Genomic DNA, 115,343 nt, shown 5'->3' with positions numbered 1-115,343 from the left:
GGACCCCGACGGCCGTCAGATCACCCTGACCGTCAGCCGGGCGCGCGCCACGGGCACCGGGACCGCGGCGGACACCGGCCAGGGCGGCGAGGTCGCCAAGGAGGCGGCCGGGGACCGCGGCGACACGAACGCCGAGGGCGGCAAGGGCGGCGAAGAGGCCAAGGACGCGAAGAGCGCGAAAAGCGCCAAGGGCGCCAAGGAGGCCCGGGAGGCCGGGCGCCGGCGGCACGGCGAGGGCCACGACGACGACCGGGCCGACGGGACGAGTGGGCACGACGCCCCCGTCCCCCACCAGGGCGCACTCGTCTACAACCCCGGCGGACCCGGCGGCTCGGGCATGTCCTTCCCCAGCTACGCCAGCGAGCCCGGCTACCAGAACCTCGCCAAGGCGTACGACTTCGTGGGCTACGCGCCCCGCGGGGTCGGCCGTTCCGCGCCGCTGTCCTGCCAGGAGCCGGCGGAGTTCCACAAGGCCCCGAGCAGTTCGCCGACCCACCCCTCCGCCGCGTTCAAGCGGCAGATGATCGTCAAGGCGCGGCTGTACGCGGACGGCTGCGCCCGCAACGGCGGCGGCGATCTGCCGTTCTACAACAGCCTCAACAACGCCCGCGACCTCGATGTGATCCGGGCGGCGCTCGGCGAGTCCAAGCTGAACTTCCTCGGCGCCTCCTACGGCACCTACTTCGGCGCGCTCTACGCCACCCTCTTCCCGGGGCACGTGCGCCGCATGGTGCTGGACAGCGTCGTCAACCCCGACCCCGGGCAGATCTGGTACCGGAACAACCTGGAGCAGTCGCTGGCCTTCGAAGGCCGCTGGCACGACTGGCGCACCTGGGCCGCCAAGCACGACGACGTCTACCACCTGGGCAGCACCCCGGAGCAGGTGTCCACCACCTACGAGGACGTGCGACGGCGCCTCGACCGGGCCCCGGCCGGCGGCGTCATCGGCACCGGCGAACTGCACGCCGCGTTCCTGCGGGTCGGCTACCACGACGGCTACTGGGCGCCCAGCGCCCGGGCGCTGTCGGCGTATCTGGAGGGGGACGCCAGGCCGCTGACCGCGCTGGCCGCCCCGGACCCCGAGGGCGCCGCGTCCGAGGAGAACGGCAACGCCGTCTACACCGCCGTGGAGTGCAACGACGCGAGCTGGCCGCGCCAGTGGTCGGTGTGGGACGCCGACAACACCGAGCTCGCCCGCCGGGCCCCGTTCGAGACCTGGGACAACGCCCGGATGAATCTGCCGTGCGCCTACTGGCCCGCCCGACAGCAGCAGCCGCTGGACATCGGCGCCGAGCCGGGCGCGCTGCCCCCGGTGCTGCTGTTGGCGGCCGAGCGGGACGCGGCCACGCCGTACGCCGGGGCGCTGGAGCTGCGGCGCCGGCTGCCCGACTCGGCGCTGGTCACCGAGAAGGACGCGGGTACCCATGGCATCTCCGGCGGCTCCAACGCCTGCGTCAACCGGTTCGTCGACGACTACCTGCTCACCGGGCGGGTGCCTTCGAGCGGCGACGCGTACTGCGCGCCGCGCGCCGAGCCCCAGCCGGTCAAGGAGGCTCCGGACACGGTCGTCGGCACGACGGCGAAGGAGAAGAAGGAGAGTGGGGGGAAGCGCCAGGAGAAGCAGCGGGACGAGGGGAAGGGCGACGGGAAGGGGCGGCAGCACGCCGCGAAGAAGGCACTCGAGAGGGAGCGCCACCCGCTGCGCGCGGCGCTCCCCGCGATCCCCTGATCCGACCGACCCGCTGAGGAGGGTCCGACCGACCCGCTGAGGACGCGGAACGCCCAGGGCCATCGGGCCCTGGGCGTTCCGCGTCGTGGTGCAGGGGGGGCGGGCCGGTCAGGCCAGTCCGTCGACCAGGTCGCCGACCGACTTACGGCGGCCGGTGAAGAACGGGACCTCCTCGCGCACATGGCGGCGAGCCTCGGAGCCGCGCAGATGACGCATGAGGTCGACGATCCGGTACAGCTCGTCGGCCTCGAAGGCGAGGATCCACTCGTAGTCGCCGAGGGAGAAGGAGGCGACGGTGTTGGCGCGCACATCGGGGAAGCCGCGGGCCATCTTGCCGTGGTCCGCGAGCATCCGGCGGCGGTCCTCGTCCGGCAGCAGGTACCAGTCGTACGACCGCACGAAGGGGTAGACGCTCACGTAGTCGCGCGCGACCTCGTCGGCCAGGAAGGCCGGGATGTGCGACTTGTTGAACTCGGCGGGGCGGTGCAGCGCCATGTTCGACCACACCGGCTCCAACGCGCGGCCGAGCCGGGTGCGGCGGAAGAGGTTGTACGCCTCCTGGAGCGCGTCGGCGGTCTCCGAGTGCCACCAGATCATGACGTCCGCGTCGGCCCGCAGCCCGGACACGTCGTAGGTGCCGCGCACCGTGACGTCGTTCGCGGCGAGCCGCTTGAACAGCTCCTCCACCTCGTCGGCGTAGCCGGTGCGGTCCTCCGGCAGCACGTCGCGCAGCTTGAAGACCGACCACAGGGTGTAGCGGATGACCTCGTTGAGGTCCTTGGCCTTCTTGCCGGCGTTGGGGGCCTTGGCGGGGGCGGCGTTCTCGGGTGTGTTGGCAGCAGCGGGATCAGTCATGTCTCTCATTCTCGCTCTCGGCCCGTGGCGCCCGGCGCCAGGGTCGCCAGCAGTTCGTCGGCGGCGCTTCGACCGCTGGCCACACAGGCCGGGATGCCCACGCCCTCGTACACCGCGCCGCACACCCGCAGCCCCGGCAGCTTGGCGACCTGCTCGCGGACGCGGGCGACGCGGTCCAGGTGGCCGACGGGGTACTGCGGCAGGCCGTGCTCCCAGCGGTTGACCCGGGTGGCGACGGGGCGGGCGGCGAGCCCGACCGCCTCGCCGAGGTCGGCGAGCGAGATCTCCACCAGTTCGGCGTCCTCGCGCCCCAGGTCCGCGTCGTCCTCGAACCGCCCGATCGAGGTGCGCAGCACGAACAGCTCGGAGTCGGCGTCCCGGACCCAGCCCCACTTGTGGCTGGAGAAGGTGGCGGCCTTGATGGTGTGGCCGTCGACCGGCGGCACCAGGAAGCCGCTGCCGGTGGGCAGCCCGGCGACGTCGGAGCGGCGGAAGGCCATGGTGACCAGCGCCATCGAGGCGTAGTCGACGCCGGCCAGCTCGGCGGACGCGGCCGGGGAGTCGGCGGCCAGCAGTCGGGCGGCGGCGGGGGCGGGAACGGCGAGCACGACGGCGTCCGCCGTCAGCGCCGTGCCGTCGGCGGTGACCACGGTCCAGCCGCGCGCCCCGGCTCGCGGCCCCTCGAAGGTCCCGGTCCCCCCGAAGGCGCCCGCCCGGTCGAGCTCCCCGGCGGCCGGCCCGCGGTCCGCGCCGCGCCGCAGTTCGCGCACGGGGGCGTCGGTGCGGATCTCGCCGCCGGCCGCGCGGACGGCGTCGGCGACGGCGAGCGGCAGTCGGCCGACGCCTCCGTCGATGCCCATGAAGACCGGCGTGTCCCGCTCCACCGCCGCGCGGCCTCGCTGCACGGCCTGGACGCCCTCGGTCAGCGTGCGGTGGCCGCGGGCGGCCTCGAAGAGCTGGGGGACGGCGGCGCGCATCGAGATGCGGTACGCGTCACCCGCGTACACCCCGCCCAGCAGCGGCTCGACGAGCCGGTCGACGACCTCCCGGCCGAAGCGCTCCGCGACATACGCGCCGATGGCGACGTCCTCGCCGACCTCGACGGGGGGCAGCTCCGGCTCTCGGGCGATCCGGGCCAGCCCGGCGTCGGAGAGCACCCCGGAGGCGGCCAGCGCCTCCGGCCCGCCGGGCACGCCCATCACATGGCCGCGGGGCATCGGCCGCAGCCCGCCGCGGGTCCACACCCCGGCGGTCGTGGTGGCGGGCGGCTGGAGCAGCTCGGCGAGGCCGGCGGCGCGCGCGAGGTCGATCGCCTCGGGGCGGCGCGCCAACATCGACTCGGCGCCCAGGTCCACCGGCACGCCCGCGATCTCGCCCGCGAGCAGCTTGCCGCCCAGCCGCGACGACGCCTCCAGCACGGTCACCCCGACGCCGCCCGCCAGCAGCCGGTGGGCGGCCGCCAGGCCGGAGATGCCACCGCCGATGACGACGACGTGACCAGTCGGACCGTTGCCAGGAGTGCGTGCTGCGTCCATGTCTCCTACTCTCTCAGACCCTCCTGGCGCGCCATCGCCGACCCGGTGGCTCCGTTTCGACCGTTCCGAGTCCACACCGTGACCGCACCGGTACCCCTCACCGGCAACCGCCGCCCCGCGGCCCCCGTCCAAGCGGCATCCGGAACCAACCGGCCAGAGGGGGACCTTCGATGCGCAGGCACCATCCGATCACCGCGCTCGCCGCCACGCTGCTGGCGGCCGGGCTCGCGCTCGCCGGCTGCGGCGACCCGGGAGACGGGGCGAGCGACGACAGGAAGGAGGCGGTGTCCGCGCCCCAGGGCGGGGCCGCCGACGCGGACGCGAAGCGACAGGGCGGCGGAAAGGACGGCGGACGCGGCGCCGACGGCAGGTCGCTCGGCGAGGGGGAACGACCGGGCCGCCCCGTGCGGGGGCCGAAGCAGGTGGTCCATACGGCGACGCTCACCGTACGGACCGAGGATGTGGCCGGCGCGCTGAGCCGGGCGCGCGCGGCGGTCGACCGGGCGGGCGGCTACGCCGGCGACGAGACCACCGACCAGGACCCCGACGGGCGGCGGCGGTCGCGCGTCGAACTGAAGGTGCCGCCCGCCGCGTACCAGGACCTCCTGGACGAGCTGGGCCGGCTCGGCAGGCTGGTGGAGCGGAGGGTGAGCGTCAAGGACGTCACCGACCGGATGGTGGACGTGGAGAGCCGCGTCGCCAGCCAGAAGGCGAGCGTCGCACGGGTCCGCGCGCTCATGGACCGGGCCACCTCACTCGGCGACGTGGTGACGCTGGAAGGCGAGCTGAGCACCCGCCAGGCCGATCTGGAGGCGCTCCAGGCGCAGCTTGCCGCCCTGAAGGAGCAGACCGCGATGGCGACCGTCACGCTCAACCTCCACGCGCCGGACGCCGAGGCGGCGGACGGCGGGGACGACGAGCCGGGCTTCGGCGACGCGCTCTCCGGTGGCTGGCACGCCTTCACCACCGCGGTCCGGTGGGTCGCGGTGGCCTGCGGCGCGGTGTCGCCGTTCGCCGTGGCGGCGGCGCTGGTCGTCCTGGTGGTGCGGCTGGTCCGGCGCCGGCCGCTCGCTCCCGCGAGGTGGCGCGCGTCCCGGCCGGGCGTCGGGCGTCCGAGGGAGCCGGAGGCCACGGAGCCCGCGGCGGCGACCATGGAGCCCGCGGCGACCACGCGGCCGGCGAGGGGTCCGGAGCCGGCGGGGACGGGCTCCGAAGCGGGCGACGGGGCGGGGCCCGGGGTCGACCCCGGGGCCCATTGACACCCGGAAGGCCGGGGGTCGAGACTCTCCACGAGTCGATGATGAACGAACGTTCATTAGGCGAACGGGCGAGCGCGGAGAACCGGGCGAGCGACCGGCGCGGAAGAGAGCGGGAAGAGAGCACATGAGCGACCGCCTGCGGGATGTGTACGTCGTCGACGCCGTCCGTACCCCCATCGGGAAGTACGGCGGCGCGCTGTCCGGGGTCCGCCCCGACGACCTGGCGGCCCATGTGGTGCGCGCCCTGCTGGGCCGCGCCCCCGACCTCGACCCGGCCCGCGTCGACGACGTCGTCTTCGGCAACGCCAACGGCGCGGGCGAGGAGAACCGCAACGTGGCGCGGATGGCGCTGCTGCTGGCCGGGCTGCCGGTGTCGGTGCCCGGCACGACGGTCAACCGACTGTGCGGCTCCGGCCTGGAGGCGGTCGTCCAGGCCGCCCGCGCCATCGCCGTCGGCGACGCCCATGTCGTGCTGGCGGGCGGTGTGGAGTCGATGTCCCGTGCCCCCTGGGTGCTGCCCAAGCCGGAGCGCGGCTTCCCCGCCGGCCACCAGCAGATGTACTCGACCACCCTCGGCTGGCGGATGACCAACCCGGCGATGCCGCCGGAGTGGACCGTCCCGCTGGGCGAGGGCGCCGAGCTGATCGCCGGCAAGCACGGCATCAGCCGCGAGGCACAGGACGCCTTCGCGCTCGACAGCCACCACAAGGCGGCCCGCGCCTGGAAGGACGGGCTCTACGACCCCGAGGTGGTCGGGTATCCGGACACCGGGCTGGAGCGTGACGAGACGATCCGCGACAGCTCGTCCATGGAGGCGCTCGCGAAGCTCAAGCCGGCCTTCCGCGCCGACGGCACCGGCACGGTCACCGCGGGGAACTCCTCACCGTTGAACGACGGTGCCGCCGCGCTGCTGCTCTGCGACGAGGAGGGGCTGCGCGCCACCGGACGCGAGCCGCTGGCCCGGATCCGGGCCTCGGCCGTCACCGGGATCGCCCCGCAGTGGTTCGGCCTCGGCCCCGTAGAGGCGGTGCGGCGCGCCCTCGCCAAGGCGGGCCACGGCTTCGACGGGCTGACCACCGTCGAGCTCAACGAGGCGTTCGCGGCCCAGGCGCTGGGCTGCCTCGCCGAGTTGCCGGAGCTGGACCCGGCGCTGGTCAACCCGCGCGGCGGCGCCATCGCGATCGGCCATCCGCTCGGCGCCTCCGGCGCCCGGCTGACCGGCTCGGTCGCCCACCAGCTCGCGGCCGCGGGCGGCGGCACCGGGGTGGCCGCGCTGTGCATCGGCGTCGGCCAGGGACAGGCCCTCGTCCTGGAGCGGTGACGGGGCGCAGTACGGTGATCACCGGGCCCGTACGGCGGCCGTCCGCCCCGGACGGCCGCCGTTCCAGCGAGCCGTTCGGCCGGTCGGTGTCCACGGACGCCGGCTGACGTGCGGCGACGTATGCCGAGGGAGGAACCCCCATGATCCCCCAGCCCCATCCCCGTCCCCCGTCGCGTTCCGGCGCCGTGGCGGCGCCCGACGACCCGGCCGGCACGACCGGCACCACCGGGCGGCGCTCCCGATTAGCGGCCCCGGCCGGCGTACGCCCGGCGACGTGCCCCGGGCGTCGCTGATGCGCACCTGTGTGGGCATCATCGGCGGCGGCCCGGCGGGGCTGCTGCTCGCCCGACTGCTGCACCGGGCGGGCGTCGACTGCGTGGTGCTGGAGCGCCGCGACCGGGACCATGTGGAGCGGCGGCAGCGCGCCGGGGTGCTGGAACAGGGCACCGTCGACACGCTGCGCGGCTGTGGCGTCGGCGCCCGGCTGGACCGCGAGGGGCTGCCGCACCACGGTGTCGAGCTGCGGTTCGACGGCCGCGCGCACCGCGTCGACCTGCCGTCCCTGACCGGCGGCAGGTCCGTCACCGTCTACGCGCAGACCGAGGTCGTCAAGGACCTGGTGGCGCTGCAGCTCGCCGACGGGCCGCCGCTGCTGTTCGGGGCCGAGGTGCGCGGGGTGACCGGCGTCGAGTCGGGCGCCCCGGTCATCCACTTCACCCACGAGGGCCGTGAGCGGACCCTGAGCTGCGGCGTGGTGGCGGGGTGCGACGGCTTCCACGGCGTGGCCCGCCGCACCGTCCCGGCCCGGGCCGCCCGCACCTACGTCCAGGAGTACCCCTACTCCTGGTTGGGCGTACTGGCGGACGTCCCCGCGGGCGACGACGAACTGATCTACGCCCGGCACGCGGAGGGCTTCGCGCTGCACAGCATGCGCTCCCCCGCGGTCTCCCGCCTCTACCTCCAGGTGCCCAACGGCACCGACCCGGCCGAGTGGTCCGAGCAGCGCGTCTGGGACGCCCTGAGCATCCGGCTGGCCACCCCCGACGGCGGCTGGGAGCTGCGCCGTGGACCGATCACCGCCCGCTCGGTCACCGGCATGCGGGCCTTCGTCCACGAGCCGATGCGCTACGGCAGCCTGCTGCTGGCGGGCGACGCGGCGCACATCGTGCCGCCCACCGGCGCCAAGGGGCTCAACCTCGCGGTGGCCGACGCGGTCGCGCTCGCCGCGGCGCTCGTCCACCGCCACCGGACCGGCTCCACCGCCCTGCTCGACACCTACTCCGACAGTTGTCTGCGCCGCGTCTGGCAGACGGTGCGCTTCGCGAGCTGGATGACCACGACGCTCCACCGCCACCCGGACCAGGGCCCCTTCGAGGACCGGACACAGCTGGCCGCGCTCGACCGGATCGCCACCTCGAAGACCGCGGCCGCCGAGTTCGCCGAGAACTACGCGGGGCTGCCGATCTAGCCTGGCGGCAGCGACCGGGCGCGACGGACGGGACGCGGTGCACAGGACGCAGGACGGACAGGACGCGACGGACAGAACGCGACGGACAGGACGCGGCATCGGGCGCGTCGGGAAGGGGACGGGCCATGGCGGCGCGGCAGCGGATGGTGGTCATCGGGGGCGACGCGGCGGGCATGTCCGCCGCCTCCCAGGCGCGCAGGCTGCGCGGCCCGGAGGAACTGGAGATCGTCGCGTTCGAACGCGGCCCCTTCACCTCGTACTCCGCCTGCGGCATCCCGTACTGGGTCGGCGGCGATGTGTCGGGGCCCGACGCGCTGATCGCCCGCACCCCCGAGGAGCACCGGGAGCGCGGCATCGACCTGCGGATGGGCACCCAGGTCGACGAGATCGACGTGTCGGGGCGGCGGGTGCGCGCCCGCGACCTGGCCTCGGGCGAGGAGGCGTGGTGGGGCTACGACCGGCTGGTCATCGCCACCGGGGCGCGTCCGGTACGGCCGCCGCTGCCCGGGATCGACGCGCCGGGGGTGCACGGCGTGCAGACCCTGGACGACGGCCGGGCGCTGCTGGAGACCCTGGACCGGGCCACGGGCCGCCGGGCGGTGGTGGTCGGGGCCGGGTACATCGGCGTGGAGATGGCCGAGGCGCTGGTCCGGCGCGGCTACCAGGTCACCCTGGTCAACGCCGCCGAGCAGCCGATGACCACTCTCGACCCCGACATGGGGCGGCTGGTCGACGAGGCGATGCGCGGCATGGGCATCGAGACGGTCAACGCCGCCGAGGTGACCAAGATCCTCACCGGTGGGGACGGCCGGGTGCGCGCCGTCGCCACCGAGCACGCCGAGTACCCCGCCGATGTGGTGGTCCTGGGCATCGGGGTGACCCCGCGGACCGAGCTCGCCCGCGCCGCCGGGCTGCCGCTCGGGCCGTCCGGAGGGCTGCTGACCGACCTGGGGATGCGGGTCCGGGGCCACGAGGACATCTGGGCCGGCGGCGACTGCGTCGAGGTGCTGGACCTGGTCTCGGGCGACACCCGGCACATCCCGCTGGGCACCCACGCCAACAAGCACGGCCAGGTCATCGGCACCAACGTGGGCGGCGGCTACGCCACGTTCCCGGGCGTCGTGGGCACCGCCGTCAGCAAGGTCTGCGACCTGGAGATCGCCCGTACGGGCCTGTTGGAGCGGCAGGCCGCGGCGGCCGGACTGCGCTTCGTCACCGTCACCGTGGAGTCGACCAGTCGGGCCGGCTACTACCCCGGGGCCCGCCCGATGCGGGTGAAGATGCTGGCCGAGCGGCGCACCGGCCGGCTCCTCGGCGTCCAGATCGTCGGCCGGGAGGGCGCCGCCAAGCGCGTGGACATCGCCGCCGTCGCCCTCACCGCCCGGTTGACGGTCGAGCAGATGACCGCCCTCGACCTCGGCTACGCCCCGCCCTTCTCCCCGGTCTGGGACCCGGTGCTGGTCGCGGCCCGCAAGGCGTTCGCGGCGGTGCGGGCGGCCGGCGGCTGAACCGCGCCCGGCCGCGCGGTCCTCTCGCGCGACGGCGACGGGCCGCACGGGAGTGATCCCGTGCGGCCCGTCGCCGTCATGCCGGGTCGTCAGACCCGCGCCCGGTTACGCCGGGACGCTGGCGACGCCCGCCGGCAGGAAGGTCTTGCCGTTGACCCGCTCGGAGACGCCCTCGCGGTCCAGGTACGGGGTGATGCCACCGAGGTGGAAGGGCCAGCCGGCGCCGGTGATCAGGCACAGGTCGATGTCCTGCGCCTCGGCGACGACGCCCTCGTCGAGCATCAGACCGATCTCCTGGGCGACCGCGTCGAGGACGCGGGCGCGCACCTGCTCCTCGGTGAGGACCACATCGCCCTGCTTGAGGAGGGCGGCGACCTCGGGGTCCAGCTCCGGCTTGCCGGAGTCGTAGACGTAGAAGCCGCGCTTGCCGGCCTTGACCACGGCGGCGAGGTTCTCGGAGACGGTGAAGCGCTCCGGGAAGGCGCCGTGCAGCGTCTCGGAGACGTGCAGGCCGATGGCCGGGCCGACCAGCTCCAGCAGCACCAGCGGGGACATCGGCAGACCGAGCGGCTCGACGGCCTTCTCCGCGGTCTCCACCGGGGTGCCCTCGTCGATGACGTTCTGGATCTCGCCCATGAAGCGGGTCAGGATCCGGTTGACGACGAACGCCGGGGCGTCCTTCACCAGGACGGCCGTCTTCTTCAGCGACTTGGCGACGGCGAAGGCCGTGGCCAGCGACGCGTCGTCGGTCTGCTCGGCACGCACGATCTCCAGCAGCGGGAGGATGGCGACCGGGTTGAAGAAGTGGAAGCCCACGACCCGCTCGGGGTGCTTGAGCTGCGAGGCCATCTCCGTGACGGAGAGCGAGGAGGTGTTGGTGGCGAGGATGGTGTGCGCCGGCACGACCGCCTCGACCTCGGCGAACACCTTCTGCTTGACGCCCATCTCCTCGAAGACGGCCTCGATGACGAAGTCGGCGTCGCCGAAGCCCGCGGCCTTGTCGAGGGTGCCGGTCACCAGGGCCTTGAGGCGGTTGGCCTTGTCCTGGTGGATCCGGCCCTTGAGGAGCAGCTTGTCGATCTCCTCGTGGACGTAGCCCACGCCCTTGTCGACGCGCTCCTGGTCGATGTCGGTCAGCACCACCGGCACCTCCAGGCGGCGCACGAACAGCAGCGCCAGCTGGGAGGCCATCAGACCGGCGCCGACGACGCCCACCTTGGTGACCGGGCGGGCCAGCGACTTGTCCGGCGCGCCGGCCGGGCGCTTGCCGCGCTTCTGCACCAGGTTGAAGGCGTAGATGCCGCTGCGCAGCTCGCCGCCCATGATCAGGTCCGCGAGGGCCTGGTCCTCGGCGTCGAAGCCCTGCCGCAGGTCGCCGTTCTTGGCGGCGGCGATGATGTCCAGGGCGCGGTACGCGGCGGGGGCCGCGCCGTGCACCTTGGAGTCGGCGAACGCCCGGCCGCGCTCCACGGCCTGGTCCCACGCCTCGCCGCGGTCCACCTCGGTGCGGACGACCTCGGTCGCGCCGGTGAGGACGGACGCGGTCCAGTGCAGCGACCGCTCCAGGAAGTCGGCGCCCTCGAAGATCGCGTCGGCGATCCCGAGCTCGTAGACCTGCTTGCCCTTGAGCTGCTTGTTCTGGTTGAGCGAGTTCTCGATGATCACGCTCACCGCGCGGTCGGCGCCGATGAGGTTCGGCAGCAGCGCGCAACCGCCCCAGCCCGGCACCAGGCCCAGGAAGACCTCGGGCAGCGAGAAGGCCGGGATCACGGCCGACACGGTGCGGTAGGTGCAGTGCAGACCGACCTCGACGCCGCCGCCCATGGCCGCGCCGTTGTAGTAGGCGAAGGTCGGCACGGCCAGCGCGGACAGCCGCTTGAAGACGTCGTGGCCGCCCTTGCCGATGGCCAGCGCCTCCTCGTGCTTCTTCAGCAGCTCGACGCCCTTGAGGTCGGCGCCGACGGCGAAGATGAAGGGCTTGCCGGTGAGGCCGACGCCGACGATCTCGCCGTCCGCGGCCTCCTTCTCGACCTGGTCGATCGCCGCGTTGAGGTTGGCGAGCGACTGCGGGCCGAAGGTGGTCGGCTTGGTGTGGTCCAGGCCGTTGTCGAGCGTGATGAGCGCGAAGCGCCCGGCGCCGAGGGGGAGGTCGAGGTGACGGACGTGCGCCTGCGTCACGACCTCACCGGGGAACAGCTCGGCCGCTCCCTTGAGAAGTTCTGCGGTGGTGCTCACTTGGCCCCCTCGAAGTGCGGGTTCTCCCAGATCACGGTGCCGCCCATGCCCAGGCCGATACACATGCTCGTGATGCCGTAGCGGACTTCCGGCTGCTCCTCGAACTGCCGGGCGAGCTGCGTCATCAGACGGACGCCGGAGGAGGCGAGCGGGTGACCGAAGGCGATGGCGCCGCCGTACTGGTTGACGCGCGGGTCGTCGTCGGCGATGCCGTAGTGGTCCAGGAGGGACAGCACCTGCACCGCGAAGGCCTCGTTGATCTCGAACAGGCCGATGTCGTCGATCGACAGGCCGGCCTTGGCCAGCGCCTTCTTGGTGGCGGGCACCGGGCCGTAGCCCATGACCTCGGGCTCCACGCCGGCGAAGGCGAAGGACACCATGCGCATCTTGACCGGCAGGCCCAGCTCGCGCGCCACGTCCTCGGCGGCGACCAGCGAGGCGGTGGCGCCGTCGTTGATGCCCGCGGAGTTGCCCGCGGTGACCCGACCGTGCGGACGGAACGGGGTCTTCAGCCCGGCCAGGCCCTCCAGGGTGGTGCCCGGGCGCATCGGCTCGTCGACCGTGGCCAGGCCCCAGCCCGTCTCGCCGCCCTCGGGCGAGGTGCGGCGGATGGAGATCGGCACCAGGTCCGGCTGGATCTTGCCGTCGGCGTACGCCTTGGCGGCCTTCTCCTGGCTGCGCACCGCGTACTCGTCGGTGCGCTGCTTGGTGATGTGCGGCAGCCGGTCGTGCAGGTTCTCGGCCGTCATGCCCATGGACAGCGCGGACATGTCGACCAGCTTCTCCGACAGGAACCGCGGGTTGGGGTCGACGCCCTCGCCCATCGGGTGGCGGCCCATGTGCTCCACGCCGCCGGCGACCGCGATGTCGTAGGCGCCGAAGGCGATGCCGCTACCCATCGAGGTGACGGCCGTCATCGCGCCGGCACACATCCGGTCGATGGCGAAGCCGGGGACGGTCTGCGGCAGACCGGCCAGCATGCCGGAGCTGCGGCCGATGGTCAGGCCCTGGTCGCCGATCTGCGTGGTGGCGGCGATGGCGACCTCGTCGATGCGCTCGGGTGCCAGGTCCGGGTTGCGGCGCAGCAGCTCCCGGATGCACTTGACGACCAGGTCGTCGGCGCGGGTCTCGTGGTAGATGCCCTTCGGGCCCGCCTTGCCGAACGGGGTGCGGACGCCGTCGACGAAGACGACGTCCCTAGCGGTACGAGGCACGTTGGCTCTCCTCCAGGTGCGGGGATGGCACTGCTGCGGGCACGCCACACGCCTGCGGCGCGCTGCTTCGCTGCTTACCGTCATGCTACTTGTGGGTAACCAGGCTGCCCAGTCCCCTACGCCGTAGCGGTGAACGTCACACGGCGCGGGCGGCGGCGGGGGTGGGACACGGGGTGCGCGCTCGGTGGAACCGCTCCCGCGCCCCGCGGGACGGGGCCGCACGCGAACCGCCCCGGGGGCCGGGAAGCCGGCCCGCCGGGGCGGTGGTGGCGCGGGGGTACGAGCGGGAGCCGTGCCGGGTCCACGCGCGTCACTCGACGGTCAGGGCTTGGCGGCCCTGCCGGTGGTCAGCGCGGTGACGAGCAGGGGCGTGACCTGTTCGATCTGCCAGGGGCGCGCGCCGTGGGCGGCCAGCGCCCGCGCCACGGAGTCCGCGGTGGCCTCGATCGGCGGCTCCCAGCACAGCCGGCGCACGGTGTCCGGCGTGATCAGGTTCTCCTGCGGCAGGCCGAGCCGCTCGGCGAGCGCGGTGACCGCCGCGCGGGCCGCCGAGAGTCGGGCGGCCGCGGCCGGGTCCTTGTCGGCCCAGGCGCGCGGCGGCGGGGGCCCGGCCACCGGCTGGCCCGGCTGCGGAAGCTCCGCCTCCGGCAGCGCGCGGGCCCGGTCGATGGCGGCCTGCCACTGCTCCAGCTGACGGCGGCCCATGCGGTGCCCGAAGCCGTTCAGCGCCGCGAGGGAGCGGGTGCCGGCCGGCAGCGCCAGCGCGGCCTCGACGATCGCGGCGTCGCTGAGCACCTTGCCGGGAGAGACGTCCCGGCGCTGGGCGACCAGGTCGCGGGCGGTCCACAGCTCGCGCACGACCGCCATCTGCCGGCGGCGGCGCACCTTGTGCATGCCCGACGTACGACGCCAGGGGTCCTTGCGCGGCGGGGGCGGCGGGGCGGCGGCGATGGCCGCGAACTCCTGCCGGGCCCACTCCAGCTTGCCCTGCCGCTCCAGCTCCGCCTCCAGCGCGTCGCGCAGGTCGACCAGGAGCTCGACGTCGAGGGCGGCGTAGCGCAGCCAGGGTTCGGGGAGCGGGCGGGTGGACCAGTCGACGGCGGAGTGGCCCTTCTCCAGGGCGTAGCCGAGGACGGACTCGACCATGGCACCGAGGCCGACCCGGGCGAACCCGGCCAGCCGGCCGGCGAGCTCGGTGTCGAACAGCCGCGCCGGGACCATGCCTATGTCCCGCAGGCAGGGCAGGTCCTGGGTGGCGGCGTGGAGCACCCACTCTGCGTCGCCGATCGCGTCGTCCAGCGCGCTCAGGTCGGGGCAGCCGACCGGGTCGATCAGGGCGCTGCCCGCGCCGGCGCGGCGCAGCTGGACGAGGTAGGCGCGCTGTCCGTAGCGGTAGCCGGAGGCGCGCTCGGCGTCCACGGCCACCGGGCCGTGTCCGGCGGCGAAGGCGGCGACCACGGCGTCCAGCGACTCCTGGTCCGCGATCACCTCGGGGATGCCCTCACGAGGCTCCAACAAGGGGACCGGCGCCGGGGGGAGGCCGTTCGGAGGGCCGTCCTCCGGGGTTCGCAGTGTCGTGTCTGCTGCGGTCTCTTGGGCGTCGGTCACCAGTCAAGAGTATCCGGGCGAGCGGGTGGCGCAGGGCGCCCGTCGACGGAACGTTCCGTCGACGGGCGCGGGATATGTGTAAACAAGCGGTACGGATGGGGGTGGACGGGGGGATCGGGAAGGATACGGCGGTGTCTGTCGGTGACTTTCGGTGTCCCTGGCGGCTGTCGGCGGCCTCCCTGGACTCTGCCGCCCCGTCAGGGCCGGCCTCCGGCGCCGCCGCCGGGCCTGTGGGGCGCCGCGCTAGTGGATGATGCCGGTGCGCAGCGCGACGGCGACCATGCCGGCTCGGTCTCCGGTGCCCAGCTTGCGCGCGATGCGGGCGAGATGACTCTTGACGGTGAGCGCGGAAAGACCCATCGACACGCCGATGGCCTTGTTGGACTGGCCCTCCGCAACCAGCCTCAGCACCTCGACCTCGCGACCGGACAGCTCGCGATAGCCGCCGGGGTGGCCGGGCGCGCCCGGCGGGCGACGGTGCAGCCGGGCGGCGGCCGCGCCGATCGGGGCAGCTCCGGGGCGACCGGGAATGCCCAGGTTGGTGCGGGTGCCGGTGACGACGTAGCCCTTGACGCCGCCGGCCAGGGCGTTGCGCACGGCGCCGATGTCGTCGGCGGCGGAGAGTGCGAGGCCGTTGGGCCAGCCCGCGGCGCGGGCTTCGGAGAGCAGGGTGAGGCCGGAGCCGTCGGGGAGGTGGACGTCGGCGACGCAGATGTCCCGGGGGTTGCCGATACGGGGGCGGGCCTCCGCGATCGACGACGCCTCGATGACGTCCCGTACGCCGAGGGCCCACAGATGGCGGGTGACGGTGGAGCGGACGCGGGGGTCGGCGACGACGACCATGGCCGTCGGCTTGTTCGGGCGGTAGGCGACCAGGCTGGAAGGTTGCTCAAGGAGAACAGACACCGGGCCTCCTTGGGGAGGTGGGGAGTGGGTGGGGACGGTCATCTGGTGCTTCGGCACCCACATGGCCGGGCTTTAGGGAATGATCACGATCGAGTGAGTAACAATTCGGACAATTGAGACGTCCGATCGATCAGTGAATCGATCACGAGGGCGCCGCTTGCGGTGATTCGGTGAGGTCAGTCCGCGCCCCGTCCGCCACCCCGCCCGACCCCCCGGTCAGCCCCGTGAGCCTCGGGTCGCCCAGCGGGGTGACCGCGTTGGGTCAACCGGGCGAACCCGACCCGTGGGCGGTGTCGCCCATGCGAGCGACCCCGGCGACCGGCGCCTCGCGTGAGCGCCCCCAGGCGAGTGACCCTCATGACCCGGTGCCACACCGACGCCGCCCTCCGGCCCGGACCCGGCCGCCCCGCCCGTCACGACAGCCCCACCCGGGGCCCACCCGCGCCCTGTGCGGCCGCTGGGCAGGCGTACAGCTCGCATGGCCGCCCGCCGGGCCCCGCGGCTGCGCCGGGCCGCCCACGGGCCGTCTGGCGGCCCGGTCGCCTGGCTGCCCGGCGGCGCGAATGACATGCCACCCGCTGGCGCCGGACGGCAACGCGCTGCGGGGCGGGAACGCGCCGCGGGACGGCATACGGCTCTGCCGGGTGCGGCTCTCGTCTCGCGCCTTCGGCGCACAGAAAGCGGCAGCGGAGGAGGGAGGGCCTTGCCTGGGCGCCTCTGCCGACTGCCGCCGAGTGGGACGGACCGTGACTACCGCGCCGGAGCGGCGCCCCTCCGTCTGCCCCGCGGTCTGCGGACCCACCGCGGGAGCTCCACCCCGGCCCCACCCGGAGGAATGCCTTCGCGAAATCGCTTGATGCAAAGCAAGTATTGAGTCAAGGGACCCTGGGAGGCATACCCCTTCGTGGGATTGGTTGATGTCGAGCAAGTGCGGGGTCAACGGATTCTGCGAGGCACATGGTCTGGCTCGACCATGTCGACAGATCGATATGGCGGGCCACCGGGGCATCGGACCCACGGCCCGCCGGACGGCGACGGCGATCAGGCAGCCCCTCCCCAACCCGCTGCCGCCCTCTTTGCACCGCAGGCGCGAGACGAGAGCCGCACCCGACAGAGCCGCATGCCGCCCCAGCCAGAGAAGTCACCCCACACAGCCCCCACCGGCCGCGGACGGCGACGGTGATCAGGCAGCCCCTCCCCAACCCGCTGCCGCCCTCTTTGCGCCGCAGGCGCGAGACGAGAGCCGCACCCGACAGAGCCGCATGCCGCCCCACCCAGAGAAGTCACCCCACACAGCCCCCACCGGCCGCGGACGGCGACGGCGATCAGGCAGCCCCTCCCCAACCCGCCGCCGCCCTCTGTGCGCCGCAGGCGCGAGACGAAACCCGCACCCGACAGAGCCGCATGCCGCCGCCCATAGGCGCGCAGCCGCCCCGCGGCCGTACGCGCTCGGGGGTCAGCGGGGTTGGGGGCCGCGGCGCTGTGGGAGGGAGACGACGCCGGAGTCGGCGGCGCCGGCCGGGGGCAGGCCGGCGATCTGGCAGAGCAGGTCGCACCAGGCGGCCAGATGGCTGGCGGTGTCCGGGGGGCCCGCCTCGTCGGAGGGGGTCCACGAGGCCCGGATCTCGATGCGGGTGGACGGCTCGCGGTCGGCCAGCCCCCCGAAGTGGTGCGAGCTGGCGAGGGTGACGGTGCCGCTCGGCTCGCCGTAGGAGACCCCGCGCGCCTGGAGCGCGCCGGTCAGCCAGGACCAGCACACCTCCGGCAGCAGCGGGTCCGCCGCCATCTCCGCTTCGAGGTCGGCGTGGACGAGGGTGACCAGCCGGAACGTGCCGCGCCAGGCGTCGTGCCCGGCCGGGTCGTGGAGCAGGATCAGCCGCCCCTCCGCCAGCTCGTCCGGCTCCTCGCCGAGGCCGCCGTGCCCGGCGGGCCCGCCGGGGGCACCGGGCGTGCCGGAGGGTCCGCCCTGGGCGGCCTGCCCCGACGCGTCCACGGCCACCACCGCCTCCAGCGCGTACGCGTACGGCGCCAGGCGGCGCGGCGGCGCGGTCGGTTCCAGCTCCACCTCCGGCCGGGGCCGTACACCGCGCAACCCGGCGACCGCGTGCCGGAAGGCGATGGGAGCGCCGCCCTGACCATCCGTGCCGTCCGCACCGTCCGCGAGGTGTCCCTGAGCCGCTGCCATGCCGGAAGAGTAGGCGTTGACAGGGCCGCATCCGGGGAGGGACACCCGGGTTGTCGGGTCACTCGTTCGGCCCGTGCGAAGATTTGGGGCATGAGCGTCTCCGACAGCGTCCCCGACGGGCCCGGCGCCGGGCAGCAGACCGGCCGCAGCGCGGCGTACGACTCGGCGTTTCTGCGCGCCTGCCGGCGGGAGCCGGTGCCGCACACGCCGGTGTGGTTCATGCGCCAGGCAGGGCGCTCGCTGCCGGAGTACCGCCGCGTCCGCGAGGGCGTGGCCATGCTCGACTCCTGCATGCGGCCCGACCTGGTCACCGAGATCACCCTGCAGCCGGTGCGCCGCCACGGAGTGGACGCCGCGATCTACTTCAGCGACATCGTGGTGCCGCTCAAGGCCATCGGCATCGATCTCGACATCAAGCCCGGGGTCGGCCCGGTCGTCGAGCAGCCGATCCGCTCCCGCGCGGACCTGGAGCGGCTGCGGGCGCTCGACCCGGACGATGTGAAGTACGTCACCGAGGCGATCGGCATGCTCGTCGGCGAGCTCGGCACCACCCCGCTGATCGGCTTCGCGGGCGCCCCGTTCACCCTCGCCAGCTACCTCGTGGAGGGCGGGCCGTCCCGCAACCACGAGCGGACCAAGGCCCTGATGTACGGCGACCCGCAGCTGTGGGCCGACCTGCTGGACCGCCTCTCGGAGATCACCGCCGCCTTCCTGAAGGTGCAGATCGAGGCCGGCGCCTCCGCCGTCCAGCTCTTCGACTCCTGGGTGGGCGCGCTGGCCCCCGCCGACTACCGGCGCAGTGTGCTGCCCGCCTCCGCCAAGGTCTTCGACGCGGTGGCCGGCTACGGCGTGCCCCGCATCCACTTCGGCGTCGGCACCGGCGAGCTCCTCGGCCTGCTCGGCGAGGCCGGCGCGGACGTCGTCGGCGTCGACTGGCGCGTCCCGCTGGACGAGGCCGCCCGTCGCGTCGGCCCCGGCAAGGCGCTCCAGGGCAACCTCGACCCCGCCGTCCTCTTCGCGCCCCGCGAGGCCGTCGAGGCCAAGGCGGACGAGGTGCTGGCGGCCGCCGCCGGGCTGGAGGGCCATGTCTTCAACCTGGGCCACGGCGTCCTGCCGAGCACCGACCCGGACGCCCTCACCCGACTGGTGGAGCACGTCCACGCGCGCACCGCGCGCCAGTAGTCGGCGGCCGGCGAAGTCCAGGCCGCCGGCGAACCCCGAACGCCGCCGGTGGTGGCGCGCCAGCGGGCGCGCCACCACCGTTCTGACACCGAGCCCGGCGCACGCGCCGCCCGGCCTGCCGGCGGGGTCGGCTCAGGCCCGTCGCCAGCCGCCCAGCGCCAGCCCCGGTTCGGAACGCTTCTGGCGGGCGACGTGCAGCGCGCCGTCGGCGCTGAGGGTGGCCACGACGAGCCGACCGACGCCGTCGACCGCCAGGGCGGGGGCGCCGGTGCCGGGGTCTCCGGTGGGGGTCCACCACACGCCGGCGGACTCGTGCTCGGTGGGGTGCGCGGCCACGGCCAGCCGGCCGCTCTTGGCCTCCCGGTGCGCCAGGACGGTGCAGTCGTGCCCGGCGATCTCCGCGCGGGCCACCGCGACCGGCCCGGTGCCGGCCTCGCCGCCGAGCGAGACGGCGTCGTCACCGTCGGGGCGGTACGCGAGCACCGCGCCGGTCATCGCGTCGCGCCAGTAGTGGGTCACCGTGTCCCGGCTGCTCTCGACGGCCGACACCGAGTCGGGGCGGGGCCGCGCGGGCACGTCGTCGCCGCGCCGCAGCCGGGCGCCGGGCTCGGGCTGGTACCAGCGCAGCGCGCCCTCGCCGGTCGTCGCCAGGAGCTCCACCCGCCCGTCGCCGGTGGCGGTGGCGCACAGCCCGTCCCGCACGTCCCGGCCCTTGAGGTCCTCCCAGGGGCCCCAGTTGCCCTTGGCGTCCTGTCGTCGGGCGCACACGCCGTGCCCGGCGTTGCGTATGAAGACGTACAGCGCACCGTTCGCGTCGACGGCGGCGGACGGCGGGCCGATCCGCAGCGCCTTGCGCCAGTCCTTCGGGTACGGGGTGGACAGGGAGTGCCAGGCCGTCATCGGCCGACCCGTCTGGTACTGGGTGGCGTGCACGACCTCCAGATCGGTGCGCTCGTCACCGACCGGTCTGCGGCGCAGCCCCACCAGGTGGACATAGCCGTCCCGGCCCTGGGCCACACAGATGTCCGACAGCCCCGGCGCCTCGAAGACCTGCGGGCCGTCCCAGTCGGGCCCGCCGGGCTCAGTCTCGGTCCAGCGGGCAATACCGCCCGCGACCGGCGCGTAGGCCGTGAGCCGACCGTCCTTGCCGCGGAGCAACCGCAACGCCATGGCTCGCCGCCAACCTTTCCCGCTCGAATACTGACCATAATATTTCCCGTGACGGCTCAGTTCCCCCTGGTCATCGTCGACGCGGCCAATGTCGTCGGTTCGGTGCCCGACGGCTGGTGGCGAGACCGGCGGGCCGCCGCCGAGCGGCTGCGCGACCGGCTGGCGGAGTACGCGGCGCTGGGGCTGCGGCAGCGGCCCGGACTGCCGCCGTGGGCGCAGCGGGGGCCCTTGGAGATCGTGCTGGTCGTCGAGGGGGCGGCGCGCGACGTCGAGCCCGTGCCGGAGGTGCGGGTCGTCGCGGCCCCCGGCAGCGGCGACGACCGCATGGTGGAGCTGGTGGCGGCCCGGGAGCCGGGGCGGGACTGCCTGGTGGTGACCGCCGACCGCGAACTTCGGGAGCGGGTGGCGGCCCTGGGCGCGGACGTCGCCGGGCCGCGCACGGTCCGGCCGGCGGCCGACGGCTCCTGACCCGCCCTCATGCGCCCGGTCCGCCGGCCCTCCTAGCCCGCCTTCGGCAGGTCGTCCACCCGGTCCGCCGCCCCCACCATCCGGCTGTGGCCGCGCCCGTAGGCGAAGTAGACGATGAAGCCGACCAGCATCCACACCGCGAACCGGGCCCAGGTCTCCCCCGGCAGATTGAGCATCAGCCACAGCGAGGCGGCGACCGAGGCGATGGGCAGCACCGGCACCCAGGGGGTGCGGAAGGCGCGGTCCAGGTCGGGGCGGGTTCGGCGGAGCACGATGACGCCGATCGCGACCACGACGAAGGCGAAGAGGGTGCCGATGTTCACCAGCTCCGCCAGCTCGGAGATGCTGGTGAAGCCGGCGACGACGGCGATGACGCAGCCGAGCAGGATGGTCGAGCGGTACGGGGTGGCGTAGCGCGGGTGCACCTTGGAGAAGAAGCGCGGCAGCAGCCCGTCGCGGCTCATGGCGAAGAAGACCCGGGTCTGCCCCAGCAGCAGGATCATGCAGACGGTGATCAGGCCGACGGCGGCGCCGAAGCTGATCAGGCCGGCGTACCAGGGGTGCCCGGTGGACTTGAAGGCGTCCGCCAGCGGCGCGTCGATGGTGAGCCTGGTGTAGTGCTGCATGCCGGTGACGACGACCGTCACGGCGACGTACAGCGTGGTGCAGATCAGCAGCGAGCCCAGGATGCCGATGGGCATGTCCCGCTGCGGGTTGCGGGTCTCCTCGGCCGCGGTGGCGACCACGTCGAAGCCGATGAAGGCGAAGAACACCACGGCGGCGGCGGTGAAGATGCCCGGGACGCCGAAGCTGGTGGGTTCGTAACCGAACATCAGCTGCACCAGCGGCGCGTCGAGGCCCGAGCCGCCCTCCCTGGTCTCGGACTCGGGGATGAACGGCCGCCAGTTGGCCGCCTTGATGAAGAAGGCGCCGGCGATGATGACGATCAGCACCACGGTCACCTTGATCGCGACGACGACCGCGGTGAGCCGGGCGGACAGCTTCATGCCCAGGATCAGGATCCCGGTGAGCAGCAGCACCAGCAGGAAGGCGAGCAGGTCGAAGCCGAAGGGGCCCGGGGCGTCGGGCCCGGACAGGACGTTGGGGAGATGCCAGCCGGCGTTGTCGAGGAGCGAGCGCACATAGCCCGACCAGCCGACGGCGACCACCGCGGTCCCCAGCGCGAACTCCAGCACCAGGTCCCAGCCGATGATCCAGGCCGGCAGCTCGCCGATGGAGGCGTACGAGAAGGTGTACGCGGACCCGGCCACCGGGACCGTCGAGGCGAACTCCGCGTAGCAGAGGGCGGCCAGGGCGCAGACGATGCCGGCGGCGACGAAGGACAGCGAGGTCGCGGGGCCGGCGTGTTCCTTGGCGGCGACGCCGGTGAGGACGAAGATCCCGGTGCCGATGATGACGCCGACGCCGAAGACGGTGAGGTCGAGGGCGGACAGCGAGCGGTTGAGCGCGTGCTCCGGCTCCTCCGTGTCCCGGATGGACTGTTCGATCGACTTCGTCCGGAAGACGCCGCCTGAGCCGCCTTCGGTGGGTTCCTTCACACTCACGGCGCACCTCCACGATTGCCCGTCGGCGTCATGGTTCTGGTTGCCGGGGGCCGGAGGAGGTATGTACACCTGCCGGGGCGCACGAATTCATCCGATGGGGAGCGACGGGCGGGAACGCGCTGGGCCGGTCGGCGTATCCGTCGGATGGTCCCGTACGGATGCGTCGACCGGCCCGGTGCACCGGTGGTGCGGTCGGATGGCGCGGGCCGGCGGTCGCGTCGACGACCCGCGGTGTGCCGGCTACCGCGGGGAGGTGCCCCCGGCGACCTCGGCCCCGTCGCCCGCGGCCAGCTGCTCGGGCTCGGTGGACTCCGCGTCCCCGGCCGCCTCGACCCGCTCGTCGTCGAAACGACCGTCGATCTTGGCGACCAGGCCGGTCACCTGGCGGGCGATGTCGGGCGCGGTCAGCCCGATCTCGGCCATGACCTCCTTGCGGGAGGCGTGGTCGAGGAAGACCGGCGGGATGCCGAAGTCGCGCAGCGGGACGTCCACGCCCGCGTCGCGCAGGGCCTGGGAGACGGCGGAGCCGACGCCGCCGACCCGGCTGTTGTCCTCGACGGTGACCACGACCCGGTGTCGGGCGGCCAGCCCCGGCAGCGCCTCGTCGACCGGCTTGACCCAGCGCGGGTCGACCACGGTCGTCGAGATGCCCTGCTTGTCGAGCAGGTCGGCGATCTCCAGACACATCGGGGCGAGCGCGCCGACCGAGACCAGCAGCACGTCGGGGCGGTCCACGCCGGCGTCCGGCTCGCGCAGCACGTCCATGCCGCCGACCCGGCCGACCGCCCGCACCGCCGGGCCGACCGCGCCCTTGGAGTAGCGGACCACGGTCGGGGCGTCGGTGACCTGGACGGCCTCGCGCAGCTGGGCACGGACCTGGTCGGCGTCGCGCGGCGCGGCGATCCGTAGGCCGGGGACGACCTGGAGGATCGACATGTCCCACATGCCGTTGTGCGAGGCGCCGTCGGTGCCGGTGATCCCGGCCCGGTCCAGCACGAAGGTCACGCCGCACCTGTGCAGCGCCACGTCCATCAGGACCTGGTCGAAGGCGCGGTTGAGGAAGGTGGCGTAGACGGCGACGACCGGGTGCAGCCCGCCGGTGGCCAGGCCCGCCGCCGAGACGGCGGCGTGCTGCTCGGCGATGCCCACGTCGTAGACCCGGTCCGGGAAGCGCTTGGCGAACTTGTCCAGGCCGACCGGCTGCAGCATGGCCGCCGTGATCGCGACGATGTCCGCGCGCTCCTCGCCGAGCCGGACCATCTCGTCGCCGAAGACGGAGGTCCAGTCGGCGCCGGAGCTCGCGATCGGCAGACCGGTGTCCGGGTGGATCTTGCCCACCGCGTGGAAGCGGTCCGCCTCGTCCTGGAGGGCGGGCTGGTAGCCGCGGCCCTTCTCGGTGAGGCAGTGCACGATGACCGGGCCGCGGAAGCGCTTGGCGCGCTGCAGCGCGGACTCCAGGGCCTCGATGTCGTGGCCGTCGATCGGGCCGACGTACTTCAGCCCCAGGTCCTCGAACATGCCCTGCGGGGCGATGAAGTCCTTCAGGCCCTTCTTGGCGCCGTGCAGCGTCTCGTAGAGCGGCCGGCCGACGACCGGGGTGCGCTCCAGGATGTCCTTGCCGCGGGCCAGGAAGCGCTCGTAGCCGTCGGTGGTGCGCAGGGTGGCGAGGTGGTTGGCGAGGCCGCCGATGGTGGGCGCGTAGGAGCGCTCGTTGTCGTTGACGACGATGACCAGCGGGCGGTCCTTGGCGGCGGCGATGTTGTTGAGCGCCTCCCAGGCCATGCCGCCGGTCAGCGCGCCGTCGCCGATCACCGCGGCGACGTGGTGGTTCTCCCGGCCCAGCACCTCGTTGGCCTTGGCGATGCCCTCGGCCCAGCCCAGCACGGTGGAGGCGTGGCTGTTCTCGATGACGTCGTGCTCGGACTCGGCCCGCGAGGGGTAGCCGGAGAGCCCGCCCTTGCTCTTGAGCTTGGAGAAGTCCTGCCGGCCGGTGAGCAGCTTGTGGACGTAGGACTGGTGGCCGGTGTCGAAGAGCACCTTGTCCCTGGGGCTCTGGAAGACCCGGTGCAGGGCGATGGTCAGCTCGACGACGCCGAGGTTGGGGCCCAGGTGCCCGCCGGTCTTGGAGACGGCGTCCACGAGGAAGGTACGGATCTCCGCCGCCAGCTGATCCAGCTGCTCCGGGCTGAGCCGGTCCAGATCGCGTGGTCCCCTGATGCGGGTCAGCAGAGTCACCCGTGCCTCCTTGCTGTCGAGTGTGTCCGGGCCCGGTGGGGGCCGGGTCCGACGAGTCTAATGTTCCGCCCGGGGGCCGGGAGATCGGCCTATGCGATGTATGTCACGCGAAGGGGCGCGATACACGCGGAGCCCGCGTGCCGCCGAGTGTGTCGGCGCCCGCGGACGCCGCACGTGGGAGTGCCCGGCACCGCCCCAGGGGACGGTGCCGGGCACGGGGGCGCGGCGGGCGCGCGGGGCGCCGGGAGCGGCCGACGGGTCGACCCACGGCCCGCCGGGTCAGCCGCGGCCGGCTGTCTTCTGTGTCTTACGGGAGACCGAGTCGATCACCACGGCGGCGAGCAGCACCGCACCGGTGATCATGTACTGGACGGAGTTGCCCACGCTCAGCAGGTACATGCCGGACGAGATCGAGCCGATGACCAGCATGCCCAGCAGCGCCGACCAGACCGAGCCGCGGCCGCCGAAGAGGCTGGTGCCGCCGATGACCGCGGCGGCGATGGCCTCCATCAGCAGGTTGCCGGTGCCGGCCTGCTGGCTGGCGGTGCCGACACGGGAGGCGATCATGAGACCACCGCAGGCGGCGAGGAACCCGGCCAGGGCGAACACCGAGATCCGGACGGCGGCCACGTTGATGCCCGCGCGGCGGGCGGCCTCGACGCTGCCGCCGAGCGCGATCACCTTGCGGCCGTAGGAGGTACGGCGCACCACGAAGTCCAGGACGACCAGCACCACCAGGAAGATCACCAGGGCGAGCGGCAGGCCCATGTACTCGTTGAGCTTCCAGGCGGCGGCGAAGGCGATCACCGCCAGCACCGCGGTGCGCACCAGGATCTCGCCCATCGGCCGGGCCGGGATGCCGGCCTCCTTGCGCCGCCTGGCGTCCAGGAACTGGGCCAGGAAGAAGGCGCCCACGGCCAGCGCCGCCGCCGCGTACGCGGCGGCGATGTCCGAGAAGTAGTGGGTGGACAGGGTGCGCAGCAGGCTGTCGTCGTCGAGCTGGATGGATCCGGTGCTGCTCAGCACCTGGAGCATCAGGCCGTTCCAGGCGAGCAGGCCGGCCAGGGTGACCACGAAGGCCGGCACGCCGATCTTGGCGAAGAAGTAGCCGTGCACCACACCGAGGGCGGCGCCGACGGCGAGGCCGATGAGTATCGCCGGGACCTCGGGCATGCCCTCCTTGACGTTGAGCACCGCCGTGGTCGCCGCGGCCAGGCCGCTGACCGAGCCGACCGACAGGTCGATCTCGCCGAGCAGCAGCACGAAGACGATGCCGACCGAGATCAGGCCGGTGCCGCCGATGATGATCGACAGGTCGGAGAGGTTCTTCGGGGAGAGGAAGGCGTCGTCCTTGATCTGGAAGACGGCCCAGATGACGGCGATGCCGACGATGACCGGGAGGGCGCCCAGCTCGCCGCTGCGCAGCTTGCGCCCCAGCTCCTGGAGGTATCCCTTGACGCCCTGCTGGCGCACCAGCAGCCGGGGGTCGACGGCGGTGACGGCCGCGGGGGCCGCGGGGGCCTCGTCGACGGGTTCCTGCGCGCCGGGTTCCTGCGCGCTGCTCGACTTGTTGAGGTCGGTGGTCACTTCTGGGCCTCCGCGGTACGCGCCTTGCGGCGGGTCACGGCGTTGTCCGTGGCGCCGGTGATGGCGGAGATGATGTCTTCCTGAGAGGTGGTGCGGACGTCGAAGGTGCCGTTGTTGCGGCCCAGGCGCAGCACCGCGACCCGGTCCGCGACCGCCTTGACGTCGGCCATGTTGTGGCTGATGAGGATCACCGCGAGGCCGCGTTCGCGCAGCCGCTCGACCAGGTCGAGGACCTGCGCGGTCTGCTCGACGCCGAGGGCGGCGGTGGGCTCGTCGAGGATCACCAGCTTGGGGTCGCCGAGCATGGAGCGGGCGATGGCGACGGTCTGCCGCTGGCCGCCGGAGAGCGAGGCGATCGGGATGCGGACGCTGGGGATGCGGATCGAGAGGGTGCTGAGCAGCTCGCGCGAGCGGCGCTCCATCTCCACCTCGTCCAGTGCGCCGCGGCGCAGGATCTCGCGTCCCAGGAAGAGGTTGCCGACGACGTCGATGTTGTCGCACAGCGCGAGGTCCTGGTAGACGGTCGCGATGCCCAGCTCCTGGGCGTCGTGCGGGCGCTGGATGGTCACCGGCTTGCCGCACCACTCGACGACGCCGTCGTCGGCCGGCCCGGCTCCGGCGATGGTCTTGACGAGGGTGGACTTACCGGCGCCGTTGTCGCCGACCAGGGCGACCACCTCACCGGCGTGGACCTCCAGGTGAACGTCGGTCAGCGCCTGGACGGCGCCGAACCGCTTGGAGATCCCGCGCAACGCAAGTACGGGTTCGTTCGGCACGATGGCCTTCTCCGATCTAGGGCAGGGGGACCCTGCGGATTGCAGAGGGGGTGCCGGGCGGGCCGACTCCCCTCGCCAGCGTCTGGGGGGTGGGATCCGGGGGCCTCGAGGGCTCCGGATCCGGCACCGGGGTGGGTGCGGTGGGCCGGTGCGGGGTGGCCGCTTCGGGGCCTCGGGCCCACGGGCCGTACGCCGCCCCGAGGGGGCGGGCCCGTGGGTTCGGGCGTGCTCCGGCCGGCGGTGGTCGGGCGCCCTGCCGGCGGCGGGTCCACCCGGTGGTGGGGCCCGCGGGGCGGGTGTACCGGCGCGGCGGCCGCGCCCGTGCGGGGCGGCCCCGCCGCTCGGCCGGTCCGGCCGTGCGGAGCGGGACACCGCCCCCCGGTGGTGCGTGGCCGGGCCGCCTCAGCGACGGCCCGGGCCCTCGGCTACTTCAGGCCCGCGGACTTGCAGGCGGACGCGTACTTGGCGGTGCAGATGTCGTCGACCTTCCAGAGGCCGTCCTTGACCACGGTGTCCTTGACGTTGTCCTTGGTCAGCGCCAGGGGGGTGATCAGGGTGGCCGGGATCTTCTTGGCGCTGCCGCTGTCGACGGTGGCGGAGGCGGCCACCTTCTCACCGCGGCCGAGGGCCAGCGCCATCTCGGCGGCGGCGGTCGCCTCGGGCTCGTACGGCTTGTAGACGCTCATGTACTGCTCACCGGCGAGGATCCGCTGCACGCCCGCGAGCTCCGCGTCCTGGCCGGTCACCGGCGGCAGGGAGTCGAAGCCGCCGCTCTTGAGCGCGGTGATGGCGCCGCCCGCCATGCCGTCGTTGGCGGAGTAGACGCCGATGATCTCGTCCTTGCCGAGCGAGGAGATGGCGCCGCTCATGGCCTCGTTGGCCTTGTCCGGCAGCCAGCGGTCCACGTCGTAGGACTTGGCGATGTCGACCTTGCCGTCCAGGACGGACAGCGCGCCCTTCTTGAAGAGGGCGGCGTTGGGGTCGGCCTCCCAGCCGTTGAGCATGACGACCTTGCCGTCCTTGGCCTTGCCCCCGAGCGCCTTGAGGAGCGCCTTGCCCTGGACCTTGCCGACCTCCTCGTTGTCGAAGGAGGTGTAGGCGGAGACCGGGCCCTCGGCGAGCCGGTCGTAGGCGACGACCGGGATGCCCGCCTCGTCGGCCTTCTTCACGGAGCTGGCGATGGACTTGGAGTCGACCGCGTCGAGGATGATCACGTCCACCTTCTTGGTGATCATCGAGTCGACCTGCTGCTGCTGCACCGACGGGTCCGACTTGGCGTTGGCGTACTGGACGGTGCACTCCGCGCACAGCCCCTTGATCTTCTCGGTGATCAGGGGGCGGTCGAAGCTCTCGTATCTCGCGGTCTGGTCCTCGGGGAGGAGCAGACCGATGGTGAGCGGACCTGTCTTCTTCTTGTCGCCCTTGTCCTTGTCTCCGGCTTCCTTCGCGGAGCCGCAGGCGGCGAGGGACGCGGCCATCGAAACAGCGGCGGTGGCCATGAGGACGCGACGCATCGTGGCGTTCATATGGGGGTGACCTCCCTGACGAGGCCGCGTCATTGCGGCCGAGGTGGCTGGAAGTCAACTCGGCCGTCAGCATGACGTCAAGAAGTAAATCCTTAACGAGATGGCAACGGTGCCATTCGTTATCTGTCTGAACTCAGCCTTGAACGAGCGGCGGGCCCCGCGGCGAGCCGTCGCCGCGGGGCCCGCGCTCACCGGACCGGTCAGTTGAGCGACGGCGCTCCCAGCGGCGAGCCGTCCAGCAGCGTGGAGTCGCCCATCTCGCTCAGCACCAGGGCGATGGCGCCGAGCACCTCCGCGCGGTCGCCCAGCGCGCCCGGCATCACCGACAACCGCCGTGCCGCGCTGGGGATCGCGTACCGCGCCACCGACTCGCGGATGGGCCCCAGCACCAGCTCGCCGGACTCGGCGAGATGTCCGCCGAGCAGCACTCTGCTGGGATTGAGCAGATTGCACAGATTGGCCACTCCGCTACCGATATGCCGCCCCACATCGGCGATGACCCGACGGCAGCCGGGGTCGCCGTCCCGGGCCAGCCGGACCATGCGCTCCACGGTGAGGTCGGCGCCATGGCTGGAGTGCAGGAGCGGCAGCACATAGCGGGCGGCGGCGAACGTTTCCAGACAACCGCGGTTGCCGCAGCGACAGACCGGACCCGACTCATCCAGGGTGATATGCCCGATCTCGCCCGCCGTGCCGCCGGGGCCGCGATAGATCTGCCCACTGATCACGAGCCCCGCGCCGACGCCGCTGGCGACCTTGATGTACGCCAGGTCGGCGACCCCTCGCCCGGCGCCCCAGACCAGTTCGCCCAGCGCGCCCAGGTTGGCGTCGTTGTCCACGTGCACCGGGACGCCCAGTCGGGCGGCCAGTTCGTCGCGGGGATTGGTGCCCGCCCAGCCCGGCAGGATCGCGGTGGAGCCGAGCGCGCCGGTCTCCACGTCGATCGGCCCCGGCACGCCCAGGCCCACCCCGATCACCTTGTCCGGGCTGATGCCGGTGACCTCGATCAGCCGGCCCACCAGGGCCTCCGCCCGGTCCATGCCCTGCGCCGCGGACGCGTCCACATCCAGCGGTTCGGACTCCTCGGCGAGCACCTGGTGGGCCAGGTTGCCGATGGCCACCCGCAGGTGGGTGTGGCCGAAGTCCACGCCGACCACGATCCCGGCGTGGCCGCTCAGCGAGACGCTGCGGGCCCGCCGGCCGCCGGCCGAGGTCGGGGTGACCTCCACCGTCCCGCCGTCCTTCAGCTCCCGAACGATATTGGAGACCGTCGCGGCGGACAGCCCGGTGGACCGGGCGATCTCCGCCTGTGTGAGCGAGCCCGCCATCCGCACCGCGCGCACGACCCGCTCCAGGTTGGCCCGGTGCAGCGACGACTGCGATCCCGGAGTCTCCACGCCCATCCACTCCCGCTACGGCGCCGGCACGACGGCCGCACCACCGGCCGGGCCACGACGATGGGGCCCGGCATTGTCTCCAACATGTGAACTCTAAGTCGAGCCGGCGCGGTTGTCCCCCGTCAAGACCTCACGGGACACAGGTGGGACACGGTGTATCGAACACGCCTGGTGAGCGGGTGGGTGAGATACGTCACGACGGGCCCGCCCCGGCCACGCAGGGTGAGCCCGTCGTCGCGACCGGCCGCGCGGACCGCGCGCCCGCGGCTACTTCAGCGCCCCCGCCGTCAGGCCCGCCTGGACCTGCCGTTGGAACAAGAAGTAAACGATCAGCACCGGCAGCATGGCGATGGTCATCCCCGCCATGAGCGCTCCCCAGTCCGTCTCGTACTGCTGCTGGAGCGCGATCTGGGCCAGCCCCTGGGTCAGCACGTACTTCTTCTCGTCCTGGTTGAGCACCATCGGCAGCAGGTACTGGTTCCACTGCCCCAGGAAGTTGAAGATGCCGATGCTGATCAGACCCGGGCGGGCCATCGGCAGCATCACCTGGAAGAAGACCCGGGTGTGCGAGGCCCCGTCGATCATCGCCGCCTCGGCGATCGAGGTCGGCAGCGTCCGGAAGAACGCCGTCATGAAGAAGACCGTGAACGGCAGCGAGTAGGCGATGTAGACCAGGATCAGGCCGTGGTAGGTGGCCAGCAGATTCTGCCCCGGGAAGTCCCGCATCACGAAGAAGAGCGGGATCACCAGCATGAACACCGGGAACGCCATGCCGCCGACGAAGAGGTAGTAGAGGAGCCGGTTGCCGGGGAAGGAGAACCGGGCCAGCACATAGGCGGCCATCGACCCGAGCACCATGGTGCCGAGCACCGAGCCCCCGACCACGATGATGGTGTTGAGGAAGTAGTCGCCGAAGTTCGCCTCCCGCCAGGCGTTGCCCCAGTTCTCGAAGTGCAGTCTCCCGGGCAGCGACCAGGGGTCGCTGAGGATGCCGTCGCTGGTCTTGAAGGAGCTCCACAGCACCCAGACCAGCGGCAGCCCCACCATGAGCGCCCAGGTGACGAGGATGCCGTGGGAGAAGACGTTGAGCACGGCCCCCTCGGACCGGCGTGCCGGCTCGCGCGGCGGCCGCGGTGCCGGGGGCACGGCCTCCGGCGGGGAGACCTCGGTGATGTCCGTCGTCATGAGTCCGCGACCCCCTAGAACTCGATCCGCTCACGCCGCGCGAAGCGCATGGTGAGCACGGCGAACAGCAGGGTGACCACGAGCATGGCGACGCCCATGGCCGACGCGTAGCCGTACTGGCTGTCCCGGAAGGCGGTCTGATAGAGCCTCAGCGGCACCACGTCGGTCGCCCCGTTGGGTCCGCCCATGTTCACGGACATGATCTGCACCAGCGCGAAGGCGTCCATGGCGATGATGCCCATGTAGACCCAGCCGGTCTGCACCGTGTCCCACAGCAGCGGCAGCGTGATGCGGAAGAAGGTGTGGGTACGGCCCGCGCCGTCCAGCAGCGCCGCCTCGTAGATGTCCCGGGGGATGTTGGCCATGGCGGCCGAGAAGAGCACCACGTAGAAGCCGACGTGCGCCCAGACCATCACCGCCATGATGCAGGTGAGCGCGAGGCTCTTGTCCCCGAGCCAGGAGCTCTGCAGGGAGTCCAGGCCCACGGCCCCGAGCAGCGAGTTCAGCAGTCCCTCGCGGGCGTCGGGGTTGTAGATGTTGAACCAGATCACCGAGATGATGGCGATGGAGATGACCTGGGGGAAGAAGAAGACGAACCGGTAGACGGAGGTGCCGCGCACCCCGGTGATCACCGCCCCGCGGCGCGAGCGGCCGCCGACGTTGAGCATGAAGGCGAAGAAGAGCCCCAGCCCCAGGGTGATGACCGGCACCACCGCCAACATGATCGCGTTGTGCTTCAGCGCGTTCAGGAACTCGTCGCTGTGCAGCAGCTTGTCGTAGTTGTCGAACCCGGTGTACTTCGCGGCGCCCCGCACGCCGCTCCAGTCGGTCAGCGAGATCTGGAACGCCTGGATGAAGGGCGAGATCACGAAGATCGCGTAAATCGCCACCGGCAGGGCCAGGAACCCCAGGATGAACAGGTTCTTCCGCAACTCCCCGGCCTTCCGGGGACCGCCTTTCCTCCGCATACCGCTCCCAGCCCTTCTCCTCCGGCCGTGTGACTGACCCGATCGGCCCGGTCGGGCTCCCCGGGGCGGATCACCCCGGGGAGCCCGACGGGCCCCGATGAGCCCCGACGGGCCGGCGATCAGGCGGTGCGCCTGAACTTGGTGACCGAGTCGTCGCCGGCCACCTCGTCGGCGTAGCTCTGCGCCTTCCGGATCCAATCCTTGGCCTTGAGGTCGCCGGTGAGCAGCTCGCTGGTGAGGCCGCCGAGCTTCTCGTCCGTCAGCTTCGGGTACCACTCCTGGAGCTGGATGGTCAGCAGGTTCTCGCCGGCGTCCGCGACCAGCTTGCTCGCCGAGGCCAGACCGGGCGTCAGCTCCATGCCCTCGGTGGCGCCCTTCACGCTCGTGAGCGACTTGACCTTCTTGGCGAAGTTCTGCGAGTGCTTCCTGGAGAGCATGATGCGCAGCAGCTCCATGCCGCCGATCGGGTTCTTGCCCTGCTTGGCGACGATGAACGGCTCGCTCGGCTCGGCGCGCACCGTGCCGTGCGGCATCCTGTCGCCCGAGCCGCCGTCGAAGAGCGCGCCGACGGCCATCCCGAAGTCCTCGGGGGTGGTCGGGGCGGCCTCGTTCTCCACCCAGGAGCCGTTGGGCATGAACACCGCCTCGCCCTTGGTCCACTTGGTCTGCGTCTGGGTGTGGGTGCGGCCCTCGCTGCCCTCCAGGAAGTAGCCCTTGGCGGCCAGCTCCTCGTAGTGCTCGACGACCTGCTTGACCGCGTCGTTGGAGGTCCACGCGTTCGGTTCGAGGTTGTCGATCGCGATCCACTTCTCCATGCCGCCGATCTTGGCGATCTGCGCGAAGAGGTTGAAGTGGACGTAGTACGGATACTTCCCCGGGTAGGTCCAGGGCGCGATGCCCGCCTTCTTGATCTCGCCGCAGAGCGCGACCATCTCGTCCAGGGTCCTGGGGTACTCCCAGCCCTTGTCGTCCAGCAGCTTCCGGGAGTACCAGGAGCCGTAGACGGTGAAGGCGTAGTAGAGGACGTCGAAGGTGTCGCCGTGCCTGCCCTTCTCCAGCGTGCTGGGGTAGAGGAGGTCGCGCACCTTCTTGTCCGGGTCGTCGAACGAGACCGCGTCCAGCAGCGGTGCCAGGTCCATCAGCTGACCCTGGGTGGACAGGTTGTTCATGTCCAGGTGGTCGGCGCCGGAGTTGTCGATGACGTCCGGCGGGTTGCCCCCGGCGAAGCGGGGCTGGAGCTTGGGGCCGACCTGTTGGGTGCCGGTGTGCTTGACCTCGGCGTCGTACGTCGCCTTGTAGTCCGCCTCCGCGTCCTTGGCGTACTGGTCGCCGAGCCCGCCCTTGAAGATGAACGCCTCCAGCGGGGCGCCCTCCTTCACGCCCAGCGGGTTCTTCGCGCTGACCTTGCCCTCCGGCTGCTTGGGCTTGTCGGCGTCGTCGTCCCCGCCGCCGGTGGCGCACGCGGAGAGGAGGCCCATGCCGGGCGCGGCGATGAGGCCGAGTGCCGCCGAACGCTTGATCAGCTGGCGGCGGCCGGTTCCGGGGCGGTTCGTACCGGGGGCGTCAGAGGTGGATCCCATGCTCAAGTCCTCGCCTTCTTGCGGACTCAGGCGGTGTAGCGGTCTCCCGTGCGAGCTCGCCTCCGGCGAGGGGTCCGACACCGCAGGTCGGTTGGAAGCTGAGTGGTGCTGAGCGTGCTGAGGTGTGCTGGGAGTGCGCGTGGGGAAGCCTGCGAACAGTGCGGCCTATCATCGCCACGCCGCCCCCAGGAGTCGGCTGCCGTTTCACCGTGACGGCCGCTCGGACGCCGACAGGTATAGTCCACTCCTCCTTCACTGGGCAAGATCGGGTGCAGCTTTGGTGAGGAGTCTTTCCCGAGTTGAGACCTGTGCGACCTACCGTAGGGGACGCCAGCCCGTACGGCACGAAGCCGTGCGGTGCCGAGTCGAGAGGCGGTCCTCAGTGTTCGTTAAGAAGTTGCCCCTTGCCACGTCCGCCGTGGTGGTCGCGACGCTCGCGCTGACCGCGGGCTGCGGCTCCGGGGGCGGTTCGTCGAGCGAGGACGGCAAGAGCGGCGTCGCCATAGGCAAGGGCATGGCCAAGCTGCCCGTGGAGCCGTCCCCGTCCCCCACCCCCACGCCGACCCCCACGCCGACCGACGACCCGTCGGACACCCCGACCGGCGGCACCGGCCTGGTGACCCCGGACGCGAAGATGGGCCCCTGCGGCTGGGACTCGTCCTCCATGCCGTACGCCGATGTGAAGATCACCAATTCCTCGTCGACCACGCAGTACTACTCCATCTTCGTCGGCTTCACCGACAAGGACGACAAGGTCGTCACGTCCGGCATCGCGTCCGACGCCGCGGTGCCCGGCAACGGCAAGAAGACCGTCAAGGTGAAGGGCTTCCTGCCCGACTCCTCGAAGAAGGCCAAGACCTGCCGGATCACGCTGGCGACGAAGAGCGCGACGAAGAACTGACGGCGGCCGCCTCGCCTCACGGTCGCCGGCGGTTCGGGGGCCGCCGCCCGGTCGGGCGGCGGCCTTTCCTTCATGCCCGCGTCCCCTCCGTCACGCCCGCGGCCCGTCCGTCATGCCCGCGACCCCTCCTTCACGCCCGCGGCCCCTCCGTCATGCCCGCGTCCCCTCCGCACCCTTGACACCACCGTCCCCCTGGCGCCCTACTTGTCACTGCCCAACTCGCTTGACAACGTTGTCTAATTCGTTGAGAGGCCGAGATGAGACAGAGACGATGGCGCCGCGGCCGCGATCCGCTGACGCTCCGCCGGGTCGGCGGAGCGGCTCTCCGTCCGGGGGAACGCCCGATGGCGCTGGCGGTGGCCGCCCTGCTGCTGGCCACCGCCCACGCCTGGGCCCCGGCCACCGCCGCACCGCGCCAGCCCGACGCCCGTTCCACCTCGTTCGCCTCCTCCTTCGAGAAGGGCGACCCGCAGCCCGACTGGCGCGACGCGGTGGAGACCGGACCCGACGGGGAGCAGCGGACCTCCGGCGTCGACGGCGCGTACTCCACGGGCATCCCCGGCGATGTGACCGAGAAGGTCGCCGCGGTCCGGGCCAGCGGCGAGCACGCCTCGGCCGGCGAGGTGAAGGAGAACCTCGTCGACGGCGAGGCCACCAGCAAGTGGCTGGTCTTCCAGCCCACCGCCTGGCTCGAGTTCGAGCTGTCCGAGCCGGTCGACGTGGTGCGTTACGCGCTCACCTCGGCCAACGACGCCGCCGGCCGCGACCCCCGCGACTGGACGCTCAAGGGCTCCACCGACGGCACCGACTGGCGGACGCTGGACACCCGCGAGGGCGAGGTCTTCGCGGAGCGGCAGCAGACCCGGCAGTTCGGCTTCGCCAACGAGAGGCCGTACCGACACTTCCGGCTGGAGATCACTCGCAACTCCGGGGATCCGCTCACCCAACTGGCCGAGGTGCGGTTCGGCGGCAGCGACACCACCCCACCCGCCCCCTCCGACATGCGGTCCCACGTCGACCGCGGCCCGGCCGGCTCCCCCACCGCCAAGGCCAACGCCGGCTTCACCGGCACCCGCGCGCTGCGGTACGCGGGCACGCACCGGCCGGACGGCCGGGCGTACTCGTACAACAAGGTCTTCGACGTCGACACCGCGATACGCCGGGACACCGTGCTGTCGTACCGGATCTTCCCGTCCATGCCGGAGACCGATCTGAGCTATCCCGCGACCCATGTCGCGGTCGACCTCGCCTTCACCGACGGCACCTACCTCAGCGACCTGGGGGCCGTGGACCAGCACGGCGCCCGGTTGACGCCGCGGGGCCAGGCGGCCTCCAAGACGCTCTACGTCAACCAGTGGAACCACAAGGAGGCGCGGATCGGCGCGGTCGCGGCGGGCAAGACGGTCGACCGGGTGCTGGTGGCGTACGACTCCCCGAAGGGCCCGGCGGCGTTCCGCGGCTGGGTCGACGACGTCTCCCTGGCCCCGAGGGCGCCGGAGAAGCGGCTGGCGCACCTGTCCGACTACGCCGTCACGACGCGCGGCACCCACTCCAGCGGCTCCTTCTCGCGCGGCAACACCTTCCCGGCCACCGCGGTGCCGAACGGCTTCAACTTCTGGACCCCGGTGACCAACGCGGCGTCCACCGACTGGCTCTACCAGTACGCCCGCGCCAACAACGCGGACAACCTCCCCACCGTGCAGGCGTTCAGCGCCAGCCATGAGCCCAGCCCCTGGATGGGCGACCGGCAGACCTTCCAGGTGATGCCCTCGGCCGCGGCCGGCACCCCGGACGCCTCGCGCACCGCCCGCGCGCTGCCGTTCCGGCACGAACACGAGACCGCGCGGCCCCACTCGTACGAGGTGCGCTTCGAGAACGGGCTGCGGGCGGGGATCGCCCCGACCGACCATGCGGCCCTCATGCGCTTCACCTATCCGGGGGATGACGCGAGCGTCATCTTCGACAACGTGTCCAACGAGGGCGGGCTGACCCTGGACCCCGAGCGCGGTGTCGTCTCCGGCTTCTCCGACGTCAGGAGCGGCCTGTCCACCGGGGCCTCCCGGATGTTCGTCTACGGCGTCTTCGACGCGCCCGTCAGCGACAGCGGGATGCTGCCCGGTGGCGGCGGCAAGGACGTCACCGGCTTCTTCCGCTTCAAGCCGGGCGAGGACCGCACGGTGCAGCTGCGGATCGCCACCTCGCTCATCGGCGTGGCACAGGCCAAGGCCAACCTGGAGCGCGAGCTCCCGGCCGGGACCTCGTTCGAGCGGGTCAGGGACAGGGCGCGGGCCGAGTGGGACGCGCTCCTGGGCCGGGTGGAGGTCGAGGGGGCGACCCGGGACCAGCTCACCACCCTCTACTCCAGCCTCTACCGGCTGTACCTCTATCCCAACTCGGCCCACGAGAACACGGGGACGGCCGAGAAGCCGCGCCACCAGTACGCGAGCCCCTTCTCGCCGCCCGTGGGCGAGAACACCCCGACCCGCACCGGCGCGAAGATCGTCGACGGGAAGGTGCACGTCAACAACGGCTTCTGGGACACCTACCGCACCACCTGGCCCGCGTACTCCCTGCTCACGCCACGCCGCGCGGGCGAGTTGGTCGACGGCTTCGTCCAGCAGTACAAGGACGGCGGCTGGATCTCCCGCTGGTCCTCCCCCGGCTACGCCGACCTGATGACCGGCACCAGCTCGGACGTGGCCTTCGCCGACGCCTACCTCAAGGGTGTGGAGTTCGACGCGGAGGCGGCGTACGAGGCGGCGGTGAAGAACGCGACGGTGGTGCCCCCGTCCTCGGGCGTCGGCCGCAAGGGCATGGCCTCCTCGGTCTTCCTCGGCTACACGCCGACCGGCACCCACGAGGGGATGTCCTGGGCCCTGGAGGGCTACCTCAACGACTTCGGCATCGCCAACATGGCCGAGGCGCTCCACAAGAAGACCGGGAAGGCGCGCTACCAGGAGGAGGCCGCCTACTTCCGCAACCGCGCCCGCAACTACGTCCGGCACTTCGACGCCAAGGCCGGCTTCTTCCAGGGCCGGGACGCGAAGGGCGACTGGCGGCTGCCCGCGGACCGCTACGACCCGCGCGTCTGGGGCCATGACTACACCGAGACCAACGGCTGGGGCTACGCCTTCACCGCGCCCCAGGACAGTCGGGGCCTGGCCAACCTCTACGGCGGGCGTGAGGGACTCGCGAAGAAGCTGGACGCCTACTTCTCCACCCCGGAGACCGCCGGCCCGGAGTTCGCCGGTTCGTACGGGGGCGTCATCCACGAGATGACCGAGGCGCGAGACGTCCGCATGGGCATGTACGGCCACAGCAACCAGGTCGCGCACCACGCCACGTACATGTACGACGCCGCCGGCCAGCCCTGGAAGACCCAGGCCAAGGTGCGCGAGGTGCTCTCCCGGCTCTACCTCGGCAGCGAGATCGGCCAGGGTTACCACGGGGACGAGGACAACGGCGAGCAGTCCGCCTGGTACCTCTTCAGCGCCCTCGGCTTCTATCCGCTGGTGATGGGGTCCCCCGAGTACGCGGTGGGCTCCCCGCTGTTCACCAGGGCGACCGTCCATCTGGAGGGCGGCCGCGACCTCGTCGTCAAGGCGCCGCGCAACAGCGAGCGCAACGTCTACGTCCAGGGCCTGAAGGTCGACGGCAAGCGCTGGAACTCCACCGCCCTGCCGCACGCGCTCCTCGCCGAGGGCGCCACGCTGGAGTTCGCCATGGGGCCGAAGCCCTCGCGGTGGGGCACGGGGCCGGACGCCGGACCGTCGTCGATCACGAAGGACGACGCGGTGCCGGTGCCGGACGCCGATCTGACGACGCGTGGCGAGGGCCCGCTGACCGACGACACCTCGGCGACGGAGGCGGCGTTCACCTCGGTGGAGCCGCCGGTCCAGCCCGGCGCTCACGTGACGCGGTACACCCTCACCTCCGCGCGGCGGGGTGACGCCCCCTCGGGCTGGGTGCTCCAGGGCTCCGCCGACGGCGAGACATGGCGGGACCTGGACCGGCGCGAGGGCGAGTCCTTCACCTGGGACCGGCAGACGCGGGTCTTCGCCGTGGCCCACCCGGGCGCCTACGCGCACTACCGGCTGGTAACAGACAGCAGGGCGACGCTCACAGAGATCGAACTTCTGGGGCAAGCTCGAAAACGGTGACGAAATGGTGACAAGGCGGGGTCGGCGAACCCGTTGACTCGTGAAGATCGTGTGCAACGATCCAGGAGAAATCGCGGCGCGCCCCACGAGCGGCGCGCCGCGTCTCTCTGTCCTTCACTTTGGAGCACCACGTGGCCCTTTCCTCCGGCCGTAACCGCGGCCGCGCCCTGGCGCGGCTGACGACCGCGGCGATAGCCGCCGCTCTGGTCGGCACCACCGCCGGCACCGCGATGGCCGACGAGAACCCGGCGCCGCTCGCGGGCGTCAAGGCGGCCCCGAAGTCGGCGGCGGCGCGCGCCTCCGCGCCCGTCTTCCCGCTTCTCGCCGTGACCAAGGCCGGCGACTTCTACGCCTACTCCCCGAACGGCCGCGGCGGCCTGGAGAGCAAGAAGATCGGCGGCGACTTCTGGGCGGAGCGCATCAACACGGCGTTCTACGTCGACAACAACAAGGACGGCGTCGCCGACGGAATGTACGGCCGCCACACCAACGGCACCCTGACGTTCGCCGACTTCGCGAAGGGCGAGCGGAAGATCGGGGGCGGCTGGAACCAGTTCAACCTGCTGCTGGCCCCGGGCAACCTCGCCGGCACGAAGCAGAGCGACATCCTCGCCCGCAACAAGTCCGGCGTGCTCTACCTGTACGTCGCCAAGTCCAACGGCACGCTGAACGCCAAGAAGAAGGTCGGCTCGGGCTGGGGTCAGTACACCCAGATCGCCGGCCAGGGCGACCTGTCCGGCGACGGCAGGGCCGACATCGTCGCCCGCGACAAGGCCGGTGTGCTGTGGCTCTACAAGGGCACCGGCGACGCCGACAAGCCGTTCGCCAAGCGGCTGAAGGTCGGCGGCGGTTGGAACGGCTACAACCGCATCCTGTCCTCCGGTGACGTGGACCTCGACGGCCGCAGCGACCTGGTCGCCCGCGACAAGTCCGGCAACGCCTGGCTCTTCAAGGGCACCGGCAAGGCGTCCGCGCCCTTCAAGGCGAAGAAGAAGGTCGGTTCGGGCTGGGGCAAGTACACCCTGATCTTCTCGTAAGGTCCGGCAGGCCGGCGGACGGGCCGTACCCCCTTGGGGGTACGGCCCGTTCCGCTTTTCCGCTGGGACCGCCGTGGGGAGGAACCATCCGACTGTGACAGAACGGTGACAATCCGATGAAGCGCAATAATGATCAAGGTGAAGGTCTACGTGCGACGATCAGGGTGATATCGCGTTATGCCCCATCAGGTACCTCGCGTCCCTGTACATCACTCTGGAGTAATACGTGACCCTTCTCTCCGGCCGTCAGCGCGGCCGCGCGCTCGCCCGGCTGACCACCGCCGCGATAGCCGCCGCCCTGGTCGGCACCACCGCCGGCACCGCTGTCGCCGACGACGGCCCGGCCTCCGACCCGACCGCCCTGCGCACGGCGATGAAGCAGGTCGCGGAGCGAGGCACCGCGCTCGACGGACTCCGGGCGCACGGCCCGAAGTCGGCGGCCCCGGGCACCTTCGCTCCGTACCTCCCGCTCAACGCCATCACCGAGACCGGTGACCTGCTCCTGTACACGCCGAACGGCGACGGCGGCCTGCGCAAGCCCTTCCCGGTGAAGCCGAAGGGCGGCTGGAAGGACGTCGACGCCATCATGCAGGTCGACTTCGACCGGGACGAGAACCTCGACGGGACGTACACCCGGACCAGCGACGGCGCCCTGCGCTACACGGGATACAACGCCGACACGGACCTCGGCCGCGGCTGGGACACGTACGACGTGCTGCTGTCCCCGGGCGACCTCGGCGGGGCCAAGGAGGCCGACGTCCTCGCCCGGGACGGCTCCGGCACCCTCTGGCTCTTCCTGGCCAAGGGCGACGGCTCGCTGAGCGCCCGTAAGAAGGTCGGCACCGGCTGGGGCCAGTTCACCCAGATCGCCGGCCAGCACGACCTCTCCGGCGACGGCAGGGCCGACATCGTCGCCCGCGACAAGGCCGGCGTGCTGTGGCTCTACAAGGGCACCGGCGACTACAAGAGGCCGTTCACCGCGCGTACGAAGATCGGCGGCGGCTGGAACCAGTTCGACCGGATCCTCTCCACCGGCGACCTGGACATCGACGAGAAGGGCCGCGCCGACCTCGTCGCCCGCGACAAGGCCGGGGCGCTGTGGCTCTACAAGGGCACCGGCAACGCCTCGGCACCCTTCACGGCCAAGGTCAAGATCGGCGACTCCGGCTGGAACGCGTACCGACTGTTCTCGTAGGGCCCCGAGCCGCCCGGGCCGCACCGCTCTCCCGAGGGGTGCGGCCCTCGTGCGCGGCGGCACCCGCCGCCGTGACCTGTGAAGATCCTGTCCAGGATCCTGCCCGCGATGCCCCCCACTCCGCACATCGCGCCGTACGCACGTCATCTTGGAGACATACGTGGCCCCATCCTCCGGCCGTCACCACGGCCGCGCCCTGGCGCGGCTGACGACCGCGGCGATCGCCGCCGTCCTCGTCGGCACCACCACCGGCACCGCCGTGGCCGACGACAAGCCGACGCCCCTCCCGGCGCCGGTGAAGCGCGCACAGGCGCAGAGCGCCGAGTTGAACGCGGCGCGCCGCGCCGAGGCGCCGACGTCGGTCGGCGCGGGCGGCTACGCCCCCATCCTCCCGCTGGCCGGCGCCACCGCCACGGGCGATCTGTACTACTACATGCCGAACGGGAGGGGCGGGCTGCTGCCCCGTCAGCTGGTCGTGCGGGGCGACTGGAGGTACGTCAGCGCCGCGACGCACGTCGACCGCGACGGGGACGGCGTGTTCGACGGGATGTACGCGCGCGGCACCGACGGCACCCTCGCCTTCACGGACGACACCTCCGACAAGGAGATCGGCCCCGGCTGGAACCGGTACGACGTGCTGCTGTCCCCGGGCGACCTCGGCGGCGCCCGGGAGCCGGACCTCCTCGCCCGGGACGGCTCCGGCACCCTCTGGCTCTGTCTGGCCCGCCCGGACGCCACGCTGACCGCCCGTAAGAAGGTCGGCACCGGCTGGGGTCGGTACACCCAGATCGCCGGCCGGCACGACCTGACCGGCGACGGCAGGGCCGACCTCGTCGCCCGCGACAAGGCCGGCGTGCTCTGGCTCTACAAGGGCACCGGCGACTACACCAGGCCGTTCGCCACGCGCACCCGGATCGGCTCGGGCTGGAACACCTACAACCGCCTGGTGGCCTCGGGTGACGTGGACCTCGACGCCGACGGCCGGGCCGACCTGCTCGCCCGCGACACGACGGGCGCCCTGTGGCTCTACAAGGGCACGGGCAGGGCGTCCGCCCCGTTCGCGGCCCGGGTCAGGATCGGCAACTCCGGCTGGAACCAGTACACCCAGCTGTTCTCGTGACGGCGCCGGACGACGGTGAACGCGCGGCGGGCCGCACCCCCGGGAAGGGGGTGCGGCCCGCCGTGGCGCGTGGGGCGTACGCCGCCGCCTACTTGCGGATCAGCGAGCGCAGCACGTACTGCATGATGCCGCCGTTGCGGTAGTAGTCGGCCTCACCCGGGGTGTCGATGCGGACGACCGCGTCGAACTCGACACCGGTGTCGGTGGTGACCTTGACCGTGCTCGGCGTGGTGCCCTCGTTCAGCTCCGTGATGCCGGTGATGGAGAAGGTCTCCTCGCCGGTCAGGCCGAGCGAGTCGGCCGACTGGCCGGCCGGGAACTGGAGCGGCAGGACGCCCATGCCGATGAGGTTCGAGCGGTGGATGCGCTCGTACGACTCGGTGATGACGGCCTTGACGCCGAGGAGCGCGGTGCCCTTGGCGGCCCAGTCGCGGGACGAACCGGAGCCGTACTCCTTGCCGCCCAGGATGACCAGCGGGGTGCCGGCGGCCTGGTAGTTCTGCGAGGCGTCGTAGATGAACGACACCGGCGCGTCAGCCTGGGTGAAGTCGCGGGTGTAGCCGCCCTCGGTGCCCGGCGCGATCTGGTTGCGCAGGCGGATGTTGGCGAAGGTGCCGCGGATCATGACCTCGTGGTTGCCTCGGCGCGAGCCGTAGGAGTTGAAGTCACGACGCTCCACACCGTGCTCGGTGAGGTACTTGCCGGCCGGGGTGTCGGCCTTGATGGCGCCGGCCGGGGAGATGTGGTCGGTGGTGACCGAGTCACCGAGCTTCGCGAGCACGCGGGCGCCCGTGATGTCGGAGACCGGGGTGGTCTCCATCGTCATGCCCTCGAAGTACGGGGGCTTCCGGACGTAGGTGGACTCGGGGTCCCACTCGAAGGTGTTGCCGGTCGGGATCGACAGCGCCTGCCACTGGGCGTCGCCGGCGAACACGTCCTGGTAGGACTTGGCGAACATGTCCTCGCCGATGGCGTTCGCGACGACGTCGTTGACCTCGGACTCCGACGGCCAGATGTCCTTGAGGAAGACCGGGTTGCCCTCGGTGTCGGTGCCGAGCGCGTCCTTGGTGATGTCCACCCTCATGGAGCCCGCGATGGCGTACGCGACGACCAGCGGCGGGGAGGCCAGGTAGTTCATCTTGACGTCGGGGTTGATACGACCCTCGAAGTTGCGGTTGCCCGAGAGCACCGAGGTCACGGCCAGGTCGTGCTCGTTGACGGCCTTGGAGACCTCCTCCGGCAGCGGGCCGGAGTTGCCGATGCAGGTGGTGCAGCCGTAGCCGACGAGGTTGAAGCCGACCTTGTCGAGGTACGGGGTGAGGCCCGCCTTGTCGAAGTAGTCGGTGACGACCTTCGAGCCCGGGGCGAGGGTGGTCTTGACCCACGGCTTGCGGGTCAGGCCCTTCTCCACGGCCTTCTTCGCGACGAGCGCGGCGGCGACCATCACGTACGGGTTCGACGTGTTGGTGCAGGAGGTGATCGCGGCGACGGTGACGGCGCCGTGGTCGATCGTGTAGGTCGAGCCGTCGGGGGCGGTCACCTGGACCGGGTTCGACGGGACGCCGTTGGAGACGGCCGGGGCGTCGGAGGCCGGGAAGGACTCCTCGCCCGCCTCGTCGGCGGTGGAGACGTAGTTGCGGACGTCCTGGGCGAACTGCGCGGCGGCGTTGGCGAGGACGATGCGGTCCTGCGGGCGCTTCGGGCCGGCGATCGACGGGACGACCGTGGAGAGGTCGAGCTCCAGCTTCTCGGAGAAGTCCGGCTCGGCCTTCGGGTCCAGCCAGAGGCCCTGCTCCTTGGCGTACGCCTCGACGAGCGCGACCTGCTGCTCGGAGCGGCCGGTGAGCTTGAGGTAGTTCAGGGTCTCGTCGTCGATCGGGAAGACCGCGGCGGTGGAACCGAACTCCGGCGACATGTTGCCGATGGTGGCGCGGTTGGCGAGCGAGGTGGCGGCGACGCCCTCACCGTAGAACTCGACGAACTTGCCGACGACACCGTGCTTGCGCAGCATCTCGGTGATGGTCAGCACCAGGTCGGTGGCGGTGGTGCCGGTGGGCAGCTCGCCGGTCAGCTTGAAGCCGACGACACGCGGGATGAGCATGGAGACCGGCTGGCCGAGCATGGCGGCCTCGGCCTCGATGCCGCCGACGCCCCAGCCGAGCACACCGAGGCCGTTGACCATGGTGGTGTGGGAGTCGGTGCCGACGAGGGTGTCGGGGTAGGCCTGGCCGTTGCGGACCATGACCGTGCGGGCCAGGTGCTCGATGTTCACCTGGTGGACGATGCCGGTGCCCGGCGGGACGACCTTGAAGTCGTCGAAGGCGGTCTGGCCCCAGCGCAGGAACTGGTAGCGCTCCTTGTTGCGGCCGTACTCCAGCTCGACGTTCTCCGCGAAGGCGGAGTTCGTGCCGAACTTGTCGGCGATGACGGAGTGGTCGATGACCATCTCGGCCGGGGAGAGCGGGTTGATCTTCGCCGGGTCGCCACCGAGCGCCGCGACGGCCTCACGCATGGTGGCGAGGTCCACCACGCACGGCACGCCGGTGAAGTCCTGCATGATCACGCGGGCCGGCGTGAACTGGATCTCCTGGCTCGGCTGCGCCTGGGAGTCCCAGCCGCCGAGCGCGCGGATGTGGTCGGCGGTGATGTTCGCGCCGTCCTCGGTGCGGAGCAGGTTCTCCAGCAGCACCTTGAGGCTGTACGGGAGGCGGGCGGAGCCCTCCACCTTGTCCAGCCGGAAGATCTCGTACGACTCGTCGCCCACCTTCAGGGTGGAGCGAGCGTCGAAGCTGTTCGCCGACACGACAGTCTCCTTCTTGCGTGATCTCGCGCGTACCACCGCCATCCTGCCGTCACAGGGGGTTGCCGATCCGCTAAGGTGTGCCTAAGTTAGGCTGCCCTTACTCGAATGCGGCGCGGTACGTCTCTCGCTAGATATCTCGATGTCGAGATAACTCTAGTACATCGCCGCCGCTCGGTCATGCCCGGGCACACCCCGCCCGCCCCCCTGAAACCCCCTGCCGGCCGCACCCCGCCGCCGCGCCCGGCCCGCACGCCCCGACGGACCACCCCCGCACCGCAGCAGACTGGAGTTACGGAAGGGACGAAGGAGAGCATCACCGGCAGGAAGGGACGGACGGGTCATGTTGCAGAACAGCAAGGCGTTCAGCGGCTTCGCCGTGGACGACCTCCAGCGGGCGAAGGACTTCTACGGCGAGACGCTGGGCCTGCGGGTGACGGAACGGTACGGGCTGCTCACCCTGCACCTCGCCGGCGGCACGGACGTCCTCGTCTACCCCAAGGACAACCACACCCCGGCGACCTTCACCATCCTCAACTTTCCCGTCGACGACATCGACGGCGCCGTGACCGGGCTGACCGAGCGCGGGGTGAGCTTCGAGCGGTACGACGGCTTCGAGCAGGACGAGAAGGGCATCACCCGGGGCCAGGGGCCGGACATCGCCTGGTTCACCGACCCGGCCGGCAATGTGCTGTCGGTGCTCCAGGAGAAGTGATCGGGCTGGACGCGTCGGAAATCCGACACTTATGAGCATGCGCCGCCCGGCCGGCCCGTTTCCACGAAACTGGTCGCATGGACCCTCGCCTGCTCCGCACCTTCGAGGCCGTGGCCCGCTGCGGGTCCTTCACCGACGCCGCGCGCGAGCTGGGGGTCACCCGCTCGGCGGTGTCGCAGCACATCGCCTCGCTCGAGGCCGAGCTGCGGGCCCCACTGCTGACCCGGCAGCCGGTGGCCCCGACCGCGGCGGGCAGCCGGCTGCTGGAGCACGCCGGGCCGCTGCTGTCGCGGCTTGAGGCGGCGCGGGCCGACATCACCCGGTCGACCGCGCCCCGCGCGCCCCGGCTCACCGTCGGGGCCTCCCCGCTCGCCCTGACCCCCACGCTGGCGGAGGCGCTCGCCGAGGCCGGCCGCCGACACCCCGACACCCCCATCGGGGTGCGAGTGCTGGGCCGGGCCCGGATCCCGGCCGCGGTGGCGGCCGGGGACCTGGACATCGGGCTGACCGACGGCATCGCCACGCCCGGCGATCCGCTGCCGCTGCCCCTGCCCGACGCCGCCCCGCTGGCCGTGGTGGTCCTCGCCGAGACGCCGCTGGCGGTGCCGCTGGCACAGGGGCACCCGCTGGCCCGGCGGCTCGGACTGCGGCTGGCCGACCTGGCCGGGGCGCGCTGGGTGGAGGCCCCCGACTCGGGCGTGTCGCTCGGGCAGTTGCGCGCGGCCGCCGACGCCCCGCGCGGCTTCCGGGCCGCGCTGACGTACACCGGGACCGACGTCCGGGCGCTGGTCGCCCTGGCCGTGGCGAGCCAGGGGCTGACCCTGCTGCCGCACGCGGTCGCCGAGTCCGTCCCCGGCGTGGTCTCCGTGCCGCTCACCGCCCCGCGACTGGTGCACCGCGTGGAACTCGTCTGCCGCGCGACCCTGGAGGGACCCGCGCACACGCTGGTGGCGCTCGCCGTACGGCGATGACGGCCGGATCGCCCCTAGCCCCCTCTCCTCCACACCCCCCGCCCCACGCGCATCTCATATGTGAGATAGCCTCTTTGGTATGACAGATGACTACCTCGCACGCATCGGCAAGCTCATCCGCGACGCCCGGCAGCACCGCGGTTGGACCCAGTCCCAGCTTGCGGAGGCGCTGGGTACCAGCCAGAGCGCGGTGAACCGCATCGAGCGAGGCAACCAGAACATCAGCCTTGAGATGATCGCCCGCATAGGCGAGGCGCTCGACAGCGAGATCGTGTCTCTCGGCTACGCCGGCCCGATGCATCTGCGAGTCGTGGGCGGCCGCCGGCTGTCCGGCTCCATCGACGTCAAGACGAGCAAGAACGCCTGCGTGGCGCTGCTGTGCGCCTCGCTGCTCAACTCCGGCCGTACGACGCTGCGCCGGGTGGCCCGGATCGAAGAGGTCTACCGCATCCTGGAGGTGCTGGGCAGCATCGGCGTCCGCGCCCGCTGGATCAACGACGGGGCCGACCTGGAGATCACCCCGCCGGCCGAGCTGAACCTCGACGCGATGGACACCGAGGCGGCGCGCCGCACCCGCAGCGTCATCATGTTCCTGGGTCCGCTGCTGCACCGGATGGACCGCTTCAAGATTCCCTACGCGGGCGGCTGCGACCTGGGCACCCGTACCGTGCAGCCGCATATGACGGCCCTTCGGCACTTCGGCCTGGAGGTCACCCCGACCGCCGGCACCTACCACTGCGAGGTCGACCGCTCGGTCTCCCCGACCCGCGCCATCGTGCTGACCGAGCGCGGCGACACGGTGACCGAGAACGCGCTGCTGGCCGCCGCCCGGCACGACGGAGTCTCCGTCATCCGCAACGCCTCCTCCAACTACATGGTCCAGGACCTGTGTTTCTTCCTGGAGCAGCTGGGCGTGAAGGTCGAGGGCGTGGGCACCACCACGCTGACCGTGCACGGCGTCGCCCACATCGACCGGGACGTCGACTACGCGCCGTCGGAGGACCCGGTCGAGGCGATGAGCCTGCTGGCCGCGGCCGTGGTGACCGAGTCGGAGCTGACGATCCGCCGGGTGCCGATCGAGTTCCTGGAGATCGAGCTGGCCGTGCTGGAGGAGATGGGCCTGGACCACGAGCGCGGCGCGGAGTACGCGGCGGACAACGGCCGCACCCGGCTGATCGACCTGACGGTCCGCCCGTCCAAGCTCACCGCCCCGCTGGACAAGATCCACCCGATGCCGTTCCCGGGCATCAACATCGACAACGTGCCGTTCTTCGCCGCGATAGCCGCGGCCGCCCAGGGGTCGACGCTGATCCACGACTGGGTCTACGACAACCGGGCCATCTACCTCACCGACCTCAACCGCCTCGGCGCCCGCGTCAAGCTGCTCGACCCGCACCGCGTCCTCGTCGAGGGCCCCACCCGCTGGCGCTCCGCCGAGATGATGTGCCCGCCCGCCCTGCGCCCCGCGGTGGTGGTGCTGCTGGCGATGATGGCGGCCGAGGGCACCTCGGTGCTGCGCAACGTGTACGTCATCAACCGCGGCTACGAGGACCTGGCGGAGCGGCTGAACTCGATCGGCGCGCAGATCGAGACCTTCCGCGACATCTGAGTCCCGGGGGAGTGGACGGGCCGCCGGCGGAACGGAACCGGCGGCCCGTCGGCTTACCGGCGGCCCGTCGGCTTACCGGCGGTCGGTCAGGGCAGTACGGCGATGCCGTCCAGTTCGACCAGGGCCGCCCGGTCCCACAGGCGTACGACGCCGATGACCGCCATCGCCGGGTAGTCGCGGCCGGCCAGTTCGCGCCAGATCCGGCCCAACTCCCGGCTCCGCGCGCGGTAGCCGGCCGCGTCGGTGGTGTGGACGGTGAGGCGGGCCAGATGGGCCGGGGTGCCGCCGGCGGCGGCGAGGGCGGTCAGCAGGTTGGCCAGGGCCTGCCGGAACTGGGCCGTCAGATCGCCCTCGACGACCGTTCCCTCCCGGTCGAGCGCGGTCTGACCGGCCAGGAAGACCAGGCGGCCGCCGGTGGCCGTGACCGCGTGGCTGAAGCCGGTGGGCGGGGAGAGCTCCGGGGGGTTGAGCCGGTGGAGGGTCATCGGTAGAGCTCCTTGGCGATGAGGGTGCGCTGCACCTCGGTGGCCCCCTCGTAGATGCGCGGGGCGCGGACCTCGCGGTAGAGGTGTTCGAGCGGATGGCCGCGGCGCAGCGCGCGGGCGCCGTGGATCTGCACGGCGGCGTCGACCACGTACTGGGCCGTCTCGGTGGCCAGCAGCTTGGCCATGGCCGAGCGCAGGGCGACGTCGGGCGCTCCGGCGTCGTAGCCGGCGGCCGCCGCGTAGACCAGCAGCCGGGCGGCCTCGGTGCGGGTGGCCATCTCGGCGAGCCGGTGCGCCACCGACTGGAGGTCCTTCAGCGGGCCGCCGAAGGCGGTGCGTTGCGCGGCGTGGTCGAGCGCGGCGTCCAGCGCGGCCTGGGCCATGCCGACGGCGAACGCGCCGACGCTGGGGCGCAGCAAGTTGAGGGTGCGCATGGCGAGGCGGAAGCCCTCGCCGGGGGCGCCCAGGACGTCGTCGGCGCCGACCGGCACCCCGTCGAAGGTGAGCGTGCCGATCGGGTGCGGGCTGAGCATCTCCAGCCGCTCCCCCGTCAGCCCGGGGCGGTCGGCGGGGACCAGGAAGGCGGTGACGCCGCGGGAGCGGGCGCCCTCGCCGGTCCGCGCGAAGACGGTGTAGACGTCCGCGTCGGGGGCGTTGGAGATCCAGCACTTCTCGCCGGTCAGTCGCCAGCCGCCGCGCCCGCGCGCGGCGGCGGGGCAGACCGCCGGGGTGCCCGCCGGGGCCGCGGCCTCACCCGCGGTGGGCGTGGCCGCCGCCCCGCCCGCGACCCGGCCGGCCGTACCGCCTTCGCCGGTGGTGCCCCGGCCGGGCCGGGGGCCGCCGCCTGCTCGGGCCGCCGCGTCGCCCGACTCCCCACCGTCGGCACCGTCGGCCGCCCGTACGGCCTCGGCGCGCAGCGCCAGGGCCGCCGCGTCGCTGCCCGCCTCCGGCTCGCTGAGCGCGAAGGCGGCGACGGCGCGGCCGGCGCGGACCGCGGGGAGCCAGCGGGCCCGTTGGGCGGGGGTGCCGGCGAGCACGAGGGGGTAGGCGCCGAGTCCCTGGAGGGCGAGGGCGGTCTCGGCCTCGGTGCACTCCCGGGCCAGGGACTCCCGCAGCAGGCACAGGGTGAGGGCGCGCACCGGGCCGTCCGCGGGCAACAGTCGGGCCAGGAGCCCGAGTTCGCCGAGCGCCTCGACCAACGGGCGGTTGACGCGACCGGGTTCCGACCGCTCCGCGAGGGGGCGGAGCCGCTCGGCGGCCAGTGCGCGCAGTTCGCCGCACCAGCGGCGCTGTGCGGGGTCCAGAGCGAAGACCGCGGGGTCCGACACGGGCGCCCTCCCTGTCATCCGTCCGCGGCGAGTATCGCGGACCGTTGACTGCCGTCATCAACACGTTACGCTGAGGGAGCGGCTTCGCGGCAGATGCACGGCTCGGTGAACGGCCCGGCAGAGGAGGCGCGTCAGCGATGGAGCTCATGCCGTCCGCGCACATCGACACCTTCGCCCGGGACCGGCTGCCGCCCGCCGCCGAGTGGCCGCGGCTGCTGCCGATCGCCCCGGGCCACCGCTACCCCGACCGGCTCAACTGCGGGTCCGAGCTGCTGGACCGCACCGCCTTGGAGTTCGGCCCGCACCGCCCCGCGCTGCGGGACGCCGCCGGTCAGGTGTGGTCCTACGGAGAACTGCGGGCGCACGTGGATCGGATCGCCCATGTCCTCACCGAGGACCTGGGCGTGGTTCCCGGCAACCGGGTGCTGCTGCGCGGCCCCGGCTCGCCCTGGTTGGCCGCCTGCTGGCTGGCCGTCATGAAGGCGGGCGCGATAGCGGTGACCGTGCTGGCCGCGCACCGCGCGCCGGAGCTGGCCACCGTCTGCGCGCTGGCGCGAGTGCGGCACGCGCTGTGCGCGGCGGGCTGCGCGGACGAACTGGCGCGCGCCGCCGTGCCGGGGCTGCGCACCGCCGAGTTCGGCGGGCGCCGCGCCGACGACCTGTTGCGGCTGGCGGCGGCCAAGCCCACCGGGTACCCGGCGGTGGCGACCTCCGCCGATGACGTGGCGCTGATCGCCTTCACCTCGGGCACCACCGGCAAGCCCAAGGGCTGTGTCCACTTCCACCGTGACGTGCTCGCCATCGCCGACACCTTCTCGGCACAGGTGCTCCGGCCCCGTCCCGACGATGTGTTCGCCGGCAGTCCGCCCTTGGGGTTCACCTTCGGCCTGGGCGGTCTGGTGGTCTTCCCGCTGCGCGCCGGCGCCTCGGCGCTGCTGACCGAGTGGCACGGGCCGGCGCGGCTGCTGGACGACATCGCGCGCCACCGCGTCTCCGTGCTGTTCACCGCGCCCACCGCCTACCGCGCGATGCTCGACCGGCTGGGCTCGTACGACGTCTCCAGCCTGCGCCGCTGCGTGTCCGCCGGGGAGAACCTGCCGGCAGCCACCTGGCACGCCTGGCACGCGGCCACCGGGCTGCGGATCATCAACGGCATCGGGGCGACCGAGCTGCTGCACATCTTCATCTCCGCCGCCGACGAGGCGATACGACCGGGCACCACCGGCGTCCCGGTCCCCGGCTACCAGGCGCGGGTGGTGGACACCGAGGGCCGGCCGGTGCCGGACGGCACTCCGGGGCTGCTGGCGGTGCGCGGGCCGACCGGCTGCCGCTACCTGGCCGACGCCCGCCAGCGCGCGTACGTACGCGAGGGCTGGAACCTCACCGGGGACACCTACGTCCGCGACCAGGACGGCTACTTCCGCTTCGTCGCCCGCGCCGACGACATGATCATCTCGGCCGGGCACAACATCGCCGGGCCCGAGGTGGAGGAGGCGCTGCTGCGCCACCCCGACGTGCTGGAGGCCGCCGTCACCGGCCGCCCGGACGAGCGGCGCGGCGCGATCGTGGTCGCCCATGTGGTGCTCCGGCCCGGCGTCCCACGCAGGGATGACACCGTGGCGGCCCTGAAGGAGTTCATCAGATCGGAGCTGGCCGGCTACAAGTGCCCGCGCGACATCGTCTTCGTGGAAGCGCTCCCTCGCACGCCCACCGGGAAGGTGCAGCGCTTCCGACTCCGCGACGGCGCTTTACAGTTACCGCGTGAGTGACCACCACGCCCCCCGCTCGCTGATCGTCACCTTCTACGGCGCGTACGGGCGCGGGACAGCCGGCCGACCGGCCGGTCCCGTGCCGGTGGCCGCCCTGATCCGGCTGCTGGGCTCGGTCGGCGTCGACCCGCCCTCGGTGCGTTCGGCCGTCTCCCGGCTCAAGCGGCGCGGCCTGCTGCTCCCGGACCGCACGGCCTCCGGCGCCGCCGCCTACGGGCTGTCGGACGCCGCCCGCCAGTTACTGGACGACGGCGACCGGCGCATCTACGGCCGGCCCTCCGCCCGCTCCCGCGGCGGGTGGCTGCTGGCCGTCTTCTCGGTCCCCGAGGAGGAGCGGCACAAGCGCCATCTGCTCCGCTCCCGGCTCTCCCGGCTCGGTTTCGGCACCGCCGCGCCGGGCGTGTGGATCGCCCCCGCCCACCTCTACGACGAGACCCGGCACACCCTGGAGCGGCTGCAACTCTCCTCCTACGTCGACCTCTTCCGCGGCGCGCACGCCGGCTTCGAGCCGACCGCGCACGCGGTGAGCCGCTGGTGGGACCTGGGCCGGCTGGCCGCCCTGCACCACTCCTTCCTGGACGTCCACGAGCCGGTGCTGCGCCACTGGTCACGACGGCGCAGCGCGGATCCGCAGCAGGCGTACCGCGACTATCTGCTGGCGCTGGACTCCTGGCGTCGGCTGCCGTACGCGGACCCCGGGCTGCCGTCCGCGCTGCTGCCCGCCGACTGGCCGGGGCTCAGGGCTGCGCGGGTCTTCGCCGCGCTGCACGCCCGGCTGCGGGACGCGGGCGCCCGCTACGCGGAGGCGCATCTGCACTGACCCGAGCGACCCGATCGATCGGCCGCCCGCGTGGCACGCCTCGCCGCCTGGCGACCCGTGACGACGTACGGTTACCCGGAGGTTACTCCGCGCAGCACTGGGGGTCGGCGCCCGCCGACCCCGCTGCCTGGACGGACAGGAGACGAAGCAGTGGGCAAGGCGAAGTTCGAGCGGACCAAGCCGCACGTCAACATCGGCACCATCGGCCATATCGACCACGGCAAGACCACGCTGACCGCGGCGATCACCAAGGTGCTGCACGACGCGTACCCGGACCTCAACCCGTTCACCCCGTTCGACGAGATCGACAAGGCCCCGGAGGAGCGACAGCGCGGTATCACCATCTCCATCGCGCACGTCGAGTACCAGACCGAGTCGCGTCACTACGCGCACGTCGACTGCCCGGGCCACGCCGACTACGTGAAGAACATGATCACCGGCGCGGCACAGATGGACGGCGCCATCCTGGTGGTCGCCGCCACCGACGGCCCGATGCCGCAGACCAAGGAGCACGTGCTGCTGGCCCGCCAGGTCGGCGTGCCCTACATCGTGGTGGCGCTGAACAAGGCCGACATGGTCGACGACGAGGAGATCCTGGAACTGGTCGAGCTGGAGGTGCGCGAGCTGCTGACGCAGTACGAGTTCCCCGGCGACGACATCCCGGTCGTCAAGGTCTCCGCGCTGAAGGCGCTGGAGGGCGACGCGGAGTGGGGTCAGACCGTGCTGGACCTGATGAAGGCGGTCGACGAGAACATCCCCGAGCCGGAGCGCGACGTCGACAAGCCGTTCCTGATGCCGGTCGAGGACGTCTTCACCATCACCGGCCGCGGCACGGTGGTCACCGGCCGGATCGAGCGCGGCATCCTCCAGGTGAACCAGGAGGTGGAGATCGTCGGCATCCACCCGGAGAAGACCAAGACCACCGTCACCGGCATCGAGATGTTCCGCAAGCTGCTGGACGAGGGCCGGGCCGGCGAGAACGTGGGTCTGCTGCTGCGCGGCATCAAGCGTGAGGACGTGGAGCGCGGCCAGGTGGTGGTCAAGCCGGGGTCGATCACCCCGCACACCGAGTTCGAGGGCCAGGCGTACATCCTGTCCAAGGACGAGGGCGGCCGGCACACCCCCTTCTTCACCGGCTACCGCCCGCAGTTCTACTTCCGGACCACGGACGTCACGGGCGTGGCGCACCTGCCGGAGGGCACCGAGATGGTGATGCCGGGCGACAACACCACCATGATGGTGGAGCTGATCCAGCCGATCGCCATGGAGGAGGGCCTGAAGTTCGCCATCCGCGAGGGCGGCCGCACGGTGGGCGCCGGCCAGGTCACGAAGATCGTCAAGTAGCCCGCCGTCTGCTGCGGCGGCGCACGGCGGCGGGGAGACCGGCAGGGGGCGGGGCGAGGACCCGGGCGACGGCCAGAGGACCCTGGAGCCGCCACCGGGGACGTGCCCCGCTCCCCGCCGACACCCTAGCGGCCGGGGCGCGCATCCAGCGCGAGGCGCGGCCTGGGCGCGTCCGTACGCCCCCCGGGCGGCTTGCGACTGCCCGCCCGGTACTGCACCGGCCAGGGCGCTCCGGGCCCCTCGTACCCCTGCTCGGCCGCGGCGTGCAGGGTCCAGTGCGGGTCGTACAGGTGCGGCCGGCCGAGGGCGCACAGGTCGGTCCGTCCGGCCAGGACGAGGGAGTTGACGTCGTCCCAGGAGGAGATGGCGCCGACCGCGATCACCGGCACGCCCAGCTCGTTGCGGATCCGGTCGGCGTAGGGGGTCTGGTAGGAACGGCCGAAGCGGGGGCGCTCGTCGGCCACCACCTGCCCGGTGGAGACGTCGACGGCGTCGGCGCCGTGGGCGGCGAACGCGGCCGCGATGCCGACCGCGTCCTCGACGGTCACCCCGCCCGGCGCCCAGTCGGTCGCCGAGATGCGGACCGTCATCGGGCGGTCGGGCGGCCACACCGCGCGCACCGCGTCGAAGACCTCCAGCGGATAGCGCAGTCGGGCGGCGGGGCTGCCGCCGTAGCCGTCGGTGCGCCGGTTGGTCAGCGGGGACAGGAAGCCGGACAGCAGGTATCCATGGGCGCAGTGCAGCTCCAGCAGGTCGAACCCGGCGCGGGCGGCGCGCCGGGCCGCCCGGGTGAACTGCCCGCGGATCGTCGCGAGCCCGGCGGCGTCCAGGGCGCGCGGCATCTGGCTCCGGCCGGGCCGGTAGGGCAGCGCGGACGGGGCCACCAGGGGCCAGTTCCCCGCCGGCAGCGGCTCGTCGATCCCCTCCCACATCAGCCGGGTGGAGCCCTTGCGGCCGCTGTGGCCGAGCTGCACCCCGATCGCCGCCCCCGGGGAGCACGCGTGCACGAAGTCGGTGACGCGGCGCCAGGCGGCCTCGTGCTCGGGAGCGTACAGCCCCGTACAGCCCGGGGTGATGCGGCCCTCGGGGCTCACGCAGACCATCTCCGTCATCACCAGGCCCGCGCCGCCCAGCGCTCGGGCGCCGAGGTGGACCAGGTGGAACTCGCCGGGCGTGCCGTCGACGGCGGAGTACATGTCCATCGGGGAGACCACCACCCGGTTGCGCAGCTCGAGACCGCGCAGCCGGAAGGGGGTGAACATCGGCGGGGTGCCCCGGGGCACGCGCGCCTCCCGCTCGACCGCCGCGACGAAGCCTGCGTCCCGCAGCCGCAGGTTGTCGTGGGTGACCCGGCGGCTGCGGGTGAGCAGGTTGAAGGCGAACTGGCGGGGCGGCTGGTCGAGGTAGTGGGGCAGTTCCTCGAACCACTCCAGACTGGCCCGGGCCGCCCGCTGGACGGACTCCACCACCGGCCGCCGCTCCGCCTCGTACGCCGCCAGCGCCTCCTCGACCGTCGGCCGCTCGCTCAAGGCGGCGGCGAGCGCCAGCGCGTCCTCCATGGCCAGCTTGGTGCCCGACCCGATGGAGAAGTGCGCGGTGTGCGCGGCGTCCCCCAGCAGCACGGTGTTCCCGTGCGACCAGCGCTCGTTGCCGACGGTGCGGAAGGCGGTCCACCGCGAGCGGTTGGAGCGCAGCGGACGGCCCGCCAGGGTGTGGGCGAACAGCGCCGCGCACCGCTCGACGGACTCGGCGTCGGTGCACCGGTCCAGCCCGGCGCGACGCCACACCTCCTCGCGCATCTCGACGATGACGGTGCTGGCCCCGCGGCCGGGCGACGGGCGGGCGTACGGATAGCCGTGCAGCTGCACCACGCCGTGGGCGGTCTCGGCGATCTCGAAGCGGAAGGCGTCGAAGGCGGCGTCGACGGCCAGCCAGATGTAGCGGCAGCGATGGCCGGTCAGCCGGGGGCGGAAGGCGCCGGCGTGGGCGTCGCGGGTGGCGCTGTGCACCCCGTCGGCGGCGATCACCAGGTCGTGGGCGGCGGCGAGCTCGGCCGCCGGCGGGGCCGGGGAGCCGAAGCGCAGCCGGACGCCGAGCGAGCGACAGCGCCGGTGCAGCACGGCCAGCAGCCGGCGCCGGCCCAGCGCGGCGAAGCCGTGGCCGCCCGAGCGGAGCGTGCGCCCCCGGTGCACCACGTCGATGGCGTCCCAGCGGACGAACTCCCGGCACAGCTCGCGGTAGACCACCGGGTCCGCGTGCTCGATGCCGCCCAACGTCTCGTCGGAGAGCACCACCCCGAAGCCGAAGGTGTCCCCCGGCGCGTTCCGCTCCCAGACGGTGATCTCGCGGCGCGGGTCGAGCCGCTTGAGCAGCGCCGCCGCGTACAACCCACCGGGTCCGCCGCCGATGACGGCGACCCGCCCGGCCACGGGCGCGGCGGGGGGCGGGGCGGCCGGGAGGTTCGGGGACGGCGCGACGGGGATGCCCATCGCTACCTGCCCCGCCATACGGGGGCCCGCTTCGCGGTGAAGGCGGCGTGGAACTCCGCGTAGTCCTCGCTGTTCATGAGCAGGGCCTGGGTGGCGGCGTCGAGCTCGACCGCCGCTGCCAGCGGCATGTCGAGCTCGGCGGTCAGCAGCGCCTTGGTCTGGGCGTAGGCGAGCGTGGGGCCGGCGGCGAGCCGGGCGGCCAGGGCGGCGGCCTCGCGGTCGGCCTCACCCTCGGCCGTCAGCCGGCTGATCAGTCCGATGCGCTCGGCCTCGGCGGCGGGGACCGGTTCGCCGAGTATCAGCAGCCGGGTGGCGTGGCCGAGCCCGACCACCCGCGGCAGCAGGTAGGCGGCGCCCATGTCGCCGCCGGAGAGGCCGACGGAGGTGAAGAGGAAGGCGAAGCGGGCGGTGGGGTCGGCCACCCGGAAGTCGGCGGCCAGGGCGAGCACCGCGCCGGCACCTGCGGCCACCCCGTGCACCGCCGCGATCACCGGGAAGGGGCACTCCCGCAGCGCGCGGACCACCTGCCCGGTCATCCGGTTGAAGTCCAGCAGCGCCCCGGCGTCCAGGGCCAGGGTTGCGCCGATGATCTCCTCGACATCGCCGCCGGAGCAGAAGCCACGGCCGGCGCCGCCGAGGACCAGGGCGCGCACGGAGCGCTCCCGGGCCAGTTCGGCGACCAGGTCGCGCAGATCGGCGTAGGCGCCGAAGGTGAGCGCGTTGAGCCTGGCGGGGCGGTCGAGGGTGACGGTGGCGACCCCGGCCTCATGGGAGACCCGCAGATGCCGCCAGCGCTCCGTCCGGGACGCCGATCCGGTGAAGGGACTCATGACGCGCGGCCTCCCTGCCGCCGGGCGTCGGCCCGGGCGGGGCGGCGGCCGGCTGGTTGCGGTGGCGGGTCCTGGCCCCGTGAAGTTATCACCGAAGCGTGACTGTCGTCAGGAGTGCGCGATAGCTTTGCGGCCCTCGAAGTGGCAAAGGAACGGCATACGTTCCCGCAGCACGGCACTCCCGCCCCTGCCACCCCGTGCGCAACCTCCGTACTGTGGGAGAAGGGGGACCGACACGCACCTGGACGAGACCTTGCCCGACCCCGACTCCGCCCCGCGCCCCGAAGCCGATTCGCCCGCCGCCGCCGGCGCCGTCTGGCGCATCGCGCTCCCCCACTCCGCGGAGGCGGTGCCGATGGCCCGGGCGATGATCCGCAGCGTGCTGGCGGACCTGGGAGTACGCACCGACTACGACACGGCGGAGCTGCTCACCTGCGAGCTGGTGGCGAACGCGGTCGAGCACACCACGGGCGACGAGCCGATCGAGCTGGCGGTGGAGCTGATGCCGGACGGCTTCCAGGTCGAGGTGCACGACCGCGACCCCGCCCCGCCCGGCAGGCTCGGGCAGCCGGAGCCGCACCCCGAACCGCATCCCCTGGACGAGCGCGGCCGCGGCCTGCTGCTCATCCGCACGCTGAGCATGGACTCCGGCTACCGCCCCACCCCGCACGGAAAGGCGGTCTGGTTCGTCCTGCCGCCGTCCGAGGAGTGAGTCGAAGACCGCGCGGCCGAGCCCACGACCGCGCGGTCGCGTACCTAGGAGAGCGTGGCGACGAGAACCGCCTTGATCGTGTGCATGCGGTTCTCCGCCTCGTCGAAGACCACCGAGTGCTTCGACTCGAAGACCTCGTCGGTCACCTCCAGCTCGGTCAGCCCGTGCCGCTCGTAGATCTCCCGGCCGACATCGGTGCCCAGGTCGTGGAAGGCGGGCAGGCAGTGCAGGAACCGGACCTGGTCGTTGCCGCTGGCGCGCAGCACGTCCATGGTCACCGCGTACGGGCCGAGCAGCGCTATCCGCTCGTCCCAGACCTCCTTCGGCTCGCCCATCGACACCCACACGTCGGTGGCGATGAAGTCCACGCCGCGCACGCCTTCGGCGACGTCCTCGGTGAGCGTGATCCGGGCGCCGGAGGCCGCGGCCAGCTCCTGCGCCACGGCCACGATCGTCTCGTCGGGCCAGAGCAGCCGCGGGGCCACGATGCGCACGTCCATGCCGAGCAGCGCGCCGGTGACCAGGTAGGAGTTGCCCATGTTGTAGCGGGCGTCACCGAGGTAGGCGTAGGCGATCTCGGGCAGCGGCTTCTCGCAGTGCTCGGTCATGGTGAGCACGTCCGCGAGCATCTGGGTGGGGTGCCACTCGTCGGTGAGGCCGTTGTAGACGGGGACGCCCGCGTAGGCGGCCAGCTCCTCGATGACGCCCTGGCCGTGGCCGCGGTACTCGATGCCGTCGAACATCCGGCCGAGCACCCGCGCGGTGTCCTTCACCGACTCCTTGTGCCCGATCTGCGAGCCGGCCGGATCGAGGTAGGTGGTGGCCGCGCCCTGATCGGCGGCGGCGATCTCGAAGGCGCAGCGGGTGCGGGTGGAGGTCTTCTCGAAGATCAGCGCGATGTTCTTACCGCGCAGCCGTTGCACCTCCTCGCCCGCGCGCTTGGCGGCCTTCAGCTCGGCGGCCAGGTCGATCAGGTTGCGGAACTCCTCGGCGGTGAAGTCCAGCTCCTTGAGGAAGTGGCGGCCGGTCAGGTCATTCGCCATGGCGGGCTCCTAGGTCACAGCGGCGTCGTTCGCGGCGTCCGCGGCCGGACACGGCCAAGGACCCGTGGAAGTCTATACGAGGTGTCGCATACCTATGACGGCACCCTCGCCGAAGCGTCATCGGACGGCAGGTGCGGCGCCACAGGCGGCCCCTGCACGGTACGCCGCGCTAGCCGACGGGATCCCGCTCGACGGGGCAGCTCATGCAGCGTGGCCCGCCCCGACCGCGCCCCAGCTCACTGCCCGGGATGGTGATCACCTCGATGCCGCGCTTGCGCAGGTGGGTGTTGGTGGTGGCGTTCCGCTCGTAGGCGACGACCACGCCGGGCTCGACGGCGAGCACGTTGCAGCCGTCGTCCCACTGCTCGCGCTCGGCCGAGTGGACGTCCTGGGTGGCGGTGAGCACCCGGATGTCGCTGAGGCCGAGCGCGGCCGCTATGGCCCGGTGCATGTGCTCCGGCGGATGGTCGGTGACCTTGAGCTCGGTCTCCTCGGCACCCGGCTCGATGGTGTACGAGCGCAGCATGCCCAACCCCGCGTACTGGGTGAAGGTGTCCCCGTCGACCATCGTCATGACCGTGTCCAGGTGCATGAAGGCGCGCCGCTTGGGCATGTCCAGGGCCACGATGGTGCGGGCGGAGCCGGCCGCGAACAGGCCGCGCGCGAGCATCTCCACCGCCTGCGGGGTGGTCCGCTCGCTCATCCCGATCAGGACCGCGCCGTTGCCGATGACCAGCACGTCGCCGCCTTCTATGGTCGAGGGGTAGGCGGCCTGCCCCTCCGACCAGACGTGGAAGCCGCCGGTGGAGTACTGCGTGGCGAAGAGCGGGTGGTGCCGGTAGACCGCCTCGTAGTGCACCGTCTCGTGCCACCGGGCCGGCCAGCGCATCGCGTTGATGCACACCCCGTCGTAGACCCAGGCGGAGGCGTCGCGGGTGAAGAGGTGGTTCGGCAGCGGGTTGAGCAGGAAGTCGTCCGGGTCCATCGCGTGGAAGCGCACCGACACGGGCTCGGGGTGGCGCTCCAGGAACTCCCGCTTGGTCATGCCGCCGACCAGCGCCTGCGTCAGCTCCGCGGCACTCAGCTCGGCGAAGGCGGCGCGCAGGTGGTCGGTGGCCAGCGGGCCGTACTCCTTCTCGTCGAAGACGCGGTCCAGCACCAGCGTCCGGGCGGCCGGCACCGTCAGGCTCTGCGCCAGCAGGTCGCCGAAGAGGTGCACCTCCACGCCGCGGTCGCGAAGCACGTCCGCGAAGCCGTCGTGCTCCTGGCGGGCGCGTCGGACCCACAGCACGTCGTCGAAGAGCAGCGTGTCCTTGTTGGAGGGGGTGAGCCGCTTGAGCTCCAGGTCGGGGCGGTGCAGGATGACGCGGCGCAGCCGCCCGGCCTCGGAGTCGACATGGAATCCCATGCGCCTATCTTGGCTCTTCGGGGGTGCCGAACGGACGGTGTCGCGCGAAGCGGGGGTGTCCGGTGTCGTGCGGCCGGTTCCGCCGGTGCCGCACGGCCGGGTCAGGCCAGCGCGAAGACGATGATGAGCACCAACGCCACGACGATGACACCGAGCAGGGTGGAGACGAAGAGCTGGCCCTGTCGCGGGCCCGTGGCCGCGCCGCCGTGCACGGTCCCGGCGGACCAGCCGGGGGGTGGCGGGGGCGGCGGCTGATGCCCGCGCTGTGCCCCGGGGTACGGGTGGTGCCGGGACGGGGTCGGGGTCGGCGACCGGTCGTGGGCGCGCTCGTCCTCGCGTCGGGAGTCGGCGTCCCGGCTCCGGGGCGGACCGTCGTGGTTCCCGTGGTACCCGACCGGGCCGTGGTGGTTCCCGAGGGAACCGTCGTGGTTCCCGACCGGGCCGTCGTACCCGCCCGGGCCGTCCTGATTCCCGAGGGAACCGTCGTGATACCCGCCCGGGCCGTCGTGGCCCCGGATCGCACACTCGTCGCCGCGTGGTCGGTCGCCGCCGCGTGGTCGGTCGCCGTCACCGCGCTGCCGGCCGAGGCGGCTCCCCTGCCGGTCGTCCCGGCTCCGCCGCACGTCGCCGCGGTCCGCGCGGTTCGGCAGGAACCGGCGGTAGAACCGTCGGGGCGGATCGGCCGGGGCGGGCCGCGGCGTCGTCTCCGGACCGGGCGCCGCCCCCAGCGCCTGGTGGAACAGCGCCGCCCAGCCGCTCTCGCCGAAGCCCGCCGGCTCGTGGCGCCCGACGATGCGGGACACCACCTCGCGGCCCGCGCCTCCGGGGTCGTTCCACAGTCGGGGCAGCAGCTCGGTGATCAGCCCCTGGGTCCGCTCCCGCCCCGTGTGCGGGCGCACCAGGCCGGCGTACAGCTCGACCGCGTTGCGCACCCGGACGCCGCCGCCGGGGTCGGTGCGCGCCTCCGCGTCGCCCGGCGGGTGGCAGTCCAGGTAGAGGTCGGCGCGCAGCACCTGTTCGCACACCGCGTCGGCCAGCTCCGGATCGCGGTGCGGGGCACGGCGGACGAGCTCGGTGACGACGCGGGTGGCCGCCGTCGCGGGCACCCCGGCCGCCAGCACGCTGAGCAGCGCCCCATCGTCGATCTCCGGCAGCCGGGCGACGACGGCGTCGGTCTGGTGTCGACGCAGCGCCTCGATCAGGTCGTCCGTCGTGGGGTGGGGGTGCGGTCGGGTGCCGGTGCGCAGCGGCGGATCGTCGAAGCCGGTCGTGGCGAACGGTGCCGGGGCCGGGTAGCCGGGTGGGTGCGTGTCATGCGCCATGGTCCACTCCTTCTGCTCGGGTCGTTCGCACGGTTCGGATGGTTCGGATGGTTCGCGTCGTTCACCTGGCCCGCCGGGCTCGCGTCGCTCGGGCTCCCGGTGCGGCGACCCGGGCCCTTCCGGCCCGGCCCGCCCGCCGTCGGGTCGCACCGACCCGACAGGCCGCACGGAACCGTCAGGTCGCACGGAACCGTCAGGTCGCAGGGACCCATCGGGTCGCCCGGTCCCCTCAGGCCGCACGGACCCGTCGGGTCGCACCGTGCGCGCGGTGCGCTCGCTCCGCCCAGACGGCTTCCGCGGCGCGACGTGGTCGGCCCGTGCGGACCGGTCGGACCCCCGCTCCGCGCGGTCGAGCCGCACCCGGCGCGCCGGGCGGACCCCGTCCCGGGCCCGACCGTCCTCGCCGTGCGCCGCCCGGCGCTCCGCTCCGGGGCCGTCGCCGTCCGCCGGATCGGGGTGCCGGGCGGCGCGGAGGGCGGCCTCGCGCCGTAGCTGCTCCAGCCGTTCGTCGAGTCGCATCAGCCGTGCGGGCAGTGGCAGCCGCTCGCAACGCGGTACCGCCTGCCCCAGTTCGTCGCTGATACGCCTCACTTCGGCGGGATCGTGGAGAGCGGCCAGAAAATGCTCGACCAGGTTGCGCGCCGTCGCGTACGCCCGGTCGTCGCGCGCCCCCTGGCGCGGGTCGATCCGGGTCAGCCGTGGGTCCTGCGTGGCCGACTTCGGCCACTGGGGCACGAAGACGAAGCGGAGCTGGCCGGCGTCCCGGGTGTCATGGGTGGCGAAGGTCCAGGGCCCCGGCAGCACCTTGCCCAACATGCTGCCCATGCCCCACAGCAGTGGCACCGGCGCCCGGCCCTCGCTGTGGTCGAGCACGGACATCCGGTGGTCGGGGTCGCGCAGCGCGGCGGCGACCAGCGCGGTGAGCGCGTCGGCGAACCGCGCCACATCCCTGCCGAGTTCGCGTTCCATCCCGGCCCGGGCCGCCGACAGCCGGCGCGCCGGCAGCGGGTCCAGCACGGCGCCCGTCACCTCCCGCAGCGGGATGTCGCTGCCGGTCCAGTTCCAGCGGTGCAGCAGCAGGCAGGTGGGCGCGGAGAGCAGCCTCCGGTCGCCGTGCAGGACGTGGCAGTAGGTGCTGGGCCGGCCACCGCGGTCCGGCGCGGGCACCCGACGCATCAGCAGCGCGGGCAGGCCGGGGTCCACCTCACGGGGCGGCTCCAGCCGGACGATGCTCTCCCGCGCGGAGGCGCCGGACGCGCCGGGGACCCGCAGCACCGGGGCCAGGTAGCGGTGGATCGACTCCAACGCGGGCTCCAGCGCCGTCCCGCCGCCGGCGGACCAGGCGACCGGGCCGATGCCGGCGGCTCCGGCGCGCCCGCGGGCGTCCCAGCGGAAGACGATCTGGTGCACCACGGCGTCGTCCCCCGCCGTCGATGCCGAGGTCGGTGTGGTCACAGCCCCACCTCCGCGCGTTCCCGCCAGGACACCGTGGAGCGCAGCAGCCCGCACATCGCGAAGAGCGACAGCAGCGGCGTCAGCACGCGCCGGGGCCGCACCCCCTGGGGGAAGCCGCCCGCCGCGTCCTGGCCGCCGGTGGCGGAGGCGAAGTGCAGGGTGCAGCGCGCGCTGTCGTGGAACGGCCGCAGCCAGCCCGGACCGCCGTGGTGGCGCAGGAAGGCGTAGGCGTCGCGACTCTCGGCGCGCAGCGCGGCGGCGGTGAGGGCGGCCGGGAGCTCCGGGGCGCCGAGCCAGCGCGCCACCGGCTCCTCGAAGCGGATCAGGTCGCTCTTGCCGATGACGACCGTGGCGGCGGCGTCGATATACGAGCCGCGCCGCGGCATCCGGTCGAGCACGGCGGCGAACGCCTGGTCGCCCAGGTCGTCCTGGCGCATGTCGGTGCGCGAGCGCACCGGATCGAGGTACCGCAGCGGCAGCGCGCGCAGCGGGTCGACGACGAAGACCAGGGCGTGGACGGCGGCCAGGAACCGGGTGACCCGGTCGGTGCGCTCCAGGTCCTCCCCCGACAGGTCGAAGAACATCACCGGCCGGGTCACCCCGCCGCCGCTGATCAGCAGCCCGTCGGCGAACTCGGCGAAGTCGACGTCCTCGGTGTGCGCCAGCACGGATCCCTCACGCAGCGGACGGACCCGGTCCTTGAGGAAGGCGCGGTGGCTGTCGGCGTGCAGCGGGGTGCAGGAGAGCCCGTACGGCTCCAGGCCGCCGCGCTCCACCTCGCCGATCATCGACGCGAGCAGATGGGTCTTGCCCGCCGCCGAGCCGCCGACCATGGCGATGGTCAGCGGGTCGCCGTGGGTCAGATAGGGCGTGGGCAGATAGTGCTCGTCCATGTCGGGCGAGCCGGTGCACCGCTGGAAGGTGGCGCGCAGCGCGTCCTGGCGGCGCACCGGGTGCCACTCGGCGGACAGGTCGACCCGGGTGTACTGCTCGAACTCGTTGCGGGCGTAGAGCTGTTCCGGGTCGAAGGCGATCGGGTCCAGGCAGTACGGGCACACGATGGCCGGCGTCGGGGTGCTCATCGCTCGCCCCCCGTCCGGCCCGGACGCGCCTCGCGCCCCGGGCGCGAGGCGCCGCCGAACCAGCGGCGCGGGCCGCGCGGCGGCGGCGCCGACAGGTCCTCGACGCCGGTGCCGATGCCGCTCCCCGCGCCGTGGATTCCCAGCTCCGCCCGCTTGCGGGCGAGTTCGGCGTCGAACATCTGCCGGCCGGCGTCCAGCGGATCGGGCGGCAGCGGACGGTCCCGCAGCGGGTCCCGCTGGCCCAACGACCGCAGCAGGTCCTCGGGGTGCGGCCGGTCGACCGCGCGCGGCGCGAAGGCGTCGGCCAGCACCTCCAGCGCGGGCAGCCGGGCCAGATCGCGCGGCGGGCCGTCCGGGTCCCCCGACGCCCCGGTCAACAGGTGGTACATGACCTGCGCCACGCTCCACACGTCGTCGCGCGGCTCCGCCTCGCCGCGCCCCGCCCGCTGCTCCGGGCAGACCCAGGGCGCCGTCTGGGGCAGCCCCTCGCGCGGGCGTCCGGTGCGCGTCGCCGCGTACGGCTCGGGCAGCCGCACATGGTGGCCGTCCCACAGCACGGCATGCGGGGTCAGACCGCGGTGGACCACGCCGAGGGCGGCCAGCAGCCGCACCGCGAGCACCAGTTCGCGGGCGATCTGCTGGTGCGCGCGGACCGGAAGCCGGCCGCAGAGCGTGGCCAGCGGGGTGCCACGGCGCGCGCCGTGGTGGCGATAGAAGACGAACGGCTCGGCCACGTCCAGGTGGTAGCCCTCCAGCCGGGCGAACAGCCGCCGGTACGGGGCGTCGCCATAGGCGCGCCGCACCGCGAGGCCGACCGCGATCTCCGCCTCCAGCCGGTCCCGCGCCCGGTGGTCGGTGCGTGCGGAGGCCGACAGCCGGTACTGCACCACGTCCCACCCGGTACCGAGCGTCAGCCGCCGGCCGCGCAGCGGCTCCCGTCCCGGCGCGGGCTCCTCGCCTCGCGGCCAGGCGGCCATCCGGACCGCCGTCCCCTCGTCGGTGCAGAACACCAACTCCTCCGGTTCCCGCCCGTCTCCCGGGCGCGCCACGCCGTCACCACCGCCCGAGGAACCGTCTCGGGAGACACTCTCGTCCGCCGACGCCCCCACACTCACACCCGCCTGTTCCACTGACTCGCCGGCCTTTCCTGACACCCGCCGCGCGCGGGCCTCCGTACGCTCCACGGCCCCACTCCCCGGCGGGCCGCCACCCGGCGGTACGCCCGCGGCGCCCCCGCCCAGAGCGACCCGCCCGGCCCAGACCGCACCCGCCGACACGGAGCCCGACCCCGACCGACGCCGCGCCCGAAAGGCGACCGCTCTCGCGGCCGCCCCGCCCGGCGCACCGCGACCCGACGGCCACAGCCCGGAATCACCAGGGGCACCGACGGCGACCCCGGCCGGCTCGCCGCGCCGCGTCGTCACGCGCACCGCGGCCCCGGTCGCCACGGGGAGCTGACCCGACCCGCACCACACACCGACTCCGCACGGGACCGCCGCAGGCAGGCCGAGCGGCGGGGCGGCCGGCCGTCTCGGGGCCCCGCTCCGTGGCGGGCCGCCGTCGCGCGGCGCGGCCGAGGTCGCGTCCGGCCGGACCGTCGCGGCGGCGGCCCCCGGCCCCCTCGGCGGCCGCCCGGGGCTCGTGCCCGTGCCCGCCGGGGCCGCTGCCCCGACCGGCGGCTCACCACCGCGCGAAGCGCCAGCGGCGAGCCGGAGCGGCTCGGTCGTCGCCTGGGCCCGGCGCGCGTCGGGCTCGCGCGCCTGGGGCCGGCCACCGCCCGGCGGGGCGTCGCCGGGCGTGCCGGCCGACGGGCGAGGGCAAGGAGTGTCGTGTCCGGCAGGGGCGTCGGACGCTCCCCAACGGGCCCCGTTGTCCATCACGTACCGCTCCCTCATCCGTACCCGTTCCCTGAACCGTGCCCGCCGTCGCGGAATCTGACCGTCCGTATGGAGCCGGTGCGCGGCGGCAACAGCCGAAGGACGCCCGCGTAGCGGCCGGCGGGGGTCCAGACGATGTCGTCGGCCACGACCGCGCTGGAGCGGCGCACGGCCTCCGGGGCGAAGCGCACCCGGCGGCTGGCGTGGCGGTCGCGGGAGAGCAACCGACGGTGCTCCGCGGCGCACAGGGCCAGCGGTGCGAGGCCGTGCTCCTCCGTCTCCAGCGTCCTGACCACCCGATCGGGCGCGATACCGAGCAGCACCGCCGGTTCGGGGCGCTCCCGCTCGGGGCGGGCGTGCGGCGGAGGGGCCGCCACCCCGTCGCGCGCCAGCCGGGCGCTCTCGGCGGCCAGCAGCTCGCGCACCCGCTGGTCGAGCGGAAAGCCTGCGGCGGTGCCCGGGTCGCGCTCAATGGTTCCCCAGTACGGGGCCAGCAACTGGGCGATGCCCTCGGCGATGTCGGCCGCCAGCGTCTCGGTCAGTTCGGGGCCGCCGTCGCCGGCCTCCCGCTCGAGCCAGGGCGCGGCGCGGCGCTCGCGCGGATACGGCTCCCCGACGCCGTCGGCGGTCTGCCCCGCCGCCGCGTACGAGGTGTCGTACCGGCCGTACTCCCCGCTGTCACGCGGCCCGTTGTCCGGCGGCCCGTTGTCGCGGAAGCCGCCGTCGTGGAAGCCGTTGTCCGGCGGCCCGTCGTCGCGCGCCCCCTCGTCGTGGAAACCGCCGCCGTGGACGCCGCCGTCGTGGACGCCGCCGCCAAGTCCGTCGTCACGAAGTCCGTCGTCATGAAATCCGTCGGCCTGGTACCCGTTGTCGTACCGGCGGCCCTCGTGCCCGCTTGGCTCGCGGTCGACTGGGTTCCCGCTCTCGTCTCCCGCCGTGGGGGTCTCGGCGTACCCGGCCGTACCGGCCTCGGGGTACGGCTCGCCCACCGCCTCACCCCAGGGGTCGGGGCCGCCGCTCCACTCGTCCCAGCCGCCGTGCCATTCGTCCGTCCAGCCGTCGCCGCGGTCCCAGCCCTCCGGGTGGGCGTACGGCTGGTCGTACGGGCCGTACTCGCCGCCCTTCTCCCGGCCGTCATGGTCGCCGGCACCGTGGGGGACGGTGCCGGGGCCCCGCGCGGGCGCCGCCGCGGCCGCCGCGCGGCGGATCATCGTGGCGATGGCGCGGGCGCCGTCGGCGCAGTACAGCCGGGCGTCGGCGAGCAGCCAGTCGTGCACGACGGCGTCGGTGAGGATGTCGTCCACGGTGTGCAGCGCGGTCCGGGCCTCGGGGACACCGGCCGTCTCCCACCAGGCGTCGACCGCGGCCGTCCAGCGGCGCACGGCCAGCACCGGCAGTATGAGCAGGGCGAGCAGCAGGCCGCCGAGGCCCAGCCACGCCGGGGCCCCGAGCAGCTTGCCGGCGACGGCGCCGACCGCCGCGCCCAGCAGGCCCGCGGCGAGCTGCGCGAGGGCCCCGGAGGTGCCGCCGCTGTCGGCACGTGGCCGCCGCGCGAAGGCCCGGTCGGTCAGCCCGGCGGCGGCCACCGCGGTCAGCGGCCCCAGCGCCCAGCCCGGGCCCGGCCACAGTCCGGCCGCGGCCGTCAGCGCGCAGGTGGCGGCCAGTTCGCCGCGGCGCGCACCGCGGACCGTGAACGGGTGCGCGCCGATGAGGCGGTCCGGCAGTCCCGGCGGGCAGGCGTCGGCCAGCCCGGGCAGCCGGGCGGCGCTGCTGGTGGGCGTCGCCAGATCCGACAGCGCGCCGAGCCGGGCCGCCGCCGAGCGCAGCGGAAGCCGCTTGGCCAGCAGCTCCTGGGCGTAGCCGCGCAGCGCCGGGCCGACCCGTTCACGCGAGGTCTCCGGGACGCGGGGCAGGTCGATGCCGTGCTCGTGCAGCCGGCGGCGCTGCTCGGGCGGCAACCCCACTCGGTCGCCGTCGCGCAGCGCGTCCTCCACGGTGTCGCGGTAGGCGACGAGGTCGGCCGCCACCTGTTCCAGGCAGCCGGCGAGGTCGCTGTCGCGGCCGGTTCGGCCGAACAACCCGGCCGCGCCGCGCAGTCGCTGGTACTCCCGCTCCGCCTCGTCCAGCGCGTACTCCGCCGCGCGCAACCGGATCGCGGCCTCGCCGCCCGCCCGGCGCCACACCGCCTCCTCGACGCTCTTGGGCACCGAAGGGCCGACCAACGGCGCCAGCGCGGCCGGCAGTTCGTCCATGGCCGGGGCGAACGAGGCGGTCGGGCCGGGCACCTCCTCGCCGACCAGGTCGGCGAGCGCCTGCCGCCAGGCGCGCTCGCGGTCCGCCGCCGCCAGGTCGTGTTCCAGCACGCGCAGCGCGGGCACGGCCACCCCCTCCGGCAGCTCCCCGATCGCGTGCAGCACGGCGTCGAAGACGGAGGCGCCCGCGAGAAGTTCGACCAGCGGATGCAGCACCTCCTCCACCGTCCTGGGGTCCTCCTCCGGGTCGGCCGTCCCCGCGTACGGGTCGAGGACCCACAGCACCCCGACCGCCGGCGGCCGCAGCGTCGAGGGCCGGTCCAGGGCCCACTGGGTAGGCGACGCGGCCGCCCGTAGGTCGTCCTCGGTGGATCCGGCGTGGGGGGCGCCGATCGCCAGGCACAGCGCGTGCCCGTTGCCGTACGAGAGCACCTGCTCGTAGACGTGCTGGTGGCCGGCCAGCCCCTCGGCCGTGTCCAGCAGCAGGAAGCGGCCGGCCGTCGTCACGGGCGTGCCGCCGAGCGACTCGCGCACGGCGCGGTGGAGTTCCGCGGGGTCGCTGAACCGCGCCCCCGCGGAACGGAGGTCCAGCGTCACCACGGGCGCCCCGGAGGCGGCCGCCGGAGCGGTGGGCGCAAACGTGTTCACCGCCGGCCCTCCCGCCGTGTCTCGTCGTCCCACGGGTCGTCCCACGCCCCGTCGTCCGCCCCCGGCCGGACGTCCGCATCGCCGGCGGCACGGTCGGAAACGGCCCGGTCGCGGACGGCCCGATCACCGACAACCCGGTCACCGACGCCATGGTCGTTGGCGTACCGGTCCTGGGGGCTTCGGTCCTGGGGGCTTCGGTCCTGGGCGTGCCGGCGCTCGGCGTACGGTTCCTCGGCATACGGATCCTCGGCGTACGGATCGTCGCTCAGGCGGTCGTCGGACGACCCGTCGCCGAAGTCCCAGCCCCCACCCCTGCCCCCGCCCTCGCCCGTCGCGCGGTGGGAGGACGCCTCGGCCCACCCCCGTTCCCCACGCCCGTCGAGCGGCGCGTCCTCGGCCACCCGGCCATCGGGCCCCCGACCGTCCGCCGCCGCGCCGTCGGCCACGGCCCCGAGGCCGTCGCCGGTCCGCCGGTCGCCGGGCGCCCGGTCGTCGGCGAACCCGTCGTCGGCGAACCCGTCGTCGGCGAACCCGTCGTCGGCGAACCCGTCGTCATAGCGGTCATCGGTGACACGGTCGTCCGCCGGACGGCCGCCCCTCGCGCGGTCGCCGGACGTACGAAGGCGGCCACCGGCGGCGCCGTCGCCCGCGCGCCTGCCCTCGCCGTACCGGTCGCCGACCTCACGGTCGTGGGACGGCCGGCCCCGGGTGCTCCCGTGCCGTGGCGGTCGGGCGCCGTCCGCCCGGCCGCCGGGACGCCGTCCGGCGATGTCCCGGTCATCCGCGGCCCGGTCGCCGGCCCCCCGGTCGCCGGCCCATCGGCCGGCCGCGTGGTCGGCCCGTCGGCCGCCGTCCGCGGCGGAGCGGTCGGAGCGGATCGGCCGGCCGGAGGGGCCCGCCGAACCGCGGGCGCCGTACGCCGGGGAGCCCCACGAGCCGTCGGCGTCGTCGGCATCCGCGTCGGCATCGGCGGCGCCCCAGCCCCCGCCCCCGCCCGCACGCGAACCCGTCCCCGCGCGGTGGCCGTTGAGCCGACCGTCGGGTCGGCCGCCGCCTCCGCCTCCGGAGCCGGTTCCCGGGCCGCCGGGTCCGCCCTCGTGCTCGTCTTCGTGGTCGCGGGCGCTCACCGCCTCCACCAGGGAGCGGAGGGTGGCGCGGTTGGCGCGGAGGCCGCGGGGGAAGCGGAGGTCGAGGGCGCCGTCGAGGGTGACGGTCCAGAAGTCGCGGAGTGGGGGGATCCACTCGCGGCCGTCCTCGTCGAGCCGGCGGGCGAGGACGTCGAGCTGGCCGGCGGCGTCGGGCGCGACGCGGTCCAGGAAGGTCCGCAGCAGCGGGTGCGGCTCGCTCGGGGAGGTGCTCAACCCCTCGGGGAGCGTCTCCATCAGCACCCCACAGAAGTCCTTGGTGGCCGTGCCGGCGTCCAGCAGCGCCCACCGCTCGTAGGCGCGCAGCAGGTCGGACCAGCTGGTGACGGAGCGGTCGTACGGCTCCAGGGCGAGCGTCATGGTCACCGCGTCCCGCGCGTCGTCACCGCGCCGCAACCGGAAGCGGACCCGGTCCGGGGAGAGCGGATCGCCGACGACCTCGACCTGCCCGTTCCACATCGCGCACAGCATCCGCTGGAGGATGCGCTGCCGGTCGGACTCGGTGCTGGCCAGCCACGCCTCCCGGTAGCCGGTGCGCTGGCGCCAGGCCAGGTAGTCCTCACGCCCCTCCTTGTCCCGCGCCCGACCCCACAGCCGCAGCACCTGCCGTACCTCGGAGACCTCGGTCAGGCTCATCTCGCTGCGGAAGAGCACCACGGTGATGGACTCGGTGGGCACCGCGCGGAACTCCGGCGACATCCGGTTCTCGTCGCGCGGCAGCAGCAGCGTCTGCTCCAGGAAGCGGTCGACGCTGCCGGTCGCCTTGGTCTGCGGTCGTACGATCAGGACCTTCAGCTTGCCGGTGCCGTCCGGGGTGAAGCCGGCCGGCAGCATCCCGGCCAGCTGGGACCGGAACTGCTCCTGCCACTTCTCGTCGACCGTGGCCGCCGCCTCCGCGTCGCCGGCCGCCGCCGCCAGCAGGTCGCCCAGTGAGGGCAGGAGCGGCCGCTCCTGGTGGACGCCCGTCTCCACGAACAGCCTCTTGATGCGCTGCTCCAGGACCGCCTTGACCTCCTTGACGGCGGCGCGCGGCGAGAGCTGCACGGCGCTCAACGCGCGCAGCCAGTGGCCGGGTTCGACGATCCGGGCCAGCAGCGCCGCCTCGTCCTGGTGATCGGCCAGGCCCTCGCGCTGGAGCAGCCGCGCCATCACGTCGTCGTAGAAGGCGCCGAGGGTGTGCTGGGGCGGCAGCAGGTAGGACACGCCGGTGCGGTCCTCGCGGTACAGCTCCTTCTTCCGCTCCAGGAACAGCCCGCTCTCCTCCTCCTCGTGGTCGCGGAAGGCCCGCACCAGCGCCGAGACGTCCTTGATCACGCGGTCGGCGGGCGGCCGCCAGCGGGACTCCTGCTCCTTCCACTGGTCGTGCCAGACCCGGCACGCCGACCACCGGTACCAGGTGTCCTGTTCGCCCAGCGCCGCCTCCACGTCCGGGTCGCCCCAGCGGGCGGGCACCAGCCCGGCCATCCCACGGCTGATCCGGGGCACCGGGGGCGGTGTGGGCTGCACGCCCTCGGGGGCGTGCGGGCGGTTGCGGCGGTTGTCCAGCATCCCGGCGAACCCGGCCGCCGCCACCTGGTCCCGGTCGCCCGGATTGCCGGCCAACACCCGTTCCAGGCGGAACGGGTCGTGCTCCTGCAGCAGCGCCTGGACGGCCCGGCGCGGGGTGAACCGCTCCGCGATCTCCCCCACCCGCCGGTCCAGCCGGCGGTCCAGCTGGGCCAGTTGGTCCTCCATGTCACCGACGCGGTCACGCAGCGCCTGCCCGATCGCCTTGACGCCGCGGGGCAGCGGGTCGGGCAGCGCGACCTCCAGCGCCTCCCGGGTCCAGATCTCCTCCAGGCCCGACTCCTTGAACACCTTCACCACCAGCGCGCGGTGGGTCTCGCCGCCCTGCCGCGCCTGTTCCACCAGGCCGCGCACCGCGCAGGCCAGCATCCGGGAGGCCACGATCTCGGCCAGCTCGTCCACCGGCACGGTCATGGAGGCGGCGAGGCTGGTGGACATCCCCTGGAGGCCGATGCCGGTGGCCGCCGGGGCGGAGCGGATCGTGCCGCGGTTGACGAAGCTGGCCGCGAAGGACTGCGCGTCGTCGTCCGCCCGGCTCCGACCGCGCACGCTCTCCTCGCCCAGGTCGGTGCCGATCAGCGAGGTCACCATCGCGGTGATGGAGCGCCGCAGGTCCTCCGGGCGCATGCCCGCGGTCCGGCTGAACAGGAACGCCGTCTGCACGGTGGAGGTGCGCAGCCGCACCGGGGCCAGGTGCGGGTACTTCACCCCGATCCGGCCGAGCTGTTCCACATCGCCGAGATCGGGCGCCGCGTCCGCCGCGTTCTGGTCGTCGACCAGGTGGGAGAGGTCCACCAGGGCGCGGGCGGCGTTGAGTTCGGCCTCCCGGCCGCCGCCGGACTCCGCCGGGAACGCGGACGGCATGACCACGAGAGGGTAGATCTTCGCGCCGTTCAGATTGACGGCGTTGAAGGCGTGCCCGATCAGATGCAGGAAGTCGTAGAAGATGCCCGCTCCGGTGCCGCCGGCGACGGAGAATGCCACGAACACGTCGTAGCCGCGGATCTGCCGCCCGCCCAGCCGCTCCAGGTCGCCGCCCGACTTGCTCAGCGCGTCGATCGCCGCCCGCAGCGGGCCCAGCACCTGCTCCGCGCCGCTGCGCATGGTCGCGAACAGCGCGGCCCGGCCCACCGTCGGCAGCTGCCCGGCCCCGGTGTGCAACGGCGAGACCCGCGGCTCCCCCTCGCGGGGCGGCAGCCAGCCGGCCACCTCCTCGTGCAGGGCGATCCGCAGCATGCGGGTCACCTCGGGGGAGTTGTCGTAGGCGGGCAGCAGGTTGTGCACCGCTCGGGAGGTGCGGGAGAAGGCGGCCGCCTCCGGCCCGCGCGCGCTCAGGTGCGGCAGCCGGTCCAGCTCGGACTCGCTGAAGTCCGCGTACACGAACTGCAGACAGTCGGGCAGTTGGAACGCCGCCCGTTTACCGCCGTCGACCAGCGCGGTGCCGTCCGGGCCGCACAGCTCCCGGCGCAGGTTCCGCTCCAACTCGGCCCCGATGCGGGCGCCGGTGCCGCCCAGGCCCACGAAGAGCATGGGCTGGTAGATCTTCATGTCATCGCTCCCCTCGCCCGACCCGCCCGGGCCGAACGTGCGTGGGTGGTTGTCCTGCCGGGCGGCGGTGGCACATGGGGGGTACGCGGACCGCTCCACCCCGCCCGGCGGAGCGGCGGCCGGAATGTCGTCCGGGCCGGTCGGAGCGGCGCGCCCCCGGCTACCGGCTCGGGCGCCGATGGCGCCGACCCCGGGTCGGGCATCGGGCGCCCCGCGAGGCCGGGCGCCGGGCCGAACGCCGGACGTCCCGCGAGGCCGGGCGCCGGGCCGAACGCCGGACGTCCCGCCAGGCCGGGCGCCGGGCCGAACGCCGGACGTCCCGCCAGGCCGCGCGGCGGGCCGGACGCCGAGCCCGGCACCGTACGGTCACCCGGTGCCCGGCGGAGTGGCGTGCCACCTGGTGCCCGCCGGGGTTGCGTGCCGCCCGGTGCCCGGCGGGGTGGTGTGCCGCCCGCCGAGCGCCGTCCGACGCACGGGTCAGAACGCCGCGTCATAGCCGCCCGTTCCGCCGCTGGGTGAGGCGGCGCCGCCGGTGCCGCCCCGGGGGCGGCCGCCGCGGACGCGACCGCCGTCCGACCTGCCGTTCGTCGCGGAGCCGTCCGGGCCCCCGGTCCCGCCTCCGGCGCCATCGCCGGTGCCGGAGCCGGAGCGGCCGCGCGAGCGGCCGCCGAAGGGGCGGCGCCCCCCGGGCCGGGCGTCGAGCCTGGAGCCACGGCCGCCGGCCGTGCGGCCGCCGCCTCCGCCGCCTCCGCCACCCCGCGCGGTGCCGCGGGTCGCGCCGCGCTCGTCGCGTACGCACAGCTCCAGACCGTCGTCGAGCGCCAGCGGGCCCCCGCGCGGGAGCAGTTGTTCACGGCCTCGGGGCGCGCGGAGCCGCAGGCTGCCGTCGCCGGCGCGCCACAGCCGGTACGTCTGACCGCCGCCGGAGTCGCGCCGGCGCAGCGTGGGGGTGCCGGAGCCGGAGCCGCCGTCGACGGTGAAGTAGAAGGTCCGTACGCCGGCGCCGCGGACGGGCAGTTGGGCGGGGGCGGCGCCGGAGCCCTCCCGGCGCACCTCGATGACCAGCCCCTGGAGTGACTTCCGCGACCGCGCGGAGTGGACGCGGGCGGCGACCAGCGCCCCGGCGGCCAGCGCCAGCGCGCCGCCGCTGACCGCGGCCCACCACCAGCGGTCCCACCACCGCTCCCAGCGGCTCGGTTCGGGCTCCACCGCGACGGTCAGGAACGCATGGCCGACCTCTTGGCCGTTGTCGGTGGTGTCGACGACGCTGATCTGCCCTCCGATGTCGCCGAGCGCCGTGTCCGCCCCGAAGGCGACGGTGAACGGAACCCGCCGCTGCGCGCCCGCCTCCACGGTGACCGTGGTCGGGGCGATCCGCAGGGATGACTTCTCCGGCAGGTCCTTCAGGGCGAGCCGCAGGGTGTGCGGCCGGGTGTCGTCGTTGTGCACGGTCATCCGGCCGCCGACCTCGCCGCCCGGATACACCGACTGCTTGTCGAGGGCGACGTCGGCCACGACCCGCGGGCCGTCGGGCGGGGCGGTGTGCGTGTCGTAGGGGCGGTGGTCGCTGGTGACGCCGGGGGCCGCCATCTCCCCGATGATCCGCAGCACGCCCGAGGCCGTCTCGGGCACGGTGAACTCGGCGGCGTAGAGGGCGTCGTCCGCTCGCTCGTCCGGGCCCTCGCCGTCGTCCCGCAGCGTCATGTCCACCGGTTCCGCGAAGCCGTCGCCGGTCAGCCGGGCGGTGACCTTCACCCCGGCCAACTGCTCGGGGTCGGTGATGGCCACACCGCGCCGGGTCTGCATCCGCACCCGCACCACGCTGCGTTCGCCGGGGCGCGGCGTGACGGGCTCCAGCGAGATCGCCGAGTGGAGCACGCCCTGCCAGATGGCCCGTACCGTCGCGGGATGGTCGCGGTGGCCCTCGGGGGCGGACAGCTTCACCCGCCAGGTGCCGGGCAGGGGGTCCCGGACCCGCAGCGCCTCGACCGGCCCGTCCTGGCCGCTGACGTCGAAGCGGGAGCCGTGGGCGGTGCCGTGCGCCGGCACCCGGTTGTCCTCCGGGTCGTAGTAGGTGACCGTGACGCGCGGGTCGTGCTTGGTGACGGTGATCGAGCCGTCGGTGGCGATCGGCGGGATGGTGACCTTCAGCTCGCCCGGCGGCCTGGCGCTGGTGCCCTCCTCGACGTCACCGCAGCGGGCGGCCGCGAAGGTGACGTGCAGCGCCCGGTCCACCTCGGTGGCGCTGTCGGCGACCCGCATCCGCGGGGTGCTTCCGGGCCGGTCGGGGCAGTCGTTGCGATAGCCGCCGGCGGCCATGGCGCGCAGCGCGTCTCGGTCGATGCCGTCGCCGAAGCCCAGCGGCCAGATCTGCACCTGCTCGCGGCGGGCCCGGTCGAGCGTCTCGCGCAGCTTCTTGGCGGCGTTGGCCCGGCGGCTCGCGGGATCGGTGCCGTACGCGGGGCTGTCCGCCACGTCCAGCTTGCCGTCGGTCAGCAGGAAGACGACCTTGGGGGTGGTGTCGGAGCCGTGCTCCCCGAGCCGGTCGACGGCCTGGGTGAGCGCGGCGGGGAAGTCCGTCCCCGGCCCGACCCGGTTCCCCGCGCGGTCCTTCAACTGCTGCGCGCACCGGCTCAGCCGCTGCCGCCCCGCCTCGTCGGTGACGGTCGGCGAGCACACCTCCCGCACGGGCTGCTGACCGGGCTTCTCCGCGCTGCCGAAGCCGATGACGGTGGCGCGTGAGCGGTCGGAGATCTCCGCCTGGGCGATCAGCGCGGCCGCGTCCGTCTCCCGGGCCAGGTCCGCGTCGCTGAGGCTGTCGGAGACGTCCACGAGGACGGCGAAGTCGATGGGCTTCACCGCGCCGTCGGACGCGGTTTCGCGGGCGGCGGCGGGCGGCGCCGGCGCCAGGCCTACGGCCAGCGCGCACACCGCCGCGGTCGCGGCCAGCGCGCGCCGGGCCGGCCGTCGACGCGGGCGCGAACGCCGCCCCGAGGGCCGGATGTCAGGGCATATCACTGCGGTTCTCCTTGCGATGTGGTCCCGGATGCCCCGGCCGGACCGACGCCCGCGGCGGGCGGGTCTGCCGAGGGTCCGGGGACGCGTGCGCTGGTGCGGGCCGCGCGGGGGTTCGCGGAGCGAAAGGGGCGGCGTGACGAAGGGCGGCGTGACGGTGGGAGGCGTGCCGGAGGTCGAGTCGGCGCCGGGGCTCGTGCCAGGCTCGGAGCCGGGGTCGGCGAGGCGCATGGGCTCGGGCGGCGGCTCGGCGCCGCCGCCGCTGGTGGTGCGCGGCGGCACGGCGTCGAACGGGCCCCGCCGCGGCGGCGACCCGGACCCGGTCATTCGTCGCCCCAGTCGAGCTTGTCGCTCCAGCGGCGCGGCGACCGGTCGCGCTCGGGAGGCGGAGACTCGTCCCAACGGTCCCCGTCCCAGCGGCGCTCCTCGCCACGACCCCCGCCCCGGCGGTCGTCGTCCCGGCGGTCGTCGTCCCGGCGGTCGTCGTCCCAGCGGTCGCGCACCCGGTCCTCCGGGGCGTCGTCGCGGGTGGAGCGGGGCGGGCGGCGGCGGTAGTCGTCGCGCTCCGCCGCCCGCTGGACGCGGGTGGGCTCGTAGACCCGGTCCCCGCCGCCCCACCCGTCGGGCCGGTCCCCGCCGCCTCGCTCGGCCCGGAGATACCGGTCGTCCCCGTGGTCCCCGTGGTCCCCGGCCGCGCGGTGGCCGGCGTACTCCCCGTCCCGGCCCGGTCCGTGGCCGTAATCCCCCTCACGCTCCCACTCCCGGCTCGACCGGTCCGACCCGTACGCCCCGTCCCCCCGATCCGACGGGCCACGGCGCTCTGGTCGACCTGGTCGATCTCGTCGGTCTGATCGGTCTGATCGGTCTGATCGGTCTGATCGGTCCGCGGAGGGTCCTCGCCCGGCGTCGTACGGGCGCTCCGCGCCGTGCCCGACGTCCCGCGCCTCGTCCCGGCCGGGCGCCGAGTCCCGCGGGGCGTCGGGCTCCGGCGGCCGCTCGGCGTGGCTCCAGTCCAGCTGGCGTCGGGCCCGGGCCCGGTCCTCGCCGGAGGCCGCGGGGTGTCGCGGCAGACCGAAGACGGTCTCGGCGGCGCGGCCCATGGTGCCGCGGGTGGTGGAGCGCAGGAAGTCGATGGCGGCGAGGGTCTGGTCGTTGAGGTCCTGGCGCTCGATGAGCCCGCCGTCGACGAAGCGGAACACGGTCTCGATGGAGAGCTCGCGCTCCTCCCGCCGCTCCCGGAGGATCGCCTGGTGGATGTCCCACGCCCGGGCCTTGTCACGGGCCATGAACCAGGCGATCCGGTCGTCGTCGCCGCCGCGGAGCACCTCCTGGAGCTCGGCGGCCCGCATCCGGTTGAGCTCCTGCTCGCGAGCCTCGCGCTCGCGCTCCAGCTCGTGCTGGGCGCGCTCCACCTCGCGGACGTGCTCGACGTCGGTGCGTTCGCGCTGGGCGCTGATGCCGCGGCTGCTGAGGTCGATCCGTACGAACACCTGGGTCTCCAGGCCGAGATCGTCGCCGAGCACGAGCGCGCCGCGCTGCAGCAGCTCCGACTCCACCGCCACGTCGGCCCGTTCGGCCTCGCTGATGCGGTAGCGCCGGGTGATGCCGCGTAGGGCGCGCAGCAGCACCGGGGAGAGGTGCTCGGCCAGGTTCCACACCCCGGCGACGGCGGCGGCGCGCGCGTCCACCACCCGCCATCGCACCTCGACCTCGGCGCGGAAGAACTCGGCGTCGCCGGCGGCCGGCAGCTCGGTGCGGAACTGGGTGAGGTGCCAGCCGGTGTGCACCTCGATGACCGTGTACGGCCCTTTGATGAGCGGCTTGTCGACGTCCTCGCGACGGTCGGGCCACACCACGCTGTAGCCGCCGTTCTCGTACATGAGCACCGCCGCGACCTGGCCGCTGGGCCGTCGGTAGCGGCCCACGGGGACGTACTCGCGCACCAGCGGTCCGAGGACCGGAGCCCGCTCGCCGGAGGCGCCGGGGCCCGCCGGTGACGGCCCTCCGGGGCGGTCCAGGCGCTCCGGCCGCTCCCACGGCCGGGCCGATGTCCACGGCTCGGCCGGCTTCTGGTCGTTCATCTGTGCCCTTCCCTCTCGTGCCACCCCTCGTGGGGCGTCTCGGCCGGGTCGGGCGCGGGGCCGCGCACGGGACCGCGCGGACCGGAGTCGCGCGCCGGGCCGTGTCGGGGCGCGCTGCCCGGACGGTACGCCACGGCCAGGTCGGGCCCGCTCTCCGGTCCGTCCGGCAGCAGCGCCTGTCGCATCCGCTCCGCGGCCCGCGCGTTCAGCGGCTCGTCGATGTCGCCGGCCAGCCGGGCGATGAGCAGCAGCAGGCGCTCCCGATCGCGCTCCTGGCTGACCAGCCGTGGCAGGAAGTCGCACAGCGACGTCAGTTGTCGCTCGTCGCGGGCCGCGCGGCGCATCCAGCCGGCCATCGCCTCGAGCGCGGCCGCGCCCGAGCGCGCCGTGGTCAGCGCGCACCACACCAGGTCCGAGAGCCAGCGGGTGTGCTCCGGGCGGGCCTCGACCAGCGCGGCGACCAGCGGCCAGGAGGCGTACGGCTCCAGCTCCGGGGTGTCCCGCAGGCCCCACAGGTGCGAGGTGCGGGTGGTGACCGCGCGCAGCACCGTCAGCAGCGCGAGGTTCTGCCGGTCCTGCCGCCGGTCGCGGTACCAGCTGGCCAGCCGCTGCAGGACGTCCTCCGGCTCCGGGCCCGCCAGCAGCCGCACCACGCTGTAGGAGGCGATCTCCGCCGACTCCCCGCCGTCCCGGCAGCCGATCCGGCCGAGCTGGTCCAGGGAGGCGGAGACCGAGCCCGCCGCCAGGCCGTAGCCGTGGGCCAGCGCGGCCGTCTCACGCGCCTCCTCGTCGTCGCCGCGGGCCCAGTCGCGCAGCAGCCCGCGGACGGCGGGGCGCACGGCCTCGTCGCGTGCGGCTTCGGCGAGGGCGGTGGCGGCGGCCATCCGTTGGACCGGGCTGTCCGCGCGGGCGAGCGGCAGCAGCAGCTCGGAGAAGCCGTAGAGGTAGTCCCAGGAGCACAGCACGCCGGCGGCGATGGCGGCGCGCACCCACACCTGGGGGCGCGGGTCGTCGCACAGCGTGCGCAGCCAGCGGGACATCGGGCCGCGCACGTTGTGGTAGCCGTCCCACGCCTCGTACAGCACCGCCGTGGCCAACCGCTGCCCCTGGAAGCGGACCACACGGACCGGGATGGTGGCCTCGCCCAGATCCTCCTCGCCCCTGCCGGGCACCGCGCGGGCGGCGGCCAGCCTGGCCCCGGTGTGCGCGGTGAACAGCGAGCGCCCCGGCGCGTACTGCGGGTCGAGCGTGACCGCCAGCTCCCAGCTCAGCAGCTCGCCGGCCTCGGCGGCCAGGCTGTCCGCGGAGCCGTTGAAGACGGCCAGCGCGATGCGCAGGGCGGCGCCGCGCAGCGCGGGCAGCGCGCCCGGCAGGGTGCCGGGGCGGTCCGCGCCGGCGAACCACTCCTGGGCCTGGCGTGGGGCGAACCACCGGCACTCCCGCAGCAGTTCCGCGTCGGAGAGGCCGCCGGTGGCGTGTGCCGCGAGGTGGCCGGCGAGCCGGGCCGCCTCACCGGGCCGCAGCTCGTCCAGGCCGAGCGCCTCCCGCACATCCGCGCGGGCGGCGTTGGCTCGGGCCAACAGCAGCGTCTGGCCGGGGGCCTCGGCGAGCAGCGAGGTCAGATGGCGGTTGAGGACCTCGTCGGCGGGCGGCGGGGCGCACACCAGGCCGTAGCGACCGCGCACCAGCACATCGGCGAGGTCGCCGGCACCGACCAGGATGACGCCGTACGCCCCGCGCTCGGCCAGCGCGGCGCTCAGCCGGTCCAGGTGCAGCTCGGTGAGCCGGCGGGGCCCGGGCGCGGCGCCCGACCCCCGGTCGCGGTCCCGGTGACCGCGCTCCTCGGGCGGCTCGCCCCCGTAGCCGCCGTCGTAGGTGTCGCCGTCGGGGAGTTCCAGGAGGTAGCCGCGCCCCTCTTCGAACCTGCTCGTGTCGACCCTGCCGAGTGCGGTGTACGGGTCCAGCCGCGAGACCTCGCCGCCGGTCACCTGGGCGAGCAGCGCGAGGGAGGTGGAGCCGCGACCGGTGCCGTGTTCGCCGCAGAGCGCCAGCAGATGGGTGAGCTCGAGGCGGCGTCGCATCCGCTCGTAGCCGGGCACCGGGCAGTAGACACGCCGCACGTGGTCCAGCCGCTCACGCGGGACCGGTCCGTCGACGAACACCTCCTCGGGGCCGGGCAGCACCTGGGTGTGGAAGAAGGTGTTGCCCTCGTAGATCTGGTTGTCGCCCTCGACGTGGAAGTTGGCGCGCGCCTCGCGGGCGGTGCGGGCGCCACCGTCCGCGCCCGCACCGCCCAGCGGGCTGCCCTTGGGGGCGCCGAGCCGCCGCGGCTGCTCCCGTTCCCGCTCCTCGCCGTCCGGCTTCGCCTCGCGCTGCCGGCCGTCGCGGTCCCGGCCCTCGCCGTCCTGCCGCCGGCCGTCGGCCTGCCGGTCCTCGCCCCTGCCGCCGTCGGCGCCCCGGCCCTCGGACTGGGCGCCGTCCGCGGCCGGACCGCCCGGCTCCCCGGCCGACCCGGCGGTGTCGTCGTCCACTGAGCTCATCGCCCGCCGTCCCCTTCGCCGCCCCGTCGCCCCCGGAAGCCCCGGCGGCGCTTGTCCCCCCGGCCGCCCTTGCGGATGCCGGTGAAATCGCCGTGGATGGTGTTGCCGTGGAAGATCTGGCTGTCGCCGCCGATGTACTCGAAGCGGTACGTGGCCCGCTCCGACTCGGCCTCCACCACGGGCTCCCCGGAACCGGAACCGGACGCCTGCCCGGAACCGGACGCTTGCCCGGCGTCGGAACCGGGCGCCTGCGGAGCGTCGGAGCCGGGCGCCTGCCCGGCGTCGGAGCCGGGCGGTCGGCCGGAGCCCGCGGCGGTCGGTCGCGCCGGGGCGGAACCGGGCCGCTGCCCGCAGTCGGAAGCAGGCTGTCCGGAGGTGCGTTCGGACGGTGGCCCGCTTGCCGCCGCGGCCGGTTGTCCAGAGGCGGAGTCGGCGTCGGAGCTCGACGGCCGACCGGACTCGGAGACGGGCGACCCGCCGGAGTCGGAGGCGGAGCCAGACGGCCCGCCGGAGTCGGGCTCGGAGCCAGACGGCCCGCCGGAGTCGGAGGCGGAACTCGACGGACGATCGGACTCGGAGGCGGGCGGCGGGCACCCCCCCTGTCGCATCCCGCCGCCCCGCCCCGGTGCCGGGCCTCCGGCCGTGGGCACCCCCGCGACCCACGGCGGAACCCCCTCGACGGCGCCGGGCTCGGCGGACGCCGAGGCGTCCGGCGGCTCCGCTGCCTCGTCCGGCAGCGGCGGCACCGCCAGGCGGGGCACGTAGTACCAGGCGCCCCGCGCCTCGCGGTAGTGCTCGGGCTCGATGAAGCGCCCGCCCTCCACCACCACCTCGCGGAAGAACTCCGCAGAGACCACACACAGCAACGGCGCCTCCGGCGCGTGCGACAGGGTGCGCTCGGCCACCTCGCCGTCGCACAGCCGACAGGCGAGCTCCACCGCGCTTCCGGCGAGCCGGTCGCCGCACCGCGCCACCGGCCCCCGGTGCAGCGCGATCCGCAGCCGCAGCGGCACCGCGCGATCCGCGTTGTCCTGGCGCAGCCGCTGGTGGACCTCCTCCAACCACTCCCCCGCCAGCAGCGCGGCCGGCAGCCCGGCAGGCGGCGACGCCACCAGACCGCCCGGGCGGTCCATCAGCAGGAGGCCGCTCCCGCGCACCCCGATCCGGGCGAACGCGCCGTCCACGACGTCGCACACCGTCTCGTGCGCGCGCAGCTCGGCCCGGGCGCCCGCGGTGCGCGGCCCGCACACACCGGCGCTCACCACGAGCCGGAGTTGGGTCTCCGTGTCGCCCACGCGCGCCTCCCGTCCACCGCGGCACTCCCCTCGGACTCCACCAGGATTGCCGTGACGGGCGGGACGGGCTGTAGCCGTTTACACAGTGGGGCGGATTCGTCTGCCCTGCGCGCGGGGGCGTGCACGCAGGGCGGTGCGGCATCCGTCGTACGGGAGGGGAGGGGCGGTACGTGTCGGGGCGGCGGGTGCGGTCACCCGAGGCCGCCGTCCTCACCCGCGCCGCGCCCCTCGGCGAGCAGTCGCAGCAGACCCAGGTCCAGCACCTCGAACCGGCGAGGTCCGGTCCGTACGACGCCCTGGCTGCGCAGCAGCTTCAGCGCCTTGGCCACCGCCTCCCGGCCGGTGCCCACCGCGGCGGCCAGTTCGTGCTGGGGCAGTGGCAGGTCGACCCGGATGGCGTCGCCGACGGGACGACCGGTGCGCTCGGCTATCTCGATCAGCCGGGCGGCGAGGCGCTGGATCACCCGCTCGGAGGCGAGCGATCGCCGCTCGCCGTCCGAACTCCGCAGCCGGGAACTGAACTGGCGCATGATCAGCATGGTGGCGATGGGCCGGTCCGCCAGGTACTTGCGGAACTTGTCGCCGGAGACGACCACCGCGTGGACGTCGCCGAGCGCGGCGACGGTGGCGCTGCGCGGGCGGTGGTCGATGGCCGCCTGGTCGCCGACCACCTCGCCGGCGCCACGCAGGGCGAGTATCAGCCGGATGCCGCGCTCGGTGCCGACCGATACCTTGGCCCAGCCGGAGATGATCGCCACCACGAAGGAGGTGGCGTCGTTCTCGCGCAGCACCACGGCACCGCGCCGATAGGTCTTGGGCCCGCCGAGTGCCAGCAGCGCACGGCGATCGTCGGTGGAGAGTGCGGACAGGAAGGGCCTGCCGTCCTCGAACAGACTCATTCGCCCTCCCCGCTCGGGCCTCCGGCTGTCCTGAGCACGGAGAGAAGCCCTCGCTTCGGGTCGTTTTCGGTCACATCCAGTAGAGATACAGACGCTGTGCCTTCTGAAAGCGTTGCGACCCGATTGAGTGACAGAACGCTAGAGAGATGGTCCAACCCCGTCAATGCTCTTGGGACGATTACCCCGGAGCCGACCGCGGGTACCGCCCCCGGCCTTAGGTGATGACCTGACGGTCAGTGACGACCTGAACCGCGCTTGTGCATCGCGCCACGCCGAAGCCGTCGCCCGGGGAGCGCCCCCGGGCGACGGCACACGACGGCACGACAGGGACCGCCACGGCCGCCCGCCCGCTACAGCCGCGGGTCGACCGGCTCCGACTCCAGCGCGAGCACCGCGAACACCGCCTCGTGCACGCGCCACAGCGGCTCACCGTCCGCCAGCCGGTCGAGCGCCTCCAGGCCCAGCGCGTACTCGCGCAGCGCCAGGGACCGCTTGTGGCCGAGGTGGCGCACGCGCAGCCGTTCCAGGTTGTCGGGGCGGGTGTACTCCGGGCCGTAGATGATCCGCAGGTACTCACGGCCGCGGCACTTGACGCCCGGCTGCACGAGCCCGCCGTCGGGCCTGCGGACGAAGCCCTCCAGCGGCTTGACGACCATGCCCTCGCCGCCGGCCTCGGTCAGCTCCAGCCACCAGCGCACGCCGGCCGCCACCGACGCCTCGTCCTCGGTGTCCACGTACAGCCGACCGGTGCGCCGCAGCAGACCGCTGGCGTCCTGCTCCACCAGCCGGTCCAGCCAGCCGAGTTGGGTGTCGTGGCCGACGGTGGCGAGGGGGCGGCCGCGCGCGGCGAGCAGTTGGAAGGGGGCGAGCCGCACTCCTTCCAGGCCGTCGACCGGCCAGCAGTAGCGGCGGTACGCCTCGGTGAACGCGGCCGCGTCGATCGCCCGCTCGCGCTGCCGGGCCAGCAGCCCGTCGTCCCCGCCGACACCCGCCACCCCGCGGGCGGCCGTCGCCTCCAGCGCGGCCAGGGCACCGGGGAAGACGGCGCCGGAGGCGGCGCCGACCGCCGCGTACTGCCTGCGCAGCAGCCCGGCCGACTTCAGCGACCAGGGCAGCAGCTCGGCGTCGAGTAGCAGCCAGTCGGTGTCCAGCTCCTGCCACAGCCCCGCGGCGGTGATCGCGTCGCGGACCCGGGCCAGCAGCCGCTCGGTGACGGCGGGGTCGTCGAAGAAGGGGCGACCGGTGCGGGTGTACAGGGCGCCGGTCACCTCCGTCGAGACGCCGAAGCGCTCCCGCGCGGCCGCCGCGTCGCGGCAGACCAGGGCCACCGCCCGCGACCCCATGTGCTTCTCCTCGCACACCACCTGGCGCACGCCGTCCGCGCGGTAGGCGGCGAAGGCTTCGGTCGGGTGCTCCAGATAGCCCTCCTCGCGCGAGGTCGCGCAGGGCGCCATGGTCGGCGGTAGGTAGGCCAGCAGCCGTGGGTCGACGGCGAAGCGGCTCATCACCTCCAGCGCGGCCGCGGCGCTCTCCTCCTTGACCGCGATCCGCCCCAGGTGGCGGGTCTCCACGCCGCGCCGTCCGGCGACGTCGGCCAGGTCCAGCGGCCGACCGTCGGCTCCTCCGGGCGCCTCCGGACGCAGCGGCTTGACCGGCTCGTACCAGACCCGCTCCGCGGGCACGTCCACCAGCTCGCGCTCGGGCCAGCGCAGTGCGGTCAGCCGGCCGCCGAAGACGCAACCGGTGTCCAGGCAGATGGTGTTGTTCAGCCAGGAGGCGGTGGGTGTCGGGGTGTGTCCGTAGACGACGGCGGCGCGGCCGCGGTAGTCCTCGGCCCACGGGTAGCGCACCGGCAGCCCGAACTCGTCGGTCTCGCCGGTGGTGTCGCCGTACAGGGCGTGCGCCCGGACCCGGCCGGAGGTGCGGCCGTGGTACTTCTCCGGCAGCCCGGCGTGGCTGACCACCAGCGCGCCGCCGTCCAGCACGTAGTGGCTGACGAGGCCGTCCACGAAGGTGCGCACCCGGTCCCGGAACTCCGGGTCCCGCTCGCCCTCCCGCTCCAACTGCTCGACGGTCTCGGCGAGGCCGTGGGCGATCCGCACCTTGCGCCCGGCCAGCCAGCGGCCCAGCTTGTTCTCGTGGTTGCCGGGCACGCACAGGGCGGTACCGGCGGCCACCATGTCCATGACGCGGCGCAGCACGCCGGGGCTGTCCGGACCGCGGTCCACCAGGTCGCCGACGAAGACGGCGGTACGGCCCTCGGGGTGTGCCCCGTCGACATAGCCGAGCTTGGCCAGCAGCGCGTCCAGCTCCGCGCGGCAGCCGTGGATGTCGCCGATGATGTCGAACGGTCCGGTGAGGTGCCGCAGGTCGTTGAAGCGCCGCTCCAGCGATATCTCGGCGCCCTCGATCTCCGCCACGCCGCGCAGGTGGTGCACCTTGCGGAACCCCTCGCGCTCCAGGTGGCGCAGCGAACGGCGCAGTTCCCGCTGGTGGCGCTGGATGACCCGGCGGGGCAGCCCGGCGCGGTCGGCGCGCCCGGCGTTGCGGTCGGCGCAGACCGCCTCGGGCACGTCGAGGACGATGGCGATGGGCAGCACGTCGTGCTCCCGGGCCAGCCGGACCAGCTGTCTGCGGGACTCCGCCTGCACGTTGGTCGCGTCGACTACGGTCAGCCGGCCGGCGGCCAGCCGCTTGCCGGCGATGTAGTGCAGCACGTCGAAGGCGTCGCCGCTGGCGCTCTGGTCGTTCTCGTCGTCGGCGACCAGACCGCGGCAGAAGTCCGAGGAGATCACCTCGGTGGGCTTGAAGTGCCGGCGGGCGAAGGTCGACTTGCCGGATCCGGTGGAGCCGATCAGGACCACCAGGGACAGGTCGGTGACGGCGAGCGTGCGCCGGGTGGGTTCGGTGGTCATGCCACGTCCTTCGTGGTCTCACTGCTGTCGTGCGGGGTCTCGTGGCTGTCGTGCGCGGTCCCGCTGCCGTCGCACGCGGAACTGCCGGGGGCCGCGGTCCCACTGCCGTCGTACGCGGTACTGCCGTCGTACGCGGTCCCACTGCCGTCGTTCGCGGTCCCACTGCCGTCGTTCGCGGTCCCACTGCCGTCGTGCCTGCTGAACAGAGCCAACTGGGTCGGCGGCCCCACCTCGGGGTCGTCCGGTCCGACCGGCCGGAACTCCACCCGGTATCCGTACCGCTCCGCGACGGTGCCGGCCCAGGCGCGGAACTCCTGTCTGGTCCACTCGAAGCGGTGGTCGGCGTGGCGGACGTGGCCCGCGGGCAGCGTCTCCCAGCGCACGTTGTACTCGACGTTGGGCGTGGTCACGACGACCGTGGTGGGCCGCGCCGCGCCGAACACCGCGTACTCCAGGGCGTTCAGCCGCTCCAGGTCGACGTGCTCCACGACCTCGCTGAGCACGGCGGCGTCATATCCGGCGAGGCGGGTGTCGGTGTACGCCAGCGAGCCCTGCAACAGCCGGACCCGTGCCGCCTGTCGCTCGGGCATCCGGTCCAGGCGCAGCCGCCGGGCGGCGATGTGCAGGGCGCGCATCGACACATCGACGCCGACCACCTCGGTGAACCGCACGTCCTTGAGCAGCTCGGCCACCAGCTGGCCCTGGCCGCAGCCCAGGTCGAGCACCCGCGCCGCCCCGGCCGCGCGCAACGCGTCGAGGATCGCCTCGCGGCGCCGCACCGCCAGCGGCACCGGCCGCTCCTCGGTGTCCGAGCTCTCGTCGACCGCGTTGTCCAGCTCCTCGGCCTCGATGCCGTCGGCCTCGGCGAGTCGGGCGAGCTCCAGCCGGTCCAGCGCGTCGCGGGTCAGCGCGGCACGACGGGCCAGATAGCGGCTGGTGATCAGCCGCTGCTCGGGGTGGCGCTCCAGCCAACCCTCCCCGGTCCGCAGCAGCTTGTCGACCTCGTCGGGCGCCACCCAGTAGTGCTTGGCGTCGTCCAGCACCGGCAGCAGCACATAGAGGTGACGCAGCGCGTCGGCCACCCGCTGCTCGCCGTCGAGCACCAGCCGCACGTACCGCGAGTCGCCCCACTCCGGGAACCGCTCGTCCAGCGGCACCGGCTCGGCCGTCACGCTCCAGCCCAGCGGTTCGAAGAGCCGCACGACCAGCTCCGCCCCGCCCCGCGCGGGCAGCGCCGGCACCTCCACCCGCAGCGGCAGCGCCCGCCCGGGCAGCTCCGGCCGCGCCGCGCACCGCCCCTTGAGCGCGCTGGAGAACACCGCGCTCAACGCCACCGCCAGCAGCGACGAGGCCGCGTACGGCCGGTCGTTGACGTAACCCGCCAGCGCCTGGTGAGCGGCGCCCGCCGCCTTCCCCCGCCCCCGGCGCACCAGCGCCACGGGGTCGACCTCCAGCAGCAGCGCTGCCGTGCACCGCGCCTCGGTCGCCTCGGGGTAGAACACATGGGCCGTGCCGTGCGAGGTGGAGAACCGCTGTGCCTTGTCGGGGTGCTTGTGCAGCAGGAAGCCCAGGTCGGTAGCCGGGCGCCCGGCGTCGCCGGTGGTGGTTATCGTCAGGAACACACGCCCGAGTATCGCCGTCGGGCCGGTATCGCTCCCAGTGGTTTTCCTCCCGTCGTTCCGAAGCGCCGGGCCCCCGGCCCCTCCCCCTTACGCGCTCAGTCCTCCTCGATCTCGCAGGGCGGCTCCCAGGGCGGCGGCGCGCTGCGCCCTCGATGGCGTCGCCCGCGGAAGACGTCGACCTGTCCGGTCTCCAAGGCGGCGAGCTCCTACGCGTCCTCCAAGGCGGCGGCGAGCTCCGCGATGCGGTCCGGCCCGACCCGGCAGCAGCCGCCGATGAGCCGGGCCCCCGCCGCACGCCAGGCCGCGACCCGCTGCGTCCCGAACGTGGCCCGCCCGCACCAGCGGCGCGCCGTCGCGTCCCACTCCTCACCGCTGTTCGGATAGACGACCACCGGCTTGCCGGTGGTCCGGGAGGCGATCGCCACCGCGCGGTCCGCGTCGCCCGGATCGCAGCAGTTGACCCCGACGGCGATCACCTGGTCGTCGCCGGCCGCCAGGGCGAAGGCTTCGGCCAGCGGCTGCCCGGCCCGGGTGGTCTCCCCCGTGATGCTGTACGAGAGCCACACCGGCACCCCGCAGCCGGCCACCGCCCGCAGCAGCGCCTCGGCCTCGTCGACGTCCGGCACCGTCTCCAGGGCCAGCACGTCCGGGCCGCTCGCGGCCAGCGTCTCGATCCGCGGCCGGTGGAACCGCTCCAGCTCCGCCACGCTCAGCCCGTACCGGCCCCGGTACTCGCTGCCGTCGGCCAGCATCGCCCCGTACGGGCCGACCGAGGCGGCCACCCAGACCTCGCGGTCCGCCCCCGCCGCCGCTCGTCGCGCCAGCTCCACGCTGCGCCGCAGCAGGCCCGCCGCCGCCCGGCGGTCCAGCCCCCGACGGGCGAAGCCCTCGAAGGTGGCCTGGTAGCTGGAGGTGATGAGCACCCGTGCGCCCGCGCGTACATACGCGGCGTGCGCCGTCTCGATCTGCTCCGGCTCGTCGGCGAGCAGCCGGGCCGACCAGAGCGCGTCGGACAGGTCGCAGCCCTGGGCCTCCAACTGGTTGGACAGACCGCCGTCGAGGACCAGCGGCCCGCGCTCCAGCGCGAGCGAGAGGGGCGTGGTGGGGACGGAAGCGGACATCGCGGCGTGCTCCTTGCTCCTTGCTTCATCACTCCAACTCCTTGCTTCGTCACTGCTCCCGGCTCGTACGTGCTCCGGGCCCGTCGGTACTCCTTCCTCTCGTACGTGCTCCCGGCTGGTGCGCGCCCGACCGGTGCGGGCCGGCCCAGGGCTAGCCCAACTGGGCCTGCACCTGGGAGGAGATGAGCTCCAGGTGGTCGAGGTCGTGCAGATCCAGGATCTGGAGGTAGATCCTGGAGGAGCCGATCTCGGCGTAGCGGCCGATCTTGTCGACCACCTCGGCCGGGGAGCCGGCCAGCCCGTTGGTCTTCAGCTCGTCGACCTCCCGACCGATCGCCGCCGCCCGCCGGGCGACCTCGGCGTCGTCCTTGCCGACGCAGGCGACGAGGGCGTTGGAGTACACCAGGTCGCTCGCCGCGCGACCGGCGGCCACGGCCGCCTCACGCACCCGGTCGAACTGCCGTCGGCTGTCCTCCAGGTTGCCGAAGGGCATGTTGAACTCGTCGGCGTAGGCGGCGGCGATCCGCGGGGTGCGGGTGGCGCCCATCCCGCCCACGAGCACCGGGACCTTGGACTGCGCCGGCTTGGGCAGCGCGGGCGAGTCGGTGAGCTGGTAGAAGTCCCCGGCGTAGCTGAACTTCTCGCCCACCGGGGTCTGCCACAGCCCGGTGACGATCGCGAGCTGCTCCTCCAGTCGCGCGAGCTTCTCCTTCGGGAACGGGATGCCGTACGCCGTGTGCTCCGCCTCGAACCAGCCCGCGCCCAGCCCGAACTCCACCCGGCCGCCGGACATCTGGTCGACCTGCGCCACCTGGATGGCCAGCACGCCGGGCAGCCGGAAGGTCCCCGCGGTCATCAGGGTGCCCAGCCGGATCCGACGGGTCTCCCGCGCCAGGCCGGCCAGGGTGATCCAGGCGTCCGTCGGCCCGGGCAGCCCGTCCACGTCACCCATGTGCAGGTAGTGATCGGAGCGGAAGAAGGCGTCGAAGCCGAGATCCTCGGTGGCCTTGGCGACGGAGAGCAGGGTGTCGTAGCTCGCCCCCTGCTGGGGCTCGGTGAAGATGCGCAGATCCATGCCCCCATCCTGCACGCTCAGACGTCCGTCAACCTCTCACCCGTCACACCCGTGCCAGCCGTCACGGTCGGGTGAATCTTCCTCCTTTCGCACCGCAGACGTGTCCCGTGCCAGTGACCGGGGATGTCACTGATCGTTGCCCCTGCGGAGCCGGACCCGCCGGCCCGCGCGCCGGCGGCCGCTGCCGGACGCGTCGACCGCAGCACCGTCCCCCGCGTCCTCCGCACGAGAGGGCCAGGGTCGAGGAGGCCGCCATGTCCCACGAAGCAGCTCCCGAGCCGCAGTCCGCCATCCCGGCACCCATCGCCCGGGTGCCCGGCCCGGCCCCCACTCCGGCCGCCGGCTCCGCGCTCACTCCCACCGGCTCCGCGCTCACTCCCAAGGGCCTGATCGAGCAGATGGAGGAGTTGCTGGCCGCGCTCAACGCCGACCTGTCCCGCTTCGACGCCGAACTCCAGTCCTCCGCGGACCGTTCCCCCGCGGACGGCGGCGGCCACTCCGCCTGATTCAACCGACCTCACCGACCGACCTGACCGACGACCTGATCGACCGACCTGCTCGGTCCGACAGATGCAACTGATCTGACGGATCCAACGGCACATGGGCGCGTAGACACGCAGGCACACGCGCCGCTTAGGCGGCGCCGCCGTGTTCCCACACCTCAAGCGGCCGCTCGAGGTGCCGGAGTATGCCGTGCACCCGGTCTCTGGACTCGTCGGCGGCGTCTATCGACTCCACGCACTGCCAGTACAACGCCTCCTCCTCCGTGTTGGAGGCGATGCCGACCAGTGCGATGCCCGCGTCCCCGAGCAACTCGCCCAACGCCAGCAGCACCCTTCTGACATCCCTCACCTCGGTCAGCTGAACGGCCCGCATGCCCCCGTTGCGCACGGCCGGGTGATGCAGGGCGGGGTGGTGCAACGCGCCGCGCGCCCGGCACCCCGCCTCACACAGGCCGCGCGCCTCCGCCCGCGCGGCCGCCGGACCGTTCACCGCGAGGTGCCCGCCGATCGCCTCCGCCAACGCGTGAACCTGCCATGCCTCGGCGACGACGTCCTGCACACTCCCGGCCTGCGCCAGGGCATGCCGAGTGGCCCCTATCAGCCGCATCGCGTCCATGCCCCGAACCCCTCTCCACGGACTGACCACACCCGTTATCCATCCACTACCCAGCGTGATGGTCAACAGCCCGAAAAGCTAGTGGAATTCAGAAATCTGTTGACAGATGTTGCGCTGTGGATAACGTGATCACTACATAGAGTGACGAGGAGAGGGTTCGGACCCGCCGATAGGGAAGCGCTGCTCGTTCCGATCGATCTTCGCGGACAGCGCGGCCAACGGATCGATCTCCAACACATCGCAGAACTGCAGCAGATACGCGAGCACGTCGGCGACCTCGTCCTCCACCCGCGCGGCCGTCTTCCGGTCCGCCATCACCCGCGCCGACTCCTCCGGCGTGAGCCACTGGAAGATCTCCACCAGCTCCGACGCCTCGACGCTCAACGCCGCGGCCAGGTTCTTCGGCGTGTGGTACGGCTGCCAGTCGCGGGCCGCCGCGAAGTCGCCGAGGCGGCGACGGAGGACGGCGATGTCGGGGACAGACTCGGGGGCGGTGGGGGCGGTGGGGGCGGCGGGCGCGGGCGCCGACGTGGGCGTGGAGGCGCCGGAGGTGGAAGCCCTGGAAGAGCAAGCCCCGGAAGCGGAAGCGCCGGAATCGGCCGCGGGGTCGTCGCCCACCTCGCGCGGGTCGTCCACGTCGTTCACATGGTTCGGATCGTCCACGTCGTCCACATGGCTCGGGTCGTCCACGTCGTTCACATGGTTCGGGTCGTTCACGTCGTTCACCCTCCCAGGTGTACCACCGACGCGGGAGCGGCCACGTCCGTTCCCTCACCCACGGCCCCCACCAGCCGGACGTGCCCTCGGGCGCACATCCGGGCGGCCACGTCCAGCAGCTCACGCGCCTGCCGTCGGTCCAGGCAGCGATCCAGTCCGTCGACGAGCACGGTCAGCGCCTGCTGGGCCGGGAGCACGTCGGCCACGGTGTCCACCTCCAGGACGTCGGGGCCGGTGAGAAGGACCAGCGCGAGGGCGATGAAGCGCAGCTCGCCGTCGCCGAGTCGCTCGACCGGCATCGCGCCGAGGGCGCCCTGCTCCAGGACGGCCCGCACCGCCCCGCCGTCGAGCCGCTCGGCCACGAGATCGCCGACCGGCCCACCACAGCCGGCCCGTACCGCCGCGACCAGGGCGGCATGCCGTCGGGCGCACTCGCCACGCGTCCGCAGCAGGACCGCCGCGAGGTTCTCGCAGCCGCCGCGCAGCCGGGCCTCGCCTCGCGGCGCGGGTAACCGCATCAGTTCCGGTCGCGGATCGCAGCTGAAGACCGAGCGCAGCGCGATGACCACCTGCTCCGCCGCCGCCAACGCGAGCAGCTGACCGGAGGTCTTGCCGGCGACGCGCAGCGGAAGCAGCGCGGTGGCCAGCCGGTCGTCGGGCAGCGGGGCGCGGGTGACGGCCACCGAGCCCGCCGTGTGCCAGGCTGCCTGGACCGTACGCCGGCGCGGGTCGCGCAGCGCCGTCTCCAGCAGCGTCTCCCCGCCGCCGGTCATCCGCTCGCCCACCACCCGCAACTCGGGCTCGGCCTGAACGGCGACGTCGAGCCGTACCGGACCGACCGGACCGTCGACCGTACAGCCGATGCGGAAGCCGCGCCGGCCCTGCGCGTCGGGGCGCGCGTGGCGCGGCACGCACCCTTCCGGGTCGCGGAAGACCTCGTCCAGCGGCTCCCCGCCGGCCAGCCGGGACAGCGCGGCGTACGCCTCCAACACCGCGCTCTTGCCACTCCCGCTCGGCCCGGTGAACAGGGTCAGCGGCCCCAGCGGAAAGGCGGCGCGTGAGTGGGTCTTGAACGCCGAGAGCCTGAGCTCGGTCACCACGGGCCGCAGTGTCGGTGTGCTCATATGCGGACGCTATATGACGGGAAATATGCCGAACCGTTCCGGCGTGAAACCCTTCCTACGATTGAGGTACGGGCGGCGACGCCGGGGCAGAGCGGGCGACTACTGGGGCAGGGCGGGCTTCAGCGGGGCCTGGGCCACCTCGGTGCCGGCGGGGGCGAGCAGGAAGATGTTGGTGTCGACGCGGTGCATCCCGCTACCGAGCCCGAAGACGACCCCGCTGCAGAAGTCCAGGATGCGCTTGGCCACGTCGGTGTCGGCCGCGTTCAGGTCCAGCAGGACCGGAATCTGCGCGATGAGGTACTCCGCCACCTCGCGGGCGTCCGAGAAGATCTGGACCCGGAGCACGACCAGCCGCCGCCCGTCGGCGTCGGCGTTCTCGTGCGGTGGCTCCTCTTCGGGAAGCGCCCGGTGGTTGTGCCAGGAGGGCCACTCGTTCCTGCCGCGCAACGGGACGACCTGGGCGAGCCCTTCCCACTGCTCGTCGGCCGCATTGGATATGTGCATCACCCAAGTCTAGGGACAACAGCACGGCGCGGCCGCGGAGCGACACGGCGCCGCGGCTGAGGAAGTCTCAAGAAAAACGATGGACGTCCGGGGGGCGCTCATCGGAGGCTCGGTGTTCGCAAGCGTGCTCCCTTCCATCGAACACCGAGCGAGGTCTACCCATGTCCAGCGCCACCCACACCTCCCACCCGCTGACTCCTGCCGCCGAGATCACCGTGCGGCTCGTCAAGCACCCTCGTCCCGACGTCCGCTACCCCGCCCGGGTCACCGCCGACGACGGCACCCGCATCACCGTCCAAGCCCCCTGGGCCGGCGCCGCCACCCGCGACTTCGGCTTCGTCCGCTTCGAGAGCGGCGACGTCTTCACCGAGCACTACTGGCGCGACCGCTGGTACGCCGTCAAGGAGGTACGCGCCGCCGACGGCACCCTCAAGGGCTGGTACTGCGACGTCACCCGCCCGGCTCGGACGGAGGGCGCCGACACGCTCGTCGTCGAGGACCTCGACCTCGACCTCTGGCGCTCCGCCGACGGCGCCACCATCCTCCGCCTCGACGAGGACGAGTTCCTGGAGAGCGGTCTGACGGAGCGTGACCCGCAGGCGGCGTCACGGGCCCGCGAGGCACTGGACGAGCTGGAGCGACTGGCTCGGGGGGAGGACTTCGCGGGGCTGTTGGGCCTGTAACGCGCCCCCCCACAGCCGCTGCCGCGCTGCTCCGGAGCGTCCGCTACCGCCGACTGCGCACCAGCAGGTAGAGGAAGTACGGCGTGCCGATCACGGCGGTCATCAGGCCGGCGCCGAGCTGGGCCGGGGCGATCACGGTTCGGCCCACCAGGTCGGCGGTGCAGACGAGGGTGGCGCCGAGGAGCACCGCGACCGGAACCACTCGGGCGTGCGGCCGGCCCACCAGGGCCCGGGCGGCGTGCGGGGCCACGAGCCCCACGAAGCCGATCGTGCCCGCGGCGGCCACGGCGGTGCCGCTGAGCAGGACGCTCAGCGCGAGGAAGCCGAGGCGCCCCCGAGCCAGTGGGAGTCCCAGAAGCCTGGGGGTGTCCTCGTCGAGCGAGACCAGGTCGAGTTCGGTGCGCCGCAGGACCGCGACGAGGAGACCCACGGCGAGGACGATCGCGAGCGGCACCACGTCGGGGAAGGTCCGGCCGTAGGTGGATCCTGACAGCCAGGTGAGCGCCTTCGTCGCGTTGAACGGATCGGTGAGGATGATGAGCAGGCTGATCAGGGCGCTCGCCCCGGTGGCCACGCCGAATCCGACGAGGACGAGCCGGTTCTGCTGGAAGCCGCCCCGCGCGGCGAGTCCGAAGACGAGGACGGAACTGGCCGCGGCCCCCGCGAACGCCGCACCGGCCACGCTCCAGGTTCCGGCCACGGGCACCGTCGTCACGAGGAGCACGGCGCCGACCGCGGCGCCGCCGGAGACGCCCAGGACACCGGGCTCGGCGAGGGGGTTGCGGGTCACCGCCTGGACGAGCGTCCCGGCCAGGGCGAGGGCCGCGCCGGCGAGGAGGGCCGCGAGGACCCGGGGCACCCGGGTGTCGAGGACGAAGGTCACGGCCCGCCCTGACCGGCCCTGGGCCCAGTTGACCACGTCGCCCAGCAACAGCTTGCTGTCGCCCATCAGCACGGCGGCGATCGTCACGCCGACGAGCGCCGCCGCCAGGACGGCCGTGGTGGTCAGGAAGACGGCCCGGCTCCTGATGTGGAGCCGGTCGGGGGCGGCGGCGCCGGCACCGTCCCGGACCCGCGTGGCCATCACGATCAGGAAGACGGCGCCGACGAGGCTGGTGACGACGCCGGTCGGCACGGCGACCGCCACGTCCGCCGGCACGAGGGCGCGCAGCAGTACGTCCGAGCCGAGCACCAGCGCCGCGCCGACGAGGCCCGCGACCGGAATGCTCGCACGCGTCCGGGTGAACGCGCGGAACCTGCGGGCGAGGGGGCGGACCAGGGCGGGGGCGCACAGGCCGACGAAGCCGATGGGTCCGGCGAGGGTGACGGCGGCCGTGGAGAGCAGGGCGGCGAGCACGACCACGGTGACCCGGGTGGTGCGGACGGGGACGCCGAGGCCGCGGGCGGCGTCGTCACCGAGAGCCAGGGCGTCGATCCGGCGGGCGACGAGCAGGAATCCGAGAAGGCCGACGGCGCCGAGTGGTGCCATCTGCAGCACGCCGTCGAACCCGGTCTGGGCGATGCTGCCCTGGTTCCACCGGTAGAGGCCCTCCGTCTCCCGGGGGAACAGCAGGAGCAGCCCCTCGGTGACGGCGGTGAGGCCGAGGGTGAGGGCGCTGCCGGCGAGAACCAGCCGGACGGTGCCCGCGCCCAGGCTGGACAGGCCGAGCACGATGCCCGCCGCCGCGAGGCCCCCGACGAACGCGATGCCGGACGAGGCGAGCAGCGGGAGCGAGACGCCGGTGACGGCGGCCACGCCGAGCGCCAGGTAGGAGCCCGCGTTCACGGCGAGGGTGTCGGGCGAGGCGAGGACGTTGCGGCTGACCGCCTGGAGGGCGGCGCCGGCCATCCCGAGCGCGAGCCCGACGAGCAGTCCCGCGGTCATCCTCGGCAGCCGGGAGGCGATGACGACGGAGGCGTCGGCCGGGTCGGCCCGGCCGGTGAGCGCCTTCCAGACCTCCGGGGCGCCGACGGCGGCCGTGCCCTGCGTGATGTCCACGATCGCGAGGGCGGTGACCAGCAGGACCAACGTGGCCGTCACCGCGGCCGCGCCCGTCCGGGACGTGACCGTCGGCGGACGGGTGGTGCGAGCGGATGCGGTGACGGCCATGCTGTTACTTCGTCAGCGCCTCGACGACGGAGTCGATGTACTTCCCCATCGACTCGGGGCCGCCGAACATCCAGATGCCGTCGGGCAGCCGGTGGACGTTGCCCTTCTTCACGAACGGCAGCGACTTCCACACGGAGTCCTTGGCCAGGACGCCGGTGAACGGGGTGCTGTTCTTGTCCCCGTCGTTGCCGATGTAGGCGAACCGCACGTCGCCGAGCTTGGTGAGTCCCTCGACGTCGGTGGTGCCGAGCCCGTAGTTCTTGTCGCCCTTGACCGTCCAGGCGTTCTTCAGGCCGATCTTCTCGTTGACCGCGCCGATGAGCGAGCCGCTGGTGAACGGTCGGATCGAGACCTGCTTGGAGACGACGTAGCCGTCGGCGAAGGCGAACTTCGCGCCGTCGAGATCGGCGTCGGCCAGGGCCTTCTTGCCCTCGGCGACCTTGGCGTCGAACCGCTTCTTGACCTTCTCGGCCTGCTCCGTGGTGCCGGTGGCCTTCGCGATGAGATCGAGGTTCGTGTTCATCCGCCCGATCTGGTCGGAGGCGTCGGCGGCGCGCAGCTCCAGGACCGGGGCGACCTTGCGGAGTTGCTTCACCGCGGCCGGCGGCAGGTCGTTGGTGACGACGACGAGGTCCGGCTTCAGGGAGGCGACGGTGTCCATGCTCGGCTCACCGCGCGTGCCGATGTCCTTCGGCTCGTTCTTGAGGGGGACCGCGGTGCCCCAGGTCTTGTAGCCCTTGACGTCGGCGACGCCGGCGGGGTCGACACCCAGCGAGATGAGGTTCTCGACGACGTTCCACTCGGTCGCGACGACCTTCTTGGCCGGCCCGTCGAGCTCCACCTTGGCGCCGTTGGCGTCCGTGAGCGTGATGCGCTCGCCGCTCTTCTTCGCGTTGTCGTCGGCGGCGGGCTCGGTCGTCCCGCAGGCGGTCAGGGTGAGCGCCGCGGTGGTGGCGACCGCAGCGGTCAGAAGGATGCGTCTCATGAGGGGGTGCTGAGCCTTTCGCTTCGCGTGTGGTGTCGGCCTATCGCGCGGGTGCGCAGCCGGCCCGTCAGGGGATCGGTGTCGACTTCGATGCGGATGCCGTACGTGTCGGTCAGCCGTTGTGCCGTCAGCACGTCCTCGGGGGAGCCGTCGGCGATGACCCGTCCCGCGCTGAGCAGCACGATCCGGTCGGCGATGGCCGCGGCCTGGTCGAGGTCGTGCAGCACGGCGCCGACGGCGATCCCGTGGTCGTCCGCCAGATCACGCATCAGGTCGAGCAGTTCGACCTGGTACCGCAGGTCGAGGTAGGTCGTCGGCTCGTCGAGGAGCAGCACGCCGGTCTCCTGGGCGAGGCAGCCGGCGAGCCATACGCGCTGGAGCTGTCCCCCGGAGAGGTTCTCGGCGCCCCGTTCGGCGAGCTCCGCGACGCCCGTCATGGCGAGCGCGCGGTCCACCGCGACCCGCCCGTCCGGATCCGCCTTGCCCCAGCGGCCCCGGTACGGGTAGCGGCCGAACTCGACGACATCCCGCACGGTCAGCCCGCTGGGCGTGGGGCGCCCCTGTGTCAGCAGGGCCACGCGGCGCGAGAACTCACGAGGCGACAGGGCGAGGCCGTCCGTGTCGCCGTCGATGACGAGCGTGGCGGTCCTGGGTCGCTGCAGACGCGCGATCGTACGCAGGAGAGTCGACTTCCCGCTGCCGTTCGGCCCCACGAGGACGGTCACATCGCCGGGCCGCAGCGTCAACGCGGCGTCGTGCACGACGTCGACGCCCTCGTACGCCACGGTGACTCCCGTGGCCGACAACTGATGGCCGTGGGGACGTCTGTCCGCGGCACCCTCTTCACCTACACGCACGGCGGAAAGGTTAGCCTAACCTCACCGCGCAGCAAAAGAGCTCTCGATCAGTCGACCACAAGGGGAAAACCGGCCAACCTCGCTTCTCGACCCAAGTCTGTGCGGCCCCTGAGCCGGGCCTACATGCTGCCCCTGCTTCACCGGCTCCACGCACTCCACTCGAGGCGTCATGGAAATAGGGTGCTCTACGAGACGACCAAGGAACCCGCGGTCAAATGCACCTCAACGGTGCGAGGAGGGTCTCCGCTTCACACCAGGGAGACCTCCTCACGGTCGCGCCTTCTGCAGCCGTCGCCCCAGCCCGTGGCGGCAGGGCAGCGGGGGGCTCTGCTCCAGCGAAACCCAGTAGGCGCAACCGCGCAGGACGAGGCCTCGTCCGTGCGGATGTACTGCGCCGGATCCACGGGGACGAGGACCAGCACCAGGTAGGCGGGAACCTGGCGCCTGCCGCGCAGGCGCTTGTAGCAAGCTCTCTCCCTACCAGCCCTGCTGGTCGTTGAGCTCCATGCGTCCCCGTGCTCCGGTCGCAGGCCACTCGCCACGAGTCCATGGCCGGAGTGACACCGATCACTGTCCGGGCAGGCTGCCCGGACAGTGATCGTCGGGAAAGGGTGTGATCAGGCCATACATCGGGGATTGAGCCGGTCGTTCGGGTCAGAACACCGCCTGGGCGCCGTCCTCGTCGAACGGGCGGCGGGCCTCCGCCAGCGCCACCTCGTGGACGAACCATTCCAGCACTGCCCGGATGTCGTCACCGTGGCCCGCGAAGACCTCCAGCGGGAACGAGGGGCGGAGGTCCAACTTGGCCTCCGCCAGATTGATCCCGTCGATGGCGTTGAACCGCTCCATCAGCGCCCGGCGCAGCGGCTCATCGTCGAACGGCGGTCGCCGCTTGAGGTACTGGAAGACCACCTCGGCCGTGCCGCTCACGGGATAGATCGCGATCGGCCACAGCGCACGCGAGGCGTTCGGGAGCCCCGCCTCCACCGTCGGGAAGCAGCTGGTCTCGTCGCTCTTGCCGTAGACCTGGTGTCCGCCCTGCTCCTCCCAGAAGCGCAGCACCGCCAAAACGCCGTCGACCACCTCGGGCGTCTGATTGTCCCGCAGCAGGGATTCGAATCGGGAGGCCGCCCCCATCGTGGTCTCGTCGTCGCTGCCGGCGGCCGCCCTCCCGGGCAGGGACTCCTCGGGAACCTCCTTGCCGACCAGCACCGCGAGGTCGGAGGCGGTCAGCCGGTGCGACTTGTGGGCCCGGCCGTTCTCGTCGAAAGGAACCCCCTCAGCCTGGAGGATCTGCTGGGGAGCGCCGGAGTGCCGGTCGTCCGCCCAGCGGAACCCGTCGGCGATCCGGCCGTCAGCGGTCAGCACACGGTAGGCACAGTGAAGGCCGGGCTTGGACGACACATGGCTCCCCACGGCGATGGCGCTGGTGCCGATGACGACGGCCAAGTCTCCATACGAGGTCCAGGTGCCGGCCGGGATAGCGAGCAGGATGTCGCGCAGTTCCCCCCAGCCCGCCCACTCGTCGTCGGCGTGCACGACACCGTCCAGCGGGCCGGGCCACAACTGCACAGCCCGGTTGGCCAGTTCCTCGCCGCGAGCGAGGATCTCCGCGCGGCCCCACCGCTCCTGAGCCGCGATCCACTGGTTCATACGCAGGGCGCTGGCGTCCAGGAGTTCCTGCTTGCGACGGAACGGGTGGTTGGAGAGCTTCGCGTTCTCGCCGGAGAGGGTCAGGTTGCCGAGGGTGTGCACGAGCATGCCGTGGACGTCCTCGGGGCTCTCGCCGTCCTCGGCCTCCTCCGCGAGCAGGTCGAACCACTGCTGGGCTGGGCGCTGCGGAAGTACGTGCTCGACGGTCAGCTTCGCCTTGGTGTAATCGACCGGCTCGCTCGACTCGTAGCTCTCCTCCAGCCTGCGCAGGATCTGGAAGCGCTGGCCGCTGCGGCCAGTCTTGTAAAACGGACGGGTGCGGATCGCCTCGCGGACGGCGTCGTCGCCGGGCCATACCCGCGCGCCCGTGCGGTTGCGGGACAGGAAGCGCCGTACGGCCTCGGCCGGGGAACCGTCCTTGTCGAGCTCCTTGGGGAGTTCCATGAACACGCGATTGCTGCCCGTTGTGGACAAGCCCGCGAAGAGCCGGCGCACCATGTAGCTCTCGGCGTGGGCGAGAGCGGTGGCGGCCTCGACAGCCGTCGCGCTGCCCTCGTCCAGCAAGTCGAGGAGGTGCAGCGCGAGCGGGTAGTGAACCTGGCCGCCCCACCGGGACAGCCGCTCCAGCGCCGTCCGTACCTGCGGATGCGCCTCCCGCTCGGGCTCCACGATCCGCATCAGGCGATCCGCGCGCAGCGCGAAGCGGGAGATCTCGGCCTCCAGTGCCTCCTCGTCGCCGCTCAGCGGTTCGAGGCGCCTCTTCTGATCCCGGTAGATCTCGCTCTGACGTGCGCGGCTGTTGCCTCCGACGACCAGGTCGAGCCAGACGAGCAGTTCGAGGTTGACCGGGCCCAGCAGTTCCTGCATGGGCAGCCACCGCTTGCGGTAGACGTCCTCCCCCCGGGTGGGCAGGCACATGAAGAGGTAGTTGCGCAGCAGGTCGCTCTGGCTGAGCCCGACACCCGTGTTGTTGATCGATTCGAAGATCCGGTAGACGTTGTCCCCCTCGGCCGCCGTGATCGCCACGATGGAGAGGCAGTCGCCCAGCACGGACTCGACCTCGTCCGCCCATGCCTCGCCACCGCTGTCCGCGCCGTCGGCGATGGCTGCCACGAAGAAGCGGTAGGCGGCTCCCACGTTTCCGGCGCCACCGGCCTTTGGAAGGCTGTCCACACAGGCGATGTACGCCTCGCGGTCAGCCTGTGTCGGGAGCAGGCGATAGCCGTCCAGTCCGTCCTGGTAGGTGTTGACCAGGAGGAGGTCGTTGATCCGAGCGGCCCTCTTGTCGGCGCCGCGCTCGCGGTGGTGGTCGCGCAGGGCGGTGAAAGTGAGCATCAGGGTCGTCATCCGCTGCTGGCCGTCCACGACGAGCCAGCGCTGCATTCCGCCCGCAGCGATCCGCTCGGGGGCCAGGACCACCGACCCCAGGAAGTGCCCGGTGGCGGCCCGGCCTTCCAGCCGGTCTTCGACAAGCTCCAGCACGTCGTCCCACAGCTGTTGCAGTTCCTCCCTCTGCCAGCTGTAGGTGCGCTGGTAGAGGGGGACTTGGAACTGCTTCTCCCCCTGGACGAGTTTGCTGAACGTGGTCTCCTGAGCGTGCACGCTGTACCCTCCCCAAACCCGGTGAGCAGGCCCGCCATTGTCGCCCATGTCGTACGGTGAGCAACCGAAGGTCGGCACACGTCACCGGTCCTGGGAGCGCTCATGGCGACACTGGGAATCCACAAGGACTTCCTTCTGGAGTTCGCCAAGCTGGAGAAACCCGTCCAGAAGCGGATGTACGAGGTCTTCGACAAGTTCCGCGAGCACCGGCACGCCGGGCTTCACCTGGAGAAGCTGGAGAGGCCCCGAGACCCCAGGATCCGCGCCATCCGCATCACCAAGTTCATGCAGGGAGTCGTTCTCGCACCGGAGACCGGTGACAGCTACCTGCTCCTCAAGGTGATGCCGCACGACGACGCCATCGACTGGGCGCTGAGTCACCGGCCACGGTCAACTCGGCGACTCAGGGCATCGAACTGCGCGACGACATCGCGCTGGAACAGGCAACCGCACACGTGCGGCGGGCCGTACCCGCAGCGGACACACGCCTCTTCTCCCACATGGCCAGCCCGAGCAGCCGCACGGCCGGGAGCAGGACGAGCTCGCCGCCGCGATGGTGCGGTGGTCGCCCTGCACCGCGCCCTCCACCTGGCCCGCCGGCTGCCCACCGACGCCCCGGACGGGGCGATCCTACTCACGACCTACACCCGGGATCTGGCAGCCGACCTGCGACGCGATCTCGAACTACTCATCCCCGACGAGGCGCTCGCGGCGAAGATCCGCGTCGTCAACGTCGATGCACTGGCCAACCAGACCGTTCGCGAGGAACACGGCAGTCAGCTCACCATCCTGACCGGCCAGAAGGAGATCCACTCTCGCTGGAACCGGATCGCCCGCCACCTCGGCGTCGAGTTCACCGACGCCTTCCTCGACCAGGAATGGCGAGTGTGCTCGGCACCTCGCGCGAGGGCGGGGACGGCGTCCGCATCGGCACGGTGCACCGGATGAAGGGGCTGGAGTTCCGCTGCGTCGCCGTGGCGGGCGTCAGCGACGGAGTGGTCCCGCTGGCTGTGGCGCTGGCACCGAAAGAGGTCGATGCACAACAGCACCGAGACGACGTGCTGGGCGAACTGAACCTCCTTTTCGTCGCCTGCACCCGTGCCCGGGAAGAACTGCGGGTTTCCTGGCACGGGGCACCGAGCCCGTTTCTCGCGATCTGACACCGCGTCGCACGTGAGCCGGTTTCACGCCAATGACCGACCGCTTTCCAGACATCATCGAGCTCGGGAGACGTGTCCCCCGATATCCTCCCCGCTTCCGTGTGGCCATAGCACGGGGGACCGAAAGGGCTTAGGTGATGAGTACGATCCGCACGGGGCCGGCCGGCTGGCGCGTCTCCATCGTCGACGAGGACCCCCTGCGCGCCCGGCGCGAGGCACGGGAACTCCTGGACGCGGTCGCCAACGCTGACCCCTCGGCCGCTCTCGACGTCCCCGGCCGGACAGGCGCCCGGGACACCGACAAGGGCGGAGCGGTCACCGACCTGATCGGCCTGGTGTTCAGCGGGGGCTCCCTGATCGCCGCAGGTCTGCAGATATGGCTGAGCCGTGTGCCACAGCGCACGATCGTCGTCACCCGCCCGGACGGAGCCACGCTGCGTATCAGCGGCAAGGAGGCGCGTGCCGACGATGAACAGGTCGCGCGGTTCCTCGCCGGCGGCGCCCCAGCCGAAGAAGGCACCCAGGGCGCTCGATGAGCGACAACGACCGGTATGCCATGCTCATCGGCGTCTCGACGTACGACAGCGACGCCTACCACGACCTCCCACCGGTCCGGGCCGACCTGCACTACATGCGGGCCGTGCTCGAGAGTACCGAGATAGGGATGTACAACGACTGCGCGATGGTCGCCGAGCCCACCCGTGCGGAAATGCTGCACGCCATCGAATCCTTTCTGGAGGAACGGCAGACGAGCGAGACCGCTCTGCTCTACTTCAGCGGGCACGGCGAATTCTGCGAGATCGATAACCAGCTGTACTTCTTGACGCGCGACACTGATCCGGCCGACCTTCCGGGCACCGCCGTACCGGCGGAGTTCCTCGAGCGCATGCTGCAGTCCTGCCGCGCGTCCTCGAAGATCGTGCTGCTGGACTGCTGTGCCAGCGGCAGCGTCGTACAGGGCTGGACAGCGAAGGGCAGCGCCGACAGCGAAGAGCGGCCGGTACCCAGTACGCTCCTCCGACCCACCGGGGTGTACTTCATCACCGCCTCCGATGCCCTGCAGACCGCGTCCGCGATGGCACCGGCCGGCTCCTCGCTGAGGACGTCCCGGTTCACGGGGGAGATCGTCGAGGGGCTGCGCTCCGGGAGGATCAAGGACAGCGGACGAACACTCCGGATGACCTCTTCGAGTACCTGACGTCCCAGATGACGCGCAACGGCGTGCCGGAGGACCAGATGCCCACCAAATCGACGTTCAGGGCCACCCGTAGCCTGCCCTTCGCCCGGTCCGTGGCCCGGCAGGTGCACTTGCCCGCCCTCCCCGGTGACGGGGCACGGACAGTCGAGTCGTCGCAGCGATCCCGCGCCCTGCTCAAGGCACGTGAGCTCGCCTCCTTGGACGCCCGGGACGGCGTGGACTGGCAACGGCTGCTGCACTACTACGTGCACTGCCTGGGCGCGACAGCTGCCGCCGGGATGCTGCCCGACCGGGACACCGGGCGGAACTCGAACTACTTCCTGCTGGGCAACGCGGCGGAGACGATCCAGTCGGGGCTCGCCTCGGCACTTCCCGCGCCACCCGGCCTGCCCAGGCCCCGGAATCCGGCGGCCGGAGGCCCCTCAGCACCACCGGACAGCTCGGATTCGCTGCAGGAGTACTGGTACGGCTATCCGGCGGTCACCCTGCCATCCGGGGACGGAGGTGGCCGACGGCGCACGGCGATGAGAATCGCGCCCCTGCTCATCCAGCCGATGGAACTCGTACCGGACGAGGAGGGCCGCGACACCCTCCGTCCCAGCGGCGTGCCCGCGCTGCACACCGGGGTGGTCACCGAGATCCTCGCGGACGACGACGCGGCAGACCTGATGGCCCGGTGGCAGCCCACCTGGCAGGAGGGCAACACCGCCCAGATGCTCCGAGCCGTACGAGAGCTGCTCCAGGCGTTGGAGCTGCCGGAGCTGGAACCCCTGGACCTCGCCGCCCTCAGCGACCGGTCGGTGATGCAGACCCTTCGACCCGGCGCGCACAACGCCGGGGTGCTGCTCGCGCCATCCGGAAAGGACCGCGCCGCGACCGAGGGACTGGTCGACAACCTGCTCCAGATCTCGGCGCGTACCGGACAGATCCCCGGTACTGCCCTCGACGCGCTGGTGAACCCGGAGGAGGGAGACAGGGACGACGCCGGGGCCGTGCTCGTGGTCGCCCCGGGTCCGTGCAACGAGAGCCAGGAACAAGTGGTCGCCTCGACGATGACCCGGCGGCTCACCGTCGCCACCGGTCCGCCCGGCACCGGGAAGAGCGAGGTCGTCACGGCTGTCGTAGCGACCGCCGTCGCCGCCGGGCAGTCGGTCCTGGTGGCGTCCACGAACAACGAGGCGGTCAACGTCGTGGCCGAGCGCTGCGACGACATCGCGCCCGGTCTGCTGATGCGGACGGGCAACTCGGAAGCACTGCTCGCGGAAGCGACCAAGCTGGAACGGCTGCTCGCCGAGCCCGCGTCGGCCCCACGTCGTGGCCCCGCGACCGTGGCCGGGGAGCTGCGGAACACCCGGACTCGCGCTGCCAGCGACCGGGCAGAGGCAGCGCGCCTTATCACCGAAGAGGGACAGCTCCTGGCCTTGCTGCGGGACCGGGCGGAGCGGGCCGTGCAACTGGGACTGCCCGTGGCCCTGCTGTCGGCGGCAGGGCCCACGACGCGGCTTTCGACCTGGCTAAGTGGAACGGGCGAGCCCGGCAGGCGGCCGGTGCTCGCTGGCTGTTCCCACGCTCACGCAGACGGCGGGCGCTCGACGCGCTGCTCATGGCCATGGCTCCGGACCCCGGGCAGTCATGGCCAGACCGGCCGGGCTGGACGGCCGAACGGCCGGTGCCGCCTGCGCTGCTCACCGCCCTGGCCGACACTGTTGAGGTGGAACGGGCGTTCAGGGCGCTCGTGGCCGGGCAGGTGCGACAGGACGAGCGGCAGCTGGAAAACGGCCGGCTGGAGACGGCTGCCGCCCTGGCCCGGCTGTCAGCCGAGCTGACCGAGTCCGTCTCCGCGGAGGCGCTGGCCCGTGGGCGGGGGCTGATGGGCCAGCGGCTGCAGACGCTGCGCAACAAGCGGGGTACGCGCAAGAGCCAGCGCAATCTCCTGCAGCACATCAAGGGGTGGGCGATCAGTACCCATTCCGTCAGGCAACTGGAACTGCTCCCGAAGCTGTTCGATCTCGTGGTGATCGACGAGGCCAGCCAGTGCTCCATCCCCTCGGTGCTGCCCCTGTTGTTCCGCGCCCGGCGCGCACTGATCATCGGGGATCCGATGCAGCTGGGTCACATCCCCGGGGTCTCCCCTCAGCAGGAGCGGCAGGCCCGCATCCGGGCCGGGCTGAGCGCGGCGCTGCTGGAGGACCGTCGGCTCACCTACCACGTGCACTCCTCGTACCACGCGGCCGCCCAGCATGGTGAGTCCGCGCTCCTCCTGGACGAGCACTACCGCTGCCACCCGCAGATCGCCAATGTGGTCAACGGCTACTGCTATGCAGGGCAGCTCCAAGTACTCACCGACGTACGGCGGCAGGTGTCGGCGCTGGATCCGGTGGGAGGGGTCGATCCGGCCCCGGTGCTGGGCTGGCTGGACGTACCGCACGGCCTGTCGGCGCGCGGCCGTGGCGGACAGTCCTGGCGCAACGAGGCGGAGGCCGAAGCCGTCCGCGACGTGGTGAGCGAACTGCTCGCACGGCTGCCGCAGCACGCCACGGTCGGGGTGGTGACGCCCTTCCGGGCTCAGAAGGAGGCATTGGAGCGCCTGCTTCAGGAGGATGAGGCCCCCAACCGCGTGCAGGTGGGAACCGTGCACGCCTTCCAGGGCCGACAGCGCGACGTGATGGTGCTGAGTCCGGTGGCCACCGTCAACACCCCTCCGCCGACGACGCACTGGGTGGCGAGCCAGGTCAATCTGTGGAACGTGGCCGTCACTCGCACGAAGTCGCAGCTGATCACCATGGGCAGTCAGGCCTTCTGGCTGGCACAGACAGGGCTTCCGGCGCTGCTCGCAGGACGATCGGCCGTGCTGCGGCCGATCTCCGGCCCGGCCGAGGCCCCCCGCCACGGCAGTCCGGCGGGCGGCGGTGCCCAGACGGCACGCGAGGAACTCGCCGACCGGCTCCAGCAATACCTCGGGACGCGGGGCGTCACGGACCTGGAACGCGGGGCGATGGTCGGAGGACACCCCGTGGACCTGCTGTTCACGACGGACGGTGAGAACACCGCGGTGCTCATCGACCCCGGCCCCCCGTCCGGCCTGGATCCCGCGCGCCACCTGCGGCTCACGCATGTCCGGGCCGGTCTGCTGGTAGGGCTTCCGTCGGGCGGGGCCGGTGCGAAACCAGGACCGGTGGCGCGGGCGATACGGGTGCCCGCCTGGCGCATTCTCGCTGGGGAGGCACATCTGGCGCCTCTACTCGGTTGAGCCTCCGGTAGGCCACTTCCGCGTGTGGCCGGGCTGGGAGTACGGGAACGTACAGCGGTCCGGCCCATGGCGGCTCCCCCTGGCACTGCCTTCGACCCGTCATCTTCCGCCGTGGTCGACCATATCCGGTACGGGTCGAGCGAACCGCCGGAATCCGAGAGGGTCCAGGTCAGCCCCCTACTTCACCAGCCCCAGGATCGCCACGCACTCCACATGGTGCTTCATCGCAAACATGTCAATAGAAAACATGTCAAAGAAAACTGCAGGTCAACGCCCCGTAGAGAACATATCGGGCACGCTGCTGATGTGCGTTACGTGCAGAGTGGCGGTACGTGCGATGCGCTGACGCACTTGGCCGTCTCCCTGAAACCTCGGACGCACCCGAACAATGACAACGTCCGGAACGGCCGTGACGACGGGCTGCCGCCAGTCCCGCGCCGTCGTCCGGATCACGGGGACGCTCAGCGCGCCCCTCATCGGAGGAGTGGCGGTCGCCTGCAACTCACTCATCGACAGCACCCGCGGCCCCCTGGAGCAGGCGGCCGACGACTGCCTCGACGCCCTCGGCCAGATCGGCGGGAAGGCCGTCTGCGCACGTATGGCCAAGGCCGCCCGGGTCGAACTCGCCGCGACGTACGACAGTGCCACCTGCCAGGAAGGCTCGCGCTGGGCCAGGACGGACGCGCCCCTGGTCAAGCCCCCCGTGAGCCGGGCGCGGGTTGCTCGCCCGATCCTCGGACGATCAGTCGGGTGGGTACGGTGACGGTGTGGGCGCGGGAGCGGTCGCCGTCGAGTCGGGTCAGGGCGGTAGTCGCCGCTGTTCTGCCAAGTTCCTCGGGGTCCTGGGCGACGACGGTCAGGGCCGGTTCGAGGGCCTCGGCCAGGGATACGTCGTCGAAGGCGACGACGGCCACGTGCTTGCGCATGCTGCGGGCCAGTTCGGTCACGATGCCCAGCGCCATGATGTTGTTGCCCGCGAACAGGGCCGTGGGGGGATCGGCCAGGTCGAGCAGCTGGGAGGTCGCGGCTTCGGCCCCTTGCTGGTCGTGGGCGTTGACGACGAGCGAGCGGTCGTAGGGGATGCCGGCTTCCTCCAGAGCCGAGCGGTAGCCGGCCAGACGTTCGCGGCGGGTGTACAGCTTCTGGGGCAGGTCGCCGACGAAGCCGATGCGCCGGTGGCCATGGGCGATGAGGTGGGCGACGCCTTCGTGGGCTCCGGCCCGATTGGAGCTGACGATGCTGTCCGTGGCGAGGCCGACGCCGGGACGGTCGAGGAAGATCACGGGCAGTCCCGCCGTACGGTGGGACTTGAGGTGGGAGTGGTCGGCGCCGATGGACGGCACGACGATCAGGATGCTGACCCGCCGGGCGAGGAACTTGTCGGTCAGGGCACGTTCGCGCTCGGGGTCGTCCGCGGAGGAGCCCATGAGCAGGGTCAGGCCGCGTTCGCGGACGGTGTCCTCGATGGCGCGGGCCACGGCTCCGAAGAAGGGGTTGGCGAGGTCGGGGATGACCAGTCCGATGGTGGTGTCCGGGCCGCCGACGCGGATGTTGCGGGCCATGAGGTTCGGCTGGAAGCCGAGTTTGGCCACTGCGGCGAGTACCTGTTCCCTGGTCTGCGCGGAGGCGGGCCCGTCCTCGTTGAGGACTCGGGAGACCGTCTTGGCGCTGACGCCGACTTCTCGGGCGACGTCGGCCAAGGTGGGGCGGCGGTTCGCTGCCATAGAGAAACCGTCTCCTGAGGGCTCTCGGTTCCGGCCGCGGCCTCGGCCGGAACTGCGAGAGCGGGGTCGTGCTGTCAGATGGCCTGGACGCCGGCGGCCCTCGCGGCTTCCGAATCCGCTACGACAGTGTCTCCGGCCTCGTCGATGCTGAGTGCGCCGGTCATGATAGCGACGACCTCTGCCATGGAGTAGTCCGAGGGCCTGATCACCGCGGCGCGCCGGCCGAGGCGGTGGACGTGGATCCGGTCGGCGATCTCGAAGACGTGCGGCATGTTGTGGCTGATCAGGACGACCGGCATGCCCTTGTCCCGGACCCGGCGGATGAGGTCCAGGACCTGGCCGGACTCCTTCACGCCGAGCGCGGCGGTGGGTTCGTCCATAACGACGACGCTGCTGGCCCAGGCGACGGAACGGGCGACCGCGACCGCCTGCCGCTGTCCGCCGGAGAGGGTCTCCACCGCCTGTGTCAGCGAGCGCAGACCGATCTTCAGGTCGGCCATGTGCTCGGCGGCCTCCTGGCGCATGCGCTTCTTGTCCAGCATGCGGAAGACACTGCCGAGGACACCGGGGCGGCGGAGTTCGCGCCCGAGGAACATGTTCGAGGCGATGTCCATCGAGGCGGCCACGGCGAGGTCCTGGTAGACCGTCTCGATGCCGTGGGCGCGTGCGCTCTGCGGACCGGAGAAGGTGATGGGCTCGCCGTTGAGGCGGATCTCGCCCGCGTCGGGAACCACCGCACCGGTGAGCGCCTTGATCAGACTGGTCTTGCCGGCTCCGTTGTCACCGATGACCGCGAGCACCTCACCGGGCATCAGGTCGAAGTCGGCCCCGTCGATCGCGGTGACGTGACCGTAGCGTTTGACCAGACCGCGGGCCTGCAGCACGGGCATGGGGGAGGAAATGGCGGTCATCGGGCCTTCTTCCGGGAGATCTGGTCGACGGTCACCGCGAGAATCACCAGGACGCCGGTGATCAGCGTCTGATAGATGGAGGCGACGCCCATCAGCTGTAGACCGTTGCGGAAGACACCGACGATGAGGACGCCGATGAAGGTGCCCAGGACCGAACCGCGTCCGCCAAAGAGGCTGGTGCCGCCGAGGACCACGGCGGTGATGCTGTCGAGGTTGTCGGTCTGGCCGGCCTGCGGGTCGCCGACTCCGGTGCGGGAGATGAGCAGCAGGGCGGCTATGCCGTACAGCAGACCCGCCACCGTGTAGATGCCTATGGTCAGGCGCGAGGTGCGGATGCCGTTCAGTCGTGCCGCTTCCTGGCTGTTGCCCAGGGCGTAGACGTGCCGGCCCCAGCCGGTGCTGCTCAACGCGTAGGCGAGAAGCAGGAACAGGGCGATGGTGACCACGGAGCCGTAGGTGATGTCGGTGTGGCCGAGCGGGAAGGTCTCGCCGAGGGCTGTCAGCGGGCCGGGCAGGTTCGTGACCGTCTGCTCCTCGGAGTAGATGTGGGTCAGCGCGAACGCCACGTTCAGCATTCCGAGGGTGACGATGAACGGCGGCAGCGGGATCTTCTGCACCAGCAGCCCGTTGAGCAGCCCGAAGCCACCGCAGACGGTGATGCCCAGCGCGATGGCGACGAGCGGGGGCAGGGAGCCCTCGGCGGCCATCTTGGCGATCACGATGCTTCCGAACGCCATCACGGCACCGCAGGAGAGGTCGATGCCCGCCGTGAGGATGATCAGGGTCTGGCCGATGGCGAGAGTGCCGACGACCATGACCTGCTGGACGATCAGCGAGAAGTTCCCGCCGGTGAGGAACTGTTCGGTCGAGAGCGAGAAGAAGGCGCAGGCCAGGAGGAGGGCGACCAGGGGGCCGGTGGTCGGCGCCGTGAGCAGTCTGCGAACCGTGGTCGGTGCTGTGAGGCCAGCGTACGGCGAGGATGTGCCCGGGGGCGTGGACGTGGCGGTCATGCGAAGTCCTTGTCGGAAACAGAAGTCGTTGTCCTTCCTTGGCGGAGGACAAGAGGACGAGCGGGTGGCCGTCCCCCGGTCAGCCGGAAGGGACGGCCACCCCGCTGAGGGGACAGGCGGTGTCGTACGGTCCTCGGGGCGGCTCAGCCCCAGCAGTTCTCCAGGCCGTAGGCGGTGTCCTTGGACGTGACCCCGGCCTGCGTCTTGTCGGTGATCAGGGTGACGCCCGTGTCGGTGTAACCGGACGCCTTCTTGCCGTCCTTGGCGTACGTCACGACGGCCTTGACGCCCTCGGCGGCCATCTTCAGCGGGTACTGCTGGGAAGTGGCGGCGATCTTGCCGTCCTTGACGGCCTGGGTGCCGGTGCAGCCGCCGTCGACGGAGACGATCAGGACGTCCTTCTCCCGGCCCTTGGCCTTGAGCGCGGTGTAGACACCCAGCGCAGCCGGCTCGTTGACGGTGTAGACGACATTGATGCCGGGTTCCTTCTGGAGACAGTTCTCCATCGCCGTCTGTCCCTTGGCCTGATCGCCACCGGTGTCCTGGGCACAGAGGATGTCCTTGTCGGTGGCGCCGAAGCCCTTCAGGAAACCGTCGTGGCGCTGGACACCGACGGAGACGCCCGGCGCCAGGTCGAGGGTGGCGATCTTCGCGCTCTTGCCCTTCATGGCAGCCTTGGCGTACTCGCCGATCAGCTCGCCGGCCTTCACGTTGTCGGTGGCGAAGAGGGCGTCGACCGCGCTCTCGGGGTCGGTCGGGGAGTCGAGGGCGATGACCAGGACGCCCTTGGCCCGGGCCTTCTGGATCGCGGGCACGATCGCTTTGGAGTCGCTCGGGGTGATCAGGATGCCCTTCACCCCGGCGGCGACCATGTTCTCGATGGCGGTGACCTGTCCGGCATTGTCCCCGTCGAACTTTCCTGCGGCGGTGGACAGTTCGGCACCGTTCTCCTTGGCGGCCTTCTCCGCGCCCTCCTTCATCTTCACGAAGAACGGGTTGGTGTCGGTCTTGGTGATCAGGCCGACCTTGACGCCGCCCGAGCCGGAGCTCGTGGAGCCCGTTCCGGAGCCGGAGCCGCAGGCCGTCAGGGTGAGGGCCGCGACGACCGTGGCCGCGGCGGCTCTGAGCAGGGAGGAGGACAGGCGAGTAGTGCGAGACATGATCGGCTCCTGTGGGATAGCGAGCGGCACGGGATGGGGAGGAGAGCATGCCGCTCGGGGTGTCATCGTTGACTTATGTCATCGTTGACACTGCCTGGCGAGGATGATGGACTCCGGATCCCGGCAACGTCAATGCCTTCGCCTCGTCACAAATCGGCAACGTCCGTAGCCTCGTTCTCCGCGCAGCCGGTCAGCGGCCGCGTCGCCGCGCCGCCCTTGCCCGGTCTTTCCGAGCCCTTCCGAACCTTTCCGAGAGAGAGCAGCCCATGAGCCCGCGTCAGATCACCGTTCTGGGAGAGTGCGTCGCAGACGCCTTCACCGAACCGGCGAACACCTCGAGCGAACTCGCCCTGCGGGTGCTGCCGGGCGGCGGACCCGCGAACACGGCGGTGGCTCTGGCCCGCCTCGACACCCCGGCCCGCTTCCTCGCGCGCTTGTCCGGGGACGTGTTCGGCCGCCTGTTCCGGGCGCATCTGGAGGCATCCGGCGTGGACCTGTCGTGCGCCGTCGCCGCCGGCGAGCCCAGCACGCTGGCCGTGGCGGAGCTGGACGCCCAGGGGCAGGCCGCGTACTCCTTCCATGCGCAGAACACGGCCGACTGGCAGTGGACCCAGGGGGAACTGGCGAGGGTGGACCTGTCCGAGACGGCGTGTGTGCACACCGGGTCACTGGCTCTGGTCCGGGAACCCGGCGGGGCGGTCATCGAGGAGTTCCTGGCAGCGGCCTCTCGGCAGACCACCGTCAGCATCGACCCCAACGTCCGGCCGCTGCTGGTGCGCCCCGAGGTCTACCGCGACCGGCTGACGCGCTGGTGCGGCCTCGCCGACATCCTGCGGCTGAGCGAGGACGACCTGGAGCTGCTCCTGCCGGGCACCCCGCCCGAGCAGGCGTGCAACACCTGGCACGCCGCCGGGGTCCGCCTCGTCGTGATCACGCTCGGCGCCGAGGGCGCCCTGGCCTCGCTCGACGACGAGCGACTCCGACTGCCCGCGGTGGCCACACGGGTGGTCGACACGGTCGGCGCGGGGGATTCCTTCACGGCCGGGCTGCTGCACCACCTGGGCAACCGCGGACTCCTCGGCGGCCGTTTGGCCGGTGTCGGCCTCGAAGATGTCGCGGAAGCCTGCCGGTTCGCCACCCGCGTCGCGGCCCTGACCTGCTCCGCCGTCGGCCCCAACCCGCCGTGGCGGAGCCAGTTGGAGCAGTTCGCGACGGCCGGTGGCGTCTGACGCGCGGGCAGCCCGTGCCGGGCAATCCCGCCCGGACCGTTGACGTGTCGGCCGGATCCCGCTCATCATCGGACCACTCGATGTCATCGATGACACAAGTCAACGATGACACCCTTGGTCGGCAGCGTGGGACGACGCCGTCGGCCAGGGCGTCACGTTCCGGTCGGTCCACGCCTGAGCCGCAGGCTCCGCCGGTGGACGGCCGCAGGACAGGAGACACCATGAGCTCTGGACGTGTATCCCGGCGCGCCCGCGTGCGGATGATCGCGGCGGTGGCGACCGTCTGCGCCCTGGCCGCAGCGCCGCCGGCCCCTCAGGCCGTGGCCGCCGACACCGCGCCGTACTCCGAGACCTACCGGCCCCAGTTCCACTTCACACCGGAGAAGAACTGGATGAACGACCCCAACGGCCTTGTGTACTACAAGGGCGAGTACCACCTCTTCTACCAGTACAACCCCAACGGCAACTCCTGGGGAGACATGTCCTGGGGGCATGCGGTGAGCCAGGACCTCACACACTGGAAGGAGTTGCCGCTCGCCCTGTCGCACGACGCCAAGGAGATGGTGTTCTCCGGCAGTGCGGTCGTCGACTGGAACAACACCACCGGGTTCGGCACGGAGCAGGACCCGGCCATGGTGGCGATCTACACGAGCCACGCCAAGGACTCGGGCTTCCAGGCGCAGTCGCTCGCGTACAGCACCGATCGCGGCCGCACCTGGACCAAGTACCAGGGCAATCCGGTCATCGACATCGGCTCCAAGGACTTCCGCGACCCCAAGGTCCAGTGGTACGCGCCGACGCAGAGCTGGCTGATGACGGTGTCACTGTCCGCCGAGCACAAGGTGCGGTTCTACACGTCCAGGAACCTCAAGGACTGGACAGCGCAGAGCGACTTCGGGCCGGCCGGCGCTACGGGCGGCGTATGGGAATGCCCTGACCTGTTCCCCCTCGCGGTCGACGGGGACCCGAAGAAGATCAAGTGGGTCCTTGTCGTCAACATCAACCCCGGCGGTATCGCCGGGGGTTCGGCCGCCCAGTACTTCATCGGAGACTTCGACGGCAAGAAGTTCACCGCCGAGGACAAAGGCAGCTACATCCCGCCCACCGGCACGATGGTGCAGGACTTCGAGGGCACGGACTTCGGATCGTGGACGGCCACGGGCACCGCGTTCGGTCTGGCGCCGGCAGCCGGGGCGGTGGACGGCCAGACCACGGTCGACGGGTTTGACGGCCAGGGCCTCGCCAACAGCTTCCACTCGGGCGACGGCAGCACCGGCACCCTGACCTCGCCCTCCTTCACGGTGGTCAACAAGTACCTGAACTTCAAGGTCGGTGGGGGCCGGCACCCGCACGTGGACGGCACCGTCATGGAGCAGGGAGAGCCGCCCGCGGGCACGGTCATAGCCGACTTCGAGGGCGGCACGTACGACGACTGGACGACCACCGGGAACGCCTTCGGCGCCGCACCCGCCACTGGCACCCTCCCCAACCAGCAGGAGTTATCCGGCTACCGGGGAAGCGGCCTGGTCAACAGCTACCTGAACGGCGACTCCACAACGGGCACCCTCACCTCGCCGGAATTCACCATCGACAAGGACTACGTCAACTTCCTTGTCGGCGGCGGCAACCACCCCGCCGGCTGCGACAACCTGACCGCCGTCGAGCTCCTCGTCGACGGCCAGGCGGTCCACAGCACCACCGGACAGGACGCCGAAGCACTCAACTGGGCCTCCTGGGACGTCAAGGACCTCGCGGGCAAGAAGGCGCAGATCAGAATCGTCGACGACAACACCGGCGGCTGGGGCCACATCAACGTCGACCACATCATGCTCTCGGACACCCAGGCCCAACCCGTTTCCCAGGAGACCTCCGTCAACCTGATCGTCGACGGAAAGATCGTCCGCAGCACGACCGGCTCCAACAGCGAGACTCTGGACTGGGCCTCCTTCGACACGCGCCCCTACGTCGGCAAGAAGGCACAGATCCAGATCGTCGACATGAACACCGCCGGCGGGGGCCACCTCCTCGCCGACCAGTTCACCACCGCCGACACCCCCGCGAAATCCGCCGCACAGCGCGCCGACTGGGCCGACTACGGCAAGGACTACTACGCCGCGGTGTCCTGGGAGAACGCACCGGGTGGCAAGCGGTACATGATCGGTTGGATGAACAACTGGGACTACAGCGGCGCCATCCCCACGTCACCCTGGCGTGGCATGCAGAGCATCCCCCGGGAGATGGCCCTGCGCACCGTCGACGGCCGCGTCCGGCTGACCAGCCGGCCCGTGAACAGCGTGACGTCCCTGCGGCAGGGGCACCCGGCGTCCGCGACCGACGTCACCGTCGAGAACACCTCCAAGACCTTGATCGGCCCCGCGGCCCAGGGCAAGGCCCTCGACATCGAGGCGACCTTCTCCCTCAAGGACGCCGACCGGTTCGGCCTGAAGGTGCGCACCGGAGCCAGGGGGGAGGAGACCGTCATCGGCTACGACACCACGCCACAGGAGCTGTACGTCGACCGCGCCCACTCCGGCGCCGTCGACTTCAACAGCACCTTCCCCGGCGTCCAGACCGCACCGCTGAAGGTCGACAACGGCAAGGTGAAACTGCGGATCCTCGTCGACTGGTCGTCGGTCGAGGTCTTCGGCGGCAGAGGCGAAGCCGCCATCACCGACCAGATCTTCCCCGACC

Annotated in this window: 78 protein-coding genes and 1 pseudogene (2 of these 79 running past the window's edge); 29 read left to right on the top strand and 50 right to left on the bottom strand. The window is 72.8% G+C overall.

The genetic code is table 11. The features are described 5' to 3' along the window. On the top strand, positions 1 to 1,729 hold the 3' portion of the coding sequence (locus CD790_RS06660; protein ID WP_144382695.1) for an alpha/beta hydrolase. It extends 203 nt beyond the left edge of the window; 1,729 of the gene's 1,932 nt are visible here — the last part of the coding sequence; the start codon falls outside the window, past its left edge; the stop codon is at positions 1,727 to 1,729. Between the two features lie 108 nt (positions 1,730 to 1,837). Here CD790_RS06660 and hemQ read toward each other — a convergent pair whose 3' ends face one another. Both hemQ and hemG read right to left on the bottom strand, forming a co-directional pair. Further along, the gene (hemQ, locus tag CD790_RS06655) at positions 1,838 to 2,593 is read right to left on the bottom strand and encodes a hydrogen peroxide-dependent heme synthase (RefSeq protein WP_144382112.1); all 756 of its coding nucleotides are present in this window, start codon (positions 2,591 to 2,593) and stop codon (positions 1,838 to 1,840) included. After that, the gene (gene hemG / locus CD790_RS06650) at positions 2,590 to 4,119 is read right to left on the bottom strand and encodes a protoporphyrinogen oxidase (protein WP_144382111.1); all 1,530 of its coding nucleotides are present in this window, start codon (positions 4,117 to 4,119) and stop codon (positions 2,590 to 2,592) included. Before hemG ends, hemQ begins: the two co-directional genes overlap by 4 nt. A 170-nt stretch (positions 4,120 to 4,289) precedes the next feature. Here hemG and CD790_RS06645 point away from each other — a divergent pair, with 170 nt between their 5' ends. The 4 genes from CD790_RS06645 (at position 4,290) to CD790_RS06630 (ending at position 9,675) form a co-directional block, all read left to right on the top strand. Then, positions 4,290 to 5,378: a DUF4349 domain-containing protein gene (locus tag CD790_RS06645; RefSeq protein ID WP_144382110.1), complete on the top strand. Its 1,089-nt coding sequence runs from the start codon at positions 4,290 to 4,292 to the stop codon at positions 5,376 to 5,378. 124 nt (positions 5,379 to 5,502) lie between these two features. Further along, a complete protein-coding gene (locus CD790_RS06640) occupies positions 5,503 to 6,699 on the top strand; it encodes a thiolase family protein (RefSeq protein ID WP_144382109.1) in 1,197 nt (398 codons plus the stop codon). A 292-nt stretch (positions 6,700 to 6,991) separates the two neighbouring features. Continuing rightward, on the top strand, positions 6,992 to 8,167 hold the full coding sequence (locus CD790_RS06635; protein ID WP_144382694.1) for a 4-hydroxybenzoate 3-monooxygenase: 1,176 nt from the start codon (positions 6,992 to 6,994) through the stop codon (positions 8,165 to 8,167). A gap of 125 nt (positions 8,168 to 8,292) precedes the next feature. Next, the gene (locus tag CD790_RS06630) at positions 8,293 to 9,675 is read left to right on the top strand and encodes an FAD-dependent oxidoreductase (protein ID WP_144382108.1); all 1,383 of its coding nucleotides are present in this window, start codon (positions 8,293 to 8,295) and stop codon (positions 9,673 to 9,675) included. A gap of 105 nt (positions 9,676 to 9,780) precedes the next feature. On the opposite strand, the gene CD790_RS06625 is transcribed toward CD790_RS06630, so the two are convergent. From CD790_RS06625 to CD790_RS06605, 5 genes are all read right to left on the bottom strand, one after another. Next, complete coding sequence (locus CD790_RS06625) at positions 9,781 to 11,910, bottom strand: 3-hydroxyacyl-CoA dehydrogenase NAD-binding domain-containing protein (protein ID WP_144382107.1); 2,130 nt, start codon at positions 11,908 to 11,910, stop codon at positions 9,781 to 9,783. Beyond that, complete coding sequence (locus tag CD790_RS06620; protein WP_144382106.1) at positions 11,907 to 13,124, bottom strand: acetyl-CoA C-acyltransferase; 1,218 nt, start codon at positions 13,122 to 13,124, stop codon at positions 11,907 to 11,909. The genes CD790_RS06625 and CD790_RS06620 overlap by 4 nt, the downstream gene beginning before the upstream one ends. Positions 13,125 to 13,445: 321 nt before the next feature. Then, positions 13,446 to 14,732, bottom strand: a complete 1,287-nt coding sequence (locus CD790_RS06615) for a ribonuclease D (RefSeq protein WP_144382105.1) — start codon at positions 14,730 to 14,732, stop codon at positions 13,446 to 13,448. 243 nt (positions 14,733 to 14,975) lie between these two features. Next, complete coding sequence (locus CD790_RS06610) at positions 14,976 to 15,638, bottom strand: response regulator transcription factor (protein ID WP_144382104.1); 663 nt, start codon at positions 15,636 to 15,638, stop codon at positions 14,976 to 14,978. A 1,456-nt stretch (positions 15,639 to 17,094) separates the two neighbouring features. Continuing rightward, positions 17,095 to 17,823 (bottom strand): DUF3000 domain-containing protein, encoded by a 729-nt coding sequence (locus CD790_RS06605; protein ID WP_144382103.1) that lies wholly within the window; start codon positions 17,821 to 17,823, stop codon positions 17,095 to 17,097. Positions 17,824 to 17,913: 90 nt separating this feature from the next. On the opposite strand from CD790_RS06605, the gene hemE reads away from it, so the two are divergent. Then, positions 17,914 to 19,005 carry a uroporphyrinogen decarboxylase gene (gene hemE, locus CD790_RS06600; protein WP_144382102.1) on the top strand — a complete coding sequence of 364 codons (1,092 nt, stop codon included), beginning with the start codon at positions 17,914 to 17,916 and terminating at the stop codon, positions 19,003 to 19,005. A gap of 132 nt (positions 19,006 to 19,137) precedes the next feature. Here the strand turns inward: hemE and CD790_RS06595 are convergent, their stop codons facing one another. Beyond that, positions 19,138 to 20,175, bottom strand: a complete 1,038-nt coding sequence (locus CD790_RS06595; protein ID WP_144382101.1) for a hypothetical protein — start codon at positions 20,173 to 20,175, stop codon at positions 19,138 to 19,140. Between the two features lie 48 nt (positions 20,176 to 20,223). Between CD790_RS06595 and CD790_RS06590 the strand changes: the two genes are divergently transcribed. Beyond that, positions 20,224 to 20,643: an NYN domain-containing protein gene (locus CD790_RS06590; protein WP_144382100.1), complete on the top strand. Its 420-nt coding sequence runs from the start codon at positions 20,224 to 20,226 to the stop codon at positions 20,641 to 20,643. 32 nt (positions 20,644 to 20,675) lie between these two features. Here CD790_RS06590 and CD790_RS06585 read toward each other — a convergent pair whose 3' ends face one another. The 9 genes from CD790_RS06585 to ngcE form a co-directional block, all read right to left on the bottom strand. After that, positions 20,676 to 22,208 (bottom strand): amino acid permease, encoded by a 1,533-nt coding sequence (locus CD790_RS06585; RefSeq protein ID WP_144382099.1) that lies wholly within the window; start codon positions 22,206 to 22,208, stop codon positions 20,676 to 20,678. A 240-nt stretch (positions 22,209 to 22,448) separates the two neighbouring features. Beyond that, positions 22,449 to 24,443, bottom strand: a complete 1,995-nt coding sequence (gene dxs, locus CD790_RS06580) for a 1-deoxy-D-xylulose-5-phosphate synthase (protein WP_260867383.1) — start codon at positions 24,441 to 24,443, stop codon at positions 22,449 to 22,451. A 279-nt stretch (positions 24,444 to 24,722) separates the two neighbouring features. After that, positions 24,723 to 26,030 (bottom strand): sugar ABC transporter permease, encoded by a 1,308-nt coding sequence (locus tag CD790_RS06575; protein WP_144382098.1) that lies wholly within the window; start codon positions 26,028 to 26,030, stop codon positions 24,723 to 24,725. Continuing rightward, a complete protein-coding gene (locus CD790_RS06570; RefSeq protein WP_144382097.1) occupies positions 26,027 to 26,806 on the bottom strand; it encodes an ATP-binding cassette domain-containing protein in 780 nt (259 codons plus the stop codon). The genes CD790_RS06575 and CD790_RS06570 overlap by 4 nt, the downstream gene beginning before the upstream one ends. A gap of 425 nt (positions 26,807 to 27,231) precedes the next feature. Beyond that, positions 27,232 to 28,332 carry a sugar ABC transporter substrate-binding protein gene (locus CD790_RS06565; RefSeq protein WP_144382096.1) on the bottom strand — a complete coding sequence of 367 codons (1,101 nt, stop codon included), beginning with the start codon at positions 28,330 to 28,332 and terminating at the stop codon, positions 27,232 to 27,234. A 200-nt stretch (positions 28,333 to 28,532) separates the two neighbouring features. Then, entirely contained in the window at positions 28,533 to 29,729 is a 1,197-nt protein-coding gene (locus tag CD790_RS06560) for an ROK family transcriptional regulator (protein ID WP_144382095.1), read from the bottom strand. Between the two features lie 267 nt (positions 29,730 to 29,996). Next, positions 29,997 to 30,914, bottom strand: a complete 918-nt coding sequence (locus CD790_RS06555) for a carbohydrate ABC transporter permease (RefSeq protein ID WP_144382094.1) — start codon at positions 30,912 to 30,914, stop codon at positions 29,997 to 29,999. A gap of 14 nt (positions 30,915 to 30,928) precedes the next feature. After that, on the bottom strand, positions 30,929 to 31,882 hold the full coding sequence (locus CD790_RS06550; RefSeq protein ID WP_144382093.1) for a carbohydrate ABC transporter permease: 954 nt from the start codon (positions 31,880 to 31,882) through the stop codon (positions 30,929 to 30,931). 119 nt (positions 31,883 to 32,001) lie between these two features. Next, positions 32,002 to 33,462, bottom strand: coding sequence for an N-acetylglucosamine/diacetylchitobiose ABC transporter substrate-binding protein (gene ngcE, locus CD790_RS06545; RefSeq protein WP_144382092.1), 1,461 nt, complete (start codon positions 33,460 to 33,462; stop codon positions 32,002 to 32,004). Between the two features lie 397 nt (positions 33,463 to 33,859). Between ngcE and CD790_RS06540 the strand changes: the two genes are divergently transcribed. The 5 genes from CD790_RS06540 (at position 33,860) to CD790_RS06520 (ending at position 41,875) form a co-directional block, all read left to right on the top strand. Further along, positions 33,860 to 34,363 (top strand): hypothetical protein, encoded by a 504-nt coding sequence (locus CD790_RS06540; protein ID WP_260867381.1) that lies wholly within the window; start codon positions 33,860 to 33,862, stop codon positions 34,361 to 34,363. 344 nt (positions 34,364 to 34,707) lie between these two features. After that, on the top strand, positions 34,708 to 38,523 hold the full coding sequence (locus CD790_RS06535) for a GH92 family glycosyl hydrolase (RefSeq protein WP_144382090.1): 3,816 nt from the start codon (positions 34,708 to 34,710) through the stop codon (positions 38,521 to 38,523). 131 nt (positions 38,524 to 38,654) lie between these two features. Further along, positions 38,655 to 39,560, top strand: a complete 906-nt coding sequence (locus CD790_RS06530) for a VCBS repeat-containing protein (RefSeq protein ID WP_186318907.1) — start codon at positions 38,655 to 38,657, stop codon at positions 39,558 to 39,560. Between the two features lie 226 nt (positions 39,561 to 39,786). Beyond that, the gene (locus tag CD790_RS06525; protein WP_144382089.1) at positions 39,787 to 40,755 is read left to right on the top strand and encodes a VCBS repeat-containing protein; all 969 of its coding nucleotides are present in this window, start codon (positions 39,787 to 39,789) and stop codon (positions 40,753 to 40,755) included. Between the two features lie 160 nt (positions 40,756 to 40,915). Beyond that, positions 40,916 to 41,875, top strand: coding sequence for an FG-GAP-like repeat-containing protein (locus CD790_RS06520; RefSeq protein ID WP_144382088.1), 960 nt, complete (start codon positions 40,916 to 40,918; stop codon positions 41,873 to 41,875). Between the two features lie 88 nt (positions 41,876 to 41,963). Here the strand turns inward: CD790_RS06520 and acnA are convergent, their stop codons facing one another. Next, positions 41,964 to 44,678, bottom strand: coding sequence for an aconitate hydratase AcnA (gene acnA, locus CD790_RS06515; RefSeq protein WP_144382087.1), 2,715 nt, complete (start codon positions 44,676 to 44,678; stop codon positions 41,964 to 41,966). 340 nt (positions 44,679 to 45,018) lie between these two features. Between acnA and CD790_RS06510 the strand changes: the two genes are divergently transcribed. From CD790_RS06510 to CD790_RS06500, 3 genes are all read left to right on the top strand, one after another. Beyond that, the gene (locus tag CD790_RS06510; protein ID WP_144382086.1) at positions 45,019 to 45,390 is read left to right on the top strand and encodes a VOC family protein; all 372 of its coding nucleotides are present in this window, start codon (positions 45,019 to 45,021) and stop codon (positions 45,388 to 45,390) included. Positions 45,391 to 45,467: 77 nt separating this feature from the next. Next, a complete protein-coding gene (locus tag CD790_RS06505; RefSeq protein ID WP_144382085.1) occupies positions 45,468 to 46,361 on the top strand; it encodes a LysR family transcriptional regulator in 894 nt (297 codons plus the stop codon). A gap of 79 nt (positions 46,362 to 46,440) precedes the next feature. Further along, on the top strand, positions 46,441 to 47,970 hold the full coding sequence (locus tag CD790_RS06500) for a UDP-N-acetylglucosamine 1-carboxyvinyltransferase (protein WP_144382084.1): 1,530 nt from the start codon (positions 46,441 to 46,443) through the stop codon (positions 47,968 to 47,970). Between the two features lie 86 nt (positions 47,971 to 48,056). Here CD790_RS06500 and CD790_RS06495 read toward each other — a convergent pair whose 3' ends face one another. Further along, positions 48,057 to 48,455 carry a RidA family protein gene (locus CD790_RS06495; RefSeq protein WP_144382083.1) on the bottom strand — a complete coding sequence of 133 codons (399 nt, stop codon included), beginning with the start codon at positions 48,453 to 48,455 and terminating at the stop codon, positions 48,057 to 48,059. Further along, positions 48,452 to 49,783 (bottom strand): acyl-CoA dehydrogenase family protein, encoded by a 1,332-nt coding sequence (locus tag CD790_RS06490; RefSeq protein WP_260867380.1) that lies wholly within the window; start codon positions 49,781 to 49,783, stop codon positions 48,452 to 48,454. The genes CD790_RS06495 and CD790_RS06490 overlap by 4 nt, the downstream gene beginning before the upstream one ends. A gap of 137 nt (positions 49,784 to 49,920) precedes the next feature. On the opposite strand from CD790_RS06490, the gene CD790_RS06485 reads away from it, so the two are divergent. From CD790_RS06485 to tuf, 3 genes are all read left to right on the top strand, one after another. After that, positions 49,921 to 51,552, top strand: coding sequence for an AMP-binding protein (locus CD790_RS06485; protein WP_144382081.1), 1,632 nt, complete (start codon positions 49,921 to 49,923; stop codon positions 51,550 to 51,552). Continuing rightward, positions 51,545 to 52,372, top strand: a complete 828-nt coding sequence (locus CD790_RS06480) for a PaaX family transcriptional regulator C-terminal domain-containing protein (RefSeq protein WP_144382080.1) — start codon at positions 51,545 to 51,547, stop codon at positions 52,370 to 52,372. The genes CD790_RS06485 and CD790_RS06480 overlap by 8 nt, the downstream gene beginning before the upstream one ends. 150 nt (positions 52,373 to 52,522) lie before the next feature. Then, a complete protein-coding gene (gene tuf, locus CD790_RS06475; protein WP_144382079.1) occupies positions 52,523 to 53,716 on the top strand; it encodes an elongation factor Tu in 1,194 nt (397 codons plus the stop codon). A 125-nt stretch (positions 53,717 to 53,841) separates the two neighbouring features. On the opposite strand, the gene CD790_RS06470 is transcribed toward tuf, so the two are convergent. Continuing rightward, on the bottom strand, positions 53,842 to 56,223 hold the full coding sequence (locus CD790_RS06470; RefSeq protein WP_144382078.1) for a bifunctional salicylyl-CoA 5-hydroxylase/oxidoreductase: 2,382 nt from the start codon (positions 56,221 to 56,223) through the stop codon (positions 53,842 to 53,844). Further along, the gene (locus CD790_RS06465) at positions 56,208 to 57,035 is read right to left on the bottom strand and encodes an enoyl-CoA hydratase family protein (RefSeq protein ID WP_144382077.1); all 828 of its coding nucleotides are present in this window, start codon (positions 57,033 to 57,035) and stop codon (positions 56,208 to 56,210) included. Before CD790_RS06465 ends, CD790_RS06470 begins: the two co-directional genes overlap by 16 nt. A 253-nt stretch (positions 57,036 to 57,288) precedes the next feature. Between CD790_RS06465 and CD790_RS35595 the strand changes: the two genes are divergently transcribed. Continuing rightward, complete coding sequence (locus CD790_RS35595; RefSeq protein WP_399217036.1) at positions 57,289 to 57,747, top strand: ATP-binding protein; 459 nt, start codon at positions 57,289 to 57,291, stop codon at positions 57,745 to 57,747. A 44-nt stretch (positions 57,748 to 57,791) separates the two neighbouring features. Here CD790_RS35595 and argF read toward each other — a convergent pair whose 3' ends face one another. The 16 genes from argF to CD790_RS06380 form a co-directional block, all read right to left on the bottom strand. Further along, entirely contained in the window at positions 57,792 to 58,790 is a 999-nt protein-coding gene (gene argF / locus CD790_RS06455) for an ornithine carbamoyltransferase (RefSeq protein ID WP_144382075.1), read from the bottom strand. Between the two features lie 169 nt (positions 58,791 to 58,959). Continuing rightward, the gene (locus CD790_RS06450) at positions 58,960 to 60,198 is read right to left on the bottom strand and encodes an arginine deiminase (protein ID WP_144382074.1); all 1,239 of its coding nucleotides are present in this window, start codon (positions 60,196 to 60,198) and stop codon (positions 58,960 to 58,962) included. Positions 60,199 to 60,299: 101 nt separating this feature from the next. Next, positions 60,300 to 62,975: a hypothetical protein gene (locus tag CD790_RS06445; RefSeq protein WP_144382073.1), complete on the bottom strand. Its 2,676-nt coding sequence runs from the start codon at positions 62,973 to 62,975 to the stop codon at positions 60,300 to 60,302. Beyond that, entirely contained in the window at positions 62,972 to 64,057 is a 1,086-nt protein-coding gene (locus CD790_RS06440; protein ID WP_144382072.1) for a hypothetical protein, read from the bottom strand. Before CD790_RS06440 ends, CD790_RS06445 begins: the two co-directional genes overlap by 4 nt. Continuing rightward, positions 64,054 to 65,106 (bottom strand): hypothetical protein, encoded by a 1,053-nt coding sequence (locus CD790_RS06435; protein ID WP_144382071.1) that lies wholly within the window; start codon positions 65,104 to 65,106, stop codon positions 64,054 to 64,056. The genes CD790_RS06440 and CD790_RS06435 overlap by 4 nt, the downstream gene beginning before the upstream one ends. 842 nt (positions 65,107 to 65,948) lie before the next feature. Beyond that, positions 65,949 to 68,834, bottom strand: coding sequence for a hypothetical protein (locus CD790_RS06430; protein ID WP_144382070.1), 2,886 nt, complete (start codon positions 68,832 to 68,834; stop codon positions 65,949 to 65,951). Beyond that, on the bottom strand, positions 68,831 to 73,093 hold the full coding sequence (locus CD790_RS06425; protein WP_260867379.1) for a tubulin-like doman-containing protein: 4,263 nt from the start codon (positions 73,091 to 73,093) through the stop codon (positions 68,831 to 68,833). The genes CD790_RS06430 and CD790_RS06425 overlap by 4 nt, the downstream gene beginning before the upstream one ends. 477 nt (positions 73,094 to 73,570) lie before the next feature. Continuing rightward, positions 73,571 to 76,111, bottom strand: coding sequence for a vWA domain-containing protein (locus CD790_RS06420; protein ID WP_186318905.1), 2,541 nt, complete (start codon positions 76,109 to 76,111; stop codon positions 73,571 to 73,573). 320 nt (positions 76,112 to 76,431) lie between these two features. Next, positions 76,432 to 78,189, bottom strand: a complete 1,758-nt coding sequence (locus CD790_RS34435) for a hypothetical protein (RefSeq protein ID WP_186318904.1) — start codon at positions 78,187 to 78,189, stop codon at positions 76,432 to 76,434. After that, positions 78,186 to 80,729 carry a hypothetical protein gene (locus tag CD790_RS06410; RefSeq protein ID WP_186318903.1) on the bottom strand — a complete coding sequence of 848 codons (2,544 nt, stop codon included), beginning with the start codon at positions 80,727 to 80,729 and terminating at the stop codon, positions 78,186 to 78,188. Before CD790_RS06410 ends, CD790_RS34435 begins: the two co-directional genes overlap by 4 nt. After that, on the bottom strand, positions 80,726 to 82,024 hold the full coding sequence (locus CD790_RS06405; protein WP_144382068.1) for a hypothetical protein: 1,299 nt from the start codon (positions 82,022 to 82,024) through the stop codon (positions 80,726 to 80,728). The genes CD790_RS06410 and CD790_RS06405 overlap by 4 nt, the downstream gene beginning before the upstream one ends. 191 nt (positions 82,025 to 82,215) lie before the next feature. After that, positions 82,216 to 82,923, bottom strand: a complete 708-nt coding sequence (locus CD790_RS06400) for a Crp/Fnr family transcriptional regulator (RefSeq protein WP_144382067.1) — start codon at positions 82,921 to 82,923, stop codon at positions 82,216 to 82,218. 350 nt (positions 82,924 to 83,273) lie between these two features. Then, complete coding sequence (locus tag CD790_RS06395) at positions 83,274 to 85,838, bottom strand: polynucleotide kinase-phosphatase (RefSeq protein ID WP_144382066.1); 2,565 nt, start codon at positions 85,836 to 85,838, stop codon at positions 83,274 to 83,276. Then, entirely contained in the window at positions 85,835 to 87,460 is a 1,626-nt protein-coding gene (locus tag CD790_RS06390) for a 3' terminal RNA ribose 2'-O-methyltransferase Hen1 (protein ID WP_144382065.1), read from the bottom strand. Before CD790_RS06390 ends, CD790_RS06395 begins: the two co-directional genes overlap by 4 nt. A 206-nt stretch (positions 87,461 to 87,666) precedes the next feature. Further along, positions 87,667 to 88,581, bottom strand: coding sequence for a homocysteine S-methyltransferase (gene mmuM, locus CD790_RS06385; protein WP_144382064.1), 915 nt, complete (start codon positions 88,579 to 88,581; stop codon positions 87,667 to 87,669). A 151-nt stretch (positions 88,582 to 88,732) separates the two neighbouring features. Further along, positions 88,733 to 89,656 carry an LLM class F420-dependent oxidoreductase gene (locus CD790_RS06380; protein WP_144382063.1) on the bottom strand — a complete coding sequence of 308 codons (924 nt, stop codon included), beginning with the start codon at positions 89,654 to 89,656 and terminating at the stop codon, positions 88,733 to 88,735. A 254-nt stretch (positions 89,657 to 89,910) separates the two neighbouring features. Between CD790_RS06380 and CD790_RS06375 the strand changes: the two genes are divergently transcribed. Then, positions 89,911 to 90,162, top strand: a complete 252-nt coding sequence (locus tag CD790_RS06375; RefSeq protein ID WP_144382062.1) for a hypothetical protein — start codon at positions 89,911 to 89,913, stop codon at positions 90,160 to 90,162. Between the two features lie 127 nt (positions 90,163 to 90,289). Here the strand turns inward: CD790_RS06375 and CD790_RS06370 are convergent, their stop codons facing one another. From CD790_RS06370 to CD790_RS06355, 4 genes are all read right to left on the bottom strand, one after another. Then, on the bottom strand, positions 90,290 to 90,775 hold the full coding sequence (locus tag CD790_RS06370) for a DUF6099 family protein (protein WP_144382061.1): 486 nt from the start codon (positions 90,773 to 90,775) through the stop codon (positions 90,290 to 90,292). Between the two features lie 132 nt (positions 90,776 to 90,907). After that, positions 90,908 to 91,246: a nucleotide pyrophosphohydrolase gene (locus CD790_RS06365; protein ID WP_144382692.1), complete on the bottom strand. Its 339-nt coding sequence runs from the start codon at positions 91,244 to 91,246 to the stop codon at positions 90,908 to 90,910. Positions 91,247 to 91,497: 251 nt separating this feature from the next. Further along, positions 91,498 to 92,616 carry an AAA family ATPase gene (locus CD790_RS06360; protein ID WP_144382060.1) on the bottom strand — a complete coding sequence of 373 codons (1,119 nt, stop codon included), beginning with the start codon at positions 92,614 to 92,616 and terminating at the stop codon, positions 91,498 to 91,500. Between the two features lie 99 nt (positions 92,617 to 92,715). Next, positions 92,716 to 93,120: a cell division protein SepF gene (locus CD790_RS06355; RefSeq protein ID WP_144382059.1), complete on the bottom strand. Its 405-nt coding sequence runs from the start codon at positions 93,118 to 93,120 to the stop codon at positions 92,716 to 92,718. 161 nt (positions 93,121 to 93,281) lie between these two features. Between CD790_RS06355 and CD790_RS06350 the strand changes: the two genes are divergently transcribed. Then, positions 93,282 to 93,803, top strand: a complete 522-nt coding sequence (locus CD790_RS06350) for a DUF402 domain-containing protein (RefSeq protein ID WP_144382058.1) — start codon at positions 93,282 to 93,284, stop codon at positions 93,801 to 93,803. 43 nt (positions 93,804 to 93,846) lie between these two features. Here the strand turns inward: CD790_RS06350 and CD790_RS06345 are convergent, their stop codons facing one another. The 4 genes from CD790_RS06345 to CD790_RS06330 form a co-directional block, all read right to left on the bottom strand. Continuing rightward, complete coding sequence (locus tag CD790_RS06345; protein ID WP_144382057.1) at positions 93,847 to 95,913, bottom strand: iron ABC transporter permease; 2,067 nt, start codon at positions 95,911 to 95,913, stop codon at positions 93,847 to 93,849. Positions 95,914 to 95,917: 4 nt separating this feature from the next. Continuing rightward, positions 95,918 to 96,898 (bottom strand): iron-siderophore ABC transporter substrate-binding protein, encoded by a 981-nt coding sequence (locus CD790_RS06340; protein WP_144382056.1) that lies wholly within the window; start codon positions 96,896 to 96,898, stop codon positions 95,918 to 95,920. Next, a complete protein-coding gene (locus tag CD790_RS06335) occupies positions 96,895 to 97,755 on the bottom strand; it encodes an ABC transporter ATP-binding protein (RefSeq protein ID WP_144382055.1) in 861 nt (286 codons plus the stop codon). The genes CD790_RS06340 and CD790_RS06335 overlap by 4 nt, the downstream gene beginning before the upstream one ends. Positions 97,756 to 98,409: 654 nt before the next feature. Beyond that, positions 98,410 to 101,010 carry a DUF262 domain-containing protein gene (locus CD790_RS06330; protein ID WP_144382054.1) on the bottom strand — a complete coding sequence of 867 codons (2,601 nt, stop codon included), beginning with the start codon at positions 101,008 to 101,010 and terminating at the stop codon, positions 98,410 to 98,412. A gap of 102 nt (positions 101,011 to 101,112) precedes the next feature. On the opposite strand from CD790_RS06330, the gene CD790_RS35590 reads away from it, so the two are divergent. The 6 genes and pseudogenes from CD790_RS35590 to CD790_RS35570 all read left to right on the top strand — a co-directional run bounded on the left by CD790_RS35590 (position 101,113) and on the right by CD790_RS35570 (position 106,618). After that, positions 101,113 to 101,958 (top strand): hypothetical protein, encoded by an 846-nt coding sequence (locus CD790_RS35590; RefSeq protein ID WP_260867377.1) that lies wholly within the window; start codon positions 101,113 to 101,115, stop codon positions 101,956 to 101,958. Further along, positions 101,925 to 102,170, top strand: a pseudogene (locus CD790_RS35585) (3'-5' exonuclease); the annotation flags it as partial. The gene CD790_RS35590 and the pseudogene CD790_RS35585, both read left to right, overlap by 34 nt. A gap of 137 nt (positions 102,171 to 102,307) precedes the next feature. Then, on the top strand, positions 102,308 to 102,706 hold the full coding sequence (locus tag CD790_RS06315; protein WP_144382052.1) for an effector-associated constant component EACC1: 399 nt from the start codon (positions 102,308 to 102,310) through the stop codon (positions 102,704 to 102,706). Next, entirely contained in the window at positions 102,703 to 103,368 is a 666-nt protein-coding gene (locus tag CD790_RS35580) for a caspase, EACC1-associated type (RefSeq protein ID WP_260867375.1), read from the top strand. Before CD790_RS06315 ends, CD790_RS35580 begins: the two co-directional genes overlap by 4 nt. Before the next feature lie 38 nt (positions 103,369 to 103,406). After that, complete coding sequence (locus CD790_RS35575; protein WP_260867374.1) at positions 103,407 to 105,194, top strand: AAA domain-containing protein; 1,788 nt, start codon at positions 103,407 to 103,409, stop codon at positions 105,192 to 105,194. Next, on the top strand, positions 105,080 to 106,618 hold the full coding sequence (locus CD790_RS35570; protein ID WP_260867373.1) for a DEAD/DEAH box helicase: 1,539 nt from the start codon (positions 105,080 to 105,082) through the stop codon (positions 106,616 to 106,618). The genes CD790_RS35575 and CD790_RS35570 overlap by 115 nt, the downstream gene beginning before the upstream one ends. A gap of 692 nt (positions 106,619 to 107,310) precedes the next feature. Here the strand turns inward: CD790_RS35570 and CD790_RS06305 are convergent. The 4 genes from CD790_RS06305 to CD790_RS06290 all read right to left on the bottom strand — a co-directional run bounded on the left by CD790_RS06305 (position 107,311) and on the right by CD790_RS06290 (position 111,423). Next, positions 107,311 to 108,342, bottom strand: coding sequence for a LacI family DNA-binding transcriptional regulator (locus CD790_RS06305; RefSeq protein WP_144382051.1), 1,032 nt, complete (start codon positions 108,340 to 108,342; stop codon positions 107,311 to 107,313). A gap of 74 nt (positions 108,343 to 108,416) precedes the next feature. Beyond that, positions 108,417 to 109,253, bottom strand: a complete 837-nt coding sequence (locus CD790_RS06300) for an ATP-binding cassette domain-containing protein (RefSeq protein WP_144382050.1) — start codon at positions 109,251 to 109,253, stop codon at positions 108,417 to 108,419. Continuing rightward, positions 109,250 to 110,263: an ABC transporter permease gene (locus CD790_RS06295; RefSeq protein WP_144382049.1), complete on the bottom strand. Its 1,014-nt coding sequence runs from the start codon at positions 110,261 to 110,263 to the stop codon at positions 109,250 to 109,252. Before CD790_RS06295 ends, CD790_RS06300 begins: the two co-directional genes overlap by 4 nt. 143 nt (positions 110,264 to 110,406) lie before the next feature. Next, positions 110,407 to 111,423: a sugar ABC transporter substrate-binding protein gene (locus CD790_RS06290; protein ID WP_144382048.1), complete on the bottom strand. Its 1,017-nt coding sequence runs from the start codon at positions 111,421 to 111,423 to the stop codon at positions 110,407 to 110,409. Positions 111,424 to 111,689: 266 nt separating this feature from the next. Here CD790_RS06290 and CD790_RS06285 point away from each other — a divergent pair, with 266 nt between their 5' ends. Next, on the top strand, positions 111,690 to 112,652 hold the full coding sequence (locus CD790_RS06285; protein ID WP_144382047.1) for a carbohydrate kinase: 963 nt from the start codon (positions 111,690 to 111,692) through the stop codon (positions 112,650 to 112,652). 221 nt (positions 112,653 to 112,873) lie between these two features. Then, positions 112,874 to 115,343: the 5' portion of a glycoside hydrolase family 32 protein gene (locus tag CD790_RS06280; protein ID WP_144382046.1), read on the top strand. The gene runs 92 nt beyond the window's last position; the window shows 2,470 of its 2,562 coding nt (coding positions 1-2,470); it begins with the start codon at positions 112,874 to 112,876; its stop codon lies off the right edge, out of view.

Source organism: Streptomyces sp. SAJ15, from assembly GCF_007595705.1.
Classification (GTDB): Bacteria; Actinomycetota; Actinomycetes; order Streptomycetales; family Streptomycetaceae; genus Streptomyces.
This window is presented reverse-complemented; position numbering and strand designations above follow the sequence as displayed.

What these genes read in the sequence shown, in the direction of transcription:
- CD790_RS06550 (WP_144382093.1), bottom strand. Translation starts at nt 31,882, where the DNA reads ATGCGGAGGAAAGGCGGTCCCCGGAAGGCCGGGGAGTTGCGGAAGAAC.
- CD790_RS06360 (WP_144382060.1), bottom strand. Translation starts at nt 92,616, where the DNA reads ATGAGCACACCGACACTGCGGCCCGTGGTGACCGAGCTCAGGCTCTCG.
- CD790_RS35575 (WP_260867374.1), top strand. Translation starts at nt 103,407, where the DNA reads ATGCCCACCAAATCGACGTTCAGGGCCACCCGTAGCCTGCCCTTCGCC.
- CD790_RS06355 (WP_144382059.1), bottom strand. Translation starts at nt 93,120, where the DNA reads ATGCACATATCCAATGCGGCCGACGAGCAGTGGGAAGGGCTCGCCCAG.
- CD790_RS06555 (WP_144382094.1), bottom strand. Translation starts at nt 30,914, where the DNA reads ATGACGACGGACATCACCGAGGTCTCCCCGCCGGAGGCCGTGCCCCCG.
- CD790_RS06565 (WP_144382096.1), bottom strand. Translation starts at nt 28,332, where the DNA reads ATGAACGCCACGATGCGTCGCGTCCTCATGGCCACCGCCGCTGTTTCG.
- hemQ (WP_144382112.1), bottom strand. Translation starts at nt 2,593, where the DNA reads ATGAGAGACATGACTGATCCCGCTGCTGCCAACACACCCGAGAACGCC.
- CD790_RS06395 (WP_144382066.1), bottom strand. Translation starts at nt 85,838, where the DNA reads ATGACCACCGAACCCACCCGGCGCACGCTCGCCGTCACCGACCTGTCC.
- CD790_RS06510 (WP_144382086.1), top strand. Translation starts at nt 45,019, where the DNA reads ATGTTGCAGAACAGCAAGGCGTTCAGCGGCTTCGCCGTGGACGACCTC.
- ngcE (WP_144382092.1), bottom strand. Translation starts at nt 33,462, where the DNA reads ATGGGATCCACCTCTGACGCCCCCGGTACGAACCGCCCCGGAACCGGC.
- hemG (WP_144382111.1), bottom strand. Translation starts at nt 4,119, where the DNA reads ATGGACGCAGCACGCACTCCTGGCAACGGTCCGACTGGTCACGTCGTC.
- CD790_RS06440 (WP_144382072.1), bottom strand. Translation starts at nt 64,057, where the DNA reads ATGAGCACCCCGACGCCGGCCATCGTGTGCCCGTACTGCCTGGACCCG.
- CD790_RS06345 (WP_144382057.1), bottom strand. Translation starts at nt 95,913, where the DNA reads ATGGCCGTCACCGCATCCGCTCGCACCACCCGTCCGCCGACGGTCACG.
- CD790_RS06465 (WP_144382077.1), bottom strand. Translation starts at nt 57,035, where the DNA reads ATGAGTCCCTTCACCGGATCGGCGTCCCGGACGGAGCGCTGGCGGCAT.
- CD790_RS06425 (WP_260867379.1), bottom strand. Translation starts at nt 73,093, where the DNA reads ATGAAGATCTACCAGCCCATGCTCTTCGTGGGCCTGGGCGGCACCGGC.
- CD790_RS35580 (WP_260867375.1), top strand. Translation starts at nt 102,703, where the DNA reads ATGAGCGACAACGACCGGTATGCCATGCTCATCGGCGTCTCGACGTAC.
- CD790_RS06410 (WP_186318903.1), bottom strand. Translation starts at nt 80,729, where the DNA reads ATGAGCTCAGTGGACGACGACACCGCCGGGTCGGCCGGGGAGCCGGGC.
- CD790_RS06375 (WP_144382062.1), top strand. Translation starts at nt 89,911, where the DNA reads ATGTCCCACGAAGCAGCTCCCGAGCCGCAGTCCGCCATCCCGGCACCC.
- CD790_RS06340 (WP_144382056.1), bottom strand. Translation starts at nt 96,898, where the DNA reads ATGAGACGCATCCTTCTGACCGCTGCGGTCGCCACCACCGCGGCGCTC.
- CD790_RS06485 (WP_144382081.1), top strand. Translation starts at nt 49,921, where the DNA reads ATGGAGCTCATGCCGTCCGCGCACATCGACACCTTCGCCCGGGACCGG.
- CD790_RS06350 (WP_144382058.1), top strand. Translation starts at nt 93,282, where the DNA reads ATGTCCAGCGCCACCCACACCTCCCACCCGCTGACTCCTGCCGCCGAG.
- mmuM (WP_144382064.1), bottom strand. Translation starts at nt 88,581, where the DNA reads ATGTCCGCTTCCGTCCCCACCACGCCCCTCTCGCTCGCGCTGGAGCGC.
- CD790_RS06535 (WP_144382090.1), top strand. Translation starts at nt 34,708, where the DNA reads ATGGCGCTGGCGGTGGCCGCCCTGCTGCTGGCCACCGCCCACGCCTGG.
- CD790_RS06295 (WP_144382049.1), bottom strand. Translation starts at nt 110,263, where the DNA reads ATGACCGCCACGTCCACGCCCCCGGGCACATCCTCGCCGTACGCTGGC.
- CD790_RS35590 (WP_260867377.1), top strand. Translation starts at nt 101,113, where the DNA reads ATGGCGACACTGGGAATCCACAAGGACTTCCTTCTGGAGTTCGCCAAG.
- CD790_RS06315 (WP_144382052.1), top strand. Translation starts at nt 102,308, where the DNA reads ATGAGTACGATCCGCACGGGGCCGGCCGGCTGGCGCGTCTCCATCGTC.
- CD790_RS06495 (WP_144382083.1), bottom strand. Translation starts at nt 48,455, where the DNA reads ATGACCCTCCACCGGCTCAACCCCCCGGAGCTCTCCCCGCCCACCGGC.
- CD790_RS06630 (WP_144382108.1), top strand. Translation starts at nt 8,293, where the DNA reads ATGGCGGCGCGGCAGCGGATGGTGGTCATCGGGGGCGACGCGGCGGGC.
- CD790_RS06380 (WP_144382063.1), bottom strand. Translation starts at nt 89,656, where the DNA reads ATGGATCTGCGCATCTTCACCGAGCCCCAGCAGGGGGCGAGCTACGAC.
- CD790_RS06470 (WP_144382078.1), bottom strand. Translation starts at nt 56,223, where the DNA reads ATGGCGGGGCAGGTAGCGATGGGCATCCCCGTCGCGCCGTCCCCGAAC.
- CD790_RS06305 (WP_144382051.1), bottom strand. Translation starts at nt 108,342, where the DNA reads ATGGCAGCGAACCGCCGCCCCACCTTGGCCGACGTCGCCCGAGAAGTC.
- CD790_RS06645 (WP_144382110.1), top strand. Translation starts at nt 4,290, where the DNA reads ATGCGCAGGCACCATCCGATCACCGCGCTCGCCGCCACGCTGCTGGCG.
- CD790_RS06290 (WP_144382048.1), bottom strand. Translation starts at nt 111,423, where the DNA reads ATGTCTCGCACTACTCGCCTGTCCTCCTCCCTGCTCAGAGCCGCCGCG.
- CD790_RS06595 (WP_144382101.1), bottom strand. Translation starts at nt 20,175, where the DNA reads ATGGCGTTGCGGTTGCTCCGCGGCAAGGACGGTCGGCTCACGGCCTAC.
- CD790_RS06450 (WP_144382074.1), bottom strand. Translation starts at nt 60,198, where the DNA reads ATGGGATTCCATGTCGACTCCGAGGCCGGGCGGCTGCGCCGCGTCATC.
- argF (WP_144382075.1), bottom strand. Translation starts at nt 58,790, where the DNA reads ATGGCGAATGACCTGACCGGCCGCCACTTCCTCAAGGAGCTGGACTTC.
- CD790_RS06505 (WP_144382085.1), top strand. Translation starts at nt 45,468, where the DNA reads ATGGACCCTCGCCTGCTCCGCACCTTCGAGGCCGTGGCCCGCTGCGGG.
- CD790_RS34435 (WP_186318904.1), bottom strand. Translation starts at nt 78,189, where the DNA reads ATGAACGACCAGAAGCCGGCCGAGCCGTGGACATCGGCCCGGCCGTGG.
- CD790_RS06640 (WP_144382109.1), top strand. Translation starts at nt 5,503, where the DNA reads ATGAGCGACCGCCTGCGGGATGTGTACGTCGTCGACGCCGTCCGTACC.
- CD790_RS06285 (WP_144382047.1), top strand. Translation starts at nt 111,690, where the DNA reads ATGAGCCCGCGTCAGATCACCGTTCTGGGAGAGTGCGTCGCAGACGCC.
- CD790_RS06400 (WP_144382067.1), bottom strand. Translation starts at nt 82,923, where the DNA reads ATGAGTCTGTTCGAGGACGGCAGGCCCTTCCTGTCCGCACTCTCCACC.
- hemE (WP_144382102.1), top strand. Translation starts at nt 17,914, where the DNA reads ATGAGCGTCTCCGACAGCGTCCCCGACGGGCCCGGCGCCGGGCAGCAG.
- CD790_RS06635 (WP_144382694.1), top strand. Translation starts at nt 6,992, where the DNA reads ATGCGCACCTGTGTGGGCATCATCGGCGGCGGCCCGGCGGGGCTGCTG.
- CD790_RS06300 (WP_144382050.1), bottom strand. Translation starts at nt 109,253, where the DNA reads ATGACCGCCATTTCCTCCCCCATGCCCGTGCTGCAGGCCCGCGGTCTG.
- CD790_RS06500 (WP_144382084.1), top strand. Translation starts at nt 46,441, where the DNA reads ATGACAGATGACTACCTCGCACGCATCGGCAAGCTCATCCGCGACGCC.
- CD790_RS06605 (WP_144382103.1), bottom strand. Translation starts at nt 17,823, where the DNA reads ATGGCAGCGGCTCAGGGACACCTCGCGGACGGTGCGGACGGCACGGAT.
- CD790_RS06370 (WP_144382061.1), bottom strand. Translation starts at nt 90,775, where the DNA reads ATGGACGCGATGCGGCTGATAGGGGCCACTCGGCATGCCCTGGCGCAG.